This is a genomic window from Arthrobacter sp. NicSoilC5 (assembly GCF_019977395.1).
Lineage (GTDB): Bacteria > Actinomycetota > Actinomycetes > Actinomycetales > Micrococcaceae > Arthrobacter.
Window position 1 is genome coordinate 2,502,636 of sequence record NZ_AP024660.1, and the last position, 113,671, is coordinate 2,616,306.

Genomic DNA, 113,671 nt, shown 5'->3' on the forward strand with positions numbered 1-113,671 from the left:
ATCGTCCGCCGTCCCCGCGGCGCTATTCTGGAAGGGATGAGCGAATCCCCTGAAAACCCCCAGCAGCCGCATGTCCCGCGGCCCGTCACGCCCGGCACCCAGGCCTCCTTCGGCACGTACGGCGGCCGCCCCGTCAGTTTCGTGCGCCGCGGCACCAGGCTGCAGGGCCGCCGGCAGGCTGCCTGGGCCGAGCACGCCGAGCGGTGGGCAGTCGACGTGCCACGGCATGTAGCCAACACCTCGGTCCACCCCGATTACACCTTTGACGCCGCCGCGGAATTCGGCCGTGAAGCGCCGCTCATCGTCGAGATCGGATCCGGACTCGGCGACGCCATCTGCCATGCGGCGGAACAGAACCCGGACACCAACTTCCTGGCCGTGGAGGTCTACACGCCGGGGCTGGCCAACACGATCATCAAGATCAACAGCAGGGGCTTGAACAACGTCCGCGTGGTGGAAGCGAACGCACCCGAGGTCCTGGCCACCATGCTGCCCGAAGGCTCGGTCAGCGAACTCTGGGTCTTCTTCCCGGACCCCTGGCACAAGTCGCGGCACCACAAGCGCCGCCTCATCCAGCCCGAGTTCGCCGGGCTTGCGGCACGGGCGCTGAAGCCCGGAGGCCTGTTCCGGATCGCCACCGACTGGTCAAACTACGCCGTCCATGTCCGGGACGTCATGGCGGGTTCAGGGGACTTCGAAAACCTGCACACCGGCGAGCGCCGCGGCCCCGAAAGCCCCCTGACGCAGGTGTGGCAGTCCGGCGTCGAATCGGTGGTGGGCGGGGCGCCGGTGCGTGAGGGACGCGCCCCGGTCAGCACGGAACACACCGGACCCAACGAGGGCGTGGACGAAACAGGCGGCTGGGCTCCCCGCTTCGAGGGCAGGATCCGGACCAGCTTCGAGGCAAAGGCCCACGAGGCCGGGCGGCTGATCTTCGATCTCTGCTACCGGCGCCGCTGAGCGGCAGACCGGGAAACGCTCCTAGCCCACGTTGATGGCGGCCACGATCTCCTTGAGCATGTCCAGGCGCGGTTCCGCCTCCGGGTTCATATAGGGCCAGACGACCACGACACCGATGAACCGGCCGCTTTCCCACACGCCCACGGTGGCTGCCACCTTGGCCGGCCCGCCGTCGTCGTCGTCATATCCCACCACCACGGCGTAAGCGGCCTTGCCGGGCAGGTTCAGCTCGCCCTCCGCCAGGAGGGTGCCGCCGCGGTCCTCAAGGTAGAAGTCCGCCATCAGGTGCGCCCAGCCGTTGGCCTGCGGCGCATCCTGCACGGAGGTGTCATCCTTGATCAGGGTGACCAGGACGCCGCCCAGCAGGCCGTACTGTTCGCTGTTGGGCCCGGCCGTGGAATCCTCCAGGACCTGGGTATGCTCGGGAAAATCTGCGGTGAAGCCCAGCGGGGATTCGATGTGCACTGACATTGGTTTCAGAGCCTCTCGAGCTTGGTGTCGTTGGGGACTTTATAGTACGTGGACACATTGGTGGTGGCCTGGTTCTCGGTCTTGACGTCCACTTCACCCACCTTGACGTCGAACCCGGCCTCGTTGGTGGCCGTGACCACGGAGTTCACCTGCACGGTGGCGGACCCGGCCTCGTAGAGCCGGGCGGCATCGCGGGCGGCACCGGCATCGTTGCCCAGGGCCACGTTGCGCAGGTAGCTGTCGATGACCGGGCGGTTCTCCGGCGAATAATCGACATCGATCTTGACGCTGCCCTGGGTACCGGCCGTCACGGTGGAATCGAACTTCGCAGCCTCGGTCTTCACACCGGACGTGACGCCCTGGGCCACGGTCCCGTCCATGGAGACGGACACGGAATCGATGTTGTTGTCCTTGTCCATGTTGACCTGCAGGCCGCCCTTGCCGGAGGCCTCGAAGACCCGGCCGTCCAGCTTGAGCTGGCCCTGGGCGGAGACCTCCCCGCTGGCTGTGGACGTACCGTCCGTCAGGTTCCGCTCATACGCAAGATCGAGCTTCGCCCCGCCGGACGCCGTTCCGGACTCGCCGCTGGCGTCGAGCGAGAACGTGCCCTTGGCCTTGTCCGTCTGTCCGGTGGACCCGTTGTCCTTCGCCGCGTCATTGATGGTGTCCAGGATGTATCCGGGCGGGTTGCCGGCCACATCCTTGATTTCACCGATGCTGTCCGGCGGAAGGTCGCGGTACATCTGCTCGCGGGCAGCCATGGCTTCCTCCACGCTGCCGAACGTGTACTCGCGGGAGACCTCGCCGGTAAGCGTCGCCCCCGCCGTGCCGCTGGTGTCGTTGACGCCCAGGCCCATGTTTCCGTACACCTTCATCGTGGCGGAGCCGTCCGCGTTCTCCACCACTTCGGTCCCCACCTCGGCGCCGCCGTGGACCCAGGCAACCCGGGCTTCGATGGAGGCCTTGCCCGTTTCCGTGTAGACCGGGATGTCTGCTTTGGCCAGTTCCTGCAGGTGCTGTTTTGCCAGTTCCTGCGCGGACGCCGGAATGCCGCCGTCCATGCGCATGAGGTCCTCGGCGAACGGTCCGTCGCTGCCCTCGCCCTGGATCAGGTACGCCCGGTCGGCATCGGACAGGCCGGCCCACCACTTCGCCTGCTCTTCCGGGCTGGCGTTAACCATCCGATCCAGTCCCGTTTCAAGTTCCCGCCGGTGTTCGGCAGCCGCACTGGCTTCTTCGGCCCTTTCCTTGAACCACTCCTTCGCCTGCGCGGCCATCGAGGTGAGCCGGTCCCAGGTGCTGCCGCCGGAGCCTCCGGTTCCCGCCGTGGACGCTTTTTCCTGCTCGTCGGCATGCTTCATCAGGATTTTCGAGTTTTCCCGCAGGCTTGCCACCACTTTGTCCAGGCTGGGACGGTGGCTGGCACTCCACTCCTGGCGGAAGCGTTCACCGTCCCGGCCCTTCCACGGCGCGGACTGGATCTGGCTGTGCAGGGACCCTGCGCGGCTGCTCAACAGTGATGCTGCCTGGTCCGCGGCCTTGGCCAGCGCCCGCAACTGGCTGATGTCTGCGCCGTAAAAAGTCATGGTTTCCCCCGGGAAAGAGTGCGGTACGTGTCAATCGCTGGTCCTTATGGTTGCACAGGTGCCGGAACCGGGCGATGGGGATCCCTCCCCATCGCCCGGACTGTGCCCGCCCGACTGTTCGGTGCCCCGGCGGCGTGGGACGATTGGCCTTGTAAGAAGGGCACGCACACCGGCGCGCTACCGCGCCTGTCCAAAGGAAAGACGATCAAAGAAGAACTGAAGCAGGTCGTTGACAAGGCTGAGGACGTCACCAATTCGCGGGTCCTTGAGTTCCTGGCCCGGTCAGGGTTCGCGGCCAGCGGCATCCTGCACCTGCTGGTGGGTGCCATCGCCATCCGCCTGGCCATGGGCGGCACCGGGCACGCCGATTTCAGCGGTGCCGTGGCCGAGCTTGCCACCATGCCTGTGGGTCCGTTCCTGCTGTGGGGAAGCTTTGCCGCCTGCGCAGCCTTGTCACTGTGGCAGGCCGGTGACGCGATTTTCGACTTCAACCACCAGGCCACCAAGAAAAAGGTCAAGAACAAAGCCAAGGCCGCGCTGCAGGCAATCGTGTATGCGGTGCTGGCGTTGACACTGTGGCATTTCGCCACGGGGACGGGTACCGGCGATGACAACCGCAAGGCCACCAGCGACTTCACCGTTTCCATGATGTCTGCCCCCGGCGGCGTGGCACTGCTGGTCGTGATCGGCCTGGCAGTCGCTGTTACGGGGGTTGCCTACGGCATGCGGGGGCCCAAGCGAAGCTTCGAGAAGCAGCTGCGGATGCCTGCCGCCGGCGCGGCCCGGACCGCCGTGCTGTCCCTGGGCATTGCCGGCTACCTGGCCAAGGGTCTGGTACTGCTGCTGACGGGGCTGCTCATCGTCATCGCCACCATCAAGGAGCACCCGGAGGACTCCACCGGCCTGGACGGCGGCCTGCGTGCACTCCGCGACCAGCCCATGGGCCCCTATCTCCTGGCCGCGGTGGGAGCCGGGCTGGTCTGCTACGGCGCGTACATGATCATGCGAGCCCGGCTGGCGAAAATGACCAAGTAACACCCCGCGCCGTGGTTAGGTTGGGGCATGCCCCAAGTACGCGCTGAGCGTTTTATCCGTATCGATCCGGAGACTGCGTTCGCCCTCTCCCAGACCACGGGAGACTTCCGGCTCAAGTGGGACCCCTTTATTTCCGCCCAGGGCTTCCTTGACGGAGCGCGTGCGGCGGGAAAGGGCGTCCGCACCCGGACCAGATCCCGGCTGGGCCTGGTGATGGTGAGCCAGTACGTCTCCTACGCACCGCCCCGGAACGTCGGCATGACCATGGTGGCCGGCCCGTGGTTCTTCACGAACTTTGGCGGAGGCTGGCGGTTCACGGCGGACGACGGCGGCACCCGGGCCGTCTGGAAGTACACCTTTTCATGCCGTCCGGCTTTGCTCCGGCCCCTTATGGAAGGGATTGGCAGCCGGCTGCTGGGCTACGAGATCGAACGCCGGATCGAGGCCTTCGCCCGCGCCTGCGAGGACCCCGCCCTGGTGGCGGAATTCCGGGCCCTGGGGCATGCCGGTGAAGCCGCCGACCAGGCCGGCAACCCGCACCCCTAGGTGTACTGAGTCAGGACGTTGGTTACATCGTGAATAGGTGAAGACCTCTTAGGTTGGTGGTTACCACACACAGCCAACGACTAAGAGGTCTTCATGTCCCACCGTAATGCCCGCCTGACTCCGAACGGTAGGCGGATCATTATCGAGCGCGTCCTTGCCGGCCAGCCAGTGGCCCATGTAGCCAAAGAGATGGGCATCTCAAGGACCTGTGCGCACCGCTGGATCAGCAGGTACCGCGCGGATGGCTGGGCTGGTTTGGAAGACCGCAGCTCCCGTCCGAGGTCATGCCCGCACGCCACCTCCGCGGAAGTCGTAGCGGATGTTCTCACCCAGCGCGTCGAGCATCGCGAGGGACCAGCGGACCTGGCCGTGCGCTGCGGCACGAGCGCCCGGACGGTCTCCCGGATTCTGGTCCGCGCGGGCATGCCCAGGTTGTGGGACCTGGACCCAGTGACCGGGGCACGAATCCGCGCGTCCCGGGCCACCGACCGCCGCTACGAACGCGACGCCCCAGGCGACATGATCCACATCGACGTCAAGAAACTAGGCCGGATCCCGGACGGCGGCGGTTGGCGGACCGACCCGGCGCAAAACCGCGCCAACCACCGCAAATCACCTCAGAAAGTCGGTTTTGACTACGTCCACGTGGCCGTCGATGATCATTCCCGCTTCGCCTATGCCGAGGTCCTGCCCGACGAAAAAGGCCCGACCTGCGCCGAATTCCTCACCAGGGCCGCAGCCGCCATGGCCGCCAACGGAGCACCCGTCAAACGCGTCATGACCGACAACGCCTTCGCCTACCGGCTCTCCCGCGACTTCCAGGACGCACTCGCTGCCCTGGGCGCCAAACACATCCTGATCAAACCCCGCCACCCCTGGCAAAACGGCAAAGCAGAACGCTTCAACCGCACCCTCCAAGAAGGCTGGGCCTACCGCCAACCCTTCACCACCAACCAAAGCCCGCGTCGACGCTCTACAGTCCTGGCTAAACTTCTACAACAACCACCGGCCACACGGCAGCCTCGGAGGCAAACCACCTATCAGCAGGTGCAACCAACCTACTGGCTGAGTACACCTAGGGAACGGTGATGACCGCCACGGCCCGCTGGGCGCCGTCGCGCAGTTCGACGCTCGAGATGCTGCCCAGCTGGATGGGCGTCGCCCCGGTGACCTTGACCTTTCCGCTGGGGGTAGCGGTCCAGGCGCAGGCCCGGTCCTCCGTGCCCGCCCGGTCCCGCACCCACAGCGAAAGGGTCCCTTCCGCCGGCAGGCTGCTGCCGCTGACTGCAAGTTCGGTCCCCCAGGTCTTCCGGGCCATGTCGATGTTCACCTGGAGCCCTCCGCCGGACGCCACGGAATAAGTGGCATCCGGCTGCGGCGGCCTGACAAGCAGGGGCCCCACGGCCAGGCCCACAGCCAGGCACGCGGCGGCAACAGCCCCCGCTATAGCCACCCACCGCCGTCGTATGGTCCGACGCCGGCGCGCCAGTTCGTTGAACAGGCGCGCCGGGGCGTTGGCATCAGTTCCCTCGCTGCCGCCGGGCACGGCGCTGCTGCCCGGAACGCCGCTGAGCGCCACGGCGTCAGGAACGGGAAGGGAATCCAGGAGCATGGGCACTTTTTCCAGTACGGCCAGTTCCTTGCGGCAGGCGGCGCAGTCCTGGAGATGCGCCTCGAACAGGGTGAGGTCGGCGGCGTCAAGGCCGCCCAGGACGTAGGCGCCCAGCAGGTGGTGCGGGTTGGTGTTCACCGTTCCACCCCCATCTCGTCCAGGATGGTGCGCAGGGCCCGCAGGGCGTAATAGGCCCGGGACTTGACGGTGCCGCTGGGGATGTTGAGCTGGACCGCCGCCTCGTTGACGGTAAACCGGCGGTAATGCAGGGCCACCAGGACGTCCCGGTGTTCCTTGCTCAGCCGCAGCAGCGCTTCCTCCATCAGGACCCGGTTGAGCAGCTCGTCAACGCGGCCCATCACCTCGGCGGGGTCGGTAAGGCTGCTTTCCAGCGCCTCGTGCGGGCGGCGCTGGCTCCGGCGGTAGTTGTCGATCATGATGTTCCTGGCTGTGCGGTACAAGTAACTGCGGAAGCTGCCGTTGATGTCCGGGGCATGCTGCCAGACGCGGAGCACCGTTTCCTGGACCACGTCCTCCGCGAGCTGCGGATCCCGGGTGGCGCTGAGCACGAACCGGCGCAGGGCGCTGCCATGTTCACGGTAGATGGCCTCCACCACGTTGTCGTCGAGCGGCATCCCGCTCCTCCCGTCACTGTCCTGGACACATCACTGCCCACGGGGAACGCCACGGCATCTGCGCTCCCGGCTGTTACCACGACAGGGAGCAGGAATCGGTTCAATCGGACAGCGCCACAGCGTACCTGTGAACCATTCTTTACCCGGAGGCGTCGTAGGGGTTAGCGCCCCATGATCCAGAGCCGGGCGCGGCCGAAGAGGCACCAGCCACGAAAGCACACAGCCAAGGAGCACACCATGAAACAGCATCTCGGGGCAGGACTTGCCATCCTGGCCCTGGCGGCAGCCCTCACCGGTTGCGGCAGCAACGCCGGCACCACCCCGTCGGCCACGGCCCCGGCCACCACTGGCGTGTCATCTTCCGGTGCCGCATCCACCGCACCGTCATCGGGCCCTGCGCAGTCATCGAAGGCGAGTGCCGCCGTCGAGCTTAAGACAGGCTCCTCTCCGGAAGGCAGCATCGTGGTGGACGCGAAGGGAATGAGCCTCTACTTCTTCACCAAGGACACCAAGGACTCCGGCAGCAGCGCCTGCACCGGTTCCTGCCTGGTCCAGTGGCCGCCGCTGACCACCACGTCGGGAGCCCCCACCGCAGAGGGAGTGACCGGGAAGCTGGGCACCATCACCACGCCTGACGGCAAGAAACAGGTGACCTTGAACGGCATGCCCCTCTACTACTTCGCAAAGGACACTAAGCCGGGCGACGTCCTGGGCCAGGGCGTGGGCGGAGTCTGGTACCTGTCCGACCCGTCGGGAGCCATGGTCAAGGCAGCGCCGGCCCAGGGTTACTAGGCAAAACTGCCTGCCAGGAACTGCCAGGCGCCTGTCCTACTTCAGGGGAACGTCCGGGGTTTTGTCCGGGAGCGGGATCTCAGTGGGCAACGGAACGGGCAGCTTGGGGCCCTGTTCCAGGCCCTTCCTGACGTCCCCTGACACGTCGGTGGGCAGGGCAGGCTCCGCGGGAACCTGGGCAGGCTTCTGCGTAGCCGTCCCGTGAGTGGGGGTGTTTCCCTGCCGCGCCGGAACGCCCGACGGCGCCGCGGCGGCAGGGGCAGAGGCGGGCGCGGGTGCCGGTGGGACGGCATCCGCGCTGCTGGTTGCCGACGGCCGGGGTCCTGCCGGAACGGGCACCGGAGCCTGTGTGGTGTCGTTGCCGGCAGGTGCCGCCGCGGAACCAGTCACGAACGAGGTGACGGCCTGGTTCAGCTGGGAGATGGAGTCGCGGAAGCCCTGATCGGAGGCGGCAGCCACTGCACCTCCGGCAGCGAGCGAGGCAGCCACCGAGAGCGTGGTGAGGGTGATGCGGCGCTTGGCCCTGCGGCGGGCCGCGAGTTCATCAGCCGGTTTCACTGGGCTGGGTTGAGCTGCCCCACCCTCAGCGGTGGCCCCGGTGGTGGGAAGCACTGTGGTGGCGGCCGGCACACCAACGGGAAGCACGGTGGTGGCGGCAGTTGGCGTGCCTGCCATCAGCGCTGCGATTTCGGCGGAGGGTGCCGGGGCCTCTGCCGCCAGGGCACGCAGGTTGAGCAGGGCGTCACGGAGCTGGCCGTCGTCGTCCATGCCTGCCTCCAGCAGAAGCTGGTCAACAGCCCCCTGGTTGCGGGATCCTGCGGTGTCACTCATGATGTGCCTGGTTTCTCTTGAGCGTTTGTGCCTTGAGGTTTTGCAGGGCCCGGCGCTGGAGCTGCTTGATGGCTCCGGCGCTCTTGCCCATGATGGCGGCCACCTGGTCGATGGACAGGTCCGCCACGACGCGAAGGGCCAGGACCTCCTGGTGTTCTTCGCTGAGCCCGTCCAGCATGGCTTCGGCTCCGGCCGTCAGTTCCACGGCGTGGTCCTCCGCGGACGGCGTGGTCCGGCCGTCGTGCTGGGGGTCGTACGGTGTCAGCTGCGGCCTGCGTTCCACCCGCCGGTAGTGGTCCACCATGCGCGCGTGGGCAATTGAGAAGATCAGCGATTTTGCGCCCTGCAGGCCGCCCGTGAGCGTGCCGATCCTGGAGTAGAAGGCCAGGAAGACGTCCTGGGTAACGGCCTCGGGGTCATCGAGTCCGCGCGCTTTGAGGTACCCGTGGACCGGGCCCGCGAAGGTTCGATAGGCAGCAGCGAACAACACGGCCGGATCAGTTCCGGCTGCGTTGTCGAATATGTCGATCTCTTCTTGGGCCAAAGTGTCCAGCACCAGCGGCTCCTCCATCCCGGGGCCCGGGCTTGCGCCTGGTCCCGGTTTCCGGTTCGGACTGCCAGTCCCCGTGGTATTCCGGCTGCCTTTTTGCGGGTTTGCCAGGGGCGCTTTTCCAAAGGTGCGCGCCCCCGCCCGGCTGCCCGGACTGCGGCCGCAGCCGCAGTCCAGACTAGCCAATGAGCCTTAGCGGGCCGAAACTGACGGGGCGTGTACGGTCTTGCCGCCCACGCTGGGAACAGCAGGAACAGCAGGAACAGTGTCCGCGCCGTCGACACCCGGAACGGCCGGGACGGCAGGTACTGCGGGAGCGGACGGAACGGCGGGGACCTCAGGCTTGGTGGCGTCAACGGACGCGGAACCCTTGCCCTCGGCACCGGCCTTGGCTGCGGCGTCGGCCTTGGCCACGACGTCGGTGCAGTAGCTCTTGATGTTGGCGTCGCCCTTGGCAGCGATGGACAGCGAGGAGAATGCCTTGGAGGAAGCGTCCAGGCCGCCGTGGGTGAAGGCGGTGCAGAGACCCAGGGCTGCAGGGCCGGCCGCGTCAACGGCGGTGTTGGCCGTGGCGGAACCGCTTACGTCAGCGCCTGCCTTTTCGTCAGATGCCTCCGCGGACGCGGAAGCCTTGGCAGTGGCCTCTGCGGTGGCGTCGGCGCTCTTCAGGGCGTCGGAGACGGCCGCGGTGGCGGTAGGGGCCGGGGTGGCCTGGGCGTCAGCTGCTGCTTCGGCTGCAAGCTTGGGGGCCGGTGCACCGAAAAGTTCGTGGGCGGTCTGCTGGGCCTGGGTGGGGAGGGCACCGGAGACGGCGGCGGCGCCGGTTCCTCCTACCGCCAGGGTTCCGGCGGCCAGGACTCCGGCGGCGACTTTGCTGGTGGCGAGAACGGTGAATACAGACATTTACTTCTCCAAAACCTAGACAACACATCGGACTGGGCCCGCCGGGCGGACCCATCACTGACTACATCGCCTGCGGTTGCGGAAAGGTTACGGGTGTTTGGAAATTTCTTTTTTCGGCCCTCCAAAATCGCTGGAAGCGTTTCGGAGCGCCGGTCCGCTCCGGCTGTTTCACGGCGCTCCGGCGATCCGCAGAGCTGAGGAACCAACTGCTTTACGTTCGGCCAAGTCAGGGACCATGGCAGCGAGCCGCTGGATGTACGGTCCAACCTCTTCGTCGTCCAGCACCAGCAGGTCCGGCTGGCCGCGCAGCCACCGGGCATTCAGGGCAGTGATGTTCTCGCGCTCCAGCAGTTCCTCGAACTCGCCGTCAAGCTCCCCGACCCGGAGGAGGGCGCCGGCAACGGCCCCGCTGTCACCGGCACCGCCGGCCAGGTAGGACGCTTCGGTTCCGGCGGTCAGCACGCGGTAAGCCTCCGCGGCCCGGTTGAACAGGTCCAGGTGCGCGGTGGCGCCCATCCCGGCCATGCCTTCGCGGACCAGCGGGTCGGTGGCGATCCGGCCACCCGCCATGACGGCGTACTGCGCGAAGCCGCCCTCCAGCGCCTGCGACAGGTAGAAGTCCACCAGGCAGCTTCGGACGGCCACCGGAGACATGTCCTCCAGCCGCAGCGTGGCCTTGCGCATCGCATCGATGATGGCCGCATTGGCCTCCACCACCTCCTCGTCCCTGCCTCCGAGACTGCTGCTGGTCAGGACGACGGGCTGGGGCGTGATGGTCATGGCAATCCTTGCTGGCGGTGGTGGTGCTCCGAACGCTTTCACGCTACGACGGCCGGTTCACGGCAGCATCGGGAAGGAAATGAACGTCAAGCGAAGTTTTCGGGACCACCAGGGCAGGCGCCCGTCGGCATGGGGGGGCCTCCCGGCGAACTAAGATGGATCAGATAACCACCCACCGGACCCGGCTCCGCCGTGGCCTGCCGAAAGTAGCGCTCACCATGCCATCCCAACCGGACGAAAGTGCGGACCTGGCAATACAGACACCCGCCATCAACGACCGCTCGCTGGCGGCCGGTCTGGCGTATGCCATGGCAAGCAGGGTCTCCGGCATATCGTTCGACGGCGGCACGGGGCTCATGCTGGGAAAGGTCCGGGGCGGCGCGGAAGTTCCCTACTCCACCACGGCCAAGCTGGTCCGGAAGTCCGGCGGCTGGAGCTGCACTGTGGGCGTCTGCAGCTGCCCCGTCCGCAAGGACTGCAAGCACGTCGCGGCCCTGCTGTTCGCGGCCGAGGACAACCCCTCCATCCGGATGCAGCTGCTGGCACCGTCCACCTCCACGCAGGTGTCCCGCGCACCGTCAGCGGCCCTCCCGGACTGGGAGCAGGCCCTTAGTCCGCTGATCTCCCAGCCAGGTTCCGCGCCCTCCACAGCCGGGGTTCCCCTGGCCCTGCAGTTCGAGGTGGAGGAACCACCGCCGCACTTTTCCTACACCGGCCGCCGGGACCCGGTCCGCGGCGTCCGGCAGCTCAAGGTCCGCCCGGTCATCATGGGCGCCAAGGGCAAGTGGATCCGCGGTGACGTTTCCTGGAACACCCTGAGCTACCTGAACTTCCGGCGCGAATCGAACCAGGCGCACGTGGAATGGCTGCAGGAGTTCCTGGCCGGCCATTCCTCCTCCGCCAGCCGGATGCACAACTCCGCCGGCCTGTGGCTGGGCCTGAACTCCTACGCCGGCAAGAACCTGTGGAGCCTGCTGTCCGATGCCCGGAAGATCGGGCTCGCCCTGGTCCACTCGCGCGGCTCCGAGCCGGTACGGGTGGCAGAGTCCCCTGCCGCCGTCGGACTTTCCCTCAGCCGGTACGGGACCCCCGTGGCTGAGCCGGCCACGGAAGCTGGCGGGGCAAAAGCGGACACGTCCGACGGCGGCCTGGAGCTTTCGCCCACCATCACCGTTGACGGGGCCGAGGTTGATCCGGCGGCGGTGGGCACCATCGGCAGGCCCGCACACGGCCTCTTCTTCACGGCCGGGGAAGCCGCCCTGCCCGGCGTCCCCGACCCCGACGGCGTCATTACGCTGGCGCCGCTGGAAAACGGGCTGAGCGAGGAGCTGCTGGCGTTCGTCACCGCGGGAAACATGCTGCACATCCCGGCCCGGGACGAGTCGCGGTTCCTGACCGGCTTCTACCCCAAGCTCAAGCAGAGCGCCCGGGTGACAACCCGCGACGAGTCCGTTGAACTGCCCGAACTGGCCGTCCCCACACTCTCTCTGCTGGCCAACTACGGCGCGGACCACCGGGTGCGGCTGCACTGGGAGTGGCACTACAAAACCGGCACGCTGGTCACCGCACAGCCCCTGTGGCGGCACCCCGGCGACCACGGCTACCGCGACGACACCGCCGAGGCCCGCATCCTGGAAGACATCGGCCACCTCTGGGATGTGGTGGCCGCCCTGGGCGAATCGGCGACGGGCGGCTGGGGCACTCCCCGGCTGGCGGCGTCCGCCGAGCTGACCGGCCTGGACACGCTGGCCTTCACCGAGGAAGTGCTGCCGCGGCTGCGGGAGGCCCCGGACGTGGATGTGGAGACAGTGGGCGACATCGCCGACTACCGCGAGGCCGAGGAAGCGCCGGTGGTGTCCATCTCCACCAAGGCCACCGAACAGCGTGACTGGTTCGACCTGGGCATCCAGATATCGCTCGAAGGCCAGCCCGTGTCCTTCGCGGCTGTCTTCTCGGCGCTGGCGGCCGGCCAGACCAAGATGCTGCTGCCCAGCGGCGCCTACTTCTCCCTGGACCTGCCGGAGCTGCACCAGCTGCGGGCTCTGATCGAGGAAGCCAGGTCGCTGCAGGACAACAAGGACGCGCCGCTCCAGATCAGCAGGTTCCAGGCCGGGCTGTGGGATGAACTGGCGCAGCTGGGGATTGTTGACGAACAGGCCGCGGCCTGGCGGTCCGCGGTGGGCGGGCTCCTGGAGGGCGGCACGGACGGGCTGCCGCTGCCGTCGTCCCTGAACGCCGAGCTGCGCCCGTACCAGCTGGAGGGCTACAACTGGCTCAGCTTCCTGTACAAGCACGGACTGGGCGGCATCCTGGCCGACGACATGGGTCTGGGCAAGACCGTGCAGGCGCTGGCCCTGATGTGCGCGGCGAAGGAGCTGGCCGTCGCGGCTGCTGCGTCCCTGGAGACGCCCGACGCCGGTGCTGCCGCGGACCCTGGAAACAGGCCCGCCGCCGTCGCGCCCTTCCTGGTGGTGGCCCCCACCAGCGTGGTGGGCAACTGGGCCCTCGAAGCCGCCCGCTTTGCGCCCGGGCTGACCGTGCGGACGGTCGGCGAGACCTTTGCCAAGAGCGGCCAGGACGTGGCGGCGGCCCTGGGCGGGGCAGATATCGTGATCACGTCCTACGCCCTGTTCCGGATCGACTACGACGCCTACGCCTCGCGTACCTGGAACGGGCTGGTGCTGGATGAGGCGCAGTTCGTGAAGAACCACCAGTCCAAGGCCTACCAGTGTGCGCGCAAGCTGCCGGCCGCGTTCAAGCTGGCCATCACGGGCACCCCGCTGGAGAACAACCTGATGGAGTTCTGGGCGCTGACGTCCATTGTGGCGCCGGGCCTGTTCTCCAGTCCCAAGCGCTTCGCCGAGTACTACCAGAAGCCTGTGGAGAAGAACGGCGACAAGGGGCAACTGGAGAAACTCCGGCGCCGCGTCCGGCCGCTGATGATGCGCCGCACCAAGGACCAGGTGATCAAGGACCTGCCGCCCAAACAGGAGCAGATCCTTGAGGTGGTGCTGAATCCGCGGCACCAGAAGGTATACCAGACGCACCTGCAGCGCGAACGGCAGAAGATCCTTGGGCTGATCGAGGACGTCAACAAGAACCGGTTCACCATTTTCCAGTCGCTGACCCTGCTGCGGCAGCTCAGCCTGGACGTGTCGCTGGTGGACCCTTCCCTGTCCGCGGTGCGGTCCTCCAAGCTGGATGTGCTGTTCGAGCAGCTCGAAGACCTGGTGGCCGAGGGGCACCGGGCACTGATCTTCAGCCAGTTCACGGGATTCCTGGGCAAGGTGCGGGAGCGGCTGGACGAGGAAGAGATCGAGTACTGCTACCTTGACGGCGGCACCAGGAACCGTGCCGACGTTGTCAGCGAGTTCAAGAACGGCAGCGCGCCCGTGTTCCTGATTTCACTCAAGGCCGGCGGGTTCGGCCTGAACCTCACCGAGGCCGACTATGTCTTCCTGCTGGATCCCTGGTGGAACCCGGCGTCCGAAGCCCAGGCCGTGGACCGGACACACCGCATTGGGCAGGCGCGGAACGTGATGGTGTACCGGCTCGTGGCCAAGGACACCATCGAGGAAAAGGTCATGGCGCTGAAGACCCGGAAGTCGCAGCTGTTCGCTGACGTCATGGAAGGCGACGCCCTGGCCGGCGGGGCCATTACGGCGGAGGACCTGGCGGGGCTGTTCAAGGAGTAGGGCCCTCCCGGGACTCCAACGTCTAAACTGGTGCCCAACGCAAAAACTACAACGTTGGAGAAACTATGCGGCACCAGCTGCCTGCCACGGATATCCCTGCAGCACCGCCCCTGGTGCCGCTGCGTCCGGACGCATTCGCCACCCCGTACCGGGACCCCGTATGGGACGGGCCCACCGACCCCATCCTGGTGGCTGACCACCTCACAGGGGGGTGGGTGCTCTTCTACACCCAGCGCCGCGCCACTGCTCCGGGGCTGACGGGGGTGGAATGGGTGCACGGGACCGGTATCGGCGTCGCAAAATCGTCCGACGGCGGCACCACCTGGCGCTACCACGGCACCGTGGAGGGACTTGTCCCGCCCGGAACGGAACTCCCGGCAACCCTCTGGGCGCCCGACGTCGTCCGCATTGGCGACCGTTGGATTATGTATGTGACTGTCCTCGGCGGCAGGCGCACGGACTGGACCGGGACGGCGGAAATCGTCCAGTTTGCCAGCACGGACCTGGAAAAGTGGGAGTACCTGGGCCGGATCGACCTGGGCTCCCCCCGGGTGATCGACGCCGCTGTGGCCCGGTGCGGTGACGGCCGGTACCGCCTCTGGTACAAGGACGAGGCCCGCGGCTCCACCACCTACAGCGCGGTGAGCGCCACTCCGGAAGACCCGTCGTCATGGAAGCGCGAAGGTGTGGCAATCCCCGGGCGCCCGCACGAAGGACCCAAGGTCTTCCGGCTGGGCGGCAGCTACTGGATGATCGTGGACGAGTGGCGGGGCCAGGCGGTCTACCGTTCCGAAGACGCAACGGGCCATTGGGTCCGGCAGGAGCACCGTGGCGGGCTGATCCTCACGGCGCCGGAATCGGTGGACGGAAGGCCCGTCGTCGGACGCCATGCCGACGTGGTGCCCCTGGCGGAACGGGCACCCGGGGAAACGTCCGACGGCGGCGCGCAGCGTGCGTTGCTGGTGTACTTCACGCACCCTTACTGGGGCGGCGAGGACATCGACACGATGGCACCGGACCCGCGCACCCGCCTCAGCCACGTCCGGGCGGCAGTGCTGGACGTGCGGGACGGCGTCCTGGTGTGCACGGAACACTGAGTACAGAAGCTGCGGCACCACGAAGGGCCAAACCCTGGAACTATAAGCCGGCGGCTGCCGGCACCGGTCCAAGGTTTGGCCCTGACTCGTGCATTCGGGGCGGGCCCGGCGTGTGCCGGGGCCGCGGGAAGTGGACCTGCCGGAGCTAGACCCGCTGCGGCGACCCCAGCTCCACGGGATCTTCATCCATCAGGTAGGCCAGCTCCGAGTGGGCCGCGAGGTCGATGCCGCGCAGTTCGTCCTCGGGCTTGATGCGCAGGCCGCCCATGGTCTTGTCCAGGATCTTCGCCAGGATCCAGGTGACGCCGAACGAGTAGGCCAGCACCGTGACGGTGGCGAGGGCCTGGACGCCCAGCAGTTCGAAGCCGCCGCCGTAGAAGAGGCCGCTGACGCCGTTCGGAGCCTTGTCCGTGGCGAAGAGACCGATCAGCAGCGTGCCCAGGATGCCGCCCACCAGGTGGACGCCGACGACGTCGAGGGAATCGTCGAAGCCCAGGCGGAACTTCCATTCGATGGCCAGCGAGCAGACGGCCCCGGCGATGGCGCCGATGGCCAGTGCGCCGAGCGGGCTGACGGCGCCACAGGCGGGAGTGATGGCTACCAGCGCGGCGATGAGGCCTGAGGCGGCGCCCATGCTGGTGGCCGCACCGTGCCGGACCCGCTCAACGAGGGCCCAGGCAAGCAGCCCGGTGGAGGCAGCCACGGCGGTGTTCAGGAAAACCACCGACGCCGACTGGCCGGCGGAAAGGGCGGAGCCGGCGTTGAAGCCGAACCAGCCAACCCACAGCAGGCCCGCGCCCACCAGCACCAGTGGCCGGCTGTGCGGCTTGGCGTGTTCCACCTTGGGCCAGCCGGAGCTCTTGCCCAGGACCAGTGCCAGTGCCAGTGCTGCGGCGCCGGCGTTCATGTGGACCGCGGTGCCGCCGGCGAAGTCGATGGCCTTGATGCCGTTGGCGATCCAGCCGCCAACGGTGCTGCCGTCCGCCGAGTCGAACGCGAACACCCAGTGCGCGATGGGGAAGTAGACCACCGTGGCCCAGATGCCGGCGAACAGCATCCAGGCGCCAAACTTCATCCGGCCTGCGGCGGCACCGGCAACGAGTGCGGTGGTGACGCAGGCGAAGAACAGCTGGAACGCTGCGAACAGGATGACCGGGATGGACGCGGAATCGTCCTTGGCCAGCAGCTGCCCCATGCCCGGGAACTCGGTGACGTCACCGATGAGTCCCAGTCCGCCCACGGAGTTTCCGAAGGCCATCGAGTAACCGAACAGTGCCCAGAGCACGGCCACCAGGCTGGCGCCGCCGAAGCACATCATCATCATGTTCAGGATCCGGCGGGACCCCACCATGCCCCCGTAAAACAGGGCCAGGGCGGGGATCATCATGCATACCAGCGCCGAGCTGGCCAAAATCCAAGCGACATTTCCCGAGTCCATGGGAAACCCCTTTCAAGATGCGAAAAGAACGGTAAGTTGCCGTCAGAGCCGTTCCGACAAGTGGGACGCGGGTGGAGAAACCGCGGCCGGCGGAGGGGCGGCTTTTGCCGTCTGATACCAATGTATGGCGGCTATTTTTGGGTAGGTTTCGGCTGTGTTAAATGGTGGTTTCAGCCAATTGCACGCGAGTTTCAGCTGTCACGCGGCGCGCAGCAGTACCGGGGGCAACTACTTGGCGGAAATGGCCAGGAACCGGATGGGCAGGTCCAGCAGTTCCAGGGGGCCGTGCGGGCCTTCGCCGTCGAGCAGCAGGGAGTCCCCCGGCTCCATGGCGTACTCGTAGGAGCCATGCCCGTACACCATTTTCCCGGAGAGCATGTAGATGAACTCCGTGCCCGGGTGCTGGAACAGTGGGAAAACGTCACTGGCGTCCGTGAGGGTCACCAGGGTGGGTTCCAACGCATCGGTACGGCCTTTGAGGGTGCCCAGCACGCGGTATTCGTGGCCGTGCTGGGTGCCGCTGCGGACTGTCAGGCTCCCCTGGCCGCTCTTGGTGAAGGTGGCGTCCCGGTCCGTGTCCGCGCCGCGGAACAGTGCGGTGACGGGAACGTTCAGTCCGTCGGCCAGCCGCTGCAGGGTGGTGAGTGAGCAGGAGGTGGTAGCGGTTTCCACCCGCGAGATCATGGCTTTGGACATGCCGGTCCGGGCTGCCAGTTCGGCGGAGGACAGGCCCTGCGTGGTGCGGTAGTGCCGCACCTGGGCCGCGATGACCTGCTCCAGCCGGCCGGCCACCTGGTCGCCGTCATGGTCTGCTCCGCGGTCCCCGGCCTGTTCGGTCATGGTTGCCATCTTAGGCGGGCCGCGGGACAGCCGGCGTACGGCGGCGGCCCTAGCCAAGGACGCGGGCCCCGCCCAGGAGCCCGGCCAGGGAGTCCGCCAGGGCCTGTGCGCCGGCTTCGGCGTCGGTGTCCTCCACGAGTTCGTCGGGCGAATGCGAGATGCCGGTGGGGTTCCGGACGAACAGCATGGCGGTGGGCAGGTGTGCGGCCAGCACGCCGGCGTCGTGGCCTGCCCCGGTGTCCAGCACCGGCGCACCGGGCAGCAGTTCCTGCAGCCGGTCCCGCAGGCCGCCGTCGAAATGCACGGTGGGGCTCAGCGATTCCGTGGTGAGGGTCGCCGAGCAGCCTTCCTCCGCGGCCAGGACCTGGGCGTTCAGCCCGATGGCCTCCACCAGCGCCGCAGTCACTGAGTCTTCGGGGTGGCGGACGTCGATCCACAGGTCCACCCGAGAGGCGATCACGTTGGTACCGCCGGGGACGGGCTGGACCCGGCCCACCGTGGCGCGGGCATCCTTGTACTTGCGCGCCGTGTCCCGGATGGACACCACCACCTTGGCCGCCGCGATCATGGGGTCCTTCCGGTCCTTCATGAGCGTGGTGCCGGCGTGGTTTCCTTCGCCCGTGATGCTGAGTTTCCAGCGGCCGTGGCCCAGGATCGATGAGCCGACCGCCACCGGCCGGTCCAGGTCGATGAGCCCCCGCCCCTGCTCCACGTGTAGCTCCACGAATATCCCCAACTGCTGCAGGGCCTTGTAGTCGGGGCCGATGAACCGCGGGTCCTGTCCGTTCGCGGCGGCGACGTCGGCGTAGGTGTTGCCGTCCGGGTCGCGGAGGTTGCGGGCCTTGTCCGGGTCCAGGCCGCCGGTGAGGAGCCGCGAGCCAAGGCAGGCCACGCCGAACCGGGAGCCTTCCTCCTCCGGAAAGACGGCGAGCGCCAGGGGGCGGCGCGGCCGGAAGTTCCGGGCTTTGAGGAGGTCGACGGCGACCAGCGCCGAGGCGACGCCCAGAGGGCCGTCGTACTCGCCGCCGCCGGGGACGGAATCGAGGTGGCTGCCGGTGGCCACGGCGTCCTTCCGCAGGCCCGTCGCAGTGTCCCACCAGGCCCACATGATCCCGTTGGCGTCGGTATGGACATCCAGTCCGCGCCGGCCGGCCTGCTCAATGAACCAGGCGCGGAGGTCCGATTCGGCGGTGGAGAACACCGGGCGTGAGTAGCCGCCGCGGGCACTGTCACGTCCGACGTCGGAGATTTCCTTGAGGAGGCCTGCGACAGTAGGTGCGCCGGCAGTTTCGGCGGGTACCGCGTGCGGCGCGGGTGCTGTCTGGGGAAGGGTCACGGTAATCCGTTCTACGTGGTCAGTGCCGATGAGGCGGTGCTGCGGAACCTGTCAGGCACGGCACCGGTTCCGGTTGCCAGGTCCGCGGCCCACTGTCCGATCAGCGGCGCGAATTTGGCCCCATGGCCTGAGCAGGGCGAGACGACGGTGAGGTTGTCCGCCCGGTCGATCAGGAAGTCCTCGGTGGGCGTGTTCGTGAAGAGGCAGGTGGTTTCGGCGTACGGCTCGGGATCCAGTCCCGGCAGGCAGCGGCGGACATAGTCCACCACGCGGGCGCGGTTGGCCGGGTCCACCACTCCGGTCTGCTCGGCGGCCGACGGGATGCCCGGGCCGCCGTTGTATTCGGCCACCTTCTGGCCCGCGAAGCCGGCGTCCCGGCCGCCGGGGAGGCCGTAGGTTTGGATGTCGCCGGCCTTGTGGATGAAGGTGGGCCAGTTGGTGGCGGAAAAGCCGGAGTCTTCCCGGTACCGGAAGTGGAAGGCCTGTTCCTGCCGGACGGTGAAGTCGGGCAGGCCGGCCAGGAAGCCCGCCGGCAGCGGGAGGGACTCCAGCAGCCGTGGCAGCCAGCCGCCCGCGCTGATCACCACGTTGCCGGCGTCGAGCGTTTCCCCTGTGGAGGAGTGCAGCCGGTAGCCACCGCCCAGCCGTTCCACCCGGTCCACGCTCCAGCCGGTCAGGACCTTCGCACCGTGCCGGACCGCGAGGGCCACCATGGCGTTGACTGACGTTTCAGCGTCGATCACGCCGGCACCGGGGTGCCAGAGGACCTCGGTATCGAACGCGATCTGCGGCCAGCGGCCCCGGGCTTCGGCGGCGGACAGCAGCTCGTGGTCGATTCCGGCGCCGGCCAGCACCTCAGCGAGGAGGGCGGGTTGACGCTTTGGACCGTAGTCCACCGCGCCGAACGGCGTGATCAGCTCAGCGCCGGCATCCGTTGCGAGCCCGTCCCAGAGTTCCTTCGAGTCCAGGACCGCCCGCGTGTAGAACGGGTCCGGGTAGGCGTAGCGGAAGATCCGGGCGGAGCCGTGGGAGCTGCCGTCATGGGCGGCGGGTACGTCGCGCTCCAGCAGGGTGACCTGGTGGCCGCGGGCTGCGAGCTGCCACGCGGTGGCGGCGCCGGCCAGGCCGGCGCCCACCACCACATAATCCGACGCGTCGGAAGAAGGTCCAGCCATCAGAAGCTTCCCTGCACGCCGGGGATCCAGCTGGTGCCGGCCAGCGGCACGCGGGCCATGGCGGAGGCCTCGATAGTCAGCGCCACGAGGTCCTCAGGTTCCAGGTTGTGCAGGTGCGATTTTCCGCAGGCCCGGGCGATGGTCTGGGCTTCCATGGTGAGGACGCGGAGGTAGTTGGCCAGGCGGCGGCCGGCGGCCACCGGGTCCAGGCGGGAGGAGAGTTCCGGGTCCTGGGTGGTGATGCCGGCGGGGTCGCGGCCGTCCTGGAAGTCGTCGTAGAACCCGGCGGCCGAGCCCAGGGCGGAGTATTCGGCGGCGTAGCGGGGGTCGTTGTCGCCCAGTGCGATCAGCGCCGCGGTGCCGATGGCGACGGCGTCGGCCCCCAGGGCCATGGCCTTGGCGACGTCGGCGCCGGTGCGGATGCCGCCGGAAACGATGAGCTGGACCTTGCGGTGCATGCCGAGTTCCTGCAGTGCCTGGACGGCCTGCGGGATGGCGGCGAGGGTGGGGATGCCGACGTTTTCAATGAACACCTGCTGCGTGGCAGCGGTGCCGCCCTGCATGCCGTCCAGCACCACCACGTCGGCACCGGACTTCACGGCGAGCGCGGTGTCGTAATACGGGCGTGAGGCACCGATCTTGACGTAGATGGGGGTCTTCCAGTCGGTGATTTCGCGGAGTTCGCCGATCTTGATCTCGAGGTCGTCCGGGCCGGTCCAGTCCGGGTGGCGGCTGGCGGAGCGCTGGTCGATGCCCACCGGCAGGGTGCGCATCCCGGCCACGCGTTCGGTGATCTTCTGGCCCAGCAGCATGCCGCCGCCGCCGGGCTTGGCCCCCTGGCCGAGGACGATCTCGATGGCGTCGGCCTTGCGGAGGTCGTCCGGGTTCATGCCGTAGCGGGAGGGCAGGTACTGGTAGACGAGGTGCTTGGACTGGCCGCGCTCCTCAGGCGTCATGCCGCCGTCGCCCGTGGTGGTGGAGGTGCCTACCTCGGACGCGCCGCGGCCCAGCGCTTCCTTGGCGTTGGCGGACAGGGCGCCGAAGCTCATGCCGGCGATGGTCACCGGGGTGGCCAGGTGCAGCGGGCGGCTGGCGTACCGGTCGCCGAGGACGACGTCGGTATCGCACTTTTCGCGGTAGCCCTCCAGCGGGTAGCGGGACATGGAGGCGCCGAGGAAGAGCAGGTCGTCGAAGTGCGGGACCTTGCGCTTGGCGCCCCAGCCGCGGATGTCGTAGACGCCGGTGGCGGCGGCGCGCTGGATGTCGGCGATGGTGGCGCGGTCGAAGGTGGCGGACTCGCGGAGGCCCAGTTCGGCAATGTTTGGTGCTGCGGCGGGTGCCTGGGCGGGAACCGGAAGGGAGGTGATGGTCATGGGGGCCTCCTAGTAGGCAGTCGAGTTGTCGACGTGGAAGTGGTAGAGGTTCCGGGCGGAGCCGTAGCGCTTGAAGTCGGCCGGGTTGTCGGTGCGGCCGGCGGCGGCCAGGAGTTCCGCGAGTTCGGCCAGGTGCTCGGCCTTCAGCGGCTTTTCGATGCAGTCGGCGCCCAGAGAGGCCACCGCGCCCTTCACGTAGATGCGGGCCTCGTAGATGGAGTCGCCCAGTGCATCCCCCGCGTCGCCGCAGACCACCAGCCGTCCGGCTTGGGCCATGAAGGCGGACATGTGGCCGATGTTGCCGCCCACCACGATGTCCACGCCCTTCATGGAGATCCCGCAGCGGGCGCCGGCGTTGCCGTCGATGACCACCAGGCCGCCGTGGCCGGTGGCGGCCGCGGACTGGGAGGCGTCGCCCTTGACGTGGACGGTGCCGGACATGATGTTCTCGGCCAGTCCGACGCCGGCGTTGCCGGTGACGGTCACGGTTCCCTTTTGGTGCATCCCGGCGGCGTAGTAGCCGGCGTGGCCTTCGATGGTTACGGTGGCGTCGGCGTTAATGCCGACGGCGAGGCTGTGCTTGCCGCCGGGGTTGGTCACGGTCCAGGATTGGCCGTCGGCCGCGTTGTGGAGTGCCTGGTTCAGGTCGCGGACCGGGGCGCCGGACAGGTCGACGACGGTGGGGCCGTCCAGTGCGGGGGCAGTGGCTTCGGGGGCTGTCAGAGTGACCATGTGTAGACCTTTCCGGGTTCCGGTTCAAAGATGCGGGCATTGTCGATGCCGGGCAGTGCTGCCAGGGCGCGGTATTCGGAGGCCATGGCCACGTAGTCGTCGGTTTCGGCGATGATGGCGGGCTTGCAGGCGATGGGGTCGCGGACCACGGCCATGCTGTCCGCGGTGGTGACCACCAGGGTGTAGAAGCCGTCCAGGACCTTGCCCAGGTTCACCAGGGCTTCCTCGAGGGTGTCGCCCTGCTGCAGCCGGGAGGCGACGTAGCGGGCCCCCACCTCGGTGTCGTTCTCGGAGTCGAACACCACGCCTTCGCGCTTGAGCTCGCGGCGGACGCTGGCGTGGTTGGAGAAGGACCCGTTGTGCACCAGGCACAGGTCGTCGGCCACGGAGAAAGGGTGCGAGCCGCCGGCGGTAACGGCGGATTCGGTGGCCATCCGGGTGTGGGACAGGCCCTGGCTGCCGGCCATGGCTTCCAGTCCGTGGTCGGCGGCGATCTCCATGGGGTGGCCCACGCTCTTCATCACGGCCACATGTTCGCCGCGGCCAATGACGGTGGCGGCTGGCAGGGTTTCGGTGACCGCCTTGACCAGGAGGTCCGTCCCGACGGCGGCGCTCACCAGGGTGGTGTCGCCCACCACCTGCACGGCCGCTGCCGCGTCAGACGGCAGGAGCGCCGCGACACCTGAGGTGATGTCCGCCGTCGTCATTCCCTGGTCCCTGCCGAGCAGGCTCAGGGTGGACGTGCCCGGCGACACCAGGCCCGGGGTGTTGTAGACGGCGAGGCCGGCGGAGTCGGGTCCGCGGTCCACGATCTGGCAGAGCATCGAGGACAGCAGGCTGCCCATCCGGGGGTGCAGCGAGGGATTGCGCAGCTGCAGCGCGGCGATTCCGCACATGGTGGGATTCCTTTACTTCGTTGGGATTAGATCGAGGTGAGGTAGGTGCGGATTTCCCAGTCGCTGACCTGGTTGTGCCAGCTGAGGAACTCCTCTTCCTTGGCGTTTGCGTAGTAGGTTCCGATCTCCGGATCTCCGCTCAGGCCGGCCAGGATCACGGGGTCCCTCCGGAGCGCTTCCACGGCGTGGAGCAGGGTGGCGGGCAGCAAATGGGCGTCCGCCTTGGACTCCCCCGGCCCGGATGGCGTGCCCGGGTCGAGGGACTTCTCCACACCGTCCAGCCCTGCGGCGATGGCGGTGGCGACGGCGAGGTACGGGTTGGCGGAACCGTCGCCGGAGCGGAGTTCGATCCTCTTGTTGTCCGGCACGCGGATCATGTGGGTCCGGTCGTTGCCGCCGTAGGAGGCCTTCCGCGGGGACCAGGTGGCGCCGGAGGAACTGGTGGTGGCGCCGGTGCGCTTGTAGGAGTTGACCGTGGGGGCGAGGAAGGCCTGCAGCGCGGGGGCGTGGTCCAGGATGCCGGCGATGAAGGAATACGCGAGGCCGGACAGCCCGAGGCCGCGTCCGCCGTCGTCCGCGTTTCCGTCGTCCCCCGGGAACAGCGCCTCCGCACCCGACCACAGCGAGAGGTGGAAGTGCAGGCCGGTTCCGGTGCGGTCCGTGAAGGGCTTGGGCATGAACGTGGCGGTCATGCCGCGCTGCTCGGCCAGGATGTTCAGGATGTAGCGGAGGGAGACCACCCGGTCGGCGGTGGTGAGGGCATCGGCGTAGGTGAAGTTCTGCTCGAACTGCCCGGCGGCGTCCTCGTGGTCGTTGGCGTAGTTACCCCAGCCGAGCGAGTTCATCGCGTCGCTGATGGACGTGAGATGCTCGTACATCCGGGTCACGCCGCGGGCGTCGTAGCAGGGGCGGGGCGAATCGTCGCGGGCGTCGGCGGTGCTCAGCGTTCCGTCGTCGTTCCTGTTCACCAGGAAGTACTCCACCTCGGCGCCCACCTTGGCCTGCATGCCCCGGTCAGCCAGGCGGGCCAGGGCGTTCTTGAGGATGACGCGCGGGGCGTAGGGCCAGGGCTTACCGTCGACATGCGGGTCGCAGTGGATGATGGCCAGCCCTTCCTTGATGAAGGGGACGGGGGTGAAGGAGGCAAGGTCCGGGACGGCGATAAGGTCCCCGTCCTGGGGCTTCTGGCCGATGAGGCCGGCCGCATAGCCTGCGAAACCCATGGCGCCTGCTTCGAGTTCGTCAGCGGCTTCCACCGGGACGAGCTTGGCGCAGGGCTTGCCGGTCATGTCCACGAACGTGGCCAGGAGGAAGCGGACGTCATGGGCGCGGGCAATGTCCGCCAGGGAAATGCGTTCCGCCAGGGCTGGCGGAGCCTGGCCGACGAGGCCGGCGGCGGGGGTTACAGCAGGGGTTGCGACACTGGTCATCGAAACATTCCTGTCAGGGTTGGCGTTAGCTATCAGTAAACCTTGTTGCATCAGAGTATCCAAACCCGTATTTCGCGCGTCGGGCCGGAAGGTTAAATGCATGTTTCGACGGGCCAGCCCGTCGGCGCCCGTCACGCAGGGCACGCTTTTGGCCAGGGCACGACGGCGGCGGCCCGGGTTTGCGGGGAACACGGCACCCGGGCGCGCCAAAAGCGGGCGCTGCGTGACGCCGTCGTACACCTCCGGGGCGAAAGCGGCCGGGGCCAGACGGGGCCCCGGCACCAGCTCCGGGGCAAGCTGCGGTACTAGGCTGAGGGGAACCGGGCAGCAAGCCACCCCCGAAGGAGCCAGCCCTTGAACAGCACGCATCCCTCCCCCATGCCGCCGACGGATTTACAGGTGGGTGTGGTGGGCATCGGCTGGGCCGGCCAGCAGCACCTCAAGGCCTACTCGGCGCTGGACGGAGTAAGGATCGTCTCGGTGGCAGGGATGGAGCAGGACCTCCGGGACTCCCTGCAGGCCGAATACGCCATTCCGAACGCCTTCGCCGACTGGCAGGACATGCTGGACCACGGCGGCCTGGACGCAGTCAGCGTGGCAGTACCCACCTTCCTGCACGCCCCGATCTCCATCGCCGCCCTGGAACGGGGTATCCACGTCCTGAGCGAAAAGCCCATCGCCCGCAACGCCGCGGAAGGCCAGGCCATGGTGGACGCCGCCCGCAAGGCCGGCCGCGTCCTGGACGTCGCCTTCAACCACCGCCGGCGCGGCGACATCAAGGCGCTCAAGGAGGTCATCGACCACGGCGGCCTGGGCAGGCCCTACTACGCGAAGGCGTCATGGCTGCGGCGCGCGGGCATTCCCACGCTGGGCAGCTGGTTCACCAACCCGGAGCTCGCCGGCGGCGGGCCCTTGGCGGACATCGGCGTCCATGTGCTCGACTTCGCCCTGTACCTCCTCGGCGAGCCCAAGGTGGTGGCGGTCTCCGCGGCCACCCATGCCGAACTGGGGCCGCAGGGCCGGGGCGGCGGCAGCCGGTTCTCCGCCCACGCCACCAGCCACGCCTTCGAAGTGGAGGACTTCGCGACGGCGTTCCTGCGGCTGGAGGGCGGCGCGACCCTGCTGGTCGAGGCCAGCTGGGCGGCCTACCGGGAAACCGATGACCAGCTGGACTTCACGGTGTACGGGACCGACGGCGGCGCCGAGCTCAGGGTGCACGGGGCGCCGTTCCCGCCGGTGGGCCGGCTGCGGGTGTTCACGGACAAGGACGGCGGGTCCGCGGACTACCTGCCCCCGGTCCTGCCGGGCCGCGCGCACGATGCTGTGGTGGAGGATTTCGTCACCGCCGTGCGGGGCGGCGAGCACGTATGGGCCAACCATGACGGATCCCTGGCGCTGTACCGCGCCCAGGTCATCGACGCGTGCTACCAGTCCGCACGCGAGCAGAGGGAGGTTCGTCTCTGATGGACGGCAAACTCCGGATCCTGGTGTGGAACGAAGGCGTCCACGAAGCCAACAACGAGCCGTCCCACATCGGGGAGATCTACCCGGACGGCATCCACGGAGCCATCGCCGCGGGCCTGCGCTCCCACCTTCCGGAGGCGGACATCACGACGGCGGTCCTGGCCACGGATCCCGACCACGGCCTTGCCGAGGAGGTGCTCGCGGAGACGGACGTCCTGTTGTGGTGGGGCCACATCGCGCACGCCGGGGTGGGGGACGCCGTCGTCGAACGCGTCCACCGGCATGTGCTGGGCGGTATGGGGCTGATCGTGCTCCACTCGGGGCACTTCGCGAAGATCTTCACCAAACTGCTCGGCACCAGCTGTTCGCTGGCCTGGCGGAATGACGGCCAGCGGGAGCTGGTGTGGACCGTCAAGCCCTCCCATCCCATCGCGGAGGGCGTGGAGAGCCCCATCGTCATTCCGGAGCAGGAGATGTACGGCGAATTGTTCGACATCCCGGACCCGGACGACCTGATCTTCATCAGCTCCTTTGCCGGCGGCGAGGTGTTCCGCTCCGGCGTGACCTTCACCCGCGGCAAGGGCCGCATCTTCTACTTCAGCCCCGGCGACCAGGAGTACCCGGTGTACCACCATCCGCAGGTCCAGCGGGTCCTGGCCAACGGGGTGCGGTGGGCTGCACAGCCCGGGATTGACCGTTCCGCCCCCTCGGTGACCAACCCCGGGCGGGAGTGGTTCCAGGCGGAAAACCGTCATTGACACGGGCTGCGCGCAGGAGCAGATTGAGAGCGTTGATCCATGGGACCGGCAGGCTCTGGACGGGGCACATCCCGCCCTGCCGGCCCCGATCCCGGCCGCGCACAGCCCCGGACGAACTCAATAACCACTCCTTACGAAGGAGCCAGCAATGCCCGCAGTAACGGTGAAGGACCTGGAGTCCAAATCATTTGACCAACCGGACGAAAAGCGCCGTCCGCCCAAGACGCAAGTAGACGTGGTGAACATTGGTGGCGCCACCCTGGGCCGGTTCACGTTTGAGCCCGGCTGGCGCTGGTCAGAAACCGTCAAGACGGTTGTCCATACGGACAGCTGCCAGAACAATCACCTTGGTTTTTGCACCTCCGGCACCCTGACCGTCCAGCTGGACAACGGAACCGGCATGACCATCCAGTCCGGTGACGCCTACTCCATCCCGGCCGGCCACGACGCCTGGGTGGAGGGCGATGAGACGTTTGTTGGCTACGAGGTCATGAGCGCGGCAGAGTACGCCAAGCCTGCCTGACCCTTGGGTTCCACCCCTATCGCCAGGAAAGGGAGGTCCGGCAGGGCCTCCCTTTCCTGCTGCCGCGGCCCTACCGTGGAGGGAACGCAACGATCGGAGAGCAATGAAAGTCACCGTCATCGGCGGCAGCGGCCACATCGGTTCGTTCCTGGTCCCCCGGCTGGTCCAAGCCGGCCACGAGGTCACCAACATCAGCCGCGGCACCAGCAAGCCGTACACAGAGGCACCGGAGTGGCAGCAGGTGCAGCACGTCACCGCGGACCGGCAGGCAGAGGACCAGGACGGAACCTTCCCTGACCGGGTGGCCGCCCTCAAGCCGGACGTCGTGGTGGACCTGGTCTGCTTCACCCTCGAATCGGCGGCTGCGCTGGTGCAGCGGCTGCGGGGCGAGGTGGGGCACCTGCTGCACTGCGGCTCCGTCTGGCGGTACGGGCAGAGCCTGAAGCTGCCCATCAGGGAGGGATCGGATTCAGCCGCACCGCCCTTTGGCGAGTACGGCATCCAGAAAAACAGGATTGCACTGATGCTGCAGGAGGAAACCGCCAGCGGCGGGCTGGCCACCACGTCACTGCACCCCGGCCACATTGTCGGGCCGGGCTGGCAGCCCGTTGGTCCGCTGGGAAACCTTGATCCCGCCGTCTGGCAGACGATCTCTGCAGGCCAGCCCCTCCGGATTCCCGGCAGCGGCACGGAGCTGATGCACCATGTGCACGCCGATGACGTGGCCCAGGCCTTCGAGAAGGCAATTGCCCGGCGGGAGGCAGCCACCGGTGAGGACTTCAACATCGTTGCCCCCACGGCGCTGACGGTCCGCGGTTATGCGGACATCGCCGCCGCCTGGTTCGGGCACGCTGCGGTACTGGAGACGGTTCCCTGGGACCGCTTCCGGGAGAACACCTCCCGCGAGCACGCGGATGCGAGCTGGAACCACCTTTACCGCAGCCAGTGCTTCAGCATCGAAAAAGCGGCCTCCGTGCTCGGCTACGCGCCGCGGTACGAACCGGAGCAGGCCATCTTCGAATCCATCCAGTGGCTCGTTGACCACGAACAGCTGCACGTCGCCCGCCCGCTCGGCGTCCCGGCCGGCTGAGCCCCGAAACCCTACCGGCGCAGGCGCCGCAGCCGGGCCACCAGGGTTGCAGCGAGGAGCGCCGTCCCCAGTTCCAGGGCAACAACCAGCAGCAGGTCCGTGCTGCCCGAACCACCAACAGCGGACGACGACGGCTGGCCGCCATGGGCGTGCCCGGCACCCCCGGCGGCCAGCAGCAGGACGGCATGCAGGGCGGCCATCGCCACGGCAGCAGCGGTGACCTGGTGCAGGGCGGCCACCCGGCTGTGCCGCCAGATATGAACCGTGCAGGGAACGCAGACGGCGGCGAGCGCCAGCATCAGGACGCTGAGCCACACGCCGTGGTGTCCCGACGCCGCCAGCCCCACGTGGGCAACGCAGGAACCGGCGGTGGCCACCGCTACGGCACGGGGATGCAGGACGGGACCGTTGGCACGCAGCCGCCCCGCCGCCGTCGTACGCCCTGCCGCGGCGGGGACGAGGCTAGTGGCAGCCACCGCTGCCGCCCTCGGTGTGGCAGGAGGACGCCTGCTGGTTCGGGTTGGCGGGAACGTCCAGGACGGGGCTGCGGTCGAAAAAGCCCTCGGGACGGAGCTTGAAGCCGACGGTGTCCACGGGCATGATGGGCCAGTCCTCCACCCGGGGGAAGTGGGTCAGGCCGAAGGTGTGCCAGACGACGATGTCCTGGCCGTCGATGTCCCGGTCCTGCGAGACGTAGGCCGGCAGGCCCGCGCCGCCGGCGTGCTGGTTCACGAAGTCGCCCGTGGGGTACTTCTCGTCCTCGGCGTACCGGGTGACCCACAGGTCCTTGGTGGCAAAGGCGGCGCGGCGGGCGATGGAGGAGTCCGGGTCCGCGAGCAGCGTGGGCTGGTTGTGGGAGTGCAGTTTATAGCCCACGGACTCCCCCAGCCGGTTGCGGGATTCCGGGTTGGAGATGATCCAGGTCCGGCCGGCGCGGGCGTCAGCCTCCCGGACGCCGTCGGATTCGCGGGCCAGGACGGTGCGCTTGCGGGAGAAGGCGTTGCCGCGTTCGTTGCCCGGCCCCATCGCCTGGCGGACCACGTCCTCTTCCTCCACCCGGTTGGTGAACCCGTCGATGGCTATGTCCAGCCGGGCGCTGAAGAGGTGCTGGTGGAAGGGTGCGCCCAGGCCGGGCGCCAGCTGGGAGATGTTGTCCGAACCGCCTTCCGGGAATGCGGAGGTGAAGACGATGCCGGTGGCTTTGGCCTCGAATTCGATAGTGCCGTCCAGGTAGAGGTACCAGTAGAAGCCGTAGTCGTAGTTGCCGATCGTGGTGAAGAAGGAGATCACCAGGCGGCGGTTGCGGCGGGTGTAGGTGACGCCGCTCCAGAGGTCGGAGTGCTTGGAGAGGATGCTCCAGTCCTCCTCGTGCATGCAGATGCCGTTGCGGATTTCCCGCGGGTTGCCGAACGCGTCGCTGATGACCGGGCTGAGGTAGGTGATCTCGCCCAGGCAGTCGCAGCCAAGTTCCAGCGAGTTGGCGTACTGGCCCACCAGGTATTCGCCGGTGTCGAAATAGTTCTGCCAGGACCGGATGGGCGAGGGGTCGCCGTAGGGCACCACCATTTCGGCAATGGACGCACGGTTGATGATCTGCCGCTTCCGGCCGCCGTCCTGGAAGGCCAGGTTGTGCAGGACCACCCCTTCCCGGACATCGAAGCCGACGTCCACGCTCCACTTCTCCCATTCCACATGGTTGCCGCCGGTGACGGTGAAGCTGGGCCCTTCCGGCTGGGTGATGCTGATGGGCTTCTGGGTGGCGCGGACAGGCCCGGTCAGTTCCGGATCGGTGTAGTTGCCGTGCTCTGCCGGGATGGGCATCACGCCGAGGTCGATGACCTGGGTGACTTCCTTGCTGACCACGTCCACATAGGCCACCAGCCCGTCCACCGGGTGCGCCCAGGCGCTGTCCTCCGGGAATTCCTGCACGAACGCCAGGCCGCGAAGGATGCGGCGGCCTTTCTCCTCACCGTATTCGAAAACTCCGGCCGAGAGCGGCGCAACGCGGACCTTTTCGACCTCGAGGCCCCTGTCGGCGAGCGCCTTCAGCCAGCGGTCATCGGCGGCCAGGAGCGATTCCACCACGTCGAACTCCTCCTCCAGGACCGGCAGTTCGCCGGTCACCGCGGTGTCGAGTTCGACGGCGGAGAGCACCTTTTGCTGGGTAATGGAGACCACGACGTCCCGCGGCGCAGCCCCTGAGACGTCGTGGATGAAGACCCGGAAACGGCGGTCCACAGCCTGTGGTTCCGTTCCCCGGGCCGGATCCAGCAGGCCAAGGTAGGCGATGCGGTGCTGCGGGTCCAGGTGGCCTTCAGACTGCAGGATGGCGCGGACGTCAAGGATTTCCTCCGCCGTTGCCAGGCGGAAGGCCGATGCGGTTTCGGTTGGTGCAAGAGTCATGGGAAGAGCCTTTGTCCGGGCCGTCGCCGGCCACTGGTTTATTTTCTATAGTTGTAGAGAATAAACGTCCGTAACATGGCTCACAAGAGTCTGAGCGAAATATTTCCGGGGAGTGGCCGCGGTGCCGAAGATAGTTGACCATGATGAGCGCCGCCTGGAACTCGTGGATGCCACCTGGCGGATCATCGCCCGGCAGGGCCTTGAGAGCGCCACCATGCGCGAGATCGCCACGGAGGCAGGCTTCGCCAACGGCGCCCTGAAACCCTACTTCCCCACCAAGGACACCCTGCTCGAATTCGCCTTCAGCCATGTGTTCAACAGGACCAACCTGCGCATCGCAGAGGTCACGGCCGGGCGGACAGGCCTGGACGCATTGCGGGCCTTTTGCCTTGAGGTTCTCCCCCTCGACGACGAGCGCGTCAATGAGGCGCGTATCGTGGTCCCGTTCTGGCAAAGGGCCATCAATGACCCCCGGAAGGCGGCGATCCACCAGCAGTCGATGAATGAATGGCTGGTGGCAATCCGCCGCTTCCTGGCAGAGGCGAGGGACAGCGGCGACGTGCGTGCCGCCGTCGACGATTCCACCCTTGCCGGGCAGCTGCTGAACATGCTGCTGGGGGCCCAGATCGAGGCCGCCCTTGCACCTGTTGGCCAGATCGACTTCGGCCACGCCGCCCAGCTGGAGGGCTATCTTTCCTTGCTGGGCAAAATTCCCGGCCGGAAATGAGTGCCAAACTCGAAAGTATGCTTACTATTGAGGGGTCAGGTTCTGGCGGATGCCGGAGCGAGCACGAACTGTAAGGAGCATCTCCATGGGTTTGGATGACAAGATCGGCAACGCTGCAGAGAAGCTCGGCGGCAAGGGCAAGGAAGCTGCCGGAAACGCCACGGGCGACGAGAGCCTGAAGGCTGAAGGCCAGACGGACCAGGCAAAGTCGGACCTCAAGCAGGCCGGCGAGCACGTCAAGGATGCCTTCAAGAAGGACTAGCGGACACTCGCATAATGGGTGCAACTCCAGCCGGAGTTGCACCCATTGGCGTTTTCAGGGCCGGTCCCGCATGTCCCGCAGTTCCTGCAGCAGCTTCAGCTGTTCAGCGTTGATGTTCATCAGCATCTCTATCTGCGCCGCGGCCCGGACGTCAGTTTCGTAATCGTGCTGCGCCATGGCCGAGGCGATGGCATCCTGGCGCTTGGCTGCAATGAGCAGGATGGCGCCCTGCAGTCCCGCCAGCATGGACAGGAAAAGGTTCAGCAGGATGTAGGGGTAAGGGTCCCAAGCGTTGGTGGCGAGGACAATGGAATTCACCAGGGCCCACAGCCCCATAAAACCCAGGAACAGCCCCACAAAAGGCCAGCTGCCCATGCCGTTCCGAAGGGCGTCAGCAGCCTTGTCGCCCGTACTGAGGCCTTCTTTGTGCCGCCGGTGCCAGTTAACTCTTATCTCAGCCATGGGCCCAGAATAGGCCCGCTTAGTGGATCAGCCCCGACACCAGGTTGATGGTGGTGGCCAGGACGATGGCACCCAGCAGGTAGGACAGCAGCGCCTGGCGCAGGACCGTGGAACGGATGGCAGTGGTCTTCAGGTCGGTGTCCGATACCTGGAATGTCATGCCCACGGTGAAGGCCAGGTAGGCAAAATCCGAGTACCGGGGCTGGCTTTCCTCATTGAAATCCACTCCCGTGCCATCGCGGTAGTAGATGGCTGCATAGCGGAGGGTGAACAGGGTGTGGACCAGGAACCATGACAGGGCAATGCTGCCCAGCGCCATGGCCACGGTGGCATCCTTGGCTCCGCCCTGCTCACTGGAGGCATCGAGCAAAATCAGGGCGACGCCCGCAAAGCTGGCCACGGTGGCGCCCAGGACCAGCGCGTCAGAGAAGACCCTGCCCGGATCCTCCCGCCGCGCATGCGCAGCGGTGGCTGCAGGGCCCAGGCGTCCGATCACGCTCCACACCCAGACGAGGTAGGTGGCCGAGGCGGCGGCCCAGCCGAGGGCCGGGGCATACGTCCAGGTGCCAAACGTGCCAACCGCCAGCGCCGCCACCAGGCCGACGGCGAGCATCACCAGCAGGCGGAGCCGGGAATGGTGGGCACGGGAGTTGAAGTTCCGGTGGTGGTCGCCGGTAGCCGTCATGGACTTCATGGCCCGATCATGGCACGCGAGGCTGGGCTGCGGCTGGAAAGGCAGTTCTTCTTATTTTCGCCAACCGTTGAAAAAAGACCGGTGCGCCGCTAACCTGAAGGGACTGTGTCGCAGGACACAACCCGGGGGAACGTGAAGTGGCCATCCGTCGCGAGGAACATCATGCCAGCAGCTGCAGCAACCGGGGCAACAGCCCGGACCCCACGCCAGGACCTCAACTCCAGCGTTGCCACGTCGTTCGACCACTGGAAACACCTGGTGGCCGAATCCTTCGTGCCCCTCACCGCGCGGACGGCGGACGTGGAGGGCTTCCAGGGCCGCATGCGCTCCCGGGTGCTGGACCGGATGTCCATCGTGGAAGTGACCGCCACCTCCCACGAGGTCCACCGCACCCCCGCGCTGATCGCCCAGGCCCATGAGCGCTATTTCAAGCTGAACCTGCAGCTGGAAGGCACGGGCCTGCTGATCCAGGACAACCGCGAAGCCGTCCTGCAGCCCGGCGACCTGGCAATCTATGACACCAACCGGCCCTACACCCTTGCCTTCGAGGACAGCACCAGGATCATGGTCCTGATGTTTCCCTGCGACGCCCTCTCCCTGCCCGTGGACTACGTGGGGCAGCTCGCCGCGGTGCGCATGGGCAGCGGTGGCCTCAGCGGAATCGTGGGCCAGTTCATTCGCGAACTGTCGGCGAACCTGGACGTCCTGAACGGCCCCAGCGGATCGCGGCTCGCCACCAACGCTTTGGACCTGGTGTCCACCATGCTGCACGCGGAAATGGACATCACGCCGGACCGCATGAAGCCGCAGGCACTGCTGGCGGTCTCGGTCCGCGAGTACATCGAGGCCAACCTGGCCGATCCCCTGCTGTCACCGGCAAGCATCGCCGCCGCGCACTTCATCTCCACCCGGCACCTGCACAACGTCTTCCACGAGTCGGGGACCACCGTAGCCAGCTGGATCCGGACGCAGCGGCTCGAAGGCGCACGCCGCGACCTCCGCGACCCGCTGCACGCCGGGCAATCCGTTGGCACGGTGGCTGCCCGCTGGGGGTTCCTGGATGCCGCCCATTTCAGCCGCACGTTCCGGGATGCCTTTGGTGTTTCACCCACCGAATGGCGCCGGGGCTGAACCCGGCTGCGTTTCCTAAATCAGCCCCTGCGCCAGCATGGCGTCCGCCACCTTGACGAACCCGCCGATGTTGGCGCCGAGCACGTAGTTGCCGGGTTCGCCGTACTCCTCCGCGGTGGCGGCGCAGCGGTCGTGGATGCCCACCATGATCTCGGTCAGCCGCTCTTCGGTGTGCTCGAAGGACCACGAATCACGGCTGGCGTTCTGCTGCATTTCCAGGGCCGAGGTTGCCACGCCGCCGGCGTTGGCGGCCTTGCCCGGCCCGAAGAGGACGCCCGCCTCCTGGAACACCGCAACAGCGTCACGCGTGGAGGGCATGTTGGCGCCCTCTCCGACGGCAACCAGGCCGTTGCGGATCAGGCGGGCGGCAGCGGCGCCGTCGAGCTCGTTCTGCGTGGCGCAGGGAAGTGCCACCGTGGCGTCGACGTCCCACACCGAACCGCCGTCCACGTAGGTAACGCCGCCCCGGCGTTCGGCGTAATCCTTCAGGCGGCCGCGCTGCACTTCCTTCACCTCACGGAGGAGCGCGACGTCGATGCCTGCCTCGTCCACCACGTAGCCTGACGAGTCGGAGCAGGCCACCACCGCGGCACCGAGGGACTGGGCTTTGGCGATGGCGTTGATGGCCACGTTGCCGGAGCCCGACACCACCACGCGCTGGCCGTCAAAGGACGTGCCCCTGGTTTTCAGCATTTCCTGGGTGAAGATGACGGTGCCGAATCCGGTGGCCTCGGGCCGGACGAGGGAGCCGCCCCAGGAGATGCCCTTGCCGGTGAGCACGCCGGATTCGTAGCGGTTGGTGATGCGCTTGTACTGGCCGAAGAGGTAGCCGATCTCGCGGCCGCCCACGCCGATGTCGCCGGCCGGGACGTCCGTGTATTCGCCGATGTGGCGGTAGAGCTCGGTCATGAAGGACTGGCAGAACCGCATGACTTCGGCATCGCTGCGGCCGCGGGGATCGAAGTCGGAACCGCCCTTGCCGCCGCCGATGGGCATGCCGGTCAGGGCATTCTTGAAGATCTGCTCGAAGCCGAGGAATTTGACGATGCCCAGGTAGACGGACGGGTGGAAGCGCAGTCCGCCCTTGTACGGGCCCAGCGCGGAGTTGAACTCCACCCGGAAGCCGCGGTTGATTTGGACGCGTCCGGAGTCGTCCGTCCACGGCACACGGAAGATGATCTGGCGTTCGGGCTCGCAAAGGCGTTCCAGGATGGCAGCCTCGAGGAATTCCGGGTGCCTGTCGTGGACCGGGCCAAGGCTTTCGAAAACCTCCACCACTGCCTGGTGGAACTCCGCTTCACCGGGATTCCGCGCGAGGACGGTGTCCTTGATGGCTTCGAGCCGTGCGTCCATGAACTGTTCCTTACCTCTGAGCCGAAACGAGGGACAGCGCAAAAGCAACGTCGCCTCATAGGTTTACTCTTCAACTTATCGGATTACGACCGGGGAGCAGTAGGCGGGTGGGTCAGGTTCGGCTAATCTCCGTAATGTGACACAGATATTCCACATTGCGATAGTTTTGGCGCATTCATCCTGCACACCGGAGACGCGCTGATGTCCTTCATTTGCCTGCTTCTCTCCGGTGCCGCGCTGCTGGTCAATGGGCTGGCGACGCTGGGGCGTCTCCCCCGCCGCGACGCCGCCACCTTCAGCCTGCTGCTCGGCGGCACCCAACTGGTGCTCGGCGTCGTCCATCTTTCCACTGGCAGTACCCGCACTGAACACCTCTTGACGGCCGCCGGCATGTTCCTGTTCGGGCTGACGTACGCCTATGCCGGGCTGGATGTTTTGTTGGCCCTGGGTTCGAAGGGCCTGGGCTGGTTCTGCGGCATGGTGGCGTTTTTCGGCCTGCTGCTGGCGGGCGCGTGGATCGGGTCGGATCCGCTGCTCGCGGTGCTCTGGGTGTGCTGGTCGGTGCTGTGGGGGCTGTTGTTCGCCTCGGCTGCATTCGGCGCGGTGCGGCTGGACCTGTTCACCGGCTGGGCGCTGGTGCTGGCCAGCCAGGTCACTGCAACCTTTCCGGCGTTCCTGGGCCTGGCCGGTTTGTGGCCCAGGGCGGCCGGGCCGGCGTGGCTGGCGGCAGCCTTCCTGGCCGGACTGTTTATCGCGGCACGCGTGCTGGCCCGGCGCGGACCTGCCAGTCCGCGCCGGGCCAGTGAAGGGGAAGCCGTGAGCGCTAGGTAAGCGCGTGTCCCAGGGTGGCGGCGTGGTGCCGGCGCTCGATGGCGGATTCCACCAGCACCCCGGCCAGGAAGACCACGGGAACCGCGGCGAGCAGGGCGGTTGCTGTTTCCGCACTGCCGCCAATGAGGGCCGTGAAATTGCTGACCACCAGGAACAGGACCCAGGCGAGCAGCACCGTTGCCAGGACGGGGGCGATCCGGGTCTGCCACAGCTGCGCCCCGGCACGTTCGCGGCGGAAGAAGCTGACCACCGCCACCGAGCACAGCATGTAGAGCACCAGCAGTGCCGCCACGGCCAGGCCGCTGAACCAGGAGAAGAGGGTCAGGACCGGGTCCAGGGCCAGGATGGCGAAGGGAAGCACCAGGACGACGGCGGTGGCGGTCTGGATCCAGGCGGCAAAGGCAGGGGCGCGGTGCCGGTTGGTCCGGGCCAGCACGGCGGGCATGGAACCGCGCAGGGCCAGGGAGTGCAGGTAGCGGTTGATGCCGTTGTGGAAGGCGATGATGCCGGCGAGCAGCGAGGTGACCAGCAGGATGCCTGCCACCACGCCCGCCCATGGTCCGAACAGCTCCACCATGGGACCGAGCACAAAGGACGTGGCGTCGCCGGATTCGAGGGCTGCCCCGGCCGCGTCCATGACCCGGGACGGGCCGTAGTAGCTGACCAGCATCCAGGAGATGAAGGAGAAGAAGACGGAGATGACACCGACGGACAGGTAGGTGGCCCGGGCCACCGTGCGGTGCGGGTCCTTGGCCTCCGCCGAATAGATGGCCGTGGACTCGAAGCCGAACATGGAAGCCACGGCGAACATGATGGCTACGCCCGGCGCTCCGGCCCCGATGGCCTCGGGCGAGAAGGACGCGGCCACGCCGATGCCTTCCGGGCCGCCGCCGTGGAGCAGGACGGTGAAGCCGAACAGCAGCAGGATGGCCACCTCGAGGCCCACCAGCAGGGCCAGCACGCGGGCACCGAGTTCGATGTTCAGGGAACCCAGCACCTGGACGCCGGCCATGGTGGCCAGGGCAAGCAGCCACCACGGAACCTCCAGTCCGATGGATGCCAGCAGCCCGGAGAACGCCGCACCGTAAAGCCCGTACATCGCGGCCTGGACGGTGTTGTAGGCCAGGAGGGCCAGCCAGGCGGCGCCGGCGCCGGTTTTCCTGCCGAACGCTGCGGTGACGTAGGCGTAGAAGGCGCCGTTGGCCTGGATTTTGCGGCTCATCGCCACAAATCCGACGGCGAAGATCACGATGACGATGCCCACGATCAGGTAGGCGCCGGGTGCGCCGGCACCGTTGCCGAGCGCTGCGGCCAGCGGCGAGGCGCCCACGATCCCGGTGAGGGGTGCCTGTGCCGACAGGACGAAGAAGAGGATGCCCAGGACGCCGATGCTGCCGGCGCGCAGTGCCGTTGAATGCTCCTTGGCCGGAGCGTCAGTGGTCCGGGGCTCGGAATTCGAAATACTCATTTGATCCTTCTTAACGGTCATGAGTTCGGGAAAATTGCTGTGGAATCCAGCTTGGCAGCGGGGCGCCGAACCCCTTTGTCCACCAGCGACGAGTTGTTGTTTGTCAGCGCAGTGCAGGATTTTGCGGCACTGGTTCCTGGGCGGCCGGGCGGGCGGCGGAGCGGGGGCCAAGCAGCGACGCGGCGGCCTGCGCCGCTTCCATGCCGCTCTCAATGGCACCGTCGATGAAGCCGCCCCAGCCGTTGGCAATATCGGAGCCGGCAAAAAGCACGTTGCCGTACCCGGACTGCATCGCGGCCAGGTGGTTGCCGAGGAAACCCGTCCGGTGCATCGGCCAGGTCTCTCCCGCCAGCGGGTCCGCCACCCAGTCATGGGTAGCGACGTCCAGCACGTCAACGCCGGGCACCAGCCGGGCCAGCTGCTCCTGGACTGCCGCTGCGTCTGACGCATCGATTCTTGTTGTGTCGGGGCCGAAGCCGACGACGATCGTGTCGCCGTCGAGCGTGTACTCCACCTGGAAGAAGTTCAACGGCCAGTCCGCGTTGCCCAACGCCACGAACGGCGCGTGCTCACCCCGCAGCCGGATCCACACCTTGACGCCCTTGGACACCTGTCCGCGCTTCGCGGCTTCCATCTTGGCCGGCGGCAGCGGCGGCTGGAAGTCGATGGTTCCCAGGACGGGAAGGGGGACCGTGACAATGGCGGCCCTGGCGCTGATGGCCCGGCCGTCCGCGCTCCGCAGGGTGACGCTCCCGCCGTCGTCCGTCATGCCTTCCACGGCGAAACCAAAGTCGACGGCGGCACGGGAGTCCTCAAGGATGGCCTCGGCGAGCGCGGCGGTTCCGCCCTGGATCTTGTACGTGGCGCAGGCTTCGAAGTTGACGGCCCAGTCACCGTTGGTCAGGGCCACCCAGCGCAGCGCCTGGGTCAGTGCCGCGTCCTCCAGGGGGCCGTTGAAGTTCAAGGTCCAGAAGGATTCGAGGATGTCCCGGGCGTCGCCGGCGGGAAACTGTTCCCGGATCCGGTCCTGCACCGAGATGTGGTCGATGCCCTTGAAGGCATCCGTCGCCAACGGCCGGAACGGTTCGGGGAAGTAGGTCCGGGACTCCTTGGTGAATTCGCCGTTGTGCCGGCCGATCACGTCAAGCAAGGCTCCGGGGTCGCCTTCACGGCGGCCGCCGTCGGCCCACCAGAAAGCCCGCTGGGGCTCCGGGCTGGCGACGGTTCCGATGCCGTACCGCTTCAACTCCGCCCAAATGTACGGCTGGGTCCAGTGGACCCACGTGCCGCCGATCTCCACGTCGCGGCCCAGCCGGTGGTCCAGCCAGGTCCGGCCGCCGATGCGGTCCCGCGCTTCAACGAGGCGGACTGCCAGTCCACGACGGGTGAGTTCGCGGGCCGCGGTGAGGCCGGCAAACCCGGCACCCACGATGACGACGTCCAGGTCCTGCTCCATGGCGCTGTTGTGCTGTGCCATCCCCGGGCCCCTAGGAGTAGACGAAGAATTCGACGGTGGGGGCCAGCACAGCCCACCTGGTACGGGCGCCCTTATTGAAGGAGGCGGCGCCGCCGGCGGTGAGGTCATAGCTGACGCCGCCCTCCACCTCGATCCGGAGGTGACCTTCGATGATGTGGATGGTCTCATCGGCTTCCATTACGAGATTGAAGGGTTCGGGGGCTTCTGTGGGATTGACGTGCCAGTAGCCGCAGGCCAGCGCGGGCCTGTCACCCTCGCCGAAGCGGCGCACCCACTGTACTTTGCCGAGTTCGAAGGGCTCATTCCTGCCGGGGTCAAGGGAAGCGGACGCGGTGAAGGACGGGGTGGTGGTCATGGGTACTCCAGAGGGGAAGGCGCGGCAGGGGAACGGTCACGCCGCGGGATGTGTGAAATGGCGGCGGTCCTGTGACGGGCATCACCGCGTGGAAGCAATCTAAGCAATTGCTTAGTTTTAAGTCAAGGGCTGCTTTTTGCCTGGCGGCGGATGGCTAGAATCGGGCTATGACCGCTTCCGCCGCCCGCACCGCCACGCCCAAATATGGCAAGGGCCGCGAAGCCCTGCTTCGGGCGGCGGTGGATGTGGTGGCGCAGAAGGGCCTGCGCGGACTCACGTACCGTGCGGTGGCCGAGGCGGCGGGCGTCAACAACAGCCTGGTCGCCCACCATTTCGGGACCCGGGACGCCCTGATCGAGGCAGCGCTCCTGTGGTCCTCGGAGCAGTCCATCGGCGCGTCACGGCTGCGGGAAGCAGCCGAAAACGGCGGGACTTTCACGGAGGCGCTGCTGGAGCTGCTGCTTGAAGATCCGGGGCTGCAGGTGTTCCAGTACGAGATGATCCTCGAGGCCCGGCGCCGCCCGGAGCTGGCGGGACCGGTGGCCGCGCTGTATGAAAGCTATGTTGGTGCGCTGTCGGAGGGGCTTGAGGCATTCGGCTTCCAGGGTGACGTCCGCGTGGTGGCCCGCTCGCTGTTCGCCGCGCTGGATGGACTGGTGCTGCAGTACCTGGCGGGCGTGGGGCGGGAGGAGATCGCTGCCGCCCTGGAGGAGGTGCACCAGGCGGTTCTCCTGCGGAGGGGTGGCATCGCGGGCAGTTAAAGCTGCCGCTGGAGCATTGCTGCTTAACGCACTTCTGCCGTGACGCGAACAGCGCCACGGCAGAAGTCCCTGAAAATGAAGCGCGTCAGCCGCGGTTGTACATCACGTGCTTGGTGCGGGAGAAGTCCTCCAGGGCGTAGCTGGACAGGTCGCGGCCGTAACCGGAGCCCTTGAATCCGCCCCACGGCATTTCGGTGGCGATGACCAGGTGCGAGTTCACCCAGACCGTGCCGAAATCCAGCTTCCGGGGAACGGTCAGCGAGCGGGCAGAGTCCCTTGTCCAGACAGAGGCCGCCAGTCCGTAAATGGTTTCGTTGGCCCGGGCAACGGCTTCCTCATCCGTGCTGAAGGTCTCCACGGACACCACCGGCCCAAAGATTTCCGTGCTGGCGATCGCGGCGCCGGGCGGAACGTCCGTGACCACGGTCGGTTCGATGAAGAAGCCCGGCCCCTCGATGGCGTTGCCGCCCACCGCGATGGTCAGGCCGTCCTTGCGGACGTCGTCCAGCGCGGCGAGGACACGCTCGTAGTGCGCTCCGGAGATCATGGAGCCGATCTCGACGTCGGTCCCCGCGCCCGGGGTGCCGACGGAGATTTCGCTAACCTCCTGCACCAGCAGGCCGGTGAATTTCTCCGCCACCGATTCGTGCACCAGGACCCGGCATGCCGCGCCGCACTCCTGGCCGCCGTTCCAGAACCCGGCACTGCGGACCCCCTTGGCAGCGGCCTCCAGGTCGGCGTCGTCAAACACCACGACGGGCGCCTTGCCGCCAAGCTCCAGGTGCACCCTCTTGACCGACGCGGCCGCACCGGTGGCCACTTTCTGGCCGCTGCCCACGCTTCCGGTGATGGCCACCAGGTCAACGTCGGGGTGTTCGGAGAGCCGGTTGCCCACCACGCGTCCGGGGCCGGTCACGATGTTCACGACGCCGGCGGGAACCTCACCGGCGATGAGTTCGGCCAGCTTGAGCGTGGTCAGCGGGGTCTGCTCGGACGGCTTGAGGACCAGGGTGTTACCGGCGCCCAGGACCGGGGCGATCTTCCAGGCAGCCATGAGCAGTGGGTAGTTCCAGGGGGTGATGACGCCCACCACGCCCACCGGTTCGCGGTGGATCACCGAGGTGTGGTTCTCCGCGTAATCGTCAGCACCGATGGTGCTGAAGGCGCGGGCGGCCCCGGCGGAGAACCGGAAGGTGTCGATGGCGCTGGTGATGTCGTCCTCCGCCACCGCGGCGGGCTTGCCGGTGTTGGCGGATTCCAGGGTTTCGAACAGGTCCCGGTTGGCTTCGATGATGTCCGCGATCCGGAGGAGGACTCCGGCACGGTCCTTCGGCGTCTTCGCTGCCCACGCTGCCTTGGCCGCTACAGCTGCGGCGACGGCGGCGTCGACGTCCTCGACGGATCCGGCGGGCACCCGGGTGAGGACCGCCCCGGTCGCCGGGTTCACGACGTCGGCCGTTGCCTCCGACGTGGACGGAACAAACGCGCCGCCGATGAACTGGCCAAACGGGGGAAGGGACGGCGCGGGCGGGTTGGCCGCCCTGCGGACGGTGAACAGTGCAGTGTCAGTGGTGGTCATGGCTTGTCCGGGGTCCTCTCGGTGGACTGGCTGGCGTGGTGGAGTTGATGGTGGTGGTGCTCGACGGGAACCGGCTGCTCCCAGAAGTCGGCACCGTCGATGCCCAGTGCCTTGGGATTGAAGGTGGGGTCCAGGCCCAGCTTCCGTTGGCGTTCGTAGTCCTTGTAGATCTTGCGGACCAGCGGGAAGAGGAAGGCCAGGCAGATGAGGTTGACCCAGGCGATCAGGCCCAGGCCGATGTCGCCGGCCGCCCAGACCACCTGGGCGTTCACGATGGAGCCGACGAAGACGATGGCCATGGTGCCGATCTTCAGGACGTTCTTCCACAGATGCCCTGGCCTGCCGTCCAGCAGGTAGAGGAGGTTGGAGTTGGCCACGTAGAAGTAGGCCAGCAGGCAGGTAAAGCCGAAGAGGAGTACGGCAACGGAAACGAATCCCGCTCCCCAGCCCGGAAGCAGCGTGTCGATGGCTTCCTGCACCCAGTTGGCACCAACGGGAACGCCCGGGATGTTGTTGACCAGGAAACCGCCGGAACCGTCCGCGACGTTGTACTTGCCGGAAACCACCATCATCAGGCCGGTGGCCATGCAGATCAGCAGCACGTCGATGTAGATGCTGAACGTTTGCACCAGGCCCTGCTTGCCCGGATGGGAGGTGCGGGCCGCAGCTGCGGCGAAGGTGGCCTCACCGAGGCCGTTGGATGAGGCGAAGACAGCCCGGCGCACGCCCCAGGCAATTGCGGCTCCGGCGATGCCGCCCATGATGGGGTGGACACCGAGGGCGGACTGGAAGATCAGGGCAACGGCGGCAGGGACACTGCCAATGTTGATGCCGATCACTGCCAGCGCAAGGACCAGGTAGCCGATGGCCAGGACCGGCACCAGGGCCTGGGTCACCTTCACCAGGCGGGTGGTGCCGCCGAAGATGACCAGGGCGATCAGGACGGTGACCAGCACGGCGGGAATCCAGCTGTCCAGGCCGAACGCCAGCTTGGCGCTTGCGGCAATGGTGTTGACCTGCAGGCCCGGGAAGACAAAGCCGTAACCGATGACGCCCAGCACTGCCACGAGTGCGCCCACTTTGGGCAGCTTCAGGCCGTACTTGATGTAGTACGGCATGCCGCCGATGTCCTCGTTGGCACTGCGGCGGTCCTCGTCCTGGACCTGGCGTTTGAAGGTTTGGGACAGGGCTGCTTCGGCGTAGCCGACGGTGCAGCCCACCAGGCCGGTGATGGCCATCCAGACGAGGGCACCGGGGCCACCGGCGCCGACGGCCGTGGCAACGCCCGCGATGCTTCCGACGCCGACGCGGCTGGCCAGTGCCAGGACCAGGGCCTGGAAGGAGGACAGGCCGCCCTCCCCGCCTTCATTGTCCCGCAACTGGCGGAGCATGTCCGGGATGCGGCGGAACTGGATGCCTTTGGTGGCGATGGAGTAGGCGACGCCGAGGCCCAGGACCACGTAGGCCATGGGCGCCCAGATGGCGTCGGAAACGGCGGACAGGAAGGCTCCGAAATCGGTACCCATGGCTTATCCGACAGTCTGGTACAGGGCGGACAGGGCGTTCTTCACGCGTCCCAGGTCCCCGGCACCGAGGTCTGCCGTGGGACGGCGCGGGGATCCGGCGGGAACGCCCTGCAGGGTCAGGCCTGCCTTGATGGCGGGGATGAACGGCACCGAGAGGAGCGCGTCAATCACGGGGTAGACCTTCTTCCACTGCTCCAGTGCGCCCTGCAGGTCGCCTTCGGCGATGCGGCGGCTGACATCGACGATTTCAGCCGGGACCACGTTGGCCGTGCCTGCCATGACACCCGCTGCGCCTTCGACGAGGGCGCTGTAGAGGTAGACGTCCCAGCCGATGAAGGTGCCGATGACGTCCGAGTGGTGGTGGATCAGCTGAAGTGCCTGTTCCCAGTTGGCGCTGGAGTCCTTGATGTAGCGGATGTTGTCCACCTCCTCGGCCAGTGCCCGGACGGTGGCCGGATCCAGGTTCACGCCGGTGACAGCCGGGATGTTGTAGAGCATCACCGGAATGGTGACGGACCGGGCCACGTCCTTGATGTAGGTGACCGTTTCCTCCAGGGTCAGCGGCTCGTAGTACGGGGTGACCAGCATGAGCACGTCGGCACCCAGCTTCTCGGCGGCCCGGGACAGGCGGATGGCCTCGGCAGTGGAGGTGGCACCGGTGTTGGCGATTACCGGCACGCGGCCGTTGGCCTGGTTGATGACGGTCTCGATAAGCAGCAGGCGCTCTTCCGAGGACAGGGCGCCTACTTCGCCGGTGGAGCCGGCGGCGACGACGCCGTCCACGCCGCCGTCGATGGAGCGGTCGACGATCAGCTTCAAGGTCTCGACGTCGAGGGTTTCGTCCTGCTTGAAGGGGGTGGAGAGCGCGGTGAGGACACCGCGGAGGTTGTTGGACATGGAGTGTTTCCTTACTTACGTGCGTGTGATCAGTGGACTGATGAAACGGTGGATGGTCAGGCGACGATGGACAGGCCGGCCTGGGGCGGTGCCTGGCGGTGGGTGGCAAGGACGCTGGCGGCTTCCTGGGCTGCGGAGAAGCCGGTGGTGATGGAGCTTTCGGTGTAGAGGGTTCCGAGGTAGTCGCCGGCCAGGAAGACGCGGTCGGCTCCGCGCATCAGCGTGGACTGGATTTTGGCGCGGCCGGGGAAGCAGTAGGGGGACGCATTCTTCCAGCGGTCCACCTTGGCCTCGACGACGCTGTCGGCGAAGCCGTGGCCCAGGACCTGGTCAAGGTCGGTCAAGTGGGTCTTAATGACGTCCTCTTCGCTCTTCTCCAGCAGCGCCTTGCCCAGGCTGGCCGGGGAGAATGTCATGAAGCTGCCGCCGGGCTTGCGGACGGATTCGGTGCCGCGGACGATGCTCGCCTGGTTCAGGGCGATCGCGAAGGAGCGCTTCGGTGCCGCGATGGCGTAGATGTCGTCCCAGGGCCGGGCCGTGGTTTCGTTGGTCAGGAACGCTGTGCTGACGTGGGGGCCGTACTTGATCTGGCTGAGTGCACCGCGCAGGTCATCCGGGAGGTCCACGCCGACCTTGTGCGAGACATCGGCGGTGGTGGCGAGGACAACGGTGCGTGCCTCAACTTCGCGGTCGACGCCGTCCTGGCGGTACCGGACCACGACGGATTCCTTTTTGTGGACTACTTCGTGGACCACGGCGCCGAGCTCGATGCGGTCCCCCATGGCCGCCGCAATGGATTCCGTCAGCGTGGACGGGCCGCCAACGATGCCCCGGCTCAGCCCTTGGCCAAAGCCCAGGACCAGGCTGAAGTAGCCGATGCCGGCACCGGCGGAGATCTGGTCCATGTCGCCGGCAGAACGGGTGACGGTGGTCTTGAACAGGGCTGCCGCATCTTCAGAGAGATTGCCGATGAAGTCCTGGAAAGAGGTGTTGTTCTCGAAATCGTAGATGCGCTGCTGCCGCATGGCACCGGACTCCCCTGCCCGCTTTCGCACCACTCCGGTGTACTTGGCCACTCCACTGACGACCTTCAGGCCGGCCCGCATGGTGTCCACACGGGAGGTGAGGGACATCGGGATGCGGAACGGGTAGGTGGCGATGTGCCCCTTTTTGATGAACTTGCCGTTCATGGACAGGCCCTGCAGGGACCCGGGGATCTGGACCGCCATCACGCCGACTTCGTTCAGCAGCGCGTCGGTGGAGGATCCGGCGCCGGCAAAAACGTGGCCGCCCCAGTTCAGCCAGTAGTCACCCCGGCGTTCGGAGCGGATGCGGCCGCCCACGCGGTCCCCGGATTCCAGGACCACTGTGTCCCAGTGCCGGAGCCGCCAGGCCGCCGAGAGTCCGGCCAGGCCGCCGCCAACGATTACTGCGTCTTTCATGATTGCCATTCCTTGCTGTTGTTGGGTGTGGTTGGTCGCCGGGAGCCGCCAGCGGCTGCTTCCGGGAAGTTGTTTTGCTGCTTAGCTGATGGCCGGCTTCCTGAACGTTGACGCCGCACTGGCCTGGCCGCCGTCGAGCATCGCCGCCTCACCGAGCGTCTTGCCCCGGGTTTCCGGTGCCCAGGCGAGCGAAACGGCGAGGCCCAGGAGGGTGATGACGCCGGCGATGATCATGGTGGTGCCGATGCCCAGGGTGGCCAGGGCCAGCGGGACGAGGTAGGTGCCTACAGCTGCACCGATGCGGCTGAGCGAGGAGGCCAGGCCCACAGCGGACCCGCGGACTTCGGTGGGAAAGAGTTCGTTCGGGTACACCCACTGCATGATTTGGGTGCCGCCGATGAGGACTGCGTAGGCGGCGAACAGGGCCAGGATGATCCAGCTGTCAGCGGTGGGGAAGATTCCCAGGGCCAGGAGGGCAAGGCCGCCCCAGAGAAAACTGTGGATGATCAGTGGCCGCCGTCCCATCCTGTTGACCAGCGCCACGGCGATGAGGCAGCCAACGAGGAACATGACGGTGATGGCTGCGGAGCCGATGTTGGCCAGCTCGCCGCCGAGGTTCAGGGCTTCGAGGATGGCCGGCCCGAACGCGTAGACGGCAAACAGCGGGACGATGGAACAGGTCCAGAAGATGGTAATGAATGCCATCCGCTTGCCGTAGCCGGAGCGGATCAGCTGCCCGACGCTGACATGCGTGCCGCTCTCCTCCGGCAGGTCCGCGAGGGTGACGTGCGGGCCGTAGACCTTGGCGAGGACTTCGTTCGCCTCGTCATGCCGGCCCATCTTGACCAGCCAGCGGGGGGACTCGGGGGTACCGATGCGCATCAGGACGATCAGCAGCCCGGGAAGGGCGGCGCTGGCAAGCATCCAGCGCCAGCCGCCGTCGAAGGTCAGCAGGAACTGTCCCACGATGTAGGCGACGGCCGCACCGACGAACCACATGGTGACGAAGGCGCCCAGGAGCGGGCCGCGCCAGCGGCTGGGGGTGAACTCGGCCAGCAGGGAGGTGGCGATGGGGTAGTCGGCGCCGACGGCGAAGCCGATCAGGAGGCGCAGGACGATCAGCCAAAAGGCGTCATTGACGAAGGCCTGGAGGACCGAGCAGACCACAAGGGCGATCAGGTCGACGGTGAAGAGCAGGTGGCGGCCGAACTTGTCAGTGAGCCAGCCGCCCAGGAAAGCGCCGAAGAAGATGCCACCCAGGGCGGCCGCGCCCACCATGCCCTGTTCCGACGCGCTCAGGTTGAACTGCGGAGTGATCTGGACCATTGCAACACCGATGATGCTCAGGATGTACCCGTCAAGGAACGGGCCGCCCGAAGAGAACAGGGCCAGCCTTTTATGGAAGCCGGACAGTGGTGCGTCATCAACTACGTGGGACATGGGTTTTCCTTTCGGAAGCGGCCACTTCAGCAGGTGGGCCAGGAGGAGATGTGTTGGGGCCGGTGCGGGTGCCGCCGCCGTTGGCAGCTGGCCGGTTATCCGGAGGCTTGCAGCCCCTCCGCAGTGGAGGCTGCAAGGGATGCGCTTGGTCGATGTGACATAAACCACCATAAGATGTGATCACAGATCACACAAGACATATTTCAAAGTTTCTTTGTGCCCTCACGCCATGGCGCCGCCACGAGGCGCGGTTCTCCCGGCCGTATATTGGACAGGTGGTCATATCCAAGCGCGCCGAGCCCACCCTGCTGACCGACCAGGTCTACGCGATGATCCATGCTGCGATCCTCAGCGGTGAGCTGCCCGCCGGATCCCGACTTAAGGTGCGCGACCTCGCCGAGCAGGTGGGGACAAGCGTCATGCCGGTCCGCGAGGCCATCCGCCGCCTGGAGGAAACCGGCCTGGCGGAGCGTGAGCCGCACAAGGGTGCCGTGGTCAAGAGCCTCAGCCTCGAGGAATTGATCCACGTCTATGACGTGCGCCGGCTTCTGGAGACCGAAGCTGCGCGGCTGGGCAGCGAGAGGATCACCCCGGAGGACTGCGGGAGAATGCAGTCCGAGTACGAGCTGATGCGCAAAGCCATCGACGAGCGGCAGGTCATCGCCCTCCTTGACCATGACGAGGAGATGCTGGCCATCCTTTACCAGGCGGGCGGCAACCCGGTGCTGCTGCAAACGATCAGGGCCCTGTGGCAGCAGTGCCGCGCCTACAAGATCGTCGGCGCACAGGGCTCCCTGGACGCCGGTGACGACGGTTCCCTGTGGCGGTACCAGCAGGACCTGGTGGCCGCTGCACGGAACGGGGACCCGGCGGCTGCCGCAGCCGTCAACGACGCATCCCTCCGCGATGCCAGCGAGCGGATCAAGGCCCGCCTCGCCGAGCAGGGCAGCGCCTAGTGCCTGGCCCGCGAATGGCGCAAGGATCAGGCAAGCAAAAAAGCGCGGCCGGCCGCCCTAGGTGTACTGAGTCAGGACGTTGGTTACATCGTGAATAGGTGAAGACCTCTTAGGTTGGTGGTTACCACACACAGCCAACGACTAAGAGGTCTTCATGTCCCACCGTAACGCCCGCCTGACTCCGAACGGTAGGCGGATCATTATCGAGCGCGTCCTTGCCGGCCAGCCAGTGGCCCATGTAGCCAAAGAGATGGGCATCTCAAGGACCTGTGCGCACCGCTGGATCAGCAGGTACCGCGCGGATGGCTGGGCTGGTTTGGAAGACCGCAGCTCCCGTCCGAGGTCATGCCCGCACGCCACCTCCGCGGAAGTCGTAGCGGATGTTCTCACCCAGCGCGTCGAGCATCGCGAGGGACCAGCGGACCTGGCCGTGCGCTGCGGCACGAGCGCCCGGACGGTCTCCCGGATTCTGGTCCGCGCGGGCATGCCCAGGTTGTGGGACCTGGACCCAGTGACCGGGGCACGAATCCGCGCGTCCCGGGCCACCGACCGCCGCTACGAACGCGACGCCCCAGGCGACATGATCCACATCGACGTCAAGAAACTAGGCCGGATCCCGGACGGCGGCGGTTGGCGGACCGACCCGGCGCAAAACCGCGCCAACCACCGCAAATCACCTCAGAAAGTCGGTTTTGACTACGTCCACGTGGCCGTCGATGATCATTCCCGCTTCGCCTATGCCGAGGTCCTGCCCGACGAGAAAGGCCCGACCTGCGCCGAATTCCTCACCAGGGCCGCAGCCGCCATGGCCGCCAACGGAGCACCGGTGAAACGGGTCATGACAGACAACGCCTTCGCCTACCGGCTCTCCCGCGACTTCCAGGACGCACTCGCTGCCCTGGGCGCCAAACACATCCTGATCAAACCCCGCCACCCCTGGCAAAACGGCAAAGCAGAACGCTTCAACCGCACCCTCCAAGAAGGCTGGGCCTACCGCCAACCCTTCACATCCAACCAAGCCCGCGTCGACGCCCTGCAGCCCTGGCTAAACTTCTACAACAACCACCGCCCCCCACGGCAGCCTCGGAGGCAAACCACCCATCAGCAGGTGCAACCAACCTACTGACTGAGTACACCTAGGGGCAGCCAGCCGCGCTGACAGTGTTTAGTTGAGAACCGCTAGCGGAGCACCACAGTGCGGTTGCCCTGCAGGATGACCCGTCCTTCGCAGTGCCACTTCACCGCGTTGGAGAGGGCCTTGCATTCAGTGTCGCGGCCGGCGGCCACCAGGTCCTCGGGCCCGTACGTGTGGTCCACGTCCACCACCTGCTGGGAGATGATGGGTCCCTCGTCCAGTTCTGCGTTGACGTAGTGGGCCGTGGCGCCCACGGTCTTGACGCCGCGGGCGTAGGCCTGGTGGTACGGCTTGGCACCCTTGAAGCTGGGCAGGAACGAGTGGTGGATGTTGATGGCCCGGCCGTCCAGCTTGCGGGTCAGGTCGTCGCTGAGCACCTGCATGTAGCGGGCCAGCACCACCAGTTCGACGTCGAGCCCGTCCACGAGTGCCATCAGCGCGGCTTCCGCTGCGGGTTTGGTGTCGGCAGTGACCGGGATGTGGTGGAACGGGATGCCGTGCCACTGCACCAGTGCCTCGTGGTCCCGGTGGTTGGATACCACCGCAACGATTTCCACCGGCAGTTCTCCGATGCGGGCCCGGAACAGCAGGTCGTTGAGGCAGTGCCCGAACTTGGACACCATGATCAGCACCTTGCGCTTGGACCCGTGGCGTTCCAGCTGCCAGCGCATGCCGAATTTTTCGGCCACCGGGGCGAAGGAGGTCCGCATCTCCTCCAGCGTGGAATCGTCACCTTCGGAGACGAAGTGCACGCGCATGAAGAAGTGGCCTTCGGAGCGCTCACCGAACTGCTTGTTGTCGATGATGTCGCAGCCGTGCTCCAGCAGGAACCCGGAGACGGCGTGCACAATGCCGGGCCCCTCGGGGCAGTCCAGGGTCAGGACGTGTTCCACGGTGGTGGGCGCTTTCGACGCGGGGATATGGGTTTCAGTAACAGTCATGGCTCAGCACTCGATCACATTCACGGCGAGGCCTCCTCGGGAGGTTTCCTTGTACTTGGTTTTCATGTCGGCTCCGGTGTCACGCATGGTCTTGATCGCCTTGTCCAGCGAGACCTTGTGGCTGCCGTCCCCGTGCAGGGCCAGCCGGGCCGCGTTGATCGCCTTCAAGCTGGCGATCGCATTCCGCTCAATGCAGGGGATCTGCACCAGCCCGCCCACGGGATCGCAGGTCAGGCCCAGGTTGTGCTCGATCCCTACCTCGGCGGCGTTTTCCACCTGCGCCGGCGTTCCGCCGAGCACTTCGCAGAGCCCGGCCGCAGCCATCGAGCAGGCGGAGCCCACCTCGCCCTGGCAGCCCACTTCGGCGCCGGAGATGGAGGCGTTGGTTTTGAACAGGATTCCGACGGCGGCCGCCGCCAGCAGGAAGCGGACCACACCGTCGTCGTCGGCTCCCGGAACAAACTTCACGTAGTAGTGCAGGACGGCCGGCACGATGCCCGCGGCTCCGTTGGTGGGGGCAGTGACGATCCGCCCGCCGGCGGCGTTCTCCTCATTCACGGCCAGCGCGAAGAGGTTCACCCATTCCATCGCGAGCAGCGGGTCCGCCGGTGCCTGGACGGGCGACGGCGACGCTGCCGCAGCTTCGGCGGTGGCGGCCGAGGCCGTCAGGGTCCGGAACAGGGCAGGCGCCCGCCGGGTGACGTTCAGGCCGCCGGGCAGGATGCCTTCGGCGTTGCAGCCGTTCTCCACGCATTCGCGCATGACGGCCCACAGCCCCAGCAGCTGCTCGCGGAGTTCCGCTTCGCTGCGCCAGGTGAGTTCGTTGGCCAGCATGACGTCGGAGATGGACATGCCTTCGCGGCTGCAGATCTGCAGGAGTTCATCCGCCGTGGAGAACGGGTAGGGCAGCACGGTGTCATCCGGCACCACCTTGTCCCCGCCTTCGGCGTCGCCGTCCACCACAAAGCCGCCGCCGATCGAGTAGAAGCTCCGCTCGCTCAGGACGGCACCCGTGTGGTCCAGGGCCCGGAAGGTCATGCCGTTGGGGTGCGCGGGAAGGGACTTGCGCCGGTGGAGCACCACGTCCTCTTCCCAGTTGAAGTCCACCCGGTGCGCCCCGGCGATGTGCAGTTCGGCGTCCAGCGCGGCGGCTGCCACCTGGTCGTCGGCGGTGGTGGTGTCCACGGTTTCCGGGTCCAGGCCCTTCAGCCCCAGGACCACGGCCTTGTCCGAGCCGTGGCCGCGGCCGGTGGCGCCGAGGGAGCCGAACAGTTCGGTCTGGACCCGGGCGGTGGCGGCCAGCTGGCCGTCGCCCTTCAGTCCGTCCGCGAACAGCTTGGCCGCCCGCATCGGGCCCACCGTGTGTGACGACGAGGGCCCGATGCCGACGGAAAAGAGGTCAAGGACGCTGAGCGCCATCAGGGGACCTCTGGCGAGGCGTACTCCCGCATGGCGTCCAGCAGCCACCGGCCCAGGAACTCGGCGAAGGAAGCGCGGGGGAAGATCCGGAAGGACTCGTCACCGGTCTTCCACAGGATGGCGGGGATGTTCGCGATTTCCGTGGAGAAGGCGGTGCCGGCCTTGAAGGCCCGCGGGTGCAGGTCCAGCGAGCAGCCCTTTTCCAGGACGGCGCGGGCCCGGGGGCCCGTCAGTTCGAACGTGGTCCGGTTGGCGGACAGGTCCACCACCTGGCCCGCGTCCCCGCCCAGCGCGTCCCGGAGCGCGGGGATGAGGTCCCCGCCCAGGGATTCGTGCGCCTCGGTGGGTGCAACCACCAGGAACTCGGCGGGGCCGAGCCACAGGACGGACACGTCGCCGTTTCCGGCCACGGCACCGGAGCCGGTGGGGAGGCCGCCGGTGACACCGGCCAGGCGCTCCGCCGCGGCGGATCCTGCGAGGGCCCGGAGGCCCACCATGGTCAGGAAGGGCACCTCGGAGATTTCAACGGTGCCGGCCAGTGAGCCGGCCGTGAAGTCTTCCGCCAGCTGGCGCGCCGGGCTGACGCGGGCGGCGAGGTTCTTCTCGGCGTTGGTCTTTGCGGAGGTCGGGGATGCTGCTGTTTCAGCCATCTTTACGGGTCCCTTCAGAGTCAAAAAGCACTGTTTCTGCGACGACCACGTCCACCAGCTGGTCGCCGGCGGCTGCCACCAGCGTTTCGCCGATGCGGTTGCGTCCGTTCTTGATCAGGGCCAGGCCGAACGACCGGCCCAGCGCTGCGCTGTGGTAGCTGGAGGTGACGAACCCTTCCATCGGCACGGGGCCGTAGGCGGGGTTGGTGGAGCGTCCCTTCTCCACCAGCTGGGTGCCTTCGGGCAGGCGCAGCGTGCCGTCCACGGGGAGGACGCTGACCAGGTGCTTGCGGTCCTCACGCTGCGCGTCCGACCGGGTGTAGGAGCGCTTGCCGATGAAGTCCTTGGCCTTGGAAACGATCCACTCCATGCCCGCGTCCTGCGGGGTGACGGTGCCGTCCGTGTCCTGCCCGACGATCGGGTAGCCCTTTTCGGCGCGCAGCACGTGCATGGTTTCGGTGCCGTAGGGGGTGATGTTGAATTCGGCACCGGCGGCGGCCACGGATTCCCAGGTGTTCAGCCCGTACCAGGCCGGGACATTGATCTCGTAGGCGAGTTCACCGGAGAACGAGATCCGGCAGATCCGGGCGCGTACGCCGGAGGCGAGGGTGGTTTCGCGGAAGGTCATGAACGGGAAGGCTTCAGCGTCCAGGCCGCCGTTGGCAGCCAGTTCGGGCGCCACCTTGGCGATGACCTCACGGGACTTGGGTCCGACGACGGCGATCGTGCTCCACTGTTCGGTGACGGAGGTGCACTGCACGTCCAGTTCCGGCCACTCGGTCTGCAGCCATTCCTCCAGCCAGTCCAGTACCTTGGCGGCACCGCCGGTGGTGGTGGTCATGAAGTAGGTGTCGTCGTCCACGCGGAGGGTCACGCCGTCGTCGAAGATCATGCCGTCCGGGGTGCACATGACGCCGTAGCGCGCCGAGCCCGGGGCGAGCTTCTTGAACGCGTTGGTGTACATCCGGTTCAGGAACTCCCCCGCGTCCTTGCCGCGGATTTCGATCTTGCCCAGGGTGGTGGCGTCCATGAAGCCAACGGATTCGCGGACGGCGGCGCATTCGCGCAGCACGGCAGCGTCCATGTCCTCCCCGGCCTGCGGGTAGTACCAGGGCCGCTTCCACTGTCCAACGTCCTCGAACAGCGCGCCCTTGGCCACGTGCCAGGGGTGGATGGACGTAACGCGGGCGGGGTCGAACAGTTCCCCGCGCTGGCGTCCGGCCAGTGCCGCGAAAGCCACCGGGGTGAAGGGGGCGCGGTAGGTGGTGGTGCCGATGTCTCCGATGCCGCGGGAGGCTTCGCCGGCGGTGCGCAGGGCCGCGGCGATGACGCCGATGGCGTTGACGCCGGAGGTCTTGCCCTGGTCGTTGGCCGTGCTGATGGAGGTGTACCGCTTGATGTGTTCCACCGAGCGCATGCCGGCACCGGTGGAGCGGAGGACGTCCGCCACGGACTGGTCGCGCTGGAAGTCCACGAAGTGGTGGTGCCAGTCATCCGGGGTGCCGTTCTCGCCCGGCACCAGCCACAGCTGGCGGGTGGGGGCGGAGGCCTTCGGGTCGCCGAACACGGAGGGTTCGACGGCGGATTCGAAGCCTGTGGCGATGGCCGCCTTCGCGCCGGCGGAGATGCCCTCCGCAACGCAGTCTTCGGTGGCGAAGGAGCCGCGGCCGGCGCCAATGGTCTGCTGGGCGGGGACCTCGGTGCTGGGCACGAAGGCTGCCAGCTCCTCGTCCCAGCGCAGCTTGCCCTGGCGCTGGGAGTGCAGGTGGACCAGCGGGCTCCAGCCGCCGGACACAGCCAGCAGGTCTGCTGCGATCTGCTCGACGCCGGAGGTGAGCTCGCCGTCGTCGTTGATGCTGCGGACGGTCACGCCGTCCAGGCGGCCGTCGGCGCCGGCGGAGGTGTTGGCCACCGCGCTGCCGATCAGCACCCGGATCCCGGATTCGACGGCGGCAGTTGCCGCTGCGGTCAGTGCCGGACGGGCGTCCACCACGGCGGCGACCTTGACGCCCGCGGCCGCGAGGTCGGCGGCGACGGCGTAGGCGCTGTCGTTGGTGGTGCTGATGACCACGCGCTTGCCGGCGGCCACGCCGTAGCGGTTCAGGTAGCTGCGCACGGCGGAGGCGAGCATGATGCCGGGGCGGTCGTTGTTCTCGAACACCAGGGGGCGTTCGTGGGCGCCCGGGGCGACGACCACCTGGCTGGCACGGATGTGCCAAATCCGCTGGCGGGACACGCCTGCGGCTGCGGGGCTGGTGAGGTGGTCGGTTCGGTTCTGGACGGCGATGACGTAGTTGGCGTCGTAGGCGCCGAACGCGGTGGTGCGGTTCAGGACCGTGGACTCGGCGCCGGATACCAGCTCGGCTTCAACGTCGGCCACCCATTCCAGGGCGGGCTTTCCTTCGATGGTCTCGGCAAGGCCGGGAGCGGTGGAACCGGAGAGCAGCGAGCCGCCGAGTTCGGGCTGGTCATCGAGGAGCATGACCCTGGCGCCGGTGCGGACAGCCTCGCGGGCTGCGGCGAGCCCGGCGGGGCCGCCACCGATGACCAGGACGTCGGTGTGGACGTACTTCTTGTCGTATTCGGCGCGGTCGTCCTCCGGGTCCAGCTTGCCCAGGCCGTTGAGCAGGGTGGCCTGGAGTCCGTCCACCAGGGAAACGGTGGTGGCGGGGAGCATGGATTCGGCCACGTGGCCGGGGAAGCGGGCTTCCACGCGGACCAGGGCGTTGGCCTCCTCCACCCCGGCGGACATGATGCCGCGGGGGCGGTCCTCGTAGAGGGAGTTGCCGGCGGCGATGCGGCCGTTGGCCAGCAGCGCGGAGGCCAGGGTGTCACCGGGGTGGCCGGTGAACTCCTCGCCGTCCACGGTGAAGCGCCAGGAGATGGTGCGGTCGATGCGGCCGCCGGTAGCCAGGCGGGCGTTCTGGGAAGTCACTTGGTCGCTCCTTCCGGGGCGGTGGTGCTGAGGATGCTCGTGGTGGAGGTGCTGGGTGCGGCACTTCCCGTGGTGGTGCTGTCAGGGCCGGTGCTGGCGGTCCCGGTTTCGGGCGCGCCGTCCGGGGAGCGGTCGGGCCGCTTCGCCCCCATCGGGTAGATGGCCTTGATGTCGTAGCTCACGGTGTCGCGGAGCATGTTGAACCACTGGCGGCAGCCGGTGCTGTGGACCCAGCGCTCGGCGAAGATGCCTTTGGGGTTCTCCCGGTAGAAGAGGTAGCGGGACCACTCCGTGTCGCTGAGCTCGTTGGGGTTCTCGGGGTACGGGACGTGGGCCTGTCCCCCGTAGTGGAATTCGGTTTCGTCCCGCGGGCCGCAGTTGGGGCATGGGATCAGCAGCATGTGCGTTAGTCCTTTTCTGGTGGCGGCGGCTAGTGGGCCACGGCGGCGGCGCCGTGTTCGTCGATGAGGGCGCCGGTTTCGAAGCGTTCCAGCGAGAACGGCGCATTCAGCTTGTGCGGGGCGCCGGTGGCGATGGTGTGCGCGAAGGTCATGCCGGCGGCGGGAGTGCCCTTGAATCCGCCGGTTCCCCAGCCGCAGTTCACGAACATGTTCTCCACGGGAGTGGTGCCCACGATCGGCGAGGCGTCCAGGGTGGTGTCCACGATGCCGCCCCAGGTCCGGAGCACGTGGGCCCTGGCGAAGATGGGGAAGAGTTCGACGGCGGCCGCCATCTGCTGCTCGATCACGTGGAAGGAGCCGCGCTGGCCGTAGCCGTTGTAGGAGTCCACGCCGGCGCCCATGACCAGTTCACCCTTGTGCGCCTGGGAGACGTAGACGTGCACGTGGTTGGACATGACCACCGTGGGGTGGACAGGCTCGTGCAGTTCGGAGACCAGGGCCTGCAGGGGGTGGGACTGGATGGGAAGCTGGAAGCCGGCCATTTCGGCCAGGACGGAGCTGTGGCCTGCGGCGCAGAGGCCCACCTTCTCCGTGTTGATGGTGCCGCGGTTGGTCTTGACGCCCACCACGCGGTCGCCGTCCTTCAGGAAGCCGGTCACCTCGCAGTTCTGGATGATGTCAACGCCCATTTCGTCGCACTTGCGGGCGAAGGCCCAGGCCACGTGGTCGTGCTTGGCGATGCCGGCGCGGGGCTGGTAGGTGGCGCCCATGACGGGATAGCGGATGTTGTCGCGGATGTTAAGGATGGGGCAGAGTTCCTTGACCTGCTGCGGGTCCAGCCATTCGGCGTCCACGCCGTTGAGCTTGTTGGCACCGACGCGGCGCATGCTTTCGCGCACATCGCCCAGGGTGTGGGCCAGGTTCATCACTCCGCGCTGGCTGAACAGGAAGTCGTACTCGAGTTCCTCGGGCAGGATTTCCCAGAGTTTGAGGGCCTGCTCATAGATGGCCGCGCTCTCGTCCCAGAGGTAGTTGGAGCGGATGATGGTGGTGTTGCGGGCCATGTTGCCACCGGCGAGCCAGCCCTTTTCCAGGACTGCAATGTTAGTCATCCCGTGGTTCTTGGCCAGGAAGTATGCGGTGGCCAGGCCGTGCCCGCCGCCGCCGACGATCACGGCGTCGTAGGAGGACTTGGGTTCCGGGTTCCGCCAGAGGAAGTCCGGGTGCTCCGGAAGGTGCTGGGTGCTCACTGGGCGGCTCCAATCAGGTCTGCCTCGATGCCGGCCAGGTTGGCGTCGGCGGAGAGGTGCGGGTAGAGGGGGAACTTGCCGGCCAGGGCCGTCACGCGTTCCCGGAGTTCGACGGCGGTGTCCCCGGGGAGGGTGCCCGTGCCGGCGGAGGCAATCAGGGCCGTTGCGATGATGTCCGCAACCTCGGTGAACTCGGCGGCGCCGAAGCCGCGGGCGGCCAGGGCGGGGGTGCCGATCCGGAGGCCGGAGGAGACCATCGGCGGGCGGGGGTCGAAGGGGACGGCGTTGCGGTTGACCGTGATACCGATCTGGTGGAGTGCGTCCTCACCCTGCTGGCCGTCCAGTTCGGAGTTGCGGAGGTCCACCAGGACCAGGTGGACGTCGGTGCCGCCGTTGACCACGGAAATGCCCGCGGCTGCGACGTCGTCCTGGAGGAGTCGCTCGGCCAGCAGCTTGGCGCCCTGCAGCACCCGCTCCTGGCGCTCCTTGAATTCGGGGGCGGCAGCGAGCTTGAACGCCACGGCCTTGGCTGCCACAACGTGCTCCAGCGGACCACCCTGCTGGCCCGGGAACACAGCGCTGTTGATCTTCTTGGCGTATTCCTCCTTGGCCAGGATGACGCCGCCTCGCGGACCGCCCAGGGTCTTGTGCGTGGTGGTGGTGACCACGTCCGCGTACGGGACGGGGTTGGGGTGCAGGCCGGCGGCGACGAGTCCGGCGAAGTGCGCCATGTCCACCATGAGGTAGGCGCCCACGAGGTCGGCGATGCGGCGGAATTCGGCGAAGTCCAGCTGGCGGGAGTAGGCGGACCAGCCGGCCACGATCAGCTTGGGCTTGTGCTCCAGGGCCAGGGCTTCCACCTCGGCCATATCGATCCGGAGGTCTTCCTCGCGGACGTGGTAGGGAACCACGTTGTAGAGCTTGCCGGAGAAGTTGATCTTCATGCCGTGCGTGAGGTGTCCGCCGTGCGCCAGGGAGAGCCCCAGGATGGTGTCGCCCGGGTTCAGCAGGGCGAACATGGCGGCGGCGTTGGCCTGGGCACCGGAGTGCGGCTGCACGTTGGCGAACTCGGCGCCGAAGAGTGCCTTCACGCGGTCGATGGCCAGCTGCTCGATGACGTCCACGTGCTCGCAGCCACCGTAGTAGCGCTTGCCCGGGTATCCCTCGGCGTACTTGTTGGTGAGCACCGAGCCCTGGGCCTCCATGACGGAGGACGGAGCGAAATTCTCCGACGCAATCATTTCCAGGGTGGACTGCTGGCGGTGCAGTTCCTGTGCCACAGCGGCGGCGACGTCGGCGTCGACCGTGGCGAGCGAGGCGTTCAGTACGTCCTGCATTGTTCTCCTTCTGAGCCCTTCGGAGTTACTGACCTATAACTGATCTGTAACTGATATATTAGAACTGTCGTAATAGTATGTTCCAGATCACTTGGACGTCAATAGCACTCCTGGGAAGGCTCGAAATGAGCGTCACATTAGAGAACCACCTGGCCGGCGACGGGGACCTCTCACTCTCCGAACTGGCCTACCGGCACCTCCGCGACCGGCTCATCATGCTGGACATCCGGCCGGGCGAGGCGATCAACGACGGCAAGCTGGCCGCCGAACTCGGGATCGGCCGGACGCCGGTCCGGGAAGCCCTCAAGCGGCTGGAAAGTGACCACCTCGTGGTGTCCTATCCCCGCCGCGGAACGTTCGCCACCATCGTCGACATCACCGAACTCGCTGACGTTTCGGAGCTGCGCGAATCCTTGGAACCCTTGGCCGCACGCCGGGCCGCGAAGCTGGCAACGCCGGCGCTGCGGGCGGAAATCCGGGAAACCGCGGCCGCGATCTCCACCATGGGCGACGACGACGATCCCTACGACCTCATGCGGTACGACATCAAGGTCCACCGGCTGATCTACCGGGCCGCCGCGAACGCGCACCTCGAGGACGTCCTGATCCGGTACGACAACCTGGCCACGCGCATCTGGTGCATGGTGCTGGAAAAAGTACCGTCCGTCGCGTCCCACATTGCCGAACACGTTGAGCTGCTGGAGGCAGTGGCCGACGGCGACGCGGACCGGGCGGGCAAGCTCGCCCTGGAGCACGTCACCAGTTTCGAGCAGGCCATCCGGAACGTGCTCTAGCTGTACTGTCCCGGCAGGTTGGTGACTCGGGGACGGATTTGACGCAATAAGAGGACCTCCGGGTGTTGTGTGGTGCTTGTCGAGAGCGAACACAAACCAGGAGGTCCTCGTGTCCCACCGTAACGCGTTTTTGGCTCATTCGGGTCGTCTGCAGCTGGCCCGGTGCATTGTGGTGGATGGGTGGCCGTTACGCCGGGCTGCTGAGCGGTTCAACGTCTCCGTCCCGACGGCCGCGCGCTGGTCCCGCCGCTACCTGGAACTGGGCGAGGCAGGGCTGGAGGACCGCAGGAGCCGGCCCCTGACCTGCCCGCACAGGACCCGGGTGCGCACCGAGCGGCGCGTGCTGGGGCTGCGGGTGAACCGGCGCTGGGGTCCGGCACGGATCGCCTACCACCTGCGTCTGAACGTCTCCACGGTGCACCGCATCCTGAGCCGCTACCTTTGTCCGCCGCTGCGGTTCACCGACCCGGCAACAGGGATCAGGGTCCGTGGCCGGGACCGCGCCCACCGGTACGAATATGCCTGGCCAGGGGAAATGATCCACGTAGACATCAAAAAGCTCGGACGCATCCCCAACGGCGGCGGACACCGCATCCACGGGCGGGTGCAGGGCGAAGCGAACTCCAGGGCCCGGAACGTCGCGGAAGGCCGGCCCAAGGACCGCGGCCAGGTTCGCGGCTACACCTTCCTGCACCACGCCGTGGATGACCATTCCCGGTTCGTGTACTCCGAGATCCTGCCGGACGAAACCAAAGAGACCGCGTCGGCGTTCATGCGCAACGCCATCGCCGCGTTTGCCGCCCAGGGCGTCAAAATCCAGAGGGTGCTCACGGACAACGGCGCTTGCTACCGCTCCCGAGCCTTCGCAGCAGTCCTGGGCGAAGCCGGGATCAGGCACAAACGCACCCGGCCGTACCGGCCCCAAACCAACGGCAAGGTCGAACGCTTCAACCGCATCCTGCAAGAGGAATGGGCCTACGCCAAGGCCTACAGCTCAGAAGCCGAACGGCAATCCTGCTACCCCGACTTCATCGAGTACTACAATCAGCGCAGGCCACACACTGCACTCAAAGGCGCCTCACCCGCCAGCCGTGTCACCAACCAACCGGGTTAGTACAGCTAGCCGTCGCGTCCAACCGCGGCTAGCCCAGCCGGGCCCGTACCTCCTGCGCGAATTCCAGCGTGGTGGCCGAGCCTCCCAGGTCCGGTGTGGCGATGCCGTCTGCCAGCGCCGACTCGAAAGCGCCGGTAAGGGACTGCGCGGCCGCCGCCTCGCCCAGATGGTCCAGCATCATGGCGGCAGCCCAGAAGGCGCCGACGGGGTTGGCGATGCCCTTGCCGGCGATGTCCGGGGCGGAACCGTGGACTGGCTCGAACATCGACGGGTGCCGGCGCTCGGGGTTCAGGTTGGCACTCGGGGCGATGCCGATGGAACCGGCCACTCCGGCCACCAGGTCGGACAGGATATCCCCGAACAGGTTGGATGCGACGATGGTGCGGACGCTGGTGGGCTTCATGACCAGCCGGGCCGCGAGCGCATCGATGAGCACCTTGTCCACCGTGACGCCGGGGAACTGTTCCACCGTCCGTGCCACCACTTCGTCCCAGAACGGCATGGTGTGGATGATGCCGTTGGATTTGGTGGCCGAGACCAGGATGCCGCCGCGTTTCGTTGCGGCCTCTGCCGCGTAGCGGGCCACCCTGCTGATGCCGGCTTTGGTGAAGACGCTCTCCTGGACGGCGAATTCAGCGTCCGTCCCCGCACCGAAGCGGCCGCCGATCTGCGAGTACTCGCCTTCAACGTTTTCCCGGACCACCACGATGTCCAGGTCCTCGAGGCCCGGCATCGCTCCCTTGACCCCGGGCAGCAGCTTCATGGGGCGAAGGTTGACGTACTGGTCAAACTCCCGGCGGATGGGAATCAGCAGTCCCCACAACGTCACGTCGTCGGGGACGTCGGGGGTGCCCACCGCTCCCAGATAGATCCCGTCGCCGCTGCCGAGCTGCTCAATGCCGTCAATGGGCATCATCCGGCCGGTTTTGACGTAGAGGTCGCTGTTCCAGTCACGGACACGCCAGTTGACGGTGAAGCCATGCAGCCCGGCCACAGCATCCACGCACCCCATGGCTACCTCGGTGACGTCCACGCCGATGCCATCACCGGGAATCGAATCGATGGTGTAGGTGCGGGTCATGTTTTTCCTGTCTTTCCGGCGTTCGTGGGTGTGGGTAAAGCCTAAGCCGGGGTCGGCGACGCCGAGGCTCCAGCACGGGCGGCACGCGGCAGAAATCCCGCCGGTTCGCTTTTGATCCTGATGAGCGCAGATTCGACGGCACCCTGGACTACTGCTTCGGCCCCGAGGGTACTCGCAACGATGCGCGGGAGCGGCAGTCCGGAGTCTGTGGGCAGCAAGCCGCGCGCGCGTTCCAGGACGGGCTCGATGGCACCGGAGATGCCGCCGGCAATGACGACCCGCTCAATATCAAGAAGGCTGGCGAGCGCCACCGTGATGCGGGCCAGCCGTTCACCCAGCCGCCCGATGATGTCCCGCGCAAAAGGATCCCCCTCACGGGCCGCCCGGAACACATCCTCCGCACTGATGTCCCCCTCGGTTATCTGCCGCAGAGAGGTAGCGCCGCCGTAGGCATGCACTCCCGCACGCGCCCACGTCCGGGCCAGCGCTCCGAGCCCGTCGGAGCCTCCCTCGTCGGACACGAGCTTATTGTCGAAGACGTCCAGGAACCGCATCTCGCCGGCACCGCCCTGCCGCCCCCGCAGAAGGCGTCCATCGACGATGAGGCCGGCTCCAAAGCGCTCCCCCGACAGCAAGGTGGCCACATTGGCTGACGGCTCGTGTGCCTGTTCCGCAAGGGCAGCGAGGTTGGCGTCATTCTCCACCATCACCTCACCGGGAAGCCCAGCGGTGAATCCGGAATTCATCAACTGCCAGAACTCGCCGCCCCCGGGAGACATGCCGGCGGCGTCAACCGGCGCGGGAACCCCGACGACCGTCAGCATGACGTCTCCGGCATCGCACCCTGCGTCCTCCAGCGTCCGGCCAATCAATTCGGCCGCAGCGGCAAGGCGTCCGGCCCGTCCCAGCATGTGTGAATCAATGCGCTGGCACCGCTTGCCGAGCTCACGGCCACGCAGGTCAGCAACGAGGGTTGTCAGGCGGCTCTCGCCGGCGTCCAGCCCCACCACTACGCCGGCAGCTTCCCGCAGCCGGTACCGGCGGGCCGGCCGGCCCTTGTTCGAGCGGCCGGCATCGCTTTCGTCGCCCACTTCTTCCAGCCAGCCCGCGTGGACAAGCCCGTCGCATACGCCGAGCACCGTGGCCCGGGTCAGGCCGGTGGCCGCCATTGCTTCACCCGCCGTGAACACCTGCTCCTGAAGGGCAAAGCGCAGCAGTGCTACCGAGTTGATCTGCCGTAACAGTTGGGTCGAGCTCGCCGTAGTTCCGTCCACCCCTTGACGATATCCCCTGCGTCCCCCATCCTCGTATAGGACTTAAATATAAGATCCAAATAAACTGTCTCGACCGCCCCCAGGAGCCGATGTTGCCACCTTTGACGTCCGCAGGGACGCACGTTTCCCGACGTACTTTCCTTGCCGCTGCGGGAGGTGCGCTGGCTGCCTTTGGCCTGGCCGGCTGCGCCCCGGCGGGAACGCGGCCCACCATCACATTCCACCAGTCCAAGCCCGAAGCCGTTCCGTACTTCCGTGACCTGGCTGCGAAGTTCACCGGATCGCAGGACCAGTTCCGGGTGCTGCATGACATGGCCACCAATCTGTCCGCCAGCTTTGTCCGCAGCAGTCCCCCGGATCTTGGCTGCCTGAACTACAACCTGGAGATGGCGCGGTTCATGGAGCGCGGTGCGCTCTCCGATCTTTCCGATCTCCCCGAGGCCGCATCCATCCGGAATGACGTGCTGGACCTTACCAACTGGTACCCCAGCTACCCCGGCCGCACCAGCGTGATCCCCTACTCGGTCATGGCCGCGTCCGTCATCTACAACCGCCGGATCTTCCAGGAGCACGGCCTGGCCGTTCCCACAACCTGGGACGAGTTGATCGACGTGTGCGAACGGCTGAAGTCAGCCGGGATCACTCCCATCTACGGCACTTTCCGGGATCCGTGGACCGTGGCGCAGGGCCTCTTCGATTACACGGTGGGCGGCATGGTGGACGTGCGCGGTTTCTACGCCAAGATGCACGGGATCGGCGAGGATGTGGGGCCGGACTCCGAGGTGTCATTCCAAAAGACCTTGCTGGAGCCGGTGCAGCGAATGGTCCAGCTGACCAAGTACGTCAATCCCGATGCGGCAAGCCGGGGCTACGGTGACGGCAACACCGCCATGGCGCAGGGCCAGGCGGCAATGTACTTCCAGGGCCCGTGGGCCTTCGGAGAAATCGAAAAGGCGGCCACCGGCCTGGACCTTGGCACCTTTCCCCTGCCAATGACCGCCGACCCCGCCGACCTCAAAGTCCGGGTGAACATCGACCTCTCACTATGGGTCCCCGAGGTCGCGAACGGAAAAGAAGGCGCGCGCGCCTTCCTCCAATACCTTCTGCAGCCGGAAATCCAGAACCCCTACAACGCCAAGTTCCTGGGATTCGGCACGGCCAAGGACGCTCCCCCTGTCACCGATCCGCGCATCGTCGAAATGCAGAAGTACTACGACGAAGGCCGCTTCTACATGGGCGCATCGCAATTCATCCCGAACACGATTCCCGCGGCCAACTACCTCCAGTCGATCATTGGTGGCGCCGATCCCGAAGCCACCCTGCGCCGGATGGACGCCGACTGGGCGCGCCTGGCTTTCCGGGCCTAGCCGCACTTCCGCCCCGACGCATGAAACGAGGATTCCCCCCATGTCATCAATGACCAGAACTTCCACCAGGGCGGCTGCGGCTCCCGCGGCGGCGCCGAAGGTGAAAAGTGCCCGGAAGAGCCGGGTTGACCCGCTTTATTACTTCTTTCTCTTCCCCTCGCTCGCAATCTTCACGCTCGCTGTCACGCTCCCCGCCGTGCTCGGCTTCGTCTACAGCTTCACCAATTCGGTCGGCTTCGGGGACTTCGAGTTCATCGGCATTCGGAATTTCATCGCGGTTTTCCGCGATGAAGGAGTCCTGGGTGCCTACGGATTCACCCTCGCCTTTTCGCTCCTGACCGTCATCGTCGTCAACATCCTGGCGTTCCTCCTGGCCCTGGGACTGACGTCCCGGGTCCGTTTCCGGACGGCGCTGCGCACGGTGTTCGTGATCCCCATGGTGATCTCCGGCATCGTCATCGCCTTTGTCTTCCAGTACCTCTTCTCCAATTCGCTTCCACTGGCGGGCAGGAACCTGGGAATTGAGCCGCTGGCCACGAGCATCCTCGCCAACCCGGACCTTGCCTGGCTGGGGATCGTTTTCGTCACTGCCTGGCAGTCGATTCCGAGCGCCATGCTGATCTACATCGCGGGGCTCCTCACGGTCCCGCCGGAGGTCTATGAAGCCAGTTCCATCGACGGCGCGACCCCCTGGCACAACCTGCGGCACATCACGTTGCCGCTGGTTGCCGGGTACGCGGTGATCAACACAGTGCTCGGTTTCAAGAACTACCTCAACGCCTACGACATCATCGTGGGCCTCACCGACGGCGGCCCCGGGGTGTCCACCCGCAGCGTTGCCATGGCCATCTTCCGGGGCTTTGAAGGCGGCGACTACGCCTACCAGATGGCCAACGCGGTGATCTTCTTCCTCATCAGCATCACCATCGCACTCATACAGCTTCGCTTCACACGTGGCAAAGGAGGGATCGCATGACCAACGCGACCCGCACTACCCCCGCAGGACCGGCCAATGCAGGACCAGCCAACGCCGGAACAATCAACGCAGGACCAGCAAGCGCCGGGAAGGGACGGATCCGCAGCGGCCACGAACGCACCAACTGGACCGCCACCGTCATCCTCATCGTGTGCACGCTCGGTGTGCTCGTCCCGCTGTACGTAACGGTCAGCATGGCTTTCAAAACCACCGGGCAGGCCGTCAACGGCAACGCCTTCTCACTGCCGGCGCCCCTGAGCCTCGAAGGCTTCAGCCAGGCATGGACGCTGACGAACTTTCCCCGGGGCTTCGCGATATCCGTTTTCGTATCCGCCACGGCAGTCGTTGGAGAGATCGTCGTATCAGCGCTGGCCGCCTATGCCATAGTCCGCAACTGGGACCGCCGGATCTTCCGCTGGTCATTCTTTTACCTGCTCGCAGCCATGTTCATCCCGTTCCCCGTCGTGGCACTGCCGCAAATCCAACTGACGGGCATGGTGGGGCTGGACAATCCACTCGGCGTTGCGATCCTGCACATCGTTTTTGCCCTGGCCTTCAACACGATGCTGTTCACCGCGTTCCTGCGCTCCATCCCCCTGGAACTGGAGGAAAGCATGCGAATGGACGGCGCCGGGACGTGGCAGGTATTTTGGCGGCTCATCTTCCCGCTGCTCGGACCAATGAGCGCAACCGTGGGGATCTTCGCCTTCATCGCGTCCTGGAATGACTTCATGATGCCCTCACTCATCATTTCCGACCCCGAACTGCAGACCATCCCCGTGCTGCAAAAGATCTTCCAGACGCAGTTCAGCAACAGCTACAACGTGGCCTTCGCTTCCTACCTGATGGCAATGGCGCCGGCCATCATCGTCTACCTCTTTACCCAGCGGTGGGTCATGTCCGGCCTCACCCAGGGTGCCGTTAAGTAAGGCGCCTCGCGCCACCTGCCACCCGGCATGACACCCACTGAACAACCTGAAGGAATGCATCGTGCCCATCACGGCGACCTCACACCCGGCGCCCGGCGAAGCCGCGGAATCCAGCACAACCGCGGACTTTCGCATCGGAATCGACGTCGGCGGGACCTGGATCAAGGGTGCCGTGGTCAACGTGGCCAACGGGATGCTGGGCAGCGGCGTCCGCCGGCTCCCGACGCCGCCCGGCGGCAGGGTGCATGACGTCGTGGACACCGTTGCCCGGCTCATCGCGGATCTTGAGCCGGAAAGCCCGGGGACTGGTACCCGGGCAGTCGGGGTGGCTGTCCCCTCGATAGTCCATCGAGGGGTTGCCAGGTCCGCGGCCAACGTGGACAGCAGCTGGGTCGGGCTTGATGTCCAGTCCTACCTGGAATCCCACCTGGGCCGGCCTGTAGGGGTCGTGAATGACGCCGATGCCGCCGGGGAAGCGGAAGCCCGCTACGGTGCCGGCGCAGCCACCCAGGGCGTCGTCCTGGTCCTGACCCTGGGAACAGGCATCGGATCGGCACTCATCGTGGACGGCAGGCTGGTGCCAAACTTCGAATTGGGCCACCTGGAAATCGGCGGCTTCAAGGCAGAATCCCGGGCCTCCGCCGTCGTCCGCGAAAACGAAGGCCTCGACTGGGTGGAGTACGCCGGCCGGCTGCAGCGGTACCTGGCCCATGTTGAGTTCCTGTTCTCGCCGGACCTCATCATCATCGGCGGGGGAATCTCGGCGTGCAGCCACGAATACCTGCCCCGCCTGTCACTGCGCACCCCGGTCATCCCGGCAAGGCTGGAAAACTCGGCGGGCGTGGTGGGCGCTGCCCTGCAGGCAACAGCTGCCGGCAAAGAGATCATCCAAAATACCTGAAGTGTGACGTGGAATACTTCAGTACAAATGCCGCCGGACGTCCCGGCGTCGGCCGGAAGGGGCAGTGGCATGCAGGGAACCGTTAACGAGGACGAAGAAGCGCGCCAGTATGTGCTGTCCGCGTTGGCACGGGAACGTGGCCTCGGCCTCGCAGCGGACCCGGACTTCGACCGGAGGATGGCCCGGCACTTTCCCACCCTCCGCAGCCTCTTCCATTCCCTGTACGGTGAGCGGACGGACTGGCTGGAGCAGCTCTCCGCGCTGGTGGTGCAGAGCGCAGCCTCCTGGCAGGAACGCGCGCAGGAACTGAAAACCCTGGACGCCGAACGGGAAGCGGACCCGGACTGGTTCCAGTCCAACCGGATGCTGGGCGGCGTCTGCTACGTGGACCGCTACGCCGAAAGCCTCGAAGGGGTCCGCGCCCGCATTCCGTACTTCAAGGAACTGGGCCTCACCTACCTGCACCTCATGCCGTTGTTCCTGGCGCCGGAACCACATTCGGATGGCGGGTATGCGGTCTCAAGCTACCGTGAGGTCAACCCAAAGCTGGGCACCATGGAGCAGCTGCGCTCCCTGGCAGCGGAACTGAGGGACAACGGCATCAACCTGGTGGTGGACTTCATCTTCAACCACACCTCGGACGAGCACGACTGGGCCCGGAAGGCAGCCGCCGGGGACCCGGAATACAGCGGCTACTACTGGATCTTCCCGGACCGGACGCTCCCGGACGCCTTCGAGGCGGACGTGCGGGAGATCTTTCCCGAGAACCACCCCGGGTCCTTCATCCAGATGGCGGACGGCCGGTGGGTCTGGGCCACGTTCCACACCTACCAATGGGACCTGAACTACTCCAATCCCGACGTCTTCCGGGCCATGGCGGCCGAGATGCTGTTCCTTGCCAACCAAGGCGTGGACATCCTGCGGATGGACGCGGTGGCGTTCATCTGGAAGCAGCTGGGCACCCCCTGCGAGAACCTGCCGCAGGCGCACACGCTGCTCCGCGCGTTCAACGCGGTGTGCCGGCTGGCGGCTCCGGCGCTGCTGTTCAAATCCGAGGCCATCGTGCACCCGGACGAGGTAGCGCTCTACATCGACCGCAAGGAATGCCAGCTTTCCTACAACCCGCTGCAGATGGCCCTAATCTGGGAATCGCTGGCCACCAGGGATGTCTCGCTCCTGGCCCAGGCACTGCACCGGCGGCACAACATCCCGCAGGGCACGGCATGGGTAAACTACGTCCGCAGCCATGACGATATCGGCTGGACCTTCGCCGACGAGGACGCTGCCGAACTGGGCATCAACGGCTTCGACCACCGCCGCTTCCTGAACTCCTTCTACGTCAACCGCTTCCCGGGCAGCTTTGCCCGCGGCGTCCCGTTCCAGGACAACCCCAAGACCGGCGACTGCCGGATTTCAGGCACGACGGCGTCCCTGTGCGGCATGGAGGTGGACCCGGCTGAGGCGGTGGAACGGATCCTCCTGGCCCATTCGGTGCCCTTCAGCACCGGCGGCGTCCCGCTGCTGTACCTGGGCGACGAGGTGGGGCAGGTCAACGACTATGGGTACGCGTCCGAGCCCGGCCACGAGGAGGACAGCCGCTGGGTGCACCGCCCGCATTTCCCCGCGGAGCAGTACGCCCGCCGCCTGGACCCGGCCACGCCGGAAGGAGCCGTATACGCCGGGCTGAAGCGGATGATCGAGGTCCGGACCAGCACCCCCGGACTGGCGGGGACCACGCTGATCGATTTCGGCACCAACAACCGCGCAGTGCTCGGCTACCAGCGGCCGGGCGCGACGGAGGACGGTCCCACCGTCCTGGCCCTGGCCAACTTCAGCGACTCCGCCCAGACCCTCCCGGCTGAAACGTTCGGCGGCTTCTCCCCTGCCGCCGTCGACCTTCTCTCCGAAGCAGCCATGCAACTGGACGACGGCGTCACGCTCCTTCCCCGGCAATACCTCTGGCTGCGCGTCACGCCCCTCTAGCCCCAACTGGGTAGCGCGAAGTGTCGTTTTCGCGCCCCAAAGCGACACTTGGCGCTACTCAGTTGGGCGGGCGGGGGCGCCGCGTGAAACCATACGGATCATGGCCTCCAAGATTGCGTACCAGGGTGAGCCCGGCGCCAACTCCAATATCGCGTGTCAGCAGATGTTCCCGGACATGGAAAGCGTGCCGTGCGCCAGTTTTGAGGATGCCTTTGAGCTGGTGACCAGCGGCGAGGCGGAGCTGGCCATGATCCCCATCGAGAACTCGATCGCCGGCCGGGTGGCGGACATCCACATCCTGCTGCCGCAGTCCAACCTGCAGATCGTGGGCGAGTACTTCCTGCCCATCCATTTCGACCTGCTGGGCATCCCGGGCAGCACCATTCAAGGCGCCACGGAGGTCCACAGCCACATCCACGCACTGGGCCAGTGCCGGAAGCTGATCCGCGAGCACGGCCTCAAGCCCGTCATCGCCGGCGACACTGCCGGTTCGGCCAGGGAGGTGGCGGAATGGAACGATCCCCGCAAGCTCTCCCTCGCTCCCCCGCTGGCCGCCGACATCTACGGCCTGAAGGTCCTGGCCTCCCGGGTGGAGGACGACCCCTCCAACACCACCCGCTTCGTGGTCCTGGCCCGCGAAAAGGCACTGCCGGCCCGGGACGAACTTCCCGGACCGGCAGTCACCAGCTTTGTGTTCCGCGTGCGCAACGTCCCGTCCGCCCTGTACAAGGCACTGGGCGGCTTCGCCACCAACGGCGTGAACATGACCCGGCTGGAAAGCTACATGGTGGGCAACGAGTTCGCGGCCACCATGTTCATGGCTGACGTCGAAGGCCACCCCGAGGACCTGCCGCTGAAGCTGGCCCTCGAGGAACTGGACTTCTTCACCACCGAGGTGCGGATCCTCGGCGTGTACGCCGCGGCCGACTACCGGGCCGCAGCCGCAACCGCCTGACGCGGTGCCGCGGGGGCGGCCTTCAGCAGCGGCGTGAAGAACGCGCCCAGCTCCGCGGTTGCCGTCAGCGGCAGGACATTGGCCACGTACTGGTCCGGGCGGACCACCACCACAACGCCGCTGCGGTCCAGGCCGCGGAGGTCGAAAATGTCCGCCTTGGGATCCGTGGCGTACACCTTCTCGTAGTCGGTCAGCTTGAACGGGCCTACCAGCGGCTTGAAGACGGCGGGCACGGCATTGATGTCGACGGCGGTGTGCGGCTGCTGGTAGATGACCTTCAGGTCGAACCACGCGTCCGGGTCGGCGCTGGCAGGGGTGGCAGCCAGCGGGGACTCCGGCGAGTTCGCGAACCACTCGGCGAGCATGTCCGTTGCCGAGTTGGTGCCCGGCAGGGCTGGGTCCGCGAAGACGTAGATCCGCCAGCGGCCGTCGGCGGTGGCGTGGTGGCCCAGATGGAGGGGGTTGGTGTCCCCCACCCGGACCACGGGTGCGGACTTGAAGCGCTTGCCGACGGGGAATCCAGTGGCCAGGTCCTGGTGGTCGGTGCTCCCAACGATCAGGGACGGCGTGTACTGCGTCATGAAGCCGGCAGGGAATTCGGCGGTCTGCACGTAGAAGTCCTCAAGGTCGGAAGGGTGTTCGAACTCCTCCGGCTTCTTGGCCATCATGGTGGACCATTCCTTGTCGAAGTCGATGAGGTTCTTCGCCACCACTTGGCGTTCCTCGGAGTAGGTGCTCAGCAGGCTCTCCGGGCTGCGGCCCTCCAGGACGTGCCCCAGCTTCCAGGCGATGTTGAAGCCGTCCTGCATGGACACGTTCATCCCCTGGCCGGCCTTGGCGCTGTGGGTGTGGCAGGCGTCCCCGGTGATGAACACCCGCGGGGTGCGGGTGCCGCGCTCGGCCGGCAGGACGTCGTCGAACCTGTCCGTGAGCCGGTGGCCCACCTCGTAGACGCTGTGCCACGCGACGTTCCGGACGTCCAGCGTGTAGGGGTGCAGGATCGCGTTGGCCTTGGCGATGATCTCCTCGATGGTGGTGTTGCGGACCGAGTGCTGGCTGTTCGGATCCACTTCGCCCAGGTCTACGTACATGCGGAACAGGTGGCCGCCCTCGCGCGGGATCAGCAGGATGCTGCCCTCGGCACCCTGGATGGCGCACTTGGTCCGGATGTCCGGGAAGTCGGTGACGGCCAGCGTGTCCATGACGCCCCAGGCGTGGTTGGCCTGGTCGCCGGCAAGGGTGCAGCCGATGGCCTGGCGCACCTTGCTGCGCGCACCATCCGCGCCCACCACATACTTGGCGCGGACAATCCGCTCCTGGCCTTCGTTGGGTCCGGCGGTGTGGCGGAGGGTCACGGTGACGGGGTAGTCGCCCTCGCCGGCCACCGTCAGGCCCTCGAAGTCGTAGCCGTAATCAGGCTTAAGGCGGGTGGGCGAGTTCGCGGCAAATTCCGCGAAGTAGTCCAGCACGCGGGCCTGGTTGACGATCAGGTGGGGGAACTCGCTGATGCCCATCTCGTCATCCACGGCCCGGGCAGTCCGGATGATGTTCGCATGGTTGGCGGGATCCGGCTTCCAGAACGCCATTTCGGTGATGCGGTACGCCTCGGCGATGATCCGCTCCGCGAAACCGAAGGCCTGGAACGTCTCCACGCTGCGCGCCTGGATGCCGTCGGCCTGCCCGATAGCGAGCCTGCCGGGGCGGCGTTCGATGATCCGGGTGGTCACGTTGGGGAACATGGACAGCTGGGCCGCGGCGAGCATGCCGGCAGGTCCGGCGCCCACGATGAGGACGTCCACTTCGTCAGGAAGTTCCTCGGGGCGGTTAAGGCCGACGCCGGCCGCCGGCTGGATTCGCGGGTCACCGGATACGTATCCGTGGTGGTGGAACTGCACGGGCTTTCCTCACTTCGTTGTGATGACTATCGGGATTGAATGTGTTCTATATCAGAACAGATGATTCGATAATCGAAACTATAAATCTGGCTTCCACTGTACGCCCCATGTGATCCGGGCTACAAGTACCGTCGGGCAACTCGTCAAAAGCCCGGAAATTCAGGGGTTGACGACCCGCGCCGGATGGGTGATAGTGATCGTATACGATTTCGTACCTAATGAGGAGAAGGCTTTGGAGCAGGTCAACGGCGACACCCTGGCGGCAGCACGCAAGGTGATCGCAGTGCACATCAACTACCCCAGCCGGGCCACCCAGCGCGGCCGCACCCCGGCCCAGCCGTCCTACTTCCTCAAGCCTTCCAGCTCGCTGGCCCTGGGCGGAAGCCCCGTTGAGCGGCCCGCCGGCTGCGAACTGCTCGGCTACGAGGGCGAGATCGCCCTGGTGATCGGCAAGGCCGCCCGCCGTGTTTCCATCGAGGACGCCTGGAACCACGTCGCGGCCGTTACCGCCAGCAACGACCTCGGCGTGTACGACCTCCGCTACGCGGACAAGGGCTCCAACCTCCGGTCCAAGGGCGGCGACGGGTTCACCCCCGTGGGACCGGCACTGATCCCGGCAGACGCCGTCGACCCCGCCAAACTGCGGATCCGCACCTGGCACAACGGGGTCCTGGTCCAGGACGACACCACCGGGGACCTGCTCTTCCCGTTCGCCCGGCTCGTCGCGGACCTCTCCCAGCTCCTCACGCTCGAGGAAGGTGACATCATCCTCACCGGCACGCCGGCCGGCGCCTCGGTCGCGAAGCCGGGCGACGTGCTGGAAGTGGAAGTGGAGACGGTGGACGGCCGCCTGTCCACCGGCCGGCTGGTCACCACCGTTGAGGAAGGCACGACGGCGTTCGCGGACTTTGGTGCCCGGCCCGAGGTCGATGACCTGCAGCGGGAGGAAGCCTACGGTTCCCGTGAAGCCGCGGGGCTTGCCGCCGTCGCGCCTGCCCTCACTCCGGAGCTGAAAGCCAAGCTGGAGTCCGTCGCCACCGCCACCCTGTCCTCCCAGATGCGCAAGCGCGGCCTTAACAACGTCAGCATCGACGGACTGCAGGCCACCCGCCCGGACCGCCGCGTGGTGGGACTGGCCCGCACCCTGCGCTACGTCCCCAACCGCGAGGACCTGTTCAAGACCCACGGCGGCGGCTTCAACGCCCAAAAGAAGGCCATCGACTCCGTGAACGAAGGCGAAATCCTGGTCATGGAAGCCCGCGGCGAAAAGGGAACCGGCACCGTGGGCGACATCCTGGCCCTCCGCGCCCAGGTCCGCGGCGCCGCTGCCATCATCACCGACGGTGGCGTCCGCGACTACTCCGCCGTGGCGGACCTGGAGATGCCCACCTACTTCGCCAACCCACATCCGGCTGTGCTGGGGCGCCGCCACATCCCGTGGGACACGGACATCACCATCGCCTGCGGCGGCGCCACCGTACAGCCCGGCGACATCATCGTGGCCGATTCCGACGGCATCCTGGTGATCCCGCCGGCCATCGCCGAAGAACTGGTGGCGGACTGCATCCAGCAGGAGAAGGAAGAGACTTTCATCTTCGAGATGGTCAAGCAGGGCAACAGCGTGGACGGCCTCTACCCCATGAACGCTGAATGGCAGGCCCGGTACCAGGAGTGGGAAGCAGGAAACCACAATGACTGAGGCCACCATGGTTGCCGGCAGCAAGTCCGAGCAGGCCTACCAGGCCGTCAAGGCCCGGATTGTCGAAGGCACCTATACCCCCGGCTACCGGCTGGTCCTGGGCGCCATCGCCAAGGACCTGGGGTTCAGCGTGGTCCCCGTCCGCGAAGCCATCCGCCGGCTGGAAGCCGAAGGCCTGGTGACGTTCGAACGCAACGTGGGCGCCACCGTGGCCGGCATCGACCCCACCGAATACCTCTACACCATGCAGACCCTCAGCATCGTGGAAGGCGCCGCCACCGCGCTGTCCGCCCCGCTGATCGATCCCGCAGCCGTGGCCAGGGCCCGCGCCGTGAACGAAGAGATGCGCGAATGCCTGGACCACTTCGACCCCGTCCGGTTCACACAGCTCAACCAGGACTTCCACAGCGTCCTGTTCGAGCACTGCCCCAACCCGCACATCCTGGACCTGGTGCACCGCGGCTGGAACCGGCTCGCAGCCATCCGCTCCTCCACGTTCCGCTTCGTCCCGGGCCGCGCCCGCGATTCCGTGGATGAACACGAAAACCTGCTGAAGCTCATCGAAACCGGAGCCGACGCAGAGCAGATCGAAAAAGCCGCCCGGCTCCACCGCTCGGCAACCCTTGACGCATATCTCGCCCAAGCAAAGCACCAGTAAGGACTTCAACGATGACGACCTCAGTAGAAACCGCCAAGCACTACGTCCCTGAGGACCTGCCCACCCACATCCAGCACTACATCAACGGCCAGTTCGTCGATTCCGTGGGCGGCAAGACCTTCGACGTCCTGGACCCGGTGTCCAACAGGAACTACGCCACCGCCGCGGCCGGCCAAAAGGAAGACATCGATCTCGCCGTCGCCGCCGCCCGCGACGCGTTCGTGAACGGCCCCTGGCCGAAGATGAAGCCCCGCGAGCGCGCCCGCATCCTGAACAGGATCGCCGACGCCGTCGAGGCCCAGGAAGCCCGCCTCGCCGAACTGGAAACGTTCGATACCGGACTGCCGATCACCCAGGCCAAGGGCCAGGCCCTCCGCGCCGCCGAGAACTTCCGCTTCTTCGCTGACCTGATCGTGGCCCAGTTTGATGACGCCATGAAGGTCCCGGGCTCGCAGATCAACTACGTGAACCGCAAGCCAATCGGCGTCGCGGGCCTCATTACCCCGTGGAACACCCCCTTCATGCTCGAGTCCTGGAAGCTGGCCCCGGCCCTGGCCACCGGCAACACCGTGGTCCTCAAGCCGGCCGAGTTCACCCCGCTCTCCGCTTCCCTGTGGGCCACCATCTTCAAGGACGCCGGCCTGCCCGATGGCGTCTTCAACCTGGTCAACGGCCTGGGCGAGGAAGCCGGCGACGCCCTGGTCAAGCACCCGGACGTCCCGCTGATCTCCTTCACCGGCGAGACCACCACCGGCCAGACGATCTTCCGCAACGCCGCCGCCAACCTCAAGGGCCTCTCCATGGAACTCGGCGGCAAGTCCCCCTGCGTCGTATTTGCCGACGCGGACCTGGACGCCGCCATCGATTCCGCCCTGTTCGGCGTCTTCTCCCTCAACGGCGAGCGCTGCACCGCCGGCTCCCGCATCCTGGTGGAGCGCGCCATCTACGACGAATTCTGCGAAAAGTACGCCGCCCGGGCCAAGAACATCGTGGTCGGCGATCCCCACGACCCCAAGACCCAGGTGGGCGCCCTGGTCCACCCCGAGCACTACGAGAAGGTGGCCTCCTACGTGGAGATCGGCAAGTCCGAAGGCCGGCTCCTGGCCGGCGGCGGCCGCCCCGGCCACCTGCCCGAAGGCAACTACATCGCACCCACGGTGTTTGCCGACGTCGCCCCCGACGCCCGGATCTTCCAGGAGGAGATCTTCGGACCGGTCGTGGCCATCACCCCGTTCGAGAACGACGACGAGGCCCTCGCCCTGGCGAACAACACCAAGTACGGCCTGGCCGCCTACATCTGGACCCAGAACCTCACCCGGGCCCACAACTTCTCGCAGAACGTCGAGGCCGGCATGGTGTGGCTGAACAGCCACAACGTCCGCGACCTGCGCACCCCGTTCGGCGGCGTCAAGGCCTCGGGCCTGGGCCACGAGGGCGGCTACCGCTCCATCGACTTCTACACCGACCAGCAGGCCGTGCACATCACGCTCGGCACCGTCCACACCCCCAAATTCGGCGCCTAAGCCAGCCGGCCGCCGTCGTACTTTCCACGCCCCCTTTCAAAGAAGAGAGACTCCAATGACCAACTTCGTCCCCACCCCCACCGTCCCGGCACCGGACATCGTCCGCTGCGCCTACATGGAAATCGTGGTCACGGACCTCGCCAAGTCCCGCGAGTTCTACGTTGACGTCCTGGGTCTGCACGTCACCGAAGAGGACGATAACAACATCTACCTGCGCTCCCTCGAGGAGTTCATCCACCACAATCTGGTGCTGCGCAAGGGTCCGGTCGCCGCCGTCGCCGCCTTCGCCTACCGGGTGAAGTCCCCCGCCGAGGTGGACGCCGCAGAGGCCTACTACAAGGAACTCGGCTGCCGGGTGGAGCGCCGCAAGGACGGCTTCACCAAGGGCATCGGCGACTCCGTCCGCGTGGAGGACCCGCTGGGCTTCCCCTACGAGTTCTTCTACGACGTAGAGCACGTGGAACGCCTCACCCAGCGCTACGACCTCTACTCCGCCGGCGAACTGGTCCGCCTTGACCACTTCAACCAGGTCACCCCGGACGTCCCCAAGGGCCGCAAGTACCTGGAGGACCTGGGCTTCCGCGTCTCCGAGGACATCAAGGATTCCGACGGCGTCACCTACGCCGCGTGGATGCACCGCAAGCAGACCGTGCACGACACCGCCCTCACCGGCGGGAACGGCCCGCGCATGCACCACGTCGCGTTCGCCACGCACGAGAAGCACAACATCATCCAGATCTGCGACAAGATGGGCGCCCTGCGCATCAGCGACCGGATCGAACGCGGCCCCGGCCGGCACGGCGTGTCCAACGCGTTCTATCTCTACATCCTGGACCCGGACGGACACCGCATCGAGATCTACACCCAGGACTACTACACCGGCGACCCGGACAACCCCACCATCACCTGGGACGTCCACGACAACCAGCGCCGCGACTGGTGGGGCAACCCCGTGGTCCCGTCCTGGTACACCGAAGCCTCCCTGGTCCTGGACCTGGACGGCAACCCGCAGCCGGTCATCGTCCGCGAGGAGAAGTCCGAGATGGCCGTGACCGTGGGCGCCGACGGCTTCTCCTACACCCGCAAGCCCGAAGGTGAAGCCGCTGAGGGCTTCAAGCTGGGAGTGCAGGTCTAACCATGCTGGAGCCGAAGACGATTGAGGCTATCGCGGACGAGCTGGTGGAAGCCGGCCGGACCCGCACCCCTGTTCCCCGCCTGACGGGCCGCTACCCGGAAATGACGGTGGAGGACTCCTACGCCGTGCAGCAGCTGTGGCGCCGCCGCAACGAGGACGCCGGCCGGACCCTGGTGGGGCGCAAGATCGGCCTCACGTCCAAGGCCATGCAGGCCGCTACCGGCATTACCGAACCGGACTACGGCGCCATCTTCGACGACATGGTGCTGGACACCGGCTGTTCCGTGGAGTGGGACAAGTACACGCACCCGCGGGTGGAAGTGGAGCTGGCGTTCGTCCTGAAGGACGGGCTGAAGGGCCCCGGCGTCACCATCTTCGATGTCCTGAAGGCCACCGACTACGTGGTTCCGGCCCTCGAAATCCTGGACTCCAGGATCGAGATGGAGGGCCGGACCATCGTGGACACCATCTCCGACAACGCCGCGATGGGCGCCATGGTGATCGGCGGCAACCCGGTCAAGCCGGACGCCGTGGACCTCCGTTGGGTCTCCGCCATCCTGTACAAGAACCAGACTGTGGAGGAGACCGGCGTGGCGGCCGGGGTCCTGGACCACCCTGCCAACGGGGTCCACTGGCTGGCCAACAAGATCGCCGCCCACGGCGACGCCCTGAAGGCCGGCGACATCATCCTGGCCGGGTCCTTTACCCGGCCCATGTGGGTCTACAAGGGCGATACCGTCCACGCCGACTACGGTCCCCTGGGGAGCGTGACATGCCGTTTCGAATAGAGGACACCTTCCGGTCCGCCTTGGCCCAAGCGGACCGCCCTCTCGCCGGGATGTGGGTCTGCTCCGGCAGCCCGCTGGTCGCCGAACTGTGCGCGGGATCGGGCCTGGACTGGCTCCTGGTGGACGCCGAGCACAGCCCCAACGGGCTCGAATCCATCCTGGCCCAGCTCCAGGCCGTCCACGGCTACCCGGTCCACACCCTGGTCCGGCCCCCGGTCAACGACACCGTGGTGATCAAGCAATACCTGGACCTGGGTGTGCAGAACCTGCTGGTCCCCATGGTCAACTCGGTGGCAGAGGCGGAAGCCGCGGTGGCGGCCACCCGCTACCCGCCGCAGGGTGTCCGCGGGGTGGGCTCAGCCCTGGCCCGCGCCGCCCGCTGGAACCGGGTCCCGGACTACCTGGCCCGGGCCAACGACACCATCAGCGTCACCGTCCAGGTCGAATCCACCGCCGCCGTGGCGGCGGTGGAGGACATCCTCAAGGTCGACGGCGTCGACGCGGTGTTCATTGGCCCGTCTGACCTCGCCGCCTCCATGGGCCTGCTGGGACAGCAGGAACACCCTGAAGTGCGTGCCGCCGTCGACCACTGCCTGTCCGCCGCGAGGGCGGCCGGAAAGCCCGCCGGGGTGAACGCCTTCAACCCGGACACCGCCAAGCATTACCTCGCGAACGGCGCCGGCTTCATCCTGGTGGGCGCCGACGTCGCCATCCTGGCCCGCGGCTCCGAAGCCCTCGCCGCAAAGTACATCAAACCCGCTGGCGGCGGCACCCCCGCCAGCTACTGACCTTCCCTTCCTAAGGACTTCCCATGACAGTTACTTCCGAGCTGCCCCCTGCCCTCACGCCGGAGCGCGAAACGGCCCTGCTGGCTTCCGTGCCCACTGGTCTTTTGATCGATGGTGATTGGGTGGAGGCGTCCGACGGCGGCACGTTCGACGTGCACGATCCGGCCACCGGGGAGGTGCTCGCCACCCTCGCCTCCGCCACCAGCGCCGATGCAGTCGCGGCTTTGGACGCGGCCGACGCGGCCCAGGCGTCGTGGGCACGGACTGCGCCGCGGGTGCGGTCGGAGATCCTGCGCCGCGCCTTCGACCTCGTCACCGAACGCGCCGAGGACTTCGCCCTGCTGATGACCCTGGAGATGGGCAAACCCCTGGCCGAGGCCCGCGGCGAAGTGGCCTACGGGGCGGAGTTCCTGCGCTGGTTCGCCGAGGAAACCGTCCGCGACTACGGCCGCTACCTCACCACCCCCGAAGGCAAGAACAAAATCCTGGTCCAACACAAACCCGTCGGACCCTGCCTGCTCATCACCCCCTGGAACTTCCCGCTCGCGATGGCCACCCGCAAGGTCGCCCCCGCCGTCGCCGCCGGCTGCACCATGGTCCTCAAACCCGCCAAACTCACCCCGCTCACGGCGCAGTACTTCGCCCAGACCATGCTCGACGCCGGCCTCCCCGCCGGAGTGCTAAATGTGGTTTCGTCCTCCTCTGCGTCCGGGATCTCCGGGCCGCTGTTGACCGACCCGCGGCTGCGGAAGGTCTCCTTCACCGGCTCCACCCCGGTCGGCAAACGCCTCATGGCCGACGCCGCCCAGAACGTGCTCCGGACCTCGATGGAGCTCGGCGGGAACGCCCCGTTCATCGTGTTCGAGGACGCCGACCTCGACGCCGCCGTCGACGGGGCGATGGCGGCGAAGATGCGGAACATGGGCGAGGCCTGCACCGCTGCCAACCGCTTCCTCGTCCACGAAACCGTGGCGCAGGAATTCACCGCCAAGTTCGCCGCCGCCATGGCCGCCCTCGCCACCGGCCGCGGCACCGACCCGGACAGTAAAGTCGGTCCGCTGATCGACGCCGGCGCCCGCGACGACGTCCACACCCTCGTCACCGACGCCGTCCAGGCCGGGGCCGTAGCCGTCACCGGCGGCGCCCCCGTGGACAGGCCCGGCTACTTCTACCAGCCCACCGTCCTGGCCAACGTCCCCAACAACGCCGCGATCCTGGGCCAGGAAATCTTCGGCCCCGTCGCCCCCATCACCACCTTTAAAACCGAGCAAGAAGCCATCGAACTGGCCAACAACACCGAGTACGGCCTGGCTTCCTACCTCTACAGCAAGGACTTCAACCGGCTCCTCCGCGTCGCCGAACAGATCGAGTTCGGCATGGTCGGGTTCAACGCCGGCGTCATCTCCAACGCCGCAGCACCCTTCGGCGGCGTCAAACAATCAGGCCTCGGCCGCGAAGGCGGCTCCGAAGGCATCGCTGAATACACCACTACCCAATACATCGGCATCGCCGACCCCTACGCGGCCCAATAAGACCGCCCAAACTGGCCCAGTTATCACTGCGGGACCCCGGAAACCCGGGGTCCCGCAGTCATTAACCGTTCAAAAGTGGGCCAGCGTGACACACACCCGCCGGCGTTCGCTCCAGCACAACAGTCCTGCGCACAAAGACAAGAGCCTGGAGCAGGGTCCAGCCCACACTGGGAGTAACCCGCTACGCCGACCGGCTGGCGTCCTTGCCTACTCGAAGTGGAGTATCCCTTGGAAACCTATGATGCGCTTCTCGCGTCCATTGCCCCCGCCGCCGGCACCGGCCGGACCATCTTTGACCCTGCCACCGGTGAAGCGGTGGGCGAAGCCCCCATCCACGATCTCGACTACCTTGAAGGCGCCGTGTCCGCCGCCGTCGCCGCCCAGCCCGCCTGGGCTGCCCTGGGCCACGACGCACGGTCCGCCGCGCTCCTGAAGGCAGCCGACGCCGTCGAACGCTCCGCCGAGGAACTCGCCCAACTGCTCTCCCGCGAGCAGGGCAAACCCCTCAACGGCCCCAACGCCCGTTTCGAAGTCGGCGCCTGCGTCGCGTGGCTCCGCGCCACCGCCGGACTGCCGCTGGAACCGGAAACCATCGTGGACGACGGCGAGACCCGCGCCGAGCTGCATTACCGGCCCATCGGCGTCGTCGGCGCGATCGGCCCCTGGAACTGGCCCATGATGATCGCCGTCTGGCAGCTCGCCCCCGCCCTGCGGATGGGCAACGCCGTGGTGGTCAAGCCTTCCGGCAACACCCCGCTCTGCGTCCTGGCCCTGGTCAAGGTCCTCAACGAGGAACTCCCTGACGGCATCCTCTCGGTGGTTTCCTGCGGCCGCGAAGTGGGCGCGCGCCTCACCGACCACCCGGCAATCGGCAAGATCATGTTCACCGGCTCCACCGCCGGCGGCCGCGCCATCATCAAGTCCTCCGCTGACACCGTCAAACGTCTCACCCTGGAACTGGGCGGCAACGACGCCGGCATCGTCCTGCCCGACGCCGACCCCAAGGCCATCGCCCAAGACGTGTTCTGGGGTGCGTTCCTGAACACCGGCCAGACCTGCGCAGCACTCAAGCGCCTCTACGTCCACGACAGCATCTACGACGCCGTGTGCGAAGAACTTGTAGCGGTGGCCAAGGCCATGCCGATGGGCAACGGCCTGGACGAGAACAACGTGCTGGGCCCGCTGCAGAACAAGGCCCAGTACGACGTCGTGGCGAACCTCGTGGAGGCAGCGAAGGCTTCGGGCGCACGCGTCCTGCTCGGCGGTAACCCGGACACTGACCAGCCCGGCTACTTTTACCCCACCACCCTCGTGGCGGACATCGACAACGACAACCCGCTGGTGGCAGAGGAACAGTTCGGCCCGGCCCTGCCGATCATCCGCTACAACACCATCGACGAAGCAGTGGAAAAGGCAAACGGACTCGACGTCGGACTCGGCGCCTCCGTCTGGTCCCCGGACCTGAAGGCCGCCCGCGAAGTCGCGGCACGCCTGGAGGCTGGCACAGTATGGATCAACCGGCACGGCGCCGTTGACCCCCGCATCCCGTTCGGCGGAGCCAAGCAGTCCGGCTACGGCGTGGAGTTCGGCGTCGAAGGCCTCAAAGCGCTCGGCGTCCCCCAGGTCATCAACGGCTGATCGGGACTTCAACGGCGGGGTCCCGCATGCAACCCGCATGCAGGACCCCGCTGTACTGTTTGCCGGTGTTGCTAGCCCATGGCCGGTGCGGTGGACGTCCGGCCGGCGAACTGCCGGCGGGCCCAGCGGGCGAGCTTCTTGCCCTTGCCCTTCCACCAGTTGTCCTCGTCCTTGTTGTGGTGGAAGCGGAAGACGATGGCCACCAGCACGAACATGCCCATCACCACATCGACCCAGGACGACCTCACCAGGGCGATGAAGACGGTCAGGGCGTTGGCCATGACCGAGGGAATGGCCAAGGTCCGGAAGACGGTGCTGGCCACGAAGCGCCGGTGCGACCTCGGGACGGACAACTCGCGGACCATGTCGAAGCAGACGCAGACCACCACGATGGTTTGGCCGATGGCCAGCAGGACCTGGCCCGGCATGGAGCCGCTGAAGGCAGCCACGGCTTCCATTCCGGGGCTCACGGCCGGGCCTTGCTGTTAAGAGCTTTGCTGAGAACTTCAAACACGGAAAACCCCCAGAACTTGCGGAACCATCGCCGCTGATCCGGCGATGGTTCCATTCAAGTTTCAGGGGGCTTTTCCGTCACGAGTAGTGGGTACTCTAATTTCGCGGAACGCCGGAAGGCGGTACCTGCCGGGCCCTGCTGGCCGGCTTCTACTGCCCGATGGCCCGCGGCCGCCAGACCACCATGGCCTGGGACCTCGGCCGGGGCCGCTGCCCCCGCGCCAGGCTCACCACGTCACCGGCGGCGCCGGCGGCGAAGATCCGTGAATCCACCGCCCGCGGACGGCGGCCCAGTTCCTCGGTGAGTTCCGAGATCCGGCTTTGCAGCGCGGCCACCTGGTTTTCGAGTTCCAGGATGCGCTTGATCCCCTCCAGCGACACACCTTCGTGGGACAGCCGCTGCACTTCGCGCAGCATGTTCACGTCCCGCTGCGAGTAGCGCCGGGACTTGCCCGGGGCACGGCTGGGCTTGACGATCCCGAGCCTGTCGTACTGCCGCAGGGTCTGCGGGTGCATGTCCGCCAGCTCGGCAGCCACGGAGATCACGAAGATCGGCTGGTCAGCACTGATGTCCACGGCTCACCTCCGCTCCTAGAGCCGGGCCTTGGCTGCCAGGCCCTCACGGACATCCGCCGACGACGTGGCCTCGGCGAACGCCTTGACCGCAGCTTCGGCATCCTTGTTGAGATTCTTGGGAACCGCGACGTCGATGGTCACCAGGAGGTCGCCCGTGGCCTTGGACGTCTTCACGCCTTTGCCCTTGACCCGCAGGGTACGGCCCGACGGCGTGCCCGCCGGAACGCGCACCTTGACCTTCTCGCCGTCGATGGTGGGAACTTCGATGTCCGCTCCCAAAGCAGCCTCCGGGAAGGTGACGGGTACGTGGATGCGGAGGTTGTCGCCGTCGCGCGTGTAAAAGGCGTGGGGCTGGACGGAAACGGACACCACCAGATCGCCGTTGCCGGCCGCACCGGGCTGGCCCTTGCCGCGGACACGGACCTTCTGCCCGTCCTTGATGCCTGCCGGGACACGGACGTCGATGACCTCCCCGCTGGGCTCGCGCAGGCCAATGGTGGTGCCGCGGATGGACCCGGCGAAGGAAATGCTGGTGGAGGCCGTACGGTCGGCACCCTTTTGCGGGGTGCGCTGGAAGCCGGGTGCGCCGCCGAAGCCGCCGAAGAGGTCAGCGAACTCGGGCGGGATCCCGCCGCCTGCGGGGTTGAATCCGCCCGCATGGCGTCCGGTGTTGCCGGTGAACAGGCCGCCGAACATGTCCTCGAACCCGCCGTTGCCGCCCGCGGCACCGCCCGGAGCAAAGCGGGCACCGCTGCCCATGGCCCGGATAGCGTCGTACTGCTGGCGTTCGTCGGGATCCGAGAGCACCGAATAAGCCTCGGAGATGTCCTTGAACTTCTTCTCGGAAGCAGCGTTCCCCGCATTCGTATCAGGGTGGTGCTGCCGCGCAAGCTTCCGGTAGGCCTTCTTGATATCGGCTTCGGAAGCGTCCTTGGCAACACCAAGGATCTTGTAAAAGTCCTTGTCCACCCAATCCTGGCTAGCCAATGGCGTTTCCTTTCAAAAAGTTAGGGGCGGTGGTTGAGCTTGTCGAAACCTGGGTTCCAACAAGCTCAACCACCGGGGTAATGCTACGCAGGGACAGCGACGATGACCTGGGCTGCGCGGAGGACGCGTTCTCCTGATTTGTAACCTGAGCGGAGGACCTGGCTGACGGTGTCAACCTCGATGTCCTCGCCGGGCTGCTGGATCAGGGCCTCGTGGATCGTGGGATCGAACTCCACGCCGGTCTCGTTGATGCGGACCAGGCCGTAGGTCTTCAGCGCGTTCTCCAGTTTGTTGGCGATCGCGGCGAAGGGACCATCGGTGAGGTCACCGTGCTGCCGGGCGGCGTCGACGTCGTCCAGGACCGGGAGCAGGGAGTTCAGGACGCCGATGACGGCCATTTCCCCTGCCACGGCGCGGTCGCGTTCAACCCGCTTGCGGTAGTTGACGTACTCAGCCTGGAGGCGGAGCAGGTCGTTGCGCAGTTCGGCTGCCTCGGCGTTGCCGGTGGACCCTGCCGGAGCCCCCTGGGCCACGGATTCCTCGGCCGGCACGTCCACGCCGTTGAGAATCTCCTCGGCCTGGGCCAGCGCGTCGCCGTCGGAATCCGCTGCTCCGGCCTGGGCCCCGGCCCCGGGGGCGGACTGGCCGCCCTCGGGGTGCCGGGCCTGCCCGGTCACCGGGTCAACCTTGCGGTGGTCCCGGATGACCGGCTCCTGGCCGTTGCCGTGCGCGTTGTGCTGGCCGGCGGATGCGTTGTGCTCTTCCTCGTTACCGTGGTGCGGCATGGGTTACTTCTTCGCTTCGTCTTCGTCGATGATCTCGGCGTCGACGATGTCCTCGTCCGAGGAACCTGCCGAAGCTCCGGCGGCACCCTCAGCACCGGGAGCGGCTGCGCCGTCCGGGGAACCGGCCTGGGAGTAGATGGCCTCGCCCAGCTTGGTCTGGGAAGCCTGCAGCTTCTCGAACGCGGTCTTCACGGCGGCATCGTCGGTGCCTTCGAGGGCCTTCTTGAGGCTGTCGACGTCGGCCTGGACCTCGGTCTTGACCTCTTCGGGCAGCTTGTCCGCGTTGTCGGCGATCAGCTTGTCCACGGAGTAGGCCAGCTGCTCGGCGGTGTTGCGGGTGTCGGTCGCCTCGCGGCGGGCCTTGTCCTCGGCTGCGTGCTCCTCGGCGTCACGGACCATGCGGTCGATGTCTTCCTTGGAGAGGCTGGAGCCGCCGGTGATGGTCATGGACTGTTCCTTGCCGGTGCCCTTGTCCTTCGCGGAGACGTGGACGATGCCGTTGGCGTCGATGTCGAACGTGACCTCAACCTGGGGAACGCCGCGCGGCGCCGGCGCGATGCCGGTCAGCTCGAACGTGCCCAGCGGTTTGTTGTCCCGGGTGAACTCGCGCTCGCCCTGGAAGACCTGGATGGCCACGGACGGCTGGTTGTCGTCGGCCGTGGTGAAGGTCTCGGACCGCTTGGTGGGGATGGCGGTGTTGCGCTCGATCAGGTGCGTCATCACGCCACCCTTGGTCTCGATGCCGAGGGACAGCGGGGTGACGTCGATCAGGAGGACGTCCTTGCGCTCACCCTTCAGCACACCGGCCTGCAGGGCTGCGCCGACTGCCACGACCTCGTCCGGGTTGACGCCCTTGTTGGGCTCCTTGCCGCCGGCCAGTTCCTTCACCAGCTCGGACACGGCGGGCATACGGGTTGAACCGCCCACCAGCACGATGTGGTTGATGTCGGAAAGCTTGATGCCGGCTTCCTTGATGACGTCGTGGAACGGCTTCTTGGTGCGCTCCAGCAGGTCCTTGGTGAGGTCCTGGAACTTGGCGCGGGTGAGCTGCTCGTCCAGGTGGACCGGGCCGTCGGGGGTGACGGACAGGTACTGGAGGGAGACGTTGGTGCTGGACGAGGAGGAGAGTTCCTTCTTGGCCTGCTCGGCTGCTTCACGGAGGCGCTGCAGGGCGATCTTGTCCTTGGACAGGTCGATACCCTTGACCTTGAGCTGGTTCAGCAGGTAGTCAACGACGCGCTGGTCCCAGTCGTCGCCGCCCAGGCGGTTGTCACCGGCGGTGGCGCGGACCTGGATGGTGGAGAAGTTGTCTTCGTCCTTGCCGACTTCCAGCAGGGAGACGTCGAAGGTACCGCCACCGAGGTCGAACACCAGGATGAGTTCGTCTTCCTTGCCCTTGTCCAGGCCGTAGGCCAGTGCTGCGGCGGTGGGCTCGTTGACGATGCGCAGGACGTTCAGGCCTGCGATCTCGCCGGCTTCCTTGGTGGCCTGGCGCTCGGCGTCGTTGAAGTAGGCCGGGACGGTGATGACGGCGTCGGTGACCTTTTCACCCAGGTAGGACTCGGCGTCGTTCTTCAGCTTCATGAGGATACGGGCGGAGATTTCCTGCGGGGTGTACTTCTTGCCGTCGATGTCCACCTTCCAGTCGGTGCCCATGTGGCGCTTGACCGAAGCGATGGTGCGCTCGATGTTGTTGACGGCCTGGCGCTTGGCGATCTCGCCAACCAGGACTTCGCCGGACTTGGAGAATGCAACGACCGACGGCGTGGTGCGGCCACCCTCGGCGTTGGCAATAACGGTGGGCTCGCCACCTTCGAGAACGGAGACGACGGAGTTGGTGGTTCCGAGGTCGATACCTACTGCACGTGACATGTGTTGCTTCCTTCTTTCCTTGGAAACTGGTTGGCGCCCAATGATTGAGCGTTCTGCACTCAACTTTACTCAGCCACCAAAGGATGTCAACACAAGTTGAGCGAACTACGCTCAACTTTGCTCAGGGCGTACAACAGCGCACGACGGCGGCACGCACCGGCGGTGCGGAGGCGTCAGTCCGCGCCGGGCGCATCCAGGACTGCGGCGAGCAATCCGGGGAACCGGGCATCAAGGTCCTCGGCGCGCAGGGTCAGCCTGCGGCCGCGCCCGTTGGCCTCGTTCCGGATGATGCCTGCCTCGCGGAGCACCTTCATCAGGTGGGACTTGGTGGACTTGGGCATCTCCGGATTGCCGAGGGTGCATTCGGCCATATCGAGGGGGCCGGCACGGAGCTGGCGCGCGATTTCCAGCCGGTCGGGATCGCTCAGGGCGAAGAGCACACTGGGCAAGTGGAGGTCCGCGCGTTCGGGATGGGTGAGGTTCGCCGGTGTAGCCACGGTTCGACTTTAGTTGAACCATCGCGGACATGCCAGTAGTCTGAGGTTTCGATTATTTTCGAACCAACCACACCCCCAATGCAGAAGGCGGCATGTTGTGACGTACCCACCCGCAGTCCGGCCCAGAGAGTCGCACCGGCGGCTGGGTTTCGTCCTCATCGCGGCTGCCACGGCAGCGATGATGGCCGGAGCCAGCGCGCCGTCCCCGTTCTACCCCACCCTGCAGGAGCAGCTGCACCTGCTGCCGGTGGCCACCACCGGGATCTTCGCCGTCTACGCCGTGGCCCTCCTGGCGGCCCTGCTGGTCTTCGGTTCCATCTCCGACCACCTCGGCCGCCGGCCGGTCATCAGCGTGGCATTCCTCCTGCTGGCCGGCAGCGTCGTGACCTTCCTGGCAGCCGATTCGCTGGCGATGCTGCTGGCGGCCCGCGTCCTTCAGGGGGTGGCCAGCGGCATCCTCCTCACCACGCTCTCCGCGGCCATCGCCGATCTGGAACCGGAGGATGACCCGGGCTCCAGCGCCGCCTGGAACACGGTGGCACCCCTGGGCGGCCTGGCCCTGGGCGCGCTGGCATCGGGCCTGCTGCTGGACCTCCTGGCGGAGCCCCGCATGCTGGTGTTCGTCTCGCTCTCGGTCCTGTACGTGGCGTTCGCCGCACTGGTGTGGGCCTGCCCGGAAACCTCACCCCGCACGGCAGGGGCGGCAGCTTCACTCAAGCCGCACCTGACCCTGCCGCCGGCCGCACGCCGCGCATTCCTCAGCGGCGCACCGGCCGTTTTTGCAGGCTGGGCCACGGGCGGACTGTACCTCTCCCTTGGCGCCGCGATCGTGCACGCCACCTTCGGCATCCGGGAGCATCTGTGGCAGGGCATGGTAATCACCATCCTGGCGGGGACAGGAGCCGCGTCGGCGGCCTTCCTGCACCGCTTTGGAGCCCGCACCATCACCATTTTCGGCACCACGGCGCTGGCCGTGGGGACCGCACTGTCGCTGCTGGCCCTCGGCCTGGATTCGTTTGGCCTGTTCCTGGCCGCTGTGGTGGTGGCAGGCGCCGGTTTCGGCACTGCCTTCATGGGCGTCATCCGGTCCATCAGCCCCCTGGTGGAGGATCACGAACGCGCCGGGACTTTTGCCTCGCTCTTCGTCGTGGCCTACACAGCCTTCGGCGTTCCGGCGGTACTGGCAGGCCTGCTGGCCCCCATCCTGTCCCTCCCGGTCACCACCTACGCCTATGGCGGCCTGGTGACGGTCCTGGCTGCGGTGGCAGCCATCAGCCGCACCCGCAGCAAGGACGCCCAACCCGCCAGGGAGGACAGCCTGGTGGCGGCGGACGCCGTCGCGTAAGGGGACCCCCGCGGGTGCCTACCGGCCGGAGTCGGGGCGCCCATGGAGCGGTCCGCGCTCCTCATCGGTCGCCTGGACCTGGCCGTCGGTGAGGCCCTCGCGGACGGCACGCTCCGTCCGGGCGCCTCCGGTGGTGCCGGCGTCGCCGTAGTCGCCTTCCTCGTATTCGCCATCCGAAACGTCCCGGTCGGGTTCGTTGATGGTGCCGGCGTCGCCGTAATCCCCGTCGACGTACTGGCCGCCTTCCCCCTCCAGGCCGGGTGCGCTGCTGCCCTTGCGGGGCTCCTCGGCTGCAACTTCAGGATTCTCAGTCATGGTGCATCTCTCCTTTGAGGCTCCGCGTCCGTCCGGGCGCACTGGCAGTCTATCGACGGGGCGGGCGCACCAACAGGCCTTGAACCGCCCCGTCAGGAGGACTGCGCCGGCAGGCCCGCGGTCCCCGCCAGGACGGCGAGGTGATGGTCGAAGAGTTCATGCGGCGCCCGGAAGGTGTCCGGCCCGTACTGGTTGAACACTTCGAAGCTGACGGCACCGAAAAGGGAGCTCCACACCAAAACGCCCCGCGCCACCAGCTCGTCCGGGATAGCCAGCCCGAATTCCCGGCGGATGGCCTCCAGGTCGGCGGCCAGCGTGGGCGGAAGCTGCGGGGATGGTCCCACAACCGCCAATTGCCCCGCCCGGGAGGCGGCGTCCAGGATGCCGATGAGGCTGATGATGACGCGCGTGCCGGGACCCGTGGTGCGTTCGGCCGGGGCGTTGTAGCCGGGAACCGGACTGCCGAACAGGAGCGCATAGCTGGCAGGCTCGCGCAGGGCCCACGTCCTGACGGCTCCGCCCAGGGCCAGGAACCGGCCAAGATGGTCACCCTCCGGGGCCGCCGCAACGGCCGCGTCCACTTCGTCCCCCAGTTCACCGAAGGCATCGATAAGCAGCAAGGTGAGCAGCTCGTCCCGGCTCTCCACGTAGCGGTAGACGGCGGAGGACACCACTCCCAGATCCCTCGCCACGGCCCTCAGGGAGAGGGCGGCCGCACCGTCGGTGGCCAGGTGCTGCCGGCCCAGCCGGACAATGTCCGCCGCCGTCTGCGACCGTGCGCGCTGCCGGGGCGTCAGGGGCCGGGGCTGGTCGGCGGCTGTTCCGCGGGCGTCATCCATGACCCCAGCATGCCATAAACGAGAGCGTGGGAAGCTAAAGAGAGCACTGCTCTTGACTTTGCCACCCTGTACGCGCATCCTTGTTTCGAGAGCACTGCTCTCAACTACTGAAAGTGAGACAAAGTGCCTGACATATATGTGGTGACCGGGGCGGGACCGGTGGGGTGGACGGTAGCGGAACAACTGGCGGACCGGGGACGGCAGGTGCGCATCCTGACCCGGTCGGGCAGCGGACCGGACCACCCGCTCATCGAGCGCATCAGCGGGGACGCGAAGGACCCGGCGGTTCTGCGCACTGCCTTTGCCGGCGCCAAAGCCGTCTTCCACTGCATCCACGGCTCGGCATACACCGCGGCCGCGTGGCGGGCAGAGCTGCCTGCCGCCGAACAGGCAGTCCTCAGCGCCGCGCAGGAGGTGGGCGCCGTCGTCGTCTTCCCTGAAAGCCTCTATTCCTACAGCGAGCCGGACCGCGTGATCACCGAGGCGGGCCCGCGCCGGGCCACCGGAGGCAAGCGCGGTGTGCGGACGGACCTGCTGCAGGCGCGCGAGGCCTCGGCCACGCCCACGGTAAGCGTGGTGGCCGGCGACTTCTTTGGGCCGCGCGTCCGGATGGCGCACGCCGGCGAGCGCATGCTGGCCCCGGTCCTTGCGGGAAAGAACGTCAGCGTGATGGGAAGCGCCCGCCAGCCGCACTCGTTCACCTACGTACCCGACCTGGCCGGCGCCATGATCGCGGCCGCGGACCAGCCGTCCGCCTGGAATGCCGTGTGGCATGCCCCGACGGGGCCGGCGCGCACGCAGAAGGAACTTGCAGCGGCCTTCGCTACGGCGGCGGGACGGCCCACCCCGAAGGTGCGCGTCCTTCCCGGCTGGACCATCCGGACGGCGGCACTGGTTTCAGCCGGCGCCCGCGAGCTGGCGGAGATGCTGTACCAGTTTGAGCGGCCCTTCGTCATGGACTCCGCAGCTTCCGAGGCAGCGCTTGGAGTCAGCCACACGCCGCTGGAAACGGCTGCTGCCGCCACCGTGGAATGGTGGCGGCAGCAGCGGTAGTCCGGCGGAACGCAGGGGCTAACGGGCGGGAACCTCTTCCCGGGGCTCGACGCCGGGCTCCCGCGGCTGCACGGCATCCCGGCCATCCGTCCGTCCCAGCTTGCTGGGCCACCAGATCTTCGGCCCGATGTCGTAGGCCAGGGCCGGCACCAGCAGCGAGCGCACCAGCACGGTATCGAGCAGGACGCCGAATGCCACGATGAAGGCCAGCTGCACCAGGAACATGATGGGGATGACGCCGAGGGCGGCGAAGGTCGCGGCCAGCACCACGCCGGCCGAGGTAATGACGCCGCCGGTCACCACCAGGCCACGCAGGATGCCGGGCCGGGTGCCGTGCTTAAGCGATTCCTCGCGGACCCGGCTCATCAGGAAGATGTTGTAGTCCACGCCCAGGGCCACCAGGAAGACGAAGCCGAACAGCGGAACGGTGGCGTCGGCTCCCGGGAAACCAAAGAGGTTGTTGAACACGAAGGCCGAGACTCCCAGTGCGGCCGCGTAGGAGAGCACCACGGAGAGCACCAGCAGGACCGGGGCCACGATGGAGCGCAGCAGCAGCATCAGGATGAAGAGGATCACCACCAGGACCACGGGGATGATGACCAGCAGGTCGCGCTGGGCGGTGGTGTTGGTGTCCAGGGCGGTGGCAGTCACGCCGCCCACCAGGGCGCCGGGATCAACGGCCTTCACCCCGGTGCGCAGGGCCTTGATGGTCTCCTCCGCCTCCAGCGAGTCCGCGGCGTTCTTCAGCGTGGCGTTGATGAGCACCTTTCCGTCCCGGACGTCCGGTGCGGTGGGAGCGCCCGGGGCTCCGGTGACGGGCACGCTGCCGCGGCCCAGCAGGTACGCCTCGCCCACGCCGTCGTCGGCTTTCACCTTGTCCAGCACCTCCGCGGCTTTGCCCTGGTCGGCAACCACGACGGCGGGGCTGCCGCTGCCGGCGTCGAAGTGGCGGGCCAGCGCATCCTGGCCGTCCACGGCGTTGGATGCGGTGAGGATGACGTCCGTCTGCGGCACGCCGTTGGCTTTCAGCTGGAACAGGCCGCCCGCGGCCACGAGGAGCAGGAGGACCGAGGCGACCCAGACGGTCCTTGGCCGCCGCGAGACGAGCGAGCCGGTGGCCCGCCACAGGCCCTTCTGGCCCTCCAGGCCGGTGACCAGTTCGGGTTCGCGCTGGTCCGCGGGGAGGAGCTTGGGGCGGAAAGGCCAGAACGCGGCGCGGCCGAGCAGTGCCATGAGGGCGGGCAGCAGGGTCAGCGCGGCGAACAGGGCGCAGAGGATGCCTGCGGCGGCCACCGGGCCCAGGGCCTTGTTGGAGTTCAGGTCGGAGAAGAGCAGGCACAGGAGCGCGATGATCACGGTGGCGCCGGACGCCAGGATGGGCTCAAAGGACGCCTTCCAGGCGGTCAGGACGGCAGCCGTGCGGTTGGTGGTGTGGGTAAGGGCCTCGCGGAAGCGGGCCACGAAGAGCAGGGCGTAGTCGGTGGCGGCACCGATCACCAGGATGGAGAGGATGCCCTGGCTCTGCCCGTTGAGCTGGATCCAGCCGGCCTTGGCCATGCCGAACACCAGCAGGATGGCCGCGCAGAGCGCAAACACGGAGGTCAGCAGCACCATGATCGGCAGCAGCAGGGACCGGTAGACGACCAGGAGGATCACGAAGACGGCGGACAAAGCCACGAGCAGGAGGATGCCGTCAATGCCGCCGAACGCTGCGGTGAGGTCTGCCGCGAGGCCGGCCGGGCCGGTCACGAAGGTCCGGGCACCGTCCGGCGCCGCCTCTTCCACCGTGGACCTCAGTTCCTTGACGGCGTCCTTGAGTTCCGCTGAGGATCCGATGGGGACCACGAACTGGACGGCCTTGGCGTCCTTGGACGGAATCGGGCCAATCACGGTGCTGCCCAGCTTGAGGCTCTCCAGGCCGGACTTCAGGGTGGCCAGTCCGCCCAGCTGCTGCGGCGTGAAGGCCTGGTCCTGCTCGATGACGACGATGCCGGGAACCTCATCGGAGTCGCGGAACTTCGCTTGCCAGTCCTGCGCCTCCGTGGCCTCGGCGCTGGCAGGGAGGAAGGATGCCTGGTCATTGGAGGAGACTTCTTCCAGGCGGCCGAAGGTGGGACCGCCTACCCCGGCCAGCCCCAGCCATGTCAGCACCAGGACAACGGGGACCAGCCAGCGCAGCCAGAACGGAACGCGTTCCCTGCCAACTTTTGAGCGTTTCATGATGCCTTCCATGGTGAGCGTGGGGAGTAGTATTTGTTCCAGCATAGATTATCTCCATAACAGAGATAAGTGCCAGTCAAGCTTTTTCGGGGTCGGCCCCCTGCCCGACAGCTGCGACAGCCGGCGATGCCCGGCGCTGGAGTAATATCCGTCAGGACGCCGGCGCAGGAAATGGGCCGTGAACAAAGACAAGGGAGGTGGAGATGGCAGAGACGAACACTCCCCAGCCATCCCCCTTCGAGCAGGCGGGACCGCAGTTCGGCCATCCGCTGCTCCGGATCCTGCAGGAGTTCACCATCGAGGCGAACCGGTACGTGGATGCCGCCGGGGACCGCAAGGACATGCACCGCACGGACATGAACGCACTCGCCGTGATCATGCGCCACACCGCCAGGGGCAACGTGGTGACGCCCGGGCTGCTGCGGAAAGAACTGAACCTTAGCTCCCCCGCCACCACGGCACTGATCGACAGGCTGGACAACTCCGGGCACGTGGTCAGGGAGCGGCAAAGCACTGACCGGCGGCAGGTCCAGCTGAAGATGACCCCCAAGGCCTTCCAGGAGGGCGGCGCCATCTTCGCCCCGCTGGCGCAGCACATGGGCAGTGCCATGGCCGGGTTCACGGAGGAGGAACTGGATACCGTCACCCGCTTCATGACGGCGATGATCGACGCCACCGTGGCGGCAAGGACAGAATCCGGGTAGCTCCCGTTCCCAAGGGGTAGCGTTTGGTTATGAGCGACCAGCAGCCTGAAGACGACGTCTACACGCATGGCCACCACGAGTCCGTAGTCCGCGCCCACGCCGCCAGGACTGCCGAAAATTCGGCCGCGTTCGTCCTCCCCTACCTCACACCGGGATCCACCCTGCTCGACGTCGGGTGCGGGCCGGGCACCATCACCTGCGACTTCGCAGCCCTGGTCAACCCCGGCAAGGTCACCGGCTTGGACCGCTCGCCGGACATCGTGGCACAGGCCCAAGCACTCGCCGTCGAGCGGAAAGTGCCCAACATCGAATTTGTGGCAGGCAACATCTACGACCTGGACTTCGCCGATGAAACGTTTGACATCGTCCACGCCCACCAGGTGCTCCAGCACCTGACCGACCCCGTCGAGGCTCTGCGCGAGATGCGCCGCGTCGCCAAGCCCGGCGGCATCGTGGCCGTCCGGGACGCAGACTTCCACGGCATGAGCTGGTACCCGGAGATCCCGGAGCTGGACGAGTGGATGGACCTTTACCAGCGGATTGCCCGGCGCAACGGAGCAGAGCCCGACGCCGGGCGGCGGCTGGTCAGCTGGGCCCAGTCTGCGGGATTCACCGACGTCGCCCCCACCAGCAGCAACTGGCTTTACGCCACGGCGCAGCAGCGCCGCTGGCAGGCACGTGTCTGGGGTGAGCGGGTGCTGCATTCCGCCTTCGCCGAGCAGGCACTGGAGTACGGATTCGCCAAGGCGGCCGACCTCGCCCGGATCGCGGCGGGCTGGCACCGCTGGGGCTCCACGGACGACGGCTGGTTCCTGATCCCGAACGGTGAGGTCATCGCGCGGGCCTAGGTTGCGGTGTCCGCCCGGCCCTGGCCCGCTGTCCCCGGCGGCTGACGGAAAGACCGGCTTTTGGCCCCGTAAGATTGTGTAGTGCAATTTTCCCTGTGGCTGGCCCTCGCGGGCGCCGGCGCCCTGATCAGCTTCACCCCGGGCGCCGGGGCCATCAACACCATGAGCAACTCGCTGAACGCAGGGTTCCGCCGGTCAATGTGGGGAATCCTGGGCCAGCAGGCGGCGCTGGTGGTGCACGTCCTGATTGTCGCCCTCGGCGTTGGCGTGCTGGTGGCCAGCTCGCCCGTTGCCTTCAACGTCATCCGCTACGCGGGCGCGGCCTACCTGGTGTACCTGGGCATCCGCCAGTTCCTCAGCAAGCCATCGGTGGCCCAGGAGCAGGCCGCCACCCTCCGGAACGAACCCGCCTGGTCCATCTTCAGGCGCGGCTTCTGGGTCAACCTGCTGAACCCGAAGGCCATCGTGTTCTTCCTGGCCTTCACCCCCCAGTTCATCCGCCCGGAACAGCCCTTGTTCACCCAGTACGCCGTGCTGACGGCCACCATTGTGGTCATCGATATTTTGGTGATGTGGTTCTTCTTTGCCGCCGCCGCCAGGTCATTCCAGCGCTTCACCAGCACGGAACGGGGCCAACTGGTCCTCAGCAGGGTGTTCGGCGCCCTGTTCGTTGGGGTGGGCATCCTGCTGGCCCTGATCCACTGACGGGCTGGTTCATGACGGGGCTTTCCGCCACAGGTGCAGGTACCCTTTTCACGCCCAGTAATGCTTCTTTACAAGCCCGTAAAACTTTGTGAACAGGCGGCTAGCCAAAGGTGATGGGAAGCGCGCATGCTTAGTTCCATGACCTCAACGTCGAGCGCATACCGCGTCATCACCGTCTGCACGGGCAACATCTGCCGGTCCCCGATGGCCGAGCTCATGCTCCAGGCAGCGCTCGAACGCGAGGGCCTGGACGGGCTGGTGGAAGTGGATTCCGCAGGCACCACCGGGTACGAGGCCGGCCGGCCCATCGATCCCCGTGCCGCTCGCCGCCTCGCAGTCACGCAACTGGCATCGGAACACCACGTGGCCCGGGAGTGGGAGCCGGAGTGGTTCCGCGAGCGCGACCTGATCCTGGCCCTGGACATTGACCACTACGCGTGGCTCAGCGAAGCCGCCCCGGACCAGGAGTCCCTGGACAAGATCCGGATGCTCCGCAGCTTCGATCCCGCCATGGCCGGGCGGGACCGGCTGGAGCAGGGCATCGAGGACCCCTGGTACGGCGGCCATGCGGATTTCGACGCCGTCTGGCACCAGATCCACACGGCGCTGCCGGGCCTGGTCCAGCACATCAAGGCAGCGGTCCTGCAGAACACGCAGCTTCAGCCGCACTAGCAGTGTCCGGGCGCAATAACGGCGCAGGAAAACATGGTGCAATCCGGCAGCAGCTGGAGTATTTTGTGCTGCATGCACGCCGCACCCAGCACCGGCAGGTACACCCGTCTCCTTGGCACCCTTGAGGAGGCGAAACCCCTGGACGCTGCCGTCAACGCCGCAGAACCGCTGGCGTCCCGCCTCATAGCGCAGCCCAACGTCCGCAGCCTGGTCCGCGGCGACACCACGGGCATTCCGCTGCACACCATCCTTACCGACGCACCCTTTGGCGCCTGGTGGTCGGCGGTGTTCCTGGACTTCTTTGACGACCAGGCTTCCCGCCGCTCCGCCCAGCGGCTGGTGGCCCTCGGCGTCATCACCGCCGTTCCCACCGCCCTGTCCGGCTGGGCAACCTGGTCCGGCAAGGACCGCGGGCTGAAGCGCGTGGGGATTGTGCACGCCGCCGCCAACGCCGCAGCCACCCTGGTGTACCTCGCCTCCTGGCGGGCCCGGTCCCGCGGAAACCACCGGCTGGGCGTGCGGCTGGCGCGGGCGGGGGCCGTCCTGCTGCTGGTAAGCGGGTTCCTGGGCGGCCACCTCAGCAGCGGCCGCCATGCCTCACGGCACGGTGTCATACATGGATGAAAGCGGCCAACGGAAAACGGTACGCTCTAGTCCATGATCCCAGCCCCCGTCATCATCGCCGTCGACGGGCGCTCCGGCGCAGGAAAGACAACCCTCGCCGTCGAACTCGCGGCCCGGCTCCGCGCCCACCACAAGGTGTCCCTGTTCCACCTTGAGGACATCTACCCGGGGTGGGATGGGCTGGCGGCAGGCGTGGAGCGCTATGTCAGCACGGTCCTCGCGCCGCTGAGCCGCGGCGAGGCGGCCACCTGGACCAGCTGGGACTGGGAGAACCATTACGACGGCGAGTCCCGGGTCACGCTGCCCGCGGAGATCGTCATCGTGGAGGGAGTGGGGGCCGCCGCCGAGGCAGCCCGGCCCATGCTTGGCGCCGTCATCTGGGCCGAGTCTCCGGACGACGTCCGCCGGACGCGGGCTCTGGGCCGCGACGGCGAAACCTATGAGCCGTACTGGGACCAGTGGGCCGCACAGGAAGAAGAGTGGCTGGGCCGCGACGACGTCCCCGCCCACGCAGATCTTCGCGTCCAGAACCTCGCTGACGGATCAGCCCCGGCGGACCTCCTGAAGCTCCTCCCCTGCCTGCCGGCCCTGGCGCCTGTCCTGGCCCCGGAACTGTCCGCACGACGCGGACTTCGGCTCCATGCCGAGCGCCTGGATGCCCTCCCGGACGCACCGGCACTGTTCCAGTCGCTGTACGGACGGTCGGCCAATGCCGTCTGGCTTGATTCCTCCAACGCTGACGCCGTCCCGGGCAGCACCGGAGAAGACAGCGAAGACCCGGCGGCCCGGACTGCTGCGGAGCGCAGCAGGTTCAGCATCATGGCGGACGACGCCGGCACCTTCGGACAGTTCGTGACGCACCGTTCGGGGGTGAGCCTGATCAGCACGGGCTCCTCCACTGCCAGGGTCCCCGGCCCCTTCTTCCGCTGGCTGGACACCGTCTGGGGGCGCCGGGCCGTACGCACCCCGGACGGCTATCCCTGCGATTTCACCCTGGGCTGGCTCGGCTGCCTGGGCTACGAGCTGAAGCGCGAAACGGGCGGCAGCGACCTGTCCGCGCCCACCCCGGACGCTGCCCTGATCTTCGCCGGCCGGGCCGTGGTCCTGGACCATGCCGAAGGCGCCGCCTGGCTTCTGGCACTGGACGCCCCCGACGCCGGCGAGTGGCTGGCGCAGGCCAGGGCAGCAGTGGAAGCCGCCGGCGGCGGCGCACGGCCGCCGTCGGATGGCCCGGCAGCGCAAGCCGGCGGCAGCACCGGCGTCGCGCTTTCCACAGCGCCGGCCTTCCGCAGCCGGGACACAGGTGCGCGGTACCGGGAGAAGATCACCGCCGCCCAGCACCAGATCGCCCAGGGAAACACGTATGAGGTTTGCCTGACCACCACGCTCGAAGCCAGGGTGCAGGCAGCGTCGCTGGATGCGTGGACCACCTACCTCGCGCTGCGCCGGAGGAACCCGGCCCCCTTCGCCAGCTACCTTCGGCTGGGAAACCTTGCCGTGGCCAGCACCTCGCCCGAGCGGTTCCTAAGGATCGCGTCCGACGGCGGCATGCGCGCCGAACCGATCAAGGGCACCCGGCGCCGGGCTGCCGACCCGCAGGAGGACAGCCGGCTGCGCGTGGACCTGGCCACATCCCTGAAGGACAGGGCCGAGAACATCATGATCGTGGACCTGCTGCGCAACGACCTCAGCCATTTCGCGGAGCCCGGTTCCGTGACGGTCAGCCGGCTCTGCGCGATCGAGAGCTATGCCACGGTCCACCAGATGGTCAGCACCATTGACGCCCGCCTCCTCCCGGGCGCACCGCGGGCCGAGGCAGTCGCTGCGTGCTTCCCGGCCGGCTCCATGACCGGCGCCCCCAAGATCAGCACCATGGCCATCCTGGACCACCTGGAGGCAGGTCCGCGCGGACTGTACTCGGGGGCCATCGGCTACTTCTCACTCAACGCGGCGGCCGACCTCGCCGTCGCCATCAGGACACTGGTCATCAGCACGGCCGGCGACGGGACGGCTGAACTCTCGCTCGGCGTCGGCGGTGCCATCACCTCGGACTCCGTCCCGGACGACGAATACGACGAAATACGCACCAAGGCCTACGGGGTCCTCTCCACCCTCGGCGCCGCCTTCCCCGGCGACTGACGCCATCGGCTCCCCGGGGCATCCACTCCGCGGACGCCCGTTTAGGAAGACGCCCCCGGGGGTACGCCCCTGACCTAGCTGAACCGCCCAAGCCAGGCGGCGGACCCGTCCCTGGGTGCTTCCACACAAGTTAGGTATGCCGCGTGACGGAACCGTCCCCTCCCCAGACCAGCAAGGCACCGCGCAGCGTCAAGTACGTTCTCATGCTTGGCGCCCTGGCCGCGCTCCCCGCCCTCACCACGGACATGTACCTGCCCTCACTGCCCGCCGTCGAGGCCGACCTCCACACCACCCAGACCGCTGTCCAGCTGACGTTGTCCGGAACCCTGGTGGGCGGCGGAATCGGGCAGCTGGTGATCGGCCCGTTCTCGGACCGGTTCGGCCGGCGGCTTCCGCTGCTCATCGGCATCTCGCTGCACGTAGCCATCTCGCTGCTGTGTTCCCTGACGCCCAACATCGAAACGCTGACAGGGCTGCGCGTGCTGCAGGGCTTCTTCAACGCCGCCGCTGCCGTGGTGGCACTCGCCGTGATCCGCGACCGCTTCGTCGGCTCCGACGCCGCCCAGCTGCTGTCCCGGCTGATGCTGGTCATCGGCGTGGCTCCGCTCCTGGCCCCCACCGTGGGCCAGGCCATCGCCGGGTTCTGGAACTGGCGCGCCGTCTTCTACGCACTGGCACTCATCGGGCTGGTCCTGGTGGCAATTGTCTGGAAGTTCATGCCGGAAACGCTGCCCGGGGACAGCCGCAGCCCGGGCCACCCCCGGCACGTGGCCGGCGCCTACTGGGTGCTGCTGCGGGACAGGCACTTCATGGCGCTGGCCGTTATCCCCGGACTGGGGCTGGCCCTGATCATGAGCTACGTGGTGGGTTCGCCCTTCGTCTTCCAGAACGAATACGGCCTCACCGCCCAGCAGTTCGCCCTCGTGTTCGCCCTCAACGGCGCCGCACTTGTCCTCTCGGCCCAGCTCAACGCCGCCCTGGTCCGGAAGTTCCCGCCCGTCCGCATCCTGCGCACCGCCCTCCTGGTCCAGTTGAGCCTGGCCCTGGTGCTGCTCGGTGTGGTGGCCACGGGTGCCGGCGGCGCGGCCGGCCTGGTGGCCGGCCTGTGGCTGGTCCTGTCAGCCCAGGGCATGATCCCGGCGAACGCCTCCGTGCTCGCGCTGCACAACTACGGCCACATGGCGGGAACGGCGGCGGCTGTCATCGGGGCCCTGCAGTCCGGTGTCGCCGGACTGGTGAGCCCCCTGGTTGGGCTCCTGGGCGGGAATTCCCTGTCGATGGCCAGCGTCATGATCGGCAGCTGCACCGTGGCGGTGCTGGTGCTTGCCCTGGGAACCCCCGCCTACCGCAACGGCGGCTGGCCCGAGCACGCCGGGCACGACGACGGGCAGCGGGTCAGTGCCGACTGACAACTTACTGGACAGGTCTTAGTGGAAAGGGTCTTACTGGACAGTGTCGTCTTACTGGACAGTGGCCGTCAGCCGGGCCACGTTGTCCACGTACCGGGCGGCGAGCGGCCGGTTGAGCCAGTCCGCGAGCTTGAGCTCGTGGGAGATGTCCCGGTAGGTGTCCTCCACCGCCCGCATCTTGTTCACGATGTCCTCACCCAGCAGCATCACTGACACCTCCAGGTTCAGCGAGAAGGACCGCATGTCCATGTTGCTGGACCCCAGGACCGCTACCTCGTCATCGATGGTGAAGTGCTTGGCATGCAGCACGAACGGGGCTTTATAGAGGTAGATCCGTACCCCGGCTTCGAGGAGTGCCTCGTAATAGGACCGCTGGGCGTGGTGGACCAGGAACTGGTCCCCCTTCTCCGAGACGAACAGTTCAACATCCACGCCGCGCTGGGCCGCGGTGGTGATGGCGTAGAGCAGCGAGTCGTCCGGCACGAAGTAGGGGCTGCAGATGGAGATCCGGTGCTGGGCCGAATAGATGAGGGTGTTGAAGAGCCGGAGGTTGTTCTCCGTAATGAACCCCGGACCGCTGGGAACCACCTGGGCCGTGACGGTGCCGGGTTCCGGGTTCGCCGGGAGCTGCAGCTGGTGTTCCAGCGACTCGTCAGTCTCGCTCAGCCAGTCGGTGGCGAAGACGACGTTCAGGGTGGTCACGATGGGGCCGCGCAGGCACGCCATCAGTTCCACCCATTCACGGCCGGCCTTGCGGTGCCGCGGGTTGTTGTAGGAGGGCTCGATCAGGTTCTGCGAACCCGTGAAGGCGATCTCGCCGTCGATCACCATGATCTTGCGGTGGTTCCGCAGGTCAGGGCGGCGCCACTGTCCGTGGATGGGCAGGAGGGGCAGCATCCGCTTCCACTGGATCTTGCCCGCGCGGAGGCGGTTGAGCAGCTTCCGGTACCCCTTGATGCGCAGCGTTCCGATGTGGTCGAACAGGAGCCGCACCTCCACGCCCCGTTCGGCGGCTTCCTCCATGGCGGTGAGCAGGTCGTTGGTGACGTGGTCCGAACTCATGATGTAGAACTCGGCGTTGACGAACTTTTTCGCCTTCCGCACAGCCTTGGTCATTTCCAGGATGGAATCCGGATAGCCGGGGATCAGGTCCACGGAGTTTCCGTCCACCATGGGCAGCGAGCCCAGGGTGCGGTTGAGCTCAGCAGCGGACTTCACCCACTCCGGGCCGGGGTAGTCGCTTTCCGCATCCGAAAGTGCGGTGATGCCCGCCTGCACGCGTTCGTTGACCAGCTGCTGCTGTGCCCGCCGGCGGCTGGACAAGCGGAAATTGCCGAACAGCAGGAACAGGACGATGCCCACGAACGGAATGAAGAAGATACCCAGCAGCCAGGCCATGGCGGTGGTAGGGCGCCGGTTGCCGGGAATGATGCCCAGCGCCAGGATCCTGATGGCCAGGTCGGCGAAGCCCAGGAGCACCACCACCCATGTGGGCGCGGTGCCGGCAAGCGAAAAAGGCCACAACACGTCTAAAACCCCCGGGGAGATTGGGCCCCGGAGGACGGCTTCCGGCCGGTGCACTCTGCCCAGCTTATCCGCGGTACAGCACTAAGCTGGTGCCATGACCTCTCCAGCCCCCGTGGTTCTTGCCTTCCTCGATCCTGCTTTCCCCGACGGCAGGGTGGCCGATGCCACCAAACCCCAGCTGCTGGTCACGGATTTGGGGGTCACCCGCGGCGACGGCGTCTTCGAAACCATGCTGGCCGTGGGTGGAACGGTGCGGAAGATGCAGGCGCACCTGGACCGGCTTGGGGGCTCCGCCGCGGCACTGGACCTGGCCATCCCGGACCAGGAGGCATGGCGGCGCGTTATTGCGGCTGTGGTGGCCCGGCACCGGTCCGAGAACCCGCCGGCAGACCCCGCCGCCGATGAACTGGTGGTCAAACTGGTGGTCACCCGCGGCGTCGAAGGCGAGGCGCCCACGGCCTGGGTGCAGGCGTCGCCGGCCGGGGCTGCCGGCCGCAGGCAGCGCGAAACGGGCATCGACGTCATCCTCCTTGACCGGGGCTACGACAGTGATGTGGCCGAACGGGCGCCCTGGCTGCTCCTCGGCGCCAAAACCCTTTCCTACGCCGTCAACATGGCAGCGCTGCGCCATGCCCACAAACAGGGCGCCGACGACGTCATCTTCCTGTCCTCCGATGGCCGCGTGCTGGAAGGCCCCACGTCCACGGTGCTGCTTGCGCATGTGGAGAAGTCCGACGACGGCACAACAGTGAAGCGCCTCATTACGCCCCAGCTGGACAGCGGCATCCTGGCCGGCACCTCCCAGGGCGCCCTCTTCGCGGCCGCCAAGGCGGCGGGGTGGGAACTGGGCTACGGTCCCCTGGAGCCCCGGGACCTCATGGACGCGGATGCGGTCTGGCTGATCTCCAGCGTCCGCCTGCTGGCGCCCGTAAACCGGATCGACGGCAAGGAAATCGGCACCCCGTCCGTCCAGAAGGAACTGACCGCCGAGTTGAGCGAACTTATCGCCGGCATCCACTAGGCCGCAACAAGCGGCGCAATCCCTTTTCCCACTCCCGCATCACCCGTAAGGTGTGGACCATGGACTCGCGAAACCTGCCGATTGAAAACCTGTCCTTCGACGACTGCTGGGAACTCCTCGACAATGACGCGGTGGGCAGGCTGGCCATCGTGGTGGACGAGCATCCCGAGATCTTCCCCGTGAACTACGCCGTCCACCTGCGCAGCATCGTCTTCCGCACCGCACCCGGGTCAAAGCTTTGGGGCGCCAGGATGGAACGGCCGGCAGCACTGGAAATAGACGGCTACGACCCCGCATCGGAACAGGCCTGGAGCGTAGTGGTTCGCGGCGAAACGGAAATCATCGAGGACCAGGGCGTGAAGGATGCGGTGGACGCACTCGGCCTGGAACCGTGGCAGCCGGGCGAAAAGGCCCACTACGTGCGGCTGAACGCCAAAGCACTGACGGGGCGCCGGTTCCGCGTGAACCGGCCGGACATCTGGAACACCCGCCTGCAGGACCGGCGCCGCGCGTCCTTCGAATAGCGCTGCCCGGGCAATCCGCCGTCAGCGGGCCCCGGGGTCAGGCGGCGGGGCCTGCCGCCTGACGTGACAGCTGTGCCTCCAGCCCGGACAGCAGGATGCCAAGTCCCTGGTCAAGCTCCGCCTCGCCGTCGTACTCTGCCAGGGCGGGAGCAAGGGCACGCAGCTTGGGGAATTCCTTCGCCGGCAAACGGTGGAGCCCCAGGCGCAACAGCACCTCGTTCTCTTCCGGATCCACCACGTACTCCTGCAGCTCGTTCAGGATGTGCCCGTAGAGGAAGCCGTAGTAGGCGCGGTAGACGTGGAGGGCATCGGCCGGCGCGAATCCTGCCGAGCCCAGCAGGGACAGGATCTGTTCCAGCGGCCGCAGCGTGCCCAGGGGGCGAAGGCCCAGGGGCGTGGAAAGGGGCCGCGTGACCAACAGGGGAACCACATTGGGATGCTGCAGGGCGAGCGCCCGCAAGCTGTGGGCGATCTTCCGCAGCTGGGCTTTCCAGTCCGGGTCCGATGGATGGATGCTTAGCTGGTTGAGTACCAGCTCGGTAACCCCGTCCAGCAGTGCGGCGCGGTTCTCGGCGTAGCGGTAGAGGCTCATCGGATCCCGGCCGAGTTCCTGCCCCAGCCGGCGCATGGTCAGGGCCTCCAGGCTTTCGGCGTCCACCAACTCCAGGGCCTTGGCCAGCACAATGTCCCTGCTCAGCCTCGTTTTGGCCTGCCCGGGCTGGGAAGTGTTGGCGGAAGTCATCACAAAGGTCCTCACTGGCGGCCCTCGTCCCGAAGTAACTGGGACGGTTGCCTCATATCTGGTCTACAGGTAAAGTCTACATCGTAGACAAGATGAACTCTTGAGCTTTTCGGGACCTCTCAAGGAAAGCGGCTACACAATCCTTTGCCACCTTGTGCAGGGCATCGAGGTTCGCCGCTGGAGCCTACCGGCGGCACCACGCACCGAGCGAAGGGACGCCTCATGGCCAATTCGCAGTTTGATCTTTTCCTCCACGAAGCCACCTACGCAGACAATGCCTCGGAAGCCAGCCTGGACCGCGACCGCCTCTACGGGCTGTACACCAGCTGGTGCTTCGTCAACGAGCAGCCCACCGGCACCGAGTCCAGTTTCTGGGCTGCCATGAAACACAAAGTCTCGGTTCGCCGCAACGGACTGCGCATGAAGGGGCCGGCCGCTGCGGACTACATCCTCAGCAGCTACCCGCGGCTTGTTTAAGGCCCCCCGGGCTGCCAACGGGCCGCAGGGTAACCAGCGGCGCACGATGACATGCTGTGGCACTTTTGTGCCGCAGCATTTTCATGCCCTGATGCACCCTGGAACCAGGCAAAGGGGCCGTCCCCCAGGCGGGAATCCCTAGGTGGGAATGATCCGGAAAAGGAACCTGGTGCGGACCATCACCCACAACAGGCCCAGGACCACGGCGTAGGCCGCGGTGTTGAGGAAGATGCTCTGCTGCTGGAGCGCCGGGATGTTTGTGACGACGGCGATCAGCACCACATGCATGATGAAGACATACAGCGTGGCGCGGCCCAGCGGAATCAGGAACCAGCCCAGGGCACGCTCCACCGGTTTCCAGTAAGCGCTGAGGAACGCGTAGGCGGCTACCACCAGGACCAGGACGTTGAACAGCCGGCCGGGCGCCAGGTAGGTCCGGCCGAAGAGTGCGTCATACATGGCGCGGTAGGAGGCGTCCGGCATGAGCGCCAGGCGGACGTCGTAGTTGTTGGCCAGGTACGGATTCCCCCAGGACAGGAAGGCCAGCGCAAACGCTGCCGCAGTGCAGGCCGCCACCACCCACGTGTGCGCCGACAACCACGCAACGATGCTGCGGCGGTAGTAGCCAACAACCAGGCCGAGGACGAAAAGCACCTGCCACACCAGCAGGGGAAACGAGTCCTCAAACTGGGATGGCAGGATCCTGAACCGGGTCACGGCGCCCACTGCGTACACGGCGAACGTCGCCAGCAAAACCCAGACGGCCTTGCCACGGTTCAGCGCCGCAAGGATCAGCGGGCTGGCCAGCAGGAGTACCACATACAGTCCCATGACGTTGAACTGCCAGGGACCGAACTGCAGCAGCACGATGGCCGGCAGCACCTGCGGCGGCACGGGGAACTGGAACAGCGACGACATGCCGGCGTAGAGGTCGTAGGTCCGGCCGGCACCGCTGTGTCCCGCGCCGCCGGTCCCCTGGTCCACGAACGTGGTCAGGGCCTCAGTGTGGAAGAACGGGAGCAGGGAAAGAAGGAAGACGCCGATCAGCACGGCCAGGGCGGTCACGTAGAGCTTCCCGGCCCGGCGGGACGTCAGGTCCACCACCCGGCCGAAGTCCTCCTTGGCCTTGGGCCCGTACACCATGCCCACCACCAGGCCGGAGAACAGGACGAACAGCTCCGCGCCTGACACGAAGCCCACCGCCTCCTGGGTGAGCAGCTGGAACAGTGAGGCCATGCCCAAGTGGTTGACCACCACAAAGACAATGGCCAGTCCGCGCAGCAGGTCCACCCGCGAATCCCTGGTGGAAGGGTCCTGGTAGCTCCAGGACGTGGCGGTGTTGATCCGGCGGGGAACCTGCCACAGGGCCACCAGGAGGATGACCATGGCGGCACCAACGGTCCAGGGGGCGGCGCCGGAAAGCGTGTTGGCCCGCACGTAGGTGCCCGTGGACGCCACATCCGTGACAGGGCCGGTGACCATCGGCGATGCCTTCAGCCTGTCCAGGGCGGCCTTGGCAATATCCGGGCTTCCCGTGAGCAGCCAGCTTATACTTGCCACGCCGGTATCCCGCGTGCTGGTCCGCTCGTCCCACACCACGGCGGCCGTCCCGGCGAAAGCGGGTGACGTGGCAGTGGCCACCACCTGGTCCCACCAGCCCGTCTTGATGTCCGCCTCGGGCGCCCCACCGGACGCAGGGCTGTAGAAGGCCGAAGTCTGGAGGAGGAAAGGCTTTTTGCGTCCCTCGGCGTAGGTGCCGTAGAAGTTTTCGCCGCCGGAGGCCGTCAGCATCTCCTGGAGTTCGCCCGGACGCGGCGTCGTGTTGACGGCGGCCCCGCCGGCAGTGTCGTCGTGATAGGCGGTCAGGCCCACCCAGTCCACGGCGTCATCGCCCGGGTAGTAGGGGGCATAGGCGCTGTCGCTTCCGTTCCAGGTCCCGTCCCCGTTCGTATCCAGGAGGGAAAACCCGTCGCTTCCCGGCTGCGGGGCATTCCGGTTCCGTTCAAAGGGGTAGTCCTTGCCCAGGTAAGGCGCCCACACCATGGCGGCCCGGCCGCCGTCGTCCTTCTTGAAGGCTGCCGCCACGGCCTGGAAGGCCTGCCGGTACGTGGCCGGCTGCTGGCCCCAGGCCACCCAGCTGGCATTCATATCGGGGGCGAACCGGACCAGCAGTTGGCCCTTGAACCCCGATGTCAGGTCGCGGACCTGGGCTGCGAACGCTTCCGCCTCCGCGGGGCCGAGCTGGTCCAGGGGCACCGACGGCTTCACCGTGAGCAGGGCGTGGGCGCCTTTGGCTGCAGTCTGCTGCAGGAAGCCGTCGATGTCATTCCGCTCCGATTCGCGGTACGGAATGGTGATGTCGTGGCCGAAGACGGCGGGGCCGGCGCCCAGCCTGTCGCTGAAGCCCGCGGCCGTATCCTCGCCCCACTCGAGGACCGCCCCCAGCCACGGCTTGCCCTTGTCCGGTGCAGCAGGCGCCGCGTGCGCCGGGCCCGCCGGGACCACCAGGGCCAGGAGGGCGATGAACGCCGCGGCGAAAAAGGCTGCGATGGATCGCGGACGGTTTCGCCGGATGGCGGCGTGGTGGTGCGATACGTGTGCCCGCATGCTGACAAGGACCCCCCGGTACTCATTGCTCTGGATACGGGGCGGCGCCCCCGGTAAGAACTTTATCGGCCCATGGGCATAACCCGTGCCGTGACGCGGACGGCTCAATTACGGAACATGACGACGGCGGCGATGCGGCCGGGCGCGGCAGGTGTTACGTTTTTGGGGAGTAATGAGTACCGGCGCCAAGCCCTGACTTGCCGGTCGGCAACCCTCCCTTTCGCGGCGGGGTGCCTCAGGTGAATACTCGGCATATCGACCGATTCGAGCTGCAAGCGTGAGAGAAGGAGATCCGTCGTGTCCGACGCACCCGCCCCTGACGAAAGACTGTCCTACCGCCTGATTACGGGCGCGGACAACCGTGAATTCTGTGAGCGGATCTCCGCTGCACTCGCCGATGGCTACGTCCTGCACGGCAGCCCGGCGGCGACCTTCAACGGCACCACCGTCATCGTGGCGCAGGCAATCGTCCTTCCGGCCGCGATCGCTTCAGCCGACGCCGCCGTGGCCACCGCCGTGGACCAGCTCGATGCCGAATTTGAGGGCGAGTTCGACGGCGAGGGCCACGCATGAGCTACGCGGGAGACCTGACGCCGCAGGAAGCCTGGGCCAAGCTGGAGCAGGGCGCCATCCTGGTGGATGTCCGCACCGAGGGCGAATGGGCCCACATCGGCATCCCGGACACCAAGGCGACGGACAACGATCCCCTGTTCATCCAGTGGACCTTCCCCGGCGGCATCCCCAACCCGGACTTCGTCAAGGACCTCCAGGAGCAGGCGCCGGAGGATCCCCACGCGGAACTGCTGTTCCTGTGCCGGTCCGGCCAACGGTCCATCGCGGCCGCGACTGCCGCCACCCAGGCCGGCTTCACCGCGTACAGCGTGCTGGAGGGCTTCGAAGGCGAGCCCGACCGCTATGGCGAGCGGACCGTCAATGGCTGGAAGAACCGCGGCCTCCCCACCAACCTCGGAAAGAACTAAGTGACCTTCAACCCAGACGCCCCCGGCTGGAACCCCGACACCCAGGCAGTCCGCGGAGGCCTGGACCGCTCCAACTTCCAGGAAACATCCGAGGCCATCTTCCTGAACTCAGGGTTCGTCTACGAATCCGCCGCGGCAGCCGAACGCGCCTTCACCGGCGAGGACGAGCGCTTTGTCTACTCCCGCTACGGCAACCCGTCCGTGGCCACCTTCCAGGAACGGCTCAGGCTGCTCGAAGGCACCGAAGCATGCTTCGCGACGGCGTCGGGCATGTCCGCCGTGTTCACCGCGCTGGGCGCCCTGCTGGCTGCGGGCGACCGGGTGGTGGCCGCCCGGTCACTGTTCGGTTCGTGCTTTGTGATCCTGAACGAGATCCTGCCCCGTTGGGGTGTGGAGACGGTCTTCGTGGACGGCCCGGACCTGGACCAGTGGCGCGAAGCCCTGTCCAAGCCCACCACCGCCGTCTTCTTCGAGTCCCCGTCGAACCCCATGCAGGAGATCGTGGACATCGCCGCCGTCAGCGAACTGGCGCACGCGGCCGGGGCCACCGTAGTGGCGGACAACGTCTTTGCCACTCCCCTGCTGCAGCGCTGCGGGGACCTCGGCGCCGACGTGATCGTCTACTCCGGCACCAAGCACATCGACGGGCAGGGCCGGGTGATGGGCGGAGCCATCCTGGGCACCAAGGAATTCGTCGACGGACCGGTGAAGCAGCTGATGCGCCACACCGGCCCCGCGCTTTCCGCTTTCAACGCCTGGGTCCTGACCAAGGGCCTGGAGACCATGGGCCTGCGCGTCAACCACTCCTCGGCCACCGCACTCCGGCTCGCAGAATGGCTTGAGGAACAGCCGGCGGTGAGCTGGGTCAAGTACCCGCTCCTGAAGTCGCACCCGCAGTACGGGCTGGCGGCAAAGCAGATGAGTGCAGGTGGCACGGTCCTTACCTTCGAGCTCGCTCCTTCCGCCGGACGCACGGGCAAGGAAGCGGCGTTCGCACTGCTGGACGGACTGCGGATCATCGATATCTCCAACAACCTCGGTGACGCAAAGTCCCTGATCACTCACCCCGCCACCACCACCCACCGGGCCATGGGCCCGGAGGGGCGGGCCGCCATCGGCCTGAGCGACGGCGTGGTCCGGCTCTCGGTGGGGCTCGAGGACCCGGAGGACCTCCTCCGCGACCTGGAACAGGCGCTGAAGCAGATCTAGCGGGGGCGGGACCAGATCCGCCTGGCCAAATACAGATGTCAGTGCCTCGTTGGATGATGTCGGTATGGGAACCAGCGGTGTCGGGGTGGTGCTGGCGTCACTCGATGCCTCTGTTGCCGCCCTTGATTCGCTGAACCGTGAGGACTCTTTCCTTGCTGCCGGGGCGGGTGCTGGTGCCGGTATGGATGTGTTGCAGCGTCGGTATGGGATCAGGCTGGAAAGGCTTGAGGTTGCGGCCCGGCTGGAGGCGCAGCTCGCTGCGGTGAAGGCACAGGACACTGCCGAGGCAGTGGAGTTCCAGCGCGCCCTGACCCCGCCGGACGCCTCGATCCATGACCGCACTTACGCTGACATGTCGGTGGTGGAGGAGATCGCCGGTGTCCTGACTATCAGCTCCGCGGCCGCGGGCGCTTTGGTGGACCAGTCACGGCGGATCTGTTCCCTGCCGCCGGTGTTCCAGGCCTTGGCCGCGGGCGCGATGTCGTGGCAGCACGCCCGGATTGTCGCCGACGAAACCGAGGCCTCACCCCGGAGGGCGCGCTGAAGCTGGTGGCGCATTTCTTCGACCCTGACGCACCCCAGCCCGCCCGCGGCGCGGCCCCGGGTGACCTCGTCCCGTCAAGGTTCCGGGCCAAGGTCCGTGGGTGGCGGGAACGCCACCATCCGGAATCGATCGAGAAGCGCCATGTAAAAGGGGTAGCTGACCGGCGGATGGAATACACCCCCGAGCGGGACGGTATGGCCTGGGTCTCGCTCTACCTCCCCGGGGACACCGCCTGCGCCATCTGGAACCGCACCACCGCCACCGCCCGCGGACTCCAAGGTCCCACCGAAGAGCGCACCCTCACCCAGCTCCGCCCCGACATCGCCGCCTCCCTGCTGCTGGGGGCTGGCATGAAGCCCGCAGCCGGGGAGACCGCCGCCCACGCCGAGGAAGACGGTCCCGGCCCCGGCGTTCAGGGCACGCAGGGTGTCACCGGGATCGGGCAGGTCCCCACCCCGCGGGCCGACGTCCTGGTGATGGTGCCCGTATTCTCCCTCCTCGGAGTGACCGATGAACCCGCCGTACTGGATTGTTTCGGGCCGATCCCGGCGTCCATGGCACGGAAACTTGTCGCCGACGGGGCGGAATCGTTCTACCGGGTCCTCATCGACCCCCGCGACGGCGCACCCCTGGAAATCGGAAGGAAGAACTACCGGCTCACCGAGGCCATCAAACGTTGGATCAGGATGCGCGACACCAAGTGCAGCTTCCGGGGCTGCACCAACCGCACCCCCGACAACGAAACCGACCACCTACAAGCCTGGCAACACGGCGGCACCACCAACGTCAGCAACCTGGCCCAACTCTGCCCCAAACACCACCGGCTCAAACACCACAGCCAATGGACACCGGACCCGGCCAACACGAATGAACCACCCGGCTGGACCTCACCAACGGGACGGCACTACAACGCCGAATACCAGGACTCAGAACCAACCCGCTGGCCCCCGGGCATCCTGCCAACACAACGAAGCCCGCTGGAACAGGTCCTTCTACAGCGCCTCGCTACCTAGCACCTGCTTCGCTCCGGGTCTCTACACCTGCCGTTCTACAAGACACCTGAGGTTCTACAAGTCTGCGCGCCTGGCGGCTCTTGCCCCGTCAGGCCTGCCGGACACGCAGCAGCTCGGGCGTGGCCGCCACGTCCGCAAGGTCCAGCGCATCACGCATGGTCAGGTGGACGGCCTGCCGGACCACCGCGCCGAACCCCATGTCCTCCGGCGGTTGCCCCGCCAGGGCCTTGTCGCGGGCGCGGCGCTGTTCAGCGGACCCTGTCCCGCGCGCGATGATGTCCTCCACCCCCTGACGGGCCAATGCGAGCTCGCCCTGTTCGTCAAGGACGGGGGCCAGGTAATCCACCAGGGAACGCACCACATCCGCAGCCGGCGCCGGCCGGAAGTTGCCAAAGTCCAGCAGTTCGCCGCTCAACCCGGCACTGCTGGCCTGCCAGGACGCCATCCGCAGCAGGACGGTGGGAACGGGCGCAGGGTCCACGTCGTCCCGCCACTCCCGGCTGGCGGATTCCACAAGTGCCCGGACCAGCACGGCGATGAGTGCGGCGTCCCCGGCCCGGAGGCATACGTCCGCCACCCGCACCTCCACCGTGGGGTGGTTGCGGGAGAGCCGCGCGTCGAAATAGAGCATGCCCTCGTCGAGCATGACGCCGCTGTCCAGCAGCCGGGTCACCACCCGGCGGTAGGCAGGGTACGTCCCGTAGATGCCGGCCGGGCCGGCTGTGGGCCAGCGGTTCCAGGCCTGGGTGCGGTAGCTTTCGAAGCCGGTGGGGACGCCGTTCCAGAACGGCGAGTTCGCGCTCAGCGCCGTGAGGACAGCCAGTTTGTCGCGGATGCGGTCCAGGACCGCCACCCCTTCCTCCGGCGATTCGATGAAGGTGTGGACGTGGAAACCGCAGGTGAGCTGTTCCTGGGCGGTGAGGCCGAAGCGCTCCAGCATCCTGGCATAGCGCGGGTCGGGTGTGGTGTGGCTGGGCGATGCCACGGGTGAGGTGGCCAGCGCCGCCACCCTGGCTCCGTGCTTCCGGGCTGCCTGGTCGGCCAGCGCCCGGCCTGCCCGGATCTGCTCCAGCAGGCCGCCGTACTCCCGGCACGGCCGGGTCTGCGTCTCGATCTGCTCAAGCTTGAGCTCGGCACTCAGGCCCATCTCGTCGTCGTAATCCGCCTGGTTGCCGGCATGGCGGCCATCCAGGTCCACGGGAAGATCGTCTGCTGCGACGCGGTGGCTGGCGAGGAGGGCGTCGGCCAGGGCAAGCGGCTCCCCTGACTCCGGATCAACGATCAGGAGTTCTTCCTCTACGCCAAATGTACGCATACGAATATTCTGCGGCAGCGGGCGGCCATTGGAACCGTGGCCCGCCGTTCATGACGAAGCGTGAATGGGTCAGTCCTGGAAGTACTCCACCTTGGCGCCGATGGTGTTCAGCCGCTCCGCCAGGTCCTCGTAACCACGCTCGATCACATAGATGTTCCGCAGCTCGGACACACCCCGCGCTGCGAGCATGGCCAGCAGGAGGCAGGCGGCAGGCCGGAGCGCGGGCGGGCAGCCCACCTCGGCGGCGCGCCACTTGGTGGGTCCGTTGACGTAGATCCGGTGCGGGTCCAGGAGCTGCACCTGCGCGCCGAGCCGGTTCAGCTCCGTCAGGTAGATGGCGCGGTTCTCGTATACCCAGTCGTGGATCATGGTCTGGCCGTGGGCGTTCGCAGCAATGACGGCGAAGAACGGCAGGTTGTCGATATTCAGCCCGGGGAAAGGCATGGGGTGGATCTTGTCCTCCGGGGCACGCAGCTCGGAGGGTTTGGTGGTCACGTCCACCAGGCGGGTGCGGCCGTTGCGGGCCATGTACTCGCCCGAAATCTCCAGCTTCTGCCCCATCTGGCCCAGAGTGGCCAGTTCGATCTCCATGAATTCGATGGGTACCCGGCGCACGGTGACCTCGGAGTTGGTGACGATGCCGGCCGTGATGAGGCTCATGGCCTCGATGGGATCCTCGGAGGGGAAGTATTCAATCTCGGCATCGATTTCCGGCTGCCCGGTGATCTTCAACGTGGTGGTGCCCACGCCTTCAATGGTGACGCCGAGCATCTGCAGGTAGAAGCACAGGTCCTGCACCATGTAGTTGGGGCTGGCGTTGCGGATCACGGTCGTTCCGGCGCGGTGCGCCGCGGCCATGATCGCATTTTCGGTGACGGTGTCCCCGCGTTCGGTGAGGACGAAGGAGCGGTCCCGGGTATCGGCGGGCGGCGCCTGCACGGTGTAGAAACCTGCGGTGGCCTCCACTGACAGGTCGAACTCGCGCAGTGCCTGCATGTGGGGCTCCACGGTCCGGGTGCCCAGGTCGCAGCCGCCGGCGTAGGGAAGCCGGTACTCACGGGACTCATCCAGCAGGGGGCCCAGCAGCATGATGACGCTGCGGGTCCGGCGTGCCGCGTCCACGTCCATGGCGTCCAGGTCCAGGACGGCAGGCCGGCGCAGGCGGAGATCCGTGTCATTGAGCCAGGTGCACTCGACGCCGATGCTGGTCAGGACCTCGACGATGCGGTTGACTTCCTCGATCCGGGCCAGGCGCCGGAGCACGGTGGTGCCCCTGTTGATCAGGCTGGCGCACAGCAGGGCGACGCCGGCGTTCTTGCTGCTGTTGACGTCGACGGCTCCGGACAGGGTGCGGCCGCCTTCCACCCGCAGGTGGGTCATCTGCGGCTTGGCCACGTTCACGATGCTGCGGTCAAAGATGTTTTCCAGCCGCTGGATCATTTTCAGGCTCAGGTTCTGCTTGCCCTGTTCCATCCGGGCCACGGCGCTCTGGCTGGTGCCAAGTTCGGCGGCCAACTGCCCCTGGGTCCACCCTTTCTCGCTCCGGGCGTCCCTCAGCATGGCGGCAACGTGTTCAGCGGTCTCCTGGGTCATACCGCGAATATATCATAAATGAGCTATCCAGCCTTCGTGGCAGCCACCCACGGGCGCGGAAGGGGGCTCCAGGAGGGCGGTACCCATTCGGTGCGATAGGGAGCCCCGCCTGTCCCCCGGGCGGGTGGCTTAACTCCCCAGCCACACCATATTCCAGGTACCGGCCGTAACAGCTGCGAAAAGGGCGAGTCCGGCCACCAGGACGCCGCCTGCCACCACCCAGAGGTCCAGCGGGCTGAAGGTGGACCCCCGGGCCCAGGTCCGCCGGCCGCCGCCGAAACCCCTCGCCTCCATGGTGACGGCGAGCCTCGATGCACGGCGGATGGCCTGGACCAGGAGCCCGAAACTTTGCCCGAGTGTCGCCTTCACCCGCTGCCCCAGGCTGCCCCGCGCACCTACGCCGCGGGCACGCCGCGCCATCCCGATGGTCTGCCATTCCTCGGCCATGAGCCCCACCAAACGCATCGCAGCCAGGGTTCCCAGGACGAACCGGTGCGGCAGGCGTGCCTTCTGCGCGAGCGCGTCGGCGAGGTCGGTGGGATCGGTGCAGCTCATCAGGAGCACCGCCGGGAGGGCGATCGCAAAACCGCGCAGCAGGAATCCTAT

At 67.0% G+C, this 113,671-nt stretch carries 104 protein-coding genes, 2 pseudogenes and 1 riboswitch (1 of these 107 running past the window's edge); of the genes and pseudogenes, 52 read left to right on the forward strand and 54 right to left on the reverse strand.

The window, feature by feature from the left end; genetic code table 11:
- The first annotated feature begins 36 nt into the window (after positions 1-36).
- Positions 37-960, forward strand: coding sequence for a tRNA (guanosine(46)-N7)-methyltransferase TrmB (gene trmB, locus LDO22_RS11785; protein WP_224023319.1), 924 nt, complete (start codon positions 37-39; stop codon positions 958-960).
- 21 nt (positions 961-981) lie between these two features.
- Here trmB and LDO22_RS11790 read toward each other — a convergent pair whose 3' ends face one another.
- Positions 982-1,431: a hypothetical protein gene (locus tag LDO22_RS11790; protein WP_224023321.1), complete on the reverse strand. Its 450-nt coding sequence runs from the start codon at positions 1,429-1,431 to the stop codon at positions 982-984.
- A gap of 5 nt (positions 1,432-1,436) precedes the next feature.
- Positions 1,437-3,017 carry a hypothetical protein gene (locus LDO22_RS11795; protein ID WP_224023323.1) on the reverse strand — a complete coding sequence of 527 codons (1,581 nt, stop codon included), beginning with the start codon at positions 3,015-3,017 and terminating at the stop codon, positions 1,437-1,439.
- 216 nt (positions 3,018-3,233) lie between these two features.
- On the opposite strand from LDO22_RS11795, the gene LDO22_RS11800 reads away from it, so the two are divergent.
- From LDO22_RS11800 to LDO22_RS11810, 3 genes and pseudogenes are all read left to right on the forward strand, one after another.
- A complete protein-coding gene (locus tag LDO22_RS11800; RefSeq protein WP_159635027.1) occupies positions 3,234-4,052 on the forward strand; it encodes a DUF1206 domain-containing protein in 819 nt (272 codons plus the stop codon).
- A 27-nt stretch (positions 4,053-4,079) separates the two neighbouring features.
- Positions 4,080-4,598, forward strand: a complete 519-nt coding sequence (locus LDO22_RS11805) for an SRPBCC family protein (RefSeq protein WP_224023325.1) — start codon at positions 4,080-4,082, stop codon at positions 4,596-4,598.
- Between the two features lie 93 nt (positions 4,599-4,691).
- Positions 4,692-5,667: pseudogene (locus LDO22_RS11810) on the forward strand (IS481 family transposase).
- A gap of 6 nt (positions 5,668-5,673) precedes the next feature.
- Here the strand turns inward: LDO22_RS11810 and LDO22_RS11815 are convergent.
- Together LDO22_RS11815 and LDO22_RS11820 are read right to left on the reverse strand one after the other, a co-directional pair.
- Positions 5,674-6,348 carry a zf-HC2 domain-containing protein gene (locus tag LDO22_RS11815; RefSeq protein ID WP_224023327.1) on the reverse strand — a complete coding sequence of 225 codons (675 nt, stop codon included), beginning with the start codon at positions 6,346-6,348 and terminating at the stop codon, positions 5,674-5,676.
- Entirely contained in the window at positions 6,345-6,845 is a 501-nt protein-coding gene (locus tag LDO22_RS11820) for a sigma-70 family RNA polymerase sigma factor (protein ID WP_159630306.1), read from the reverse strand. The genes LDO22_RS11815 and LDO22_RS11820 overlap by 4 nt, the downstream gene beginning before the upstream one ends.
- A 237-nt stretch (positions 6,846-7,082) precedes the next feature.
- On the opposite strand from LDO22_RS11820, the gene LDO22_RS11825 reads away from it, so the two are divergent.
- Entirely contained in the window at positions 7,083-7,637 is a 555-nt protein-coding gene (locus tag LDO22_RS11825) for a hypothetical protein (protein WP_224023329.1), read from the forward strand.
- A 36-nt stretch (positions 7,638-7,673) separates the two neighbouring features.
- Here LDO22_RS11825 and LDO22_RS11830 read toward each other — a convergent pair whose 3' ends face one another.
- The 4 genes from LDO22_RS11830 to LDO22_RS11845 all read right to left on the reverse strand — a co-directional run bounded on the left by LDO22_RS11830 (position 7,674) and on the right by LDO22_RS11845 (position 10,701).
- Positions 7,674-8,468 carry a hypothetical protein gene (locus LDO22_RS11830; RefSeq protein ID WP_224023331.1) on the reverse strand — a complete coding sequence of 265 codons (795 nt, stop codon included), beginning with the start codon at positions 8,466-8,468 and terminating at the stop codon, positions 7,674-7,676.
- On the reverse strand, positions 8,461-9,039 hold the full coding sequence (locus LDO22_RS11835; RefSeq protein ID WP_159630300.1) for a sigma-70 family RNA polymerase sigma factor: 579 nt from the start codon (positions 9,037-9,039) through the stop codon (positions 8,461-8,463). Before LDO22_RS11835 ends, LDO22_RS11830 begins: the two co-directional genes overlap by 8 nt.
- Positions 9,040-9,210: 171 nt before the next feature.
- Positions 9,211-9,921: a protein tyrosine phosphatase gene (locus tag LDO22_RS11840; RefSeq protein WP_224023333.1), complete on the reverse strand. Its 711-nt coding sequence runs from the start codon at positions 9,919-9,921 to the stop codon at positions 9,211-9,213.
- A 168-nt stretch (positions 9,922-10,089) separates the two neighbouring features.
- Positions 10,090-10,701 carry a hypothetical protein gene (locus LDO22_RS11845; RefSeq protein WP_224023335.1) on the reverse strand — a complete coding sequence of 204 codons (612 nt, stop codon included), beginning with the start codon at positions 10,699-10,701 and terminating at the stop codon, positions 10,090-10,092.
- Positions 10,702-10,919: 218 nt separating this feature from the next.
- On the opposite strand from LDO22_RS11845, the gene LDO22_RS11850 reads away from it, so the two are divergent.
- Both LDO22_RS11850 and LDO22_RS11855 read left to right on the forward strand, forming a co-directional pair.
- A complete protein-coding gene (locus LDO22_RS11850; RefSeq protein ID WP_224023337.1) occupies positions 10,920-14,396 on the forward strand; it encodes a DEAD/DEAH box helicase in 3,477 nt (1,158 codons plus the stop codon).
- A gap of 65 nt (positions 14,397-14,461) precedes the next feature.
- Positions 14,462-15,493, forward strand: a complete 1,032-nt coding sequence (locus LDO22_RS11855; protein ID WP_224023338.1) for a family 43 glycosylhydrolase — start codon at positions 14,462-14,464, stop codon at positions 15,491-15,493.
- A 145-nt stretch (positions 15,494-15,638) separates the two neighbouring features.
- Here LDO22_RS11855 and LDO22_RS11860 read toward each other — a convergent pair whose 3' ends face one another.
- The 8 genes from LDO22_RS11860 to glnT all read right to left on the reverse strand — a co-directional run bounded on the left by LDO22_RS11860 (position 15,639) and on the right by glnT (position 24,713).
- Positions 15,639-16,931, reverse strand: a complete 1,293-nt coding sequence (locus LDO22_RS11860; protein ID WP_159630292.1) for an ammonium transporter — start codon at positions 16,929-16,931, stop codon at positions 15,639-15,641.
- A 228-nt stretch (positions 16,932-17,159) separates the two neighbouring features.
- Positions 17,160-17,771 carry an XRE family transcriptional regulator gene (locus tag LDO22_RS11865; protein ID WP_159630290.1) on the reverse strand — a complete coding sequence of 204 codons (612 nt, stop codon included), beginning with the start codon at positions 17,769-17,771 and terminating at the stop codon, positions 17,160-17,162.
- A 49-nt stretch (positions 17,772-17,820) separates the two neighbouring features.
- The gene (locus tag LDO22_RS11870; protein ID WP_224023340.1) at positions 17,821-19,107 is read right to left on the reverse strand and encodes an allantoate amidohydrolase; all 1,287 of its coding nucleotides are present in this window, start codon (positions 19,105-19,107) and stop codon (positions 17,821-17,823) included.
- Between the two features lie 11 nt (positions 19,108-19,118).
- Positions 19,119-20,282, reverse strand: coding sequence for an FAD-dependent oxidoreductase (locus LDO22_RS11875; protein ID WP_224023342.1), 1,164 nt, complete (start codon positions 20,280-20,282; stop codon positions 19,119-19,121).
- Positions 20,282-21,655 carry an FMN-binding glutamate synthase family protein gene (locus LDO22_RS11880; protein WP_224023344.1) on the reverse strand — a complete coding sequence of 458 codons (1,374 nt, stop codon included), beginning with the start codon at positions 21,653-21,655 and terminating at the stop codon, positions 20,282-20,284. Before LDO22_RS11880 ends, LDO22_RS11875 begins: the two co-directional genes overlap by 1 nt.
- 9 nt (positions 21,656-21,664) lie before the next feature.
- Positions 21,665-22,387 carry a protein glxC gene (locus LDO22_RS11885; RefSeq protein WP_224023346.1) on the reverse strand — a complete coding sequence of 241 codons (723 nt, stop codon included), beginning with the start codon at positions 22,385-22,387 and terminating at the stop codon, positions 21,665-21,667.
- The gene (locus LDO22_RS11890) at positions 22,375-23,283 is read right to left on the reverse strand and encodes a glutamine amidotransferase (protein WP_224023348.1); all 909 of its coding nucleotides are present in this window, start codon (positions 23,281-23,283) and stop codon (positions 22,375-22,377) included. Before LDO22_RS11890 ends, LDO22_RS11885 begins: the two co-directional genes overlap by 13 nt.
- A 26-nt stretch (positions 23,284-23,309) precedes the next feature.
- On the reverse strand, positions 23,310-24,713 hold the full coding sequence (glnT, locus tag LDO22_RS11895) for a type III glutamate--ammonia ligase (protein WP_224023350.1): 1,404 nt from the start codon (positions 24,711-24,713) through the stop codon (positions 23,310-23,312).
- Between the two features lie 96 nt (positions 24,714-24,809).
- On the opposite strand from glnT, the gene LDO22_RS11900 reads away from it, so the two are divergent.
- The 5 genes from LDO22_RS11900 to LDO22_RS11920 all read left to right on the forward strand — a co-directional run bounded on the left by LDO22_RS11900 (position 24,810) and on the right by LDO22_RS11920 (position 28,548).
- Positions 24,810-25,022 (forward strand): hypothetical protein, encoded by a 213-nt coding sequence (locus LDO22_RS11900; protein ID WP_224023352.1) that lies wholly within the window; start codon positions 24,810-24,812, stop codon positions 25,020-25,022.
- 69 nt (positions 25,023-25,091) lie between these two features.
- Complete coding sequence (locus tag LDO22_RS11905; RefSeq protein WP_224027228.1) at positions 25,092-26,177, forward strand: Gfo/Idh/MocA family oxidoreductase; 1,086 nt, start codon at positions 25,092-25,094, stop codon at positions 26,175-26,177.
- Positions 26,177-26,935 (forward strand): ThuA domain-containing protein, encoded by a 759-nt coding sequence (locus tag LDO22_RS11910; protein WP_201302381.1) that lies wholly within the window; start codon positions 26,177-26,179, stop codon positions 26,933-26,935. Before LDO22_RS11905 ends, LDO22_RS11910 begins: the two co-directional genes overlap by 1 nt.
- Before the next feature lie 148 nt (positions 26,936-27,083).
- Positions 27,084-27,458, forward strand: coding sequence for a cupin domain-containing protein (locus LDO22_RS11915; protein ID WP_159630278.1), 375 nt, complete (start codon positions 27,084-27,086; stop codon positions 27,456-27,458).
- A 103-nt stretch (positions 27,459-27,561) separates the two neighbouring features.
- Positions 27,562-28,548, forward strand: coding sequence for an NAD(P)-dependent oxidoreductase (locus LDO22_RS11920; RefSeq protein ID WP_224023354.1), 987 nt, complete (start codon positions 27,562-27,564; stop codon positions 28,546-28,548).
- An 11-nt stretch (positions 28,549-28,559) separates the two neighbouring features.
- On the opposite strand, the gene LDO22_RS11925 is transcribed toward LDO22_RS11920, so the two are convergent.
- Complete coding sequence (locus LDO22_RS11925) at positions 28,560-29,024, reverse strand: hypothetical protein (protein ID WP_224023356.1); 465 nt, start codon at positions 29,022-29,024, stop codon at positions 28,560-28,562.
- Positions 29,011-30,951, reverse strand: coding sequence for a primary-amine oxidase (locus LDO22_RS11930; RefSeq protein ID WP_224023358.1), 1,941 nt, complete (start codon positions 30,949-30,951; stop codon positions 29,011-29,013). Before LDO22_RS11930 ends, LDO22_RS11925 begins: the two co-directional genes overlap by 14 nt.
- Positions 30,952-31,072: 121 nt before the next feature.
- On the opposite strand from LDO22_RS11930, the gene LDO22_RS11935 reads away from it, so the two are divergent.
- Together LDO22_RS11935 and LDO22_RS11940 are read left to right on the forward strand one after the other, a co-directional pair.
- Positions 31,073-31,678, forward strand: coding sequence for a TetR/AcrR family transcriptional regulator (locus LDO22_RS11935; protein ID WP_224023359.1), 606 nt, complete (start codon positions 31,073-31,075; stop codon positions 31,676-31,678).
- A gap of 85 nt (positions 31,679-31,763) precedes the next feature.
- A complete protein-coding gene (locus LDO22_RS11940; protein ID WP_018770044.1) occupies positions 31,764-31,940 on the forward strand; it encodes a CsbD family protein in 177 nt (58 codons plus the stop codon).
- A gap of 54 nt (positions 31,941-31,994) precedes the next feature.
- Here the strand turns inward: LDO22_RS11940 and LDO22_RS11945 are convergent, their stop codons facing one another.
- Together LDO22_RS11945 and LDO22_RS11950 are read right to left on the reverse strand one after the other, a co-directional pair.
- Entirely contained in the window at positions 31,995-32,402 is a 408-nt protein-coding gene (locus tag LDO22_RS11945) for a DUF1003 domain-containing protein (protein ID WP_224023361.1), read from the reverse strand.
- 19 nt (positions 32,403-32,421) lie between these two features.
- Positions 32,422-33,096 carry a DUF1345 domain-containing protein gene (locus tag LDO22_RS11950; protein WP_224023363.1) on the reverse strand — a complete coding sequence of 225 codons (675 nt, stop codon included), beginning with the start codon at positions 33,094-33,096 and terminating at the stop codon, positions 32,422-32,424.
- Between the two features lie 162 nt (positions 33,097-33,258).
- On the opposite strand from LDO22_RS11950, the gene LDO22_RS11955 reads away from it, so the two are divergent.
- Positions 33,259-34,227 carry a helix-turn-helix domain-containing protein gene (locus LDO22_RS11955; protein ID WP_224023365.1) on the forward strand — a complete coding sequence of 323 codons (969 nt, stop codon included), beginning with the start codon at positions 33,259-33,261 and terminating at the stop codon, positions 34,225-34,227.
- Positions 34,228-34,242: 15 nt separating this feature from the next.
- On the opposite strand, the gene gdhA is transcribed toward LDO22_RS11955, so the two are convergent.
- Positions 34,243-35,580, reverse strand: a complete 1,338-nt coding sequence (gene gdhA / locus LDO22_RS11960; protein WP_224023367.1) for an NADP-specific glutamate dehydrogenase — start codon at positions 35,578-35,580, stop codon at positions 34,243-34,245.
- Positions 35,581-35,781: 201 nt separating this feature from the next.
- Between gdhA and LDO22_RS11965 the strand changes: the two genes are divergently transcribed.
- Positions 35,782-36,411, forward strand: coding sequence for an AmiS/UreI family transporter (locus tag LDO22_RS11965; RefSeq protein ID WP_224023370.1), 630 nt, complete (start codon positions 35,782-35,784; stop codon positions 36,409-36,411).
- Here the strand turns inward: LDO22_RS11965 and LDO22_RS11970 are convergent.
- The 3 genes from LDO22_RS11970 to LDO22_RS11980 form a co-directional block, all read right to left on the reverse strand.
- Positions 36,404-37,879, reverse strand: coding sequence for an APC family permease (locus LDO22_RS11970; RefSeq protein ID WP_224023371.1), 1,476 nt, complete (start codon positions 37,877-37,879; stop codon positions 36,404-36,406). The genes LDO22_RS11965 and LDO22_RS11970 overlap by 8 nt on opposite strands.
- A gap of 103 nt (positions 37,880-37,982) precedes the next feature.
- Positions 37,983-39,356 carry an NAD(P)/FAD-dependent oxidoreductase gene (locus LDO22_RS11975; protein ID WP_224023373.1) on the reverse strand — a complete coding sequence of 458 codons (1,374 nt, stop codon included), beginning with the start codon at positions 39,354-39,356 and terminating at the stop codon, positions 37,983-37,985.
- A gap of 10 nt (positions 39,357-39,366) precedes the next feature.
- Positions 39,367-39,711 (reverse strand): cupin domain-containing protein, encoded by a 345-nt coding sequence (locus LDO22_RS11980; protein ID WP_159630254.1) that lies wholly within the window; start codon positions 39,709-39,711, stop codon positions 39,367-39,369.
- 167 nt (positions 39,712-39,878) lie between these two features.
- Between LDO22_RS11980 and LDO22_RS11985 the strand changes: the two genes are divergently transcribed.
- Positions 39,879-40,472, forward strand: coding sequence for a TetR/AcrR family transcriptional regulator (locus LDO22_RS11985; protein WP_224023375.1), 594 nt, complete (start codon positions 39,879-39,881; stop codon positions 40,470-40,472).
- Positions 40,473-40,557: 85 nt separating this feature from the next.
- Here the strand turns inward: LDO22_RS11985 and LDO22_RS11990 are convergent, their stop codons facing one another.
- The 5 genes from LDO22_RS11990 to LDO22_RS12010 form a co-directional block, all read right to left on the reverse strand.
- Complete coding sequence (locus LDO22_RS11990; protein ID WP_224023377.1) at positions 40,558-42,051, reverse strand: aldehyde dehydrogenase family protein; 1,494 nt, start codon at positions 42,049-42,051, stop codon at positions 40,558-40,560.
- Positions 42,048-43,577 carry an alanine/glycine:cation symporter family protein gene (locus LDO22_RS11995; protein WP_224023379.1) on the reverse strand — a complete coding sequence of 510 codons (1,530 nt, stop codon included), beginning with the start codon at positions 43,575-43,577 and terminating at the stop codon, positions 42,048-42,050. The genes LDO22_RS11990 and LDO22_RS11995 overlap by 4 nt, the downstream gene beginning before the upstream one ends.
- A gap of 3 nt (positions 43,578-43,580) precedes the next feature.
- Positions 43,581-44,474: a 4-hydroxy-tetrahydrodipicolinate synthase gene (dapA, locus tag LDO22_RS12000; protein WP_224023381.1), complete on the reverse strand. Its 894-nt coding sequence runs from the start codon at positions 44,472-44,474 to the stop codon at positions 43,581-43,583.
- A gap of 56 nt (positions 44,475-44,530) precedes the next feature.
- Complete coding sequence (locus LDO22_RS12005; RefSeq protein WP_224023383.1) at positions 44,531-45,916, reverse strand: NAD(P)/FAD-dependent oxidoreductase; 1,386 nt, start codon at positions 45,914-45,916, stop codon at positions 44,531-44,533.
- 81 nt (positions 45,917-45,997) lie between these two features.
- Positions 45,998-47,356 carry an MFS transporter gene (locus LDO22_RS12010; RefSeq protein WP_224023384.1) on the reverse strand — a complete coding sequence of 453 codons (1,359 nt, stop codon included), beginning with the start codon at positions 47,354-47,356 and terminating at the stop codon, positions 45,998-46,000.
- Positions 47,357-47,631: 275 nt separating this feature from the next.
- Between LDO22_RS12010 and LDO22_RS12015 the strand changes: the two genes are divergently transcribed.
- Positions 47,632-48,312, forward strand: coding sequence for a GntR family transcriptional regulator (locus tag LDO22_RS12015; RefSeq protein WP_224023386.1), 681 nt, complete (start codon positions 47,632-47,634; stop codon positions 48,310-48,312).
- Positions 48,313-48,466: 154 nt separating this feature from the next.
- Positions 48,467-49,442, forward strand: a pseudogene (locus LDO22_RS12020) (IS481 family transposase).
- Positions 49,443-49,491: 49 nt separating this feature from the next.
- Here LDO22_RS12020 and purU read toward each other — a convergent pair.
- The 7 genes from purU to glyA are packed head-to-tail and all read right to left on the reverse strand — an operon-like array spanning position 49,492 to position 58,380.
- Entirely contained in the window at positions 49,492-50,388 is an 897-nt protein-coding gene (purU, locus tag LDO22_RS12025) for a formyltetrahydrofolate deformylase (RefSeq protein WP_224023388.1), read from the reverse strand.
- Positions 50,389-50,391: 3 nt separating this feature from the next.
- A complete protein-coding gene (locus LDO22_RS12030) occupies positions 50,392-51,807 on the reverse strand; it encodes an L-serine ammonia-lyase (RefSeq protein WP_224023390.1) in 1,416 nt (471 codons plus the stop codon).
- Positions 51,807-52,457, reverse strand: coding sequence for a sarcosine oxidase subunit gamma family protein (locus LDO22_RS12035; protein WP_224023392.1), 651 nt, complete (start codon positions 52,455-52,457; stop codon positions 51,807-51,809). The genes LDO22_RS12030 and LDO22_RS12035 overlap by 1 nt, the downstream gene beginning before the upstream one ends.
- The gene (locus LDO22_RS12040; protein ID WP_224023394.1) at positions 52,450-55,392 is read right to left on the reverse strand and encodes a sarcosine oxidase subunit alpha family protein; all 2,943 of its coding nucleotides are present in this window, start codon (positions 55,390-55,392) and stop codon (positions 52,450-52,452) included. Before LDO22_RS12040 ends, LDO22_RS12035 begins: the two co-directional genes overlap by 8 nt.
- A complete protein-coding gene (locus LDO22_RS12045) occupies positions 55,389-55,793 on the reverse strand; it encodes a sarcosine oxidase subunit delta (protein WP_224023396.1) in 405 nt (134 codons plus the stop codon). The genes LDO22_RS12040 and LDO22_RS12045 overlap by 4 nt, the downstream gene beginning before the upstream one ends.
- 29 nt (positions 55,794-55,822) lie before the next feature.
- Entirely contained in the window at positions 55,823-57,043 is a 1,221-nt protein-coding gene (locus LDO22_RS12050; protein WP_159630241.1) for a sarcosine oxidase subunit beta family protein, read from the reverse strand.
- Positions 57,040-58,380, reverse strand: a complete 1,341-nt coding sequence (gene glyA, locus LDO22_RS12055; protein ID WP_224023398.1) for a serine hydroxymethyltransferase — start codon at positions 58,378-58,380, stop codon at positions 57,040-57,042. The genes LDO22_RS12050 and glyA overlap by 4 nt, the downstream gene beginning before the upstream one ends.
- Before the next feature lie 125 nt (positions 58,381-58,505).
- Here glyA and LDO22_RS12060 point away from each other — a divergent pair, with 125 nt between their 5' ends.
- Positions 58,506-59,174 carry a GntR family transcriptional regulator gene (locus tag LDO22_RS12060; RefSeq protein WP_224023400.1) on the forward strand — a complete coding sequence of 223 codons (669 nt, stop codon included), beginning with the start codon at positions 58,506-58,508 and terminating at the stop codon, positions 59,172-59,174.
- Between the two features lie 109 nt (positions 59,175-59,283).
- Entirely contained in the window at positions 59,284-60,288 is a 1,005-nt protein-coding gene (locus LDO22_RS12065; protein ID WP_224023402.1) for an IS481 family transposase, read from the forward strand.
- 28 nt (positions 60,289-60,316) lie between these two features.
- Here LDO22_RS12065 and LDO22_RS12070 read toward each other — a convergent pair whose 3' ends face one another.
- Together LDO22_RS12070 and LDO22_RS12075 are read right to left on the reverse strand one after the other, a co-directional pair.
- Positions 60,317-61,369 carry a tartrate dehydrogenase gene (locus LDO22_RS12070; protein ID WP_224023404.1) on the reverse strand — a complete coding sequence of 351 codons (1,053 nt, stop codon included), beginning with the start codon at positions 61,367-61,369 and terminating at the stop codon, positions 60,317-60,319.
- A gap of 41 nt (positions 61,370-61,410) precedes the next feature.
- On the reverse strand, positions 61,411-62,643 hold the full coding sequence (locus LDO22_RS12075; protein ID WP_224023406.1) for an ROK family protein: 1,233 nt from the start codon (positions 62,641-62,643) through the stop codon (positions 61,411-61,413).
- Positions 62,644-62,732: 89 nt separating this feature from the next.
- Here LDO22_RS12075 and LDO22_RS12080 point away from each other — a divergent pair, with 89 nt between their 5' ends.
- The 6 genes from LDO22_RS12080 (at position 62,733) to LDO22_RS12105 (ending at position 69,754) form a co-directional block, all read left to right on the forward strand.
- The gene (locus tag LDO22_RS12080) at positions 62,733-64,010 is read left to right on the forward strand and encodes an extracellular solute-binding protein (protein ID WP_224023408.1); all 1,278 of its coding nucleotides are present in this window, start codon (positions 62,733-62,735) and stop codon (positions 64,008-64,010) included.
- Between the two features lie 49 nt (positions 64,011-64,059).
- Positions 64,060-64,986 (forward strand): sugar ABC transporter permease, encoded by a 927-nt coding sequence (locus LDO22_RS12085; RefSeq protein ID WP_224023410.1) that lies wholly within the window; start codon positions 64,060-64,062, stop codon positions 64,984-64,986.
- On the forward strand, positions 64,983-65,915 hold the full coding sequence (locus tag LDO22_RS12090; protein WP_224023412.1) for a carbohydrate ABC transporter permease: 933 nt from the start codon (positions 64,983-64,985) through the stop codon (positions 65,913-65,915). The genes LDO22_RS12085 and LDO22_RS12090 overlap by 4 nt, the downstream gene beginning before the upstream one ends.
- A 133-nt stretch (positions 65,916-66,048) precedes the next feature.
- On the forward strand, positions 66,049-66,816 hold the full coding sequence (locus LDO22_RS12095; protein ID WP_224027229.1) for a polyphosphate--glucose phosphotransferase: 768 nt from the start codon (positions 66,049-66,051) through the stop codon (positions 66,814-66,816).
- Positions 66,817-66,885: 69 nt separating this feature from the next.
- Entirely contained in the window at positions 66,886-68,799 is a 1,914-nt protein-coding gene (locus LDO22_RS12100) for an amylosucrase (protein WP_224023414.1), read from the forward strand.
- Between the two features lie 100 nt (positions 68,800-68,899).
- On the forward strand, positions 68,900-69,754 hold the full coding sequence (locus LDO22_RS12105; protein ID WP_224023416.1) for a prephenate dehydratase: 855 nt from the start codon (positions 68,900-68,902) through the stop codon (positions 69,752-69,754).
- Here LDO22_RS12105 and LDO22_RS12110 read toward each other — a convergent pair.
- Positions 69,727-71,649 (reverse strand): FAD-binding monooxygenase, encoded by a 1,923-nt coding sequence (locus tag LDO22_RS12110; RefSeq protein ID WP_224023418.1) that lies wholly within the window; start codon positions 71,647-71,649, stop codon positions 69,727-69,729. The two genes, LDO22_RS12105 and LDO22_RS12110, sit on opposite strands and share 28 nt — an antisense overlap.
- A 232-nt stretch (positions 71,650-71,881) precedes the next feature.
- Between LDO22_RS12110 and LDO22_RS12115 the strand changes: the two genes are divergently transcribed.
- The 8 genes from LDO22_RS12115 to LDO22_RS12150 all read left to right on the forward strand — a co-directional run bounded on the left by LDO22_RS12115 (position 71,882) and on the right by LDO22_RS12150 (position 81,410).
- On the forward strand, positions 71,882-73,348 hold the full coding sequence (locus LDO22_RS12115; protein WP_224023420.1) for a fumarylacetoacetate hydrolase family protein: 1,467 nt from the start codon (positions 71,882-71,884) through the stop codon (positions 73,346-73,348).
- A complete protein-coding gene (locus LDO22_RS12120; RefSeq protein WP_224023421.1) occupies positions 73,341-74,006 on the forward strand; it encodes a GntR family transcriptional regulator in 666 nt (221 codons plus the stop codon). The genes LDO22_RS12115 and LDO22_RS12120 overlap by 8 nt, the downstream gene beginning before the upstream one ends.
- Positions 74,007-74,017: 11 nt before the next feature.
- The gene (gene hpaE, locus LDO22_RS12125; protein ID WP_224023423.1) at positions 74,018-75,529 is read left to right on the forward strand and encodes a 5-carboxymethyl-2-hydroxymuconate semialdehyde dehydrogenase; all 1,512 of its coding nucleotides are present in this window, start codon (positions 74,018-74,020) and stop codon (positions 75,527-75,529) included.
- Positions 75,530-75,584: 55 nt separating this feature from the next.
- On the forward strand, positions 75,585-76,664 hold the full coding sequence (hpaD, locus tag LDO22_RS12130; RefSeq protein WP_224023425.1) for a 3,4-dihydroxyphenylacetate 2,3-dioxygenase: 1,080 nt from the start codon (positions 75,585-75,587) through the stop codon (positions 76,662-76,664).
- 2 nt (positions 76,665-76,666) lie between these two features.
- Positions 76,667-77,452: a 2-oxo-hept-4-ene-1,7-dioate hydratase gene (gene hpaH, locus LDO22_RS12135; protein WP_224023426.1), complete on the forward strand. Its 786-nt coding sequence runs from the start codon at positions 76,667-76,669 to the stop codon at positions 77,450-77,452.
- Entirely contained in the window at positions 77,437-78,240 is an 804-nt protein-coding gene (locus tag LDO22_RS12140; protein ID WP_224023429.1) for an HpcH/HpaI aldolase/citrate lyase family protein, read from the forward strand. Before hpaH ends, LDO22_RS12140 begins: the two co-directional genes overlap by 16 nt.
- A gap of 23 nt (positions 78,241-78,263) precedes the next feature.
- Positions 78,264-79,772, forward strand: coding sequence for an NAD-dependent succinate-semialdehyde dehydrogenase (locus tag LDO22_RS12145; RefSeq protein WP_224023431.1), 1,509 nt, complete (start codon positions 78,264-78,266; stop codon positions 79,770-79,772).
- 228 nt (positions 79,773-80,000) lie between these two features.
- On the forward strand, positions 80,001-81,410 hold the full coding sequence (locus tag LDO22_RS12150; RefSeq protein WP_224023433.1) for an aldehyde dehydrogenase family protein: 1,410 nt from the start codon (positions 80,001-80,003) through the stop codon (positions 81,408-81,410).
- Positions 81,411-81,481: 71 nt separating this feature from the next.
- Here LDO22_RS12150 and LDO22_RS12155 read toward each other — a convergent pair whose 3' ends face one another.
- The 6 genes from LDO22_RS12155 to LDO22_RS12180 all read right to left on the reverse strand — a co-directional run bounded on the left by LDO22_RS12155 (position 81,482) and on the right by LDO22_RS12180 (position 86,640).
- Positions 81,482-81,868 carry a hypothetical protein gene (locus LDO22_RS12155; protein WP_224027230.1) on the reverse strand — a complete coding sequence of 129 codons (387 nt, stop codon included), beginning with the start codon at positions 81,866-81,868 and terminating at the stop codon, positions 81,482-81,484.
- A 205-nt stretch (positions 81,869-82,073) separates the two neighbouring features.
- Positions 82,074-82,499: a helix-turn-helix transcriptional regulator gene (locus LDO22_RS12160; RefSeq protein ID WP_141159097.1), complete on the reverse strand. Its 426-nt coding sequence runs from the start codon at positions 82,497-82,499 to the stop codon at positions 82,074-82,076.
- A 15-nt stretch (positions 82,500-82,514) separates the two neighbouring features.
- Positions 82,515-83,486, reverse strand: a complete 972-nt coding sequence (locus LDO22_RS12165) for a DnaJ C-terminal domain-containing protein (protein ID WP_201302379.1) — start codon at positions 83,484-83,486, stop codon at positions 82,515-82,517.
- Positions 83,487-83,569: 83 nt separating this feature from the next.
- Positions 83,570-84,271, reverse strand: coding sequence for a nucleotide exchange factor GrpE (locus LDO22_RS12170; protein ID WP_224023435.1), 702 nt, complete (start codon positions 84,269-84,271; stop codon positions 83,570-83,572).
- A 3-nt stretch (positions 84,272-84,274) separates the two neighbouring features.
- The gene (gene dnaK / locus LDO22_RS12175) at positions 84,275-86,143 is read right to left on the reverse strand and encodes a molecular chaperone DnaK (RefSeq protein WP_224023438.1); all 1,869 of its coding nucleotides are present in this window, start codon (positions 86,141-86,143) and stop codon (positions 84,275-84,277) included.
- Between the two features lie 173 nt (positions 86,144-86,316).
- Positions 86,317-86,640, reverse strand: a complete 324-nt coding sequence (locus LDO22_RS12180; RefSeq protein ID WP_043453649.1) for a winged helix-turn-helix transcriptional regulator — start codon at positions 86,638-86,640, stop codon at positions 86,317-86,319.
- A 97-nt stretch (positions 86,641-86,737) separates the two neighbouring features.
- On the opposite strand from LDO22_RS12180, the gene LDO22_RS12185 reads away from it, so the two are divergent.
- Complete coding sequence (locus tag LDO22_RS12185; protein ID WP_224023440.1) at positions 86,738-87,985, forward strand: MFS transporter; 1,248 nt, start codon at positions 86,738-86,740, stop codon at positions 87,983-87,985.
- Positions 87,986-88,003: 18 nt separating this feature from the next.
- On the opposite strand, the gene LDO22_RS12190 is transcribed toward LDO22_RS12185, so the two are convergent.
- Together LDO22_RS12190 and LDO22_RS12195 are read right to left on the reverse strand one after the other, a co-directional pair.
- Positions 88,004-88,300 carry a hypothetical protein gene (locus LDO22_RS12190; RefSeq protein ID WP_224023442.1) on the reverse strand — a complete coding sequence of 99 codons (297 nt, stop codon included), beginning with the start codon at positions 88,298-88,300 and terminating at the stop codon, positions 88,004-88,006.
- 92 nt (positions 88,301-88,392) lie between these two features.
- Complete coding sequence (locus LDO22_RS12195) at positions 88,393-89,139, reverse strand: TetR/AcrR family transcriptional regulator (protein WP_224023444.1); 747 nt, start codon at positions 89,137-89,139, stop codon at positions 88,393-88,395.
- A 123-nt stretch (positions 89,140-89,262) separates the two neighbouring features.
- Between LDO22_RS12195 and LDO22_RS12200 the strand changes: the two genes are divergently transcribed.
- The gene (locus LDO22_RS12200) at positions 89,263-90,192 is read left to right on the forward strand and encodes an NAD-dependent epimerase/dehydratase family protein (RefSeq protein ID WP_224023445.1); all 930 of its coding nucleotides are present in this window, start codon (positions 89,263-89,265) and stop codon (positions 90,190-90,192) included.
- A gap of 18 nt (positions 90,193-90,210) precedes the next feature.
- On the opposite strand, the gene LDO22_RS12205 is transcribed toward LDO22_RS12200, so the two are convergent.
- Positions 90,211-92,412, reverse strand: a complete 2,202-nt coding sequence (locus LDO22_RS12205) for an efflux RND transporter permease subunit (protein WP_224023447.1) — start codon at positions 92,410-92,412, stop codon at positions 90,211-90,213.
- Between the two features lie 203 nt (positions 92,413-92,615).
- Here LDO22_RS12205 and LDO22_RS12210 point away from each other — a divergent pair, with 203 nt between their 5' ends.
- From LDO22_RS12210 to LDO22_RS12240, 7 genes are all read left to right on the forward strand, one after another.
- On the forward strand, positions 92,616-93,116 hold the full coding sequence (locus tag LDO22_RS12210; RefSeq protein WP_224023448.1) for a MarR family winged helix-turn-helix transcriptional regulator: 501 nt from the start codon (positions 92,616-92,618) through the stop codon (positions 93,114-93,116).
- Positions 93,117-93,145: 29 nt separating this feature from the next.
- A complete protein-coding gene (locus LDO22_RS12215) occupies positions 93,146-93,964 on the forward strand; it encodes a methyltransferase domain-containing protein (RefSeq protein ID WP_224023450.1) in 819 nt (272 codons plus the stop codon).
- A gap of 81 nt (positions 93,965-94,045) precedes the next feature.
- Complete coding sequence (locus LDO22_RS12220) at positions 94,046-94,669, forward strand: LysE family transporter (RefSeq protein ID WP_224023452.1); 624 nt, start codon at positions 94,046-94,048, stop codon at positions 94,667-94,669.
- 138 nt (positions 94,670-94,807) lie between these two features.
- The gene (locus LDO22_RS12225) at positions 94,808-95,341 is read left to right on the forward strand and encodes a low molecular weight protein-tyrosine-phosphatase (protein WP_224023454.1); all 534 of its coding nucleotides are present in this window, start codon (positions 94,808-94,810) and stop codon (positions 95,339-95,341) included.
- Between the two features lie 72 nt (positions 95,342-95,413).
- On the forward strand, positions 95,414-95,965 hold the full coding sequence (locus LDO22_RS12230) for a DUF2231 domain-containing protein (RefSeq protein WP_224023456.1): 552 nt from the start codon (positions 95,414-95,416) through the stop codon (positions 95,963-95,965).
- 33 nt (positions 95,966-95,998) lie between these two features.
- A complete protein-coding gene (gene pabB / locus LDO22_RS12235) occupies positions 95,999-98,104 on the forward strand; it encodes an aminodeoxychorismate synthase component I (RefSeq protein WP_224023458.1) in 2,106 nt (701 codons plus the stop codon).
- A 143-nt stretch (positions 98,105-98,247) separates the two neighbouring features.
- Positions 98,248-99,513 (forward strand): multidrug effflux MFS transporter, encoded by a 1,266-nt coding sequence (locus LDO22_RS12240; RefSeq protein ID WP_224023460.1) that lies wholly within the window; start codon positions 98,248-98,250, stop codon positions 99,511-99,513.
- Positions 99,514-99,564: 51 nt separating this feature from the next.
- Here LDO22_RS12240 and cls read toward each other — a convergent pair whose 3' ends face one another.
- Positions 99,565-101,037 carry a cardiolipin synthase gene (cls, locus tag LDO22_RS12245; protein ID WP_224027231.1) on the reverse strand — a complete coding sequence of 491 codons (1,473 nt, stop codon included), beginning with the start codon at positions 101,035-101,037 and terminating at the stop codon, positions 99,565-99,567.
- A 97-nt stretch (positions 101,038-101,134) separates the two neighbouring features.
- Between cls and LDO22_RS12250 the strand changes: the two genes are divergently transcribed.
- Together LDO22_RS12250 and LDO22_RS12255 are read left to right on the forward strand one after the other, a co-directional pair.
- Positions 101,135-102,061 carry an aminodeoxychorismate lyase gene (locus LDO22_RS12250; RefSeq protein ID WP_224023463.1) on the forward strand — a complete coding sequence of 309 codons (927 nt, stop codon included), beginning with the start codon at positions 101,135-101,137 and terminating at the stop codon, positions 102,059-102,061.
- Between the two features lie 59 nt (positions 102,062-102,120).
- Positions 102,121-102,585: a pyridoxamine 5'-phosphate oxidase family protein gene (locus LDO22_RS12255; protein WP_159630188.1), complete on the forward strand. Its 465-nt coding sequence runs from the start codon at positions 102,121-102,123 to the stop codon at positions 102,583-102,585.
- 37 nt (positions 102,586-102,622) lie between these two features.
- Here the strand turns inward: LDO22_RS12255 and LDO22_RS12260 are convergent, their stop codons facing one another.
- Positions 102,623-103,327: a TetR/AcrR family transcriptional regulator C-terminal domain-containing protein gene (locus tag LDO22_RS12260; protein ID WP_159630186.1), complete on the reverse strand. Its 705-nt coding sequence runs from the start codon at positions 103,325-103,327 to the stop codon at positions 102,623-102,625.
- Between the two features lie 222 nt (positions 103,328-103,549).
- On the opposite strand from LDO22_RS12260, the gene LDO22_RS12265 reads away from it, so the two are divergent.
- Complete coding sequence (locus LDO22_RS12265) at positions 103,550-103,804, forward strand: hypothetical protein (protein WP_224023465.1); 255 nt, start codon at positions 103,550-103,552, stop codon at positions 103,802-103,804.
- Between the two features lie 138 nt (positions 103,805-103,942).
- Here the strand turns inward: LDO22_RS12265 and LDO22_RS12270 are convergent, their stop codons facing one another.
- Positions 103,943-106,411, reverse strand: a complete 2,469-nt coding sequence (locus LDO22_RS12270; RefSeq protein WP_224023467.1) for an OpgC domain-containing protein — start codon at positions 106,409-106,411, stop codon at positions 103,943-103,945.
- 168 nt (positions 106,412-106,579) lie between these two features.
- A riboswitch (SAM riboswitch) is annotated at positions 106,580-106,695 on the forward strand.
- Positions 106,696-106,708: 13 nt separating this feature from the next.
- On the opposite strand from LDO22_RS12270, the gene LDO22_RS12275 reads away from it, so the two are divergent.
- The 5 genes from LDO22_RS12275 (at position 106,709) to LDO22_RS12290 (ending at position 110,157) form a co-directional block, all read left to right on the forward strand.
- On the forward strand, positions 106,709-106,984 hold the full coding sequence (locus LDO22_RS12275) for a DUF1737 domain-containing protein (protein ID WP_224023471.1): 276 nt from the start codon (positions 106,709-106,711) through the stop codon (positions 106,982-106,984).
- On the forward strand, positions 106,981-107,391 hold the full coding sequence (locus tag LDO22_RS12280; protein ID WP_224023473.1) for a rhodanese-like domain-containing protein: 411 nt from the start codon (positions 106,981-106,983) through the stop codon (positions 107,389-107,391). Before LDO22_RS12275 ends, LDO22_RS12280 begins: the two co-directional genes overlap by 4 nt.
- Entirely contained in the window at positions 107,392-108,600 is a 1,209-nt protein-coding gene (locus LDO22_RS12285) for an O-succinylhomoserine sulfhydrylase (RefSeq protein ID WP_224023475.1), read from the forward strand. It abuts the gene before it with no gap.
- Positions 108,601-108,664: 64 nt separating this feature from the next.
- Positions 108,665-109,144 carry a hypothetical protein gene (locus LDO22_RS21845; protein WP_346347072.1) on the forward strand — a complete coding sequence of 160 codons (480 nt, stop codon included), beginning with the start codon at positions 108,665-108,667 and terminating at the stop codon, positions 109,142-109,144.
- A 5-nt stretch (positions 109,145-109,149) separates the two neighbouring features.
- Positions 109,150-110,157 carry a DUF222 domain-containing protein gene (locus LDO22_RS12290; protein ID WP_346347073.1) on the forward strand — a complete coding sequence of 336 codons (1,008 nt, stop codon included), beginning with the start codon at positions 109,150-109,152 and terminating at the stop codon, positions 110,155-110,157.
- Between the two features lie 88 nt (positions 110,158-110,245).
- Here the strand turns inward: LDO22_RS12290 and LDO22_RS12295 are convergent, their stop codons facing one another.
- From LDO22_RS12295 to LDO22_RS12305, 3 genes are all read right to left on the reverse strand, one after another.
- The gene (locus LDO22_RS12295; protein ID WP_159630174.1) at positions 110,246-111,472 is read right to left on the reverse strand and encodes a glutamate--cysteine ligase; all 1,227 of its coding nucleotides are present in this window, start codon (positions 111,470-111,472) and stop codon (positions 110,246-110,248) included.
- Positions 111,473-111,541: 69 nt separating this feature from the next.
- On the reverse strand, positions 111,542-113,065 hold the full coding sequence (locus LDO22_RS12300) for a UDP-N-acetylglucosamine 1-carboxyvinyltransferase (RefSeq protein WP_224023477.1): 1,524 nt from the start codon (positions 113,063-113,065) through the stop codon (positions 111,542-111,544).
- A gap of 129 nt (positions 113,066-113,194) precedes the next feature.
- Positions 113,195-113,671 carry the 3' portion of an energy-coupling factor transporter transmembrane component T gene (locus LDO22_RS12305; RefSeq protein ID WP_224023479.1) on the reverse strand. It continues 324 nt past the right edge of the window, so the window shows 477 of its 801 coding nt (coding positions 325-801); its start codon lies beyond the right edge, outside the window; it ends in the stop codon at positions 113,195-113,197.

Coding starts and splice junctions, on each gene's coding strand:
- LDO22_RS12155 (WP_224027230.1), bottom strand. CDS start 81,868: ATGGAAGCCGTGGCTGCCTTCAGCGGCTCCATGCCGGGCCAGGTCCTG.
- LDO22_RS11910 (WP_201302381.1), top strand. CDS start 26,177: ATGGACGGCAAACTCCGGATCCTGGTGTGGAACGAAGGCGTCCACGAA.
- LDO22_RS21845 (WP_346347072.1), top strand. CDS start 108,665: ATGGGAACCAGCGGTGTCGGGGTGGTGCTGGCGTCACTCGATGCCTCT.
- LDO22_RS12215 (WP_224023450.1), top strand. CDS start 93,146: ATGAGCGACCAGCAGCCTGAAGACGACGTCTACACGCATGGCCACCAC.
- LDO22_RS11795 (WP_224023323.1), bottom strand. CDS start 3,017: ATGACTTTTTACGGCGCAGACATCAGCCAGTTGCGGGCGCTGGCCAAG.
- LDO22_RS11820 (WP_159630306.1), bottom strand. CDS start 6,845: ATGCCGCTCGACGACAACGTGGTGGAGGCCATCTACCGTGAACATGGC.
- LDO22_RS11880 (WP_224023344.1), bottom strand. CDS start 21,655: ATGACCATCACCTCCCTTCCGGTTCCCGCCCAGGCACCCGCCGCAGCA.
- LDO22_RS11855 (WP_224023338.1), top strand. CDS start 14,462: ATGCGGCACCAGCTGCCTGCCACGGATATCCCTGCAGCACCGCCCCTG.
- LDO22_RS12195 (WP_224023444.1), bottom strand. CDS start 89,139: ATGGATGACGCCCGCGGAACAGCCGCCGACCAGCCCCGGCCCCTGACG.
- LDO22_RS12260 (WP_159630186.1), bottom strand. CDS start 103,327: ATGACTTCCGCCAACACTTCCCAGCCCGGGCAGGCCAAAACGAGGCTG.
- LDO22_RS12190 (WP_224023442.1), bottom strand. CDS start 88,300: ATGACTGAGAATCCTGAAGTTGCAGCCGAGGAGCCCCGCAAGGGCAGC.
- LDO22_RS11805 (WP_224023325.1), top strand. CDS start 4,080: ATGCCCCAAGTACGCGCTGAGCGTTTTATCCGTATCGATCCGGAGACT.
- LDO22_RS11955 (WP_224023365.1), top strand. CDS start 33,259: ATGCCAGCAGCTGCAGCAACCGGGGCAACAGCCCGGACCCCACGCCAG.
- LDO22_RS11900 (WP_224023352.1), top strand. CDS start 24,810: ATGCATGTTTCGACGGGCCAGCCCGTCGGCGCCCGTCACGCAGGGCAC.
- gdhA (WP_224023367.1), bottom strand. CDS start 35,580: ATGGACGCACGGCTCGAAGCCATCAAGGACACCGTCCTCGCGCGGAAT.
- LDO22_RS11830 (WP_224023331.1), bottom strand. CDS start 8,468: ATGAGTGACACCGCAGGATCCCGCAACCAGGGGGCTGTTGACCAGCTT.
- trmB (WP_224023319.1), top strand. CDS start 37: ATGAGCGAATCCCCTGAAAACCCCCAGCAGCCGCATGTCCCGCGGCCC.
- LDO22_RS11915 (WP_159630278.1), top strand. CDS start 27,084: ATGCCCGCAGTAACGGTGAAGGACCTGGAGTCCAAATCATTTGACCAA.
- dnaK (WP_224023438.1), bottom strand. CDS start 86,143: ATGTCACGTGCAGTAGGTATCGACCTCGGAACCACCAACTCCGTCGTC.
- LDO22_RS11965 (WP_224023370.1), top strand. CDS start 35,782: ATGTCCTTCATTTGCCTGCTTCTCTCCGGTGCCGCGCTGCTGGTCAAT.
- LDO22_RS12080 (WP_224023408.1), top strand. CDS start 62,733: ATGTTGCCACCTTTGACGTCCGCAGGGACGCACGTTTCCCGACGTACT.
- LDO22_RS12045 (WP_224023396.1), bottom strand. CDS start 55,793: ATGCTGCTGATCCCATGCCCCAACTGCGGCCCGCGGGACGAAACCGAA.
- LDO22_RS12030 (WP_224023390.1), bottom strand. CDS start 51,807: ATGGCGCTCAGCGTCCTTGACCTCTTTTCCGTCGGCATCGGGCCCTCG.
- LDO22_RS12085 (WP_224023410.1), top strand. CDS start 64,060: ATGACCAGAACTTCCACCAGGGCGGCTGCGGCTCCCGCGGCGGCGCCG.
- LDO22_RS12300 (WP_224023477.1), bottom strand. CDS start 113,065: ATGACCCAGGAGACCGCTGAACACGTTGCCGCCATGCTGAGGGACGCC.
- LDO22_RS12225 (WP_224023454.1), top strand. CDS start 94,808: ATGACCTCAACGTCGAGCGCATACCGCGTCATCACCGTCTGCACGGGC.
- LDO22_RS12090 (WP_224023412.1), top strand. CDS start 64,983: ATGACCAACGCGACCCGCACTACCCCCGCAGGACCGGCCAATGCAGGA.
- dapA (WP_224023381.1), bottom strand. CDS start 44,474: ATGTCCAACAACCTCCGCGGTGTCCTCACCGCGCTCTCCACCCCCTTC.
- hpaH (WP_224023426.1), top strand. CDS start 76,667: ATGCTGGAGCCGAAGACGATTGAGGCTATCGCGGACGAGCTGGTGGAA.
- LDO22_RS11845 (WP_224023335.1), bottom strand. CDS start 10,701: ATGACCATCACGCCCCAGCCCGTCGTCCTGACCAGCAGCAGTCTCGGA.
- LDO22_RS11945 (WP_224023361.1), bottom strand. CDS start 32,402: ATGGCTGAGATAAGAGTTAACTGGCACCGGCGGCACAAAGAAGGCCTC.
- LDO22_RS11980 (WP_159630254.1), bottom strand. CDS start 39,711: ATGACCACCACCCCGTCCTTCACCGCGTCCGCTTCCCTTGACCCCGGC.
- LDO22_RS11940 (WP_018770044.1), top strand. CDS start 31,764: ATGGGTTTGGATGACAAGATCGGCAACGCTGCAGAGAAGCTCGGCGGC.
- LDO22_RS12270 (WP_224023467.1), bottom strand. CDS start 106,411: ATGCGGGCACACGTATCGCACCACCACGCCGCCATCCGGCGAAACCGT.
- LDO22_RS11840 (WP_224023333.1), bottom strand. CDS start 9,921: ATGTCTGTATTCACCGTTCTCGCCACCAGCAAAGTCGCCGCCGGAGTC.
- LDO22_RS12265 (WP_224023465.1), top strand. CDS start 103,550: ATGGCCAATTCGCAGTTTGATCTTTTCCTCCACGAAGCCACCTACGCA.
- glyA (WP_224023398.1), bottom strand. CDS start 58,380: ATGCAGGACGTACTGAACGCCTCGCTCGCCACGGTCGACGCCGACGTC.
- hpaE (WP_224023423.1), top strand. CDS start 74,018: ATGACGACCTCAGTAGAAACCGCCAAGCACTACGTCCCTGAGGACCTG.
- LDO22_RS12255 (WP_159630188.1), top strand. CDS start 102,121: ATGGACTCGCGAAACCTGCCGATTGAAAACCTGTCCTTCGACGACTGC.
- LDO22_RS12105 (WP_224023416.1), top strand. CDS start 68,900: ATGGCCTCCAAGATTGCGTACCAGGGTGAGCCCGGCGCCAACTCCAAT.
- LDO22_RS11950 (WP_224023363.1), bottom strand. CDS start 33,096: ATGAAGTCCATGACGGCTACCGGCGACCACCACCGGAACTTCAACTCC.
- LDO22_RS11835 (WP_159630300.1), bottom strand. CDS start 9,039: ATGGAGGAGCCGCTGGTGCTGGACACTTTGGCCCAAGAAGAGATCGAC.
- LDO22_RS12035 (WP_224023392.1), bottom strand. CDS start 52,457: ATGGCTGAAACAGCAGCATCCCCGACCTCCGCAAAGACCAACGCCGAG.
- glnT (WP_224023350.1), bottom strand. CDS start 24,713: ATGACCAGTGTCGCAACCCCTGCTGTAACCCCCGCCGCCGGCCTCGTC.
- LDO22_RS11850 (WP_224023337.1), top strand. CDS start 10,920: ATGCCATCCCAACCGGACGAAAGTGCGGACCTGGCAATACAGACACCC.
- LDO22_RS11930 (WP_224023358.1), bottom strand. CDS start 30,951: ATGACTCTTGCACCAACCGAAACCGCATCGGCCTTCCGCCTGGCAACG.
- LDO22_RS12140 (WP_224023429.1), top strand. CDS start 77,437: ATGCCGTTTCGAATAGAGGACACCTTCCGGTCCGCCTTGGCCCAAGCG.
- LDO22_RS11885 (WP_224023346.1), bottom strand. CDS start 22,387: ATGGTCACTCTGACAGCCCCCGAAGCCACTGCCCCCGCACTGGACGGC.
- LDO22_RS11920 (WP_224023354.1), top strand. CDS start 27,562: ATGAAAGTCACCGTCATCGGCGGCAGCGGCCACATCGGTTCGTTCCTG.
- LDO22_RS12060 (WP_224023400.1), top strand. CDS start 58,506: ATGAGCGTCACATTAGAGAACCACCTGGCCGGCGACGGGGACCTCTCA.
- LDO22_RS12230 (WP_224023456.1), top strand. CDS start 95,414: ATGCACGCCGCACCCAGCACCGGCAGGTACACCCGTCTCCTTGGCACC.
- LDO22_RS12005 (WP_224023383.1), bottom strand. CDS start 45,916: ATGAAAGACGCAGTAATCGTTGGCGGCGGCCTGGCCGGACTCTCGGCG.
- LDO22_RS12100 (WP_224023414.1), top strand. CDS start 66,886: ATGCAGGGAACCGTTAACGAGGACGAAGAAGCGCGCCAGTATGTGCTG.
- LDO22_RS11865 (WP_159630290.1), bottom strand. CDS start 17,771: ATGACCGAACAGGCCGGGGACCGCGGAGCAGACCATGACGGCGACCAG.
- LDO22_RS11985 (WP_224023375.1), top strand. CDS start 39,879: ATGACCGCTTCCGCCGCCCGCACCGCCACGCCCAAATATGGCAAGGGC.
- LDO22_RS12070 (WP_224023404.1), bottom strand. CDS start 61,369: ATGACCCGCACCTACACCATCGATTCGATTCCCGGTGATGGCATCGGC.
- LDO22_RS11905 (WP_224027228.1), top strand. CDS start 25,092: ATGCCGCCGACGGATTTACAGGTGGGTGTGGTGGGCATCGGCTGGGCC.
- LDO22_RS12145 (WP_224023431.1), top strand. CDS start 78,264: ATGACAGTTACTTCCGAGCTGCCCCCTGCCCTCACGCCGGAGCGCGAA.
- LDO22_RS12295 (WP_159630174.1), bottom strand. CDS start 111,472: ATGCGTACATTTGGCGTAGAGGAAGAACTCCTGATCGTTGATCCGGAG.
- LDO22_RS11995 (WP_224023379.1), bottom strand. CDS start 43,577: ATGGGTACCGATTTCGGAGCCTTCCTGTCCGCCGTTTCCGACGCCATC.
- LDO22_RS11825 (WP_224023329.1), top strand. CDS start 7,083: ATGAAACAGCATCTCGGGGCAGGACTTGCCATCCTGGCCCTGGCGGCA.
- LDO22_RS11860 (WP_159630292.1), bottom strand. CDS start 16,931: ATGGACTCGGGAAATGTCGCTTGGATTTTGGCCAGCTCGGCGCTGGTA.
- LDO22_RS11970 (WP_224023371.1), bottom strand. CDS start 37,879: ATGAGTATTTCGAATTCCGAGCCCCGGACCACTGACGCTCCGGCCAAG.
- pabB (WP_224023458.1), top strand. CDS start 95,999: ATGATCCCAGCCCCCGTCATCATCGCCGTCGACGGGCGCTCCGGCGCA.
- LDO22_RS11890 (WP_224023348.1), bottom strand. CDS start 23,283: ATGTGCGGAATCGCCGCGCTGCAGCTGCGCAATCCCTCGCTGCACCCC.
- LDO22_RS12210 (WP_224023448.1), top strand. CDS start 92,616: ATGGCAGAGACGAACACTCCCCAGCCATCCCCCTTCGAGCAGGCGGGA.
- LDO22_RS12205 (WP_224023447.1), bottom strand. CDS start 92,412: ATGAAACGCTCAAAAGTTGGCAGGGAACGCGTTCCGTTCTGGCTGCGC.
- LDO22_RS12120 (WP_224023421.1), top strand. CDS start 73,341: ATGACTGAGGCCACCATGGTTGCCGGCAGCAAGTCCGAGCAGGCCTAC.
- LDO22_RS11790 (WP_224023321.1), bottom strand. CDS start 1,431: ATGTCAGTGCACATCGAATCCCCGCTGGGCTTCACCGCAGATTTTCCC.
- LDO22_RS11975 (WP_224023373.1), bottom strand. CDS start 39,356: ATGGCACAGCACAACAGCGCCATGGAGCAGGACCTGGACGTCGTCATC.
- LDO22_RS12170 (WP_224023435.1), bottom strand. CDS start 84,271: ATGCCGCACCACGGTAACGAGGAAGAGCACAACGCATCCGCCGGCCAG.
- LDO22_RS12010 (WP_224023384.1), bottom strand. CDS start 47,356: ATGTCCCACGTAGTTGATGACGCACCACTGTCCGGCTTCCATAAAAGG.
- LDO22_RS12250 (WP_224023463.1), top strand. CDS start 101,135: ATGACCTCTCCAGCCCCCGTGGTTCTTGCCTTCCTCGATCCTGCTTTC.
- hpaD (WP_224023425.1), top strand. CDS start 75,585: ATGACCAACTTCGTCCCCACCCCCACCGTCCCGGCACCGGACATCGTC.
- purU (WP_224023388.1), bottom strand. CDS start 50,388: ATGACTGTTACTGAAACCCATATCCCCGCGTCGAAAGCGCCCACCACC.
- LDO22_RS11990 (WP_224023377.1), bottom strand. CDS start 42,051: ATGACCACCACTGACACTGCACTGTTCACCGTCCGCAGGGCGGCCAAC.
- LDO22_RS12280 (WP_224023473.1), top strand. CDS start 106,981: ATGAGCTACGCGGGAGACCTGACGCCGCAGGAAGCCTGGGCCAAGCTG.
- LDO22_RS11875 (WP_224023342.1), bottom strand. CDS start 20,282: ATGGCTGGACCTTCTTCCGACGCGTCGGATTATGTGGTGGTGGGCGCC.